Source organism: Salegentibacter sp. BLCTC, assembly GCF_015143665.1.
Classification (GTDB): domain Bacteria; phylum Bacteroidota; class Bacteroidia; order Flavobacteriales; family Flavobacteriaceae; genus Salegentibacter; species Salegentibacter maritimus.
In genome coordinates this window covers 517,841-633,183 of sequence record NZ_WYEW01000003.1, presented here as the reverse complement: position 1 = coordinate 633,183, position 115,343 = coordinate 517,841, and the positions used below count along the sequence as shown (strand labels likewise).

Annotated in this window: 102 protein-coding genes, 6 tRNA genes and 1 pseudogene (1 of these 109 cut by a window edge); 35 read left to right on the top strand and 74 right to left on the bottom strand. The window is 36.4% G+C overall.

Annotation, left to right across the window (positions count from 1 at the left end; all coding sequences use genetic code 11):
* The 3 genes from recG to pheT all read left to right on the top strand — a co-directional run.
* Positions 1-1,724, top strand: the 3' portion of a protein-coding gene (gene recG / locus GUB10_RS06195; protein WP_193710550.1) for an ATP-dependent DNA helicase RecG. It extends 376 nt beyond the left edge of the window; 1,724 of the gene's 2,100 nt are visible here — the last part of the coding sequence; its start codon lies off the left edge, out of view; it ends in the stop codon at positions 1,722-1,724.
* Positions 1,725-1,952: 228 nt separating this feature from the next.
* Entirely contained in the window at positions 1,953-2,867 is a 915-nt protein-coding gene (locus GUB10_RS06190) for a hypothetical protein (RefSeq protein WP_193710549.1), read from the top strand.
* A 151-nt stretch (positions 2,868-3,018) separates the two neighbouring features.
* Entirely contained in the window at positions 3,019-5,445 is a 2,427-nt protein-coding gene (gene pheT, locus GUB10_RS06185) for a phenylalanine--tRNA ligase subunit beta (protein ID WP_193710548.1), read from the top strand.
* 160 nt (positions 5,446-5,605) lie between these two features.
* Here pheT and GUB10_RS06180 read toward each other — a convergent pair whose 3' ends face one another.
* Together GUB10_RS06180 and GUB10_RS06175 are read right to left on the bottom strand one after the other, a co-directional pair.
* On the bottom strand, positions 5,606-6,193 hold the full coding sequence (locus GUB10_RS06180; RefSeq protein ID WP_227740315.1) for a DUF4136 domain-containing protein: 588 nt from the start codon (positions 6,191-6,193) through the stop codon (positions 5,606-5,608).
* A 237-nt stretch (positions 6,194-6,430) separates the two neighbouring features.
* On the bottom strand, positions 6,431-6,985 hold the full coding sequence (locus tag GUB10_RS06175; protein WP_193710546.1) for a fasciclin domain-containing protein: 555 nt from the start codon (positions 6,983-6,985) through the stop codon (positions 6,431-6,433).
* 251 nt (positions 6,986-7,236) lie between these two features.
* Here GUB10_RS06175 and GUB10_RS06170 point away from each other — a divergent pair, with 251 nt between their 5' ends.
* The 3 genes from GUB10_RS06170 to GUB10_RS06160 all read left to right on the top strand — a co-directional run bounded on the left by GUB10_RS06170 (position 7,237) and on the right by GUB10_RS06160 (position 8,472).
* Positions 7,237-7,965 (top strand): hypothetical protein, encoded by a 729-nt coding sequence (locus GUB10_RS06170; protein WP_193710545.1) that lies wholly within the window; start codon positions 7,237-7,239, stop codon positions 7,963-7,965.
* Between the two features lie 77 nt (positions 7,966-8,042).
* The gene (locus GUB10_RS06165) at positions 8,043-8,288 is read left to right on the top strand and encodes a putative signal transducing protein (protein WP_193710544.1); all 246 of its coding nucleotides are present in this window, start codon (positions 8,043-8,045) and stop codon (positions 8,286-8,288) included.
* Positions 8,281-8,472: a hypothetical protein gene (locus tag GUB10_RS06160; protein ID WP_193710543.1), complete on the top strand. Its 192-nt coding sequence runs from the start codon at positions 8,281-8,283 to the stop codon at positions 8,470-8,472. The genes GUB10_RS06165 and GUB10_RS06160 overlap by 8 nt, the downstream gene beginning before the upstream one ends.
* A gap of 91 nt (positions 8,473-8,563) precedes the next feature.
* On the opposite strand, the gene GUB10_RS06155 is transcribed toward GUB10_RS06160, so the two are convergent.
* Positions 8,564-9,574: a 3-oxoacyl-ACP synthase III family protein gene (locus GUB10_RS06155; RefSeq protein WP_193710542.1), complete on the bottom strand. Its 1,011-nt coding sequence runs from the start codon at positions 9,572-9,574 to the stop codon at positions 8,564-8,566.
* A gap of 171 nt (positions 9,575-9,745) precedes the next feature.
* Here GUB10_RS06155 and GUB10_RS06150 point away from each other — a divergent pair, with 171 nt between their 5' ends.
* On the top strand, positions 9,746-12,205 hold the full coding sequence (locus GUB10_RS06150; RefSeq protein WP_193710541.1) for a prolyl oligopeptidase family serine peptidase: 2,460 nt from the start codon (positions 9,746-9,748) through the stop codon (positions 12,203-12,205).
* A 298-nt stretch (positions 12,206-12,503) separates the two neighbouring features.
* Here GUB10_RS06150 and GUB10_RS06145 read toward each other — a convergent pair whose 3' ends face one another.
* Both GUB10_RS06145 and GUB10_RS06140 read right to left on the bottom strand, forming a co-directional pair.
* Positions 12,504-13,814: an AarF/ABC1/UbiB kinase family protein gene (locus GUB10_RS06145; RefSeq protein ID WP_193710540.1), complete on the bottom strand. Its 1,311-nt coding sequence runs from the start codon at positions 13,812-13,814 to the stop codon at positions 12,504-12,506.
* 21 nt (positions 13,815-13,835) lie between these two features.
* Positions 13,836-14,504 carry a TetR family transcriptional regulator C-terminal domain-containing protein gene (locus GUB10_RS06140; RefSeq protein WP_193710539.1) on the bottom strand — a complete coding sequence of 223 codons (669 nt, stop codon included), beginning with the start codon at positions 14,502-14,504 and terminating at the stop codon, positions 13,836-13,838.
* A 221-nt stretch (positions 14,505-14,725) separates the two neighbouring features.
* On the opposite strand from GUB10_RS06140, the gene htpG reads away from it, so the two are divergent.
* On the top strand, positions 14,726-16,612 hold the full coding sequence (gene htpG, locus GUB10_RS06135) for a molecular chaperone HtpG (protein ID WP_193710538.1): 1,887 nt from the start codon (positions 14,726-14,728) through the stop codon (positions 16,610-16,612).
* 177 nt (positions 16,613-16,789) lie between these two features.
* Here the strand turns inward: htpG and GUB10_RS06130 are convergent, their stop codons facing one another.
* Positions 16,790-19,036: a response regulator gene (locus GUB10_RS06130; protein WP_227740314.1), complete on the bottom strand. Its 2,247-nt coding sequence runs from the start codon at positions 19,034-19,036 to the stop codon at positions 16,790-16,792.
* 101 nt (positions 19,037-19,137) lie between these two features.
* Here GUB10_RS06130 and GUB10_RS06125 point away from each other — a divergent pair, with 101 nt between their 5' ends.
* The gene (locus tag GUB10_RS06125; RefSeq protein ID WP_193710537.1) at positions 19,138-19,497 is read left to right on the top strand and encodes a hypothetical protein; all 360 of its coding nucleotides are present in this window, start codon (positions 19,138-19,140) and stop codon (positions 19,495-19,497) included.
* A 3-nt stretch (positions 19,498-19,500) separates the two neighbouring features.
* Complete coding sequence (locus GUB10_RS06120) at positions 19,501-20,085, top strand: alpha-ketoglutarate-dependent dioxygenase AlkB (protein WP_193710536.1); 585 nt, start codon at positions 19,501-19,503, stop codon at positions 20,083-20,085.
* 53 nt (positions 20,086-20,138) lie between these two features.
* Here the strand turns inward: GUB10_RS06120 and GUB10_RS06115 are convergent, their stop codons facing one another.
* Positions 20,139-20,921, bottom strand: a complete 783-nt coding sequence (locus GUB10_RS06115) for a S1/P1 nuclease (RefSeq protein WP_193710535.1) — start codon at positions 20,919-20,921, stop codon at positions 20,139-20,141.
* A gap of 120 nt (positions 20,922-21,041) precedes the next feature.
* On the opposite strand from GUB10_RS06115, the gene GUB10_RS06110 reads away from it, so the two are divergent.
* The 7 genes from GUB10_RS06110 (at position 21,042) to GUB10_RS06080 (ending at position 27,610) form a co-directional block, all read left to right on the top strand.
* A complete protein-coding gene (locus GUB10_RS06110) occupies positions 21,042-21,902 on the top strand; it encodes an SPFH domain-containing protein (RefSeq protein ID WP_193710534.1) in 861 nt (286 codons plus the stop codon).
* A gap of 91 nt (positions 21,903-21,993) precedes the next feature.
* Positions 21,994-22,941, top strand: a complete 948-nt coding sequence (locus tag GUB10_RS06105; protein WP_193710533.1) for a S9 family peptidase — start codon at positions 21,994-21,996, stop codon at positions 22,939-22,941.
* Positions 22,938-23,105, top strand: a complete 168-nt coding sequence (locus GUB10_RS06100) for an Arc family DNA binding domain-containing protein (RefSeq protein WP_070053311.1) — start codon at positions 22,938-22,940, stop codon at positions 23,103-23,105. The genes GUB10_RS06105 and GUB10_RS06100 overlap by 4 nt, the downstream gene beginning before the upstream one ends.
* Positions 23,105-23,926, top strand: a complete 822-nt coding sequence (locus GUB10_RS06095) for an HAD family hydrolase (RefSeq protein ID WP_193710532.1) — start codon at positions 23,105-23,107, stop codon at positions 23,924-23,926. The genes GUB10_RS06100 and GUB10_RS06095 overlap by 1 nt, the downstream gene beginning before the upstream one ends.
* A 63-nt stretch (positions 23,927-23,989) precedes the next feature.
* Complete coding sequence (locus GUB10_RS06090; RefSeq protein WP_193710531.1) at positions 23,990-25,255, top strand: DUF819 domain-containing protein; 1,266 nt, start codon at positions 23,990-23,992, stop codon at positions 25,253-25,255.
* Between the two features lie 148 nt (positions 25,256-25,403).
* Positions 25,404-26,165: a DUF4369 domain-containing protein gene (locus tag GUB10_RS06085; RefSeq protein ID WP_193710530.1), complete on the top strand. Its 762-nt coding sequence runs from the start codon at positions 25,404-25,406 to the stop codon at positions 26,163-26,165.
* 170 nt (positions 26,166-26,335) lie between these two features.
* The gene (locus tag GUB10_RS06080) at positions 26,336-27,610 is read left to right on the top strand and encodes an OFA family MFS transporter (protein WP_193710529.1); all 1,275 of its coding nucleotides are present in this window, start codon (positions 26,336-26,338) and stop codon (positions 27,608-27,610) included.
* Between the two features lie 213 nt (positions 27,611-27,823).
* On the opposite strand, the gene GUB10_RS06075 is transcribed toward GUB10_RS06080, so the two are convergent.
* The 6 genes from GUB10_RS06075 to GUB10_RS06050 all read right to left on the bottom strand — a co-directional run bounded on the left by GUB10_RS06075 (position 27,824) and on the right by GUB10_RS06050 (position 31,326).
* Positions 27,824-27,897: transfer RNA gene (locus GUB10_RS06075), tRNA-Thr, on the bottom strand.
* Positions 27,898-27,906: 9 nt separating this feature from the next.
* Positions 27,907-28,170, bottom strand: a complete 264-nt coding sequence (locus GUB10_RS06070) for a hypothetical protein (RefSeq protein ID WP_193710528.1) — start codon at positions 28,168-28,170, stop codon at positions 27,907-27,909.
* A 64-nt stretch (positions 28,171-28,234) separates the two neighbouring features.
* Positions 28,235-28,693, bottom strand: coding sequence for a peroxiredoxin (locus GUB10_RS06065; protein WP_193710527.1), 459 nt, complete (start codon positions 28,691-28,693; stop codon positions 28,235-28,237).
* Positions 28,694-29,104 (bottom strand): 6-carboxytetrahydropterin synthase, encoded by a 411-nt coding sequence (locus GUB10_RS06060; protein WP_193710526.1) that lies wholly within the window; start codon positions 29,102-29,104, stop codon positions 28,694-28,696. It abuts the gene before it with no gap.
* On the bottom strand, positions 29,104-29,619 hold the full coding sequence (idi, locus tag GUB10_RS06055; RefSeq protein WP_193710525.1) for an isopentenyl-diphosphate Delta-isomerase: 516 nt from the start codon (positions 29,617-29,619) through the stop codon (positions 29,104-29,106). Before idi ends, GUB10_RS06060 begins: the two co-directional genes overlap by 1 nt.
* A gap of 108 nt (positions 29,620-29,727) precedes the next feature.
* Positions 29,728-31,326 (bottom strand): OmpA family protein, encoded by a 1,599-nt coding sequence (locus GUB10_RS06050; protein WP_193710524.1) that lies wholly within the window; start codon positions 31,324-31,326, stop codon positions 29,728-29,730.
* 280 nt (positions 31,327-31,606) lie between these two features.
* Here GUB10_RS06050 and GUB10_RS06045 point away from each other — a divergent pair, with 280 nt between their 5' ends.
* Together GUB10_RS06045 and GUB10_RS06040 are read left to right on the top strand one after the other, a co-directional pair.
* Positions 31,607-33,196 carry a peptide chain release factor 3 gene (locus GUB10_RS06045; RefSeq protein WP_193710523.1) on the top strand — a complete coding sequence of 530 codons (1,590 nt, stop codon included), beginning with the start codon at positions 31,607-31,609 and terminating at the stop codon, positions 33,194-33,196.
* Positions 33,197-33,298: 102 nt separating this feature from the next.
* On the top strand, positions 33,299-34,669 hold the full coding sequence (locus GUB10_RS06040; RefSeq protein ID WP_193710522.1) for a sodium:alanine symporter family protein: 1,371 nt from the start codon (positions 33,299-33,301) through the stop codon (positions 34,667-34,669).
* A gap of 7 nt (positions 34,670-34,676) precedes the next feature.
* On the opposite strand, the gene GUB10_RS06035 is transcribed toward GUB10_RS06040, so the two are convergent.
* Positions 34,677-36,254 carry a Ppx/GppA phosphatase family protein gene (locus GUB10_RS06035; protein ID WP_193710521.1) on the bottom strand — a complete coding sequence of 526 codons (1,578 nt, stop codon included), beginning with the start codon at positions 36,252-36,254 and terminating at the stop codon, positions 34,677-34,679.
* 76 nt (positions 36,255-36,330) lie between these two features.
* On the opposite strand from GUB10_RS06035, the pseudogene GUB10_RS15940 reads away from it, so the two are divergent.
* The 3 genes and pseudogenes from GUB10_RS15940 to GUB10_RS06025 form a co-directional block, all read left to right on the top strand.
* Positions 36,331-36,474: pseudogene (locus tag GUB10_RS15940) on the top strand (IS110 family transposase); the annotation flags it as partial.
* Between the two features lie 277 nt (positions 36,475-36,751).
* A complete protein-coding gene (locus GUB10_RS06030; RefSeq protein WP_193710520.1) occupies positions 36,752-37,798 on the top strand; it encodes a ComEC/Rec2 family competence protein in 1,047 nt (348 codons plus the stop codon).
* Positions 37,799-37,800: 2 nt separating this feature from the next.
* A complete protein-coding gene (locus GUB10_RS06025) occupies positions 37,801-38,511 on the top strand; it encodes a hypothetical protein (protein WP_193710519.1) in 711 nt (236 codons plus the stop codon).
* Positions 38,512-38,885: 374 nt separating this feature from the next.
* On the opposite strand, the gene GUB10_RS06020 is transcribed toward GUB10_RS06025, so the two are convergent.
* From GUB10_RS06020 to GUB10_RS05905, 24 genes are all read right to left on the bottom strand, one after another.
* Positions 38,886-39,203 carry a DUF3467 domain-containing protein gene (locus GUB10_RS06020; RefSeq protein WP_193710518.1) on the bottom strand — a complete coding sequence of 106 codons (318 nt, stop codon included), beginning with the start codon at positions 39,201-39,203 and terminating at the stop codon, positions 38,886-38,888.
* A gap of 154 nt (positions 39,204-39,357) precedes the next feature.
* Positions 39,358-43,659 carry a DNA-directed RNA polymerase subunit beta' gene (gene rpoC / locus GUB10_RS06015; protein WP_193710517.1) on the bottom strand — a complete coding sequence of 1,434 codons (4,302 nt, stop codon included), beginning with the start codon at positions 43,657-43,659 and terminating at the stop codon, positions 39,358-39,360.
* A gap of 73 nt (positions 43,660-43,732) precedes the next feature.
* The gene (gene rpoB / locus GUB10_RS06010) at positions 43,733-47,545 is read right to left on the bottom strand and encodes a DNA-directed RNA polymerase subunit beta (protein WP_193710516.1); all 3,813 of its coding nucleotides are present in this window, start codon (positions 47,543-47,545) and stop codon (positions 43,733-43,735) included.
* A 128-nt stretch (positions 47,546-47,673) separates the two neighbouring features.
* Complete coding sequence (gene rplL, locus GUB10_RS06005) at positions 47,674-48,051, bottom strand: 50S ribosomal protein L7/L12 (protein ID WP_057482050.1); 378 nt, start codon at positions 48,049-48,051, stop codon at positions 47,674-47,676.
* A gap of 57 nt (positions 48,052-48,108) precedes the next feature.
* A complete protein-coding gene (rplJ, locus tag GUB10_RS06000; protein ID WP_193710515.1) occupies positions 48,109-48,630 on the bottom strand; it encodes a 50S ribosomal protein L10 in 522 nt (173 codons plus the stop codon).
* Positions 48,631-48,641: 11 nt separating this feature from the next.
* Entirely contained in the window at positions 48,642-49,340 is a 699-nt protein-coding gene (gene rplA, locus GUB10_RS05995) for a 50S ribosomal protein L1 (protein WP_193710514.1), read from the bottom strand.
* A gap of 18 nt (positions 49,341-49,358) precedes the next feature.
* The gene (rplK, locus tag GUB10_RS05990; protein ID WP_057482053.1) at positions 49,359-49,796 is read right to left on the bottom strand and encodes a 50S ribosomal protein L11; all 438 of its coding nucleotides are present in this window, start codon (positions 49,794-49,796) and stop codon (positions 49,359-49,361) included.
* A 76-nt stretch (positions 49,797-49,872) separates the two neighbouring features.
* The gene (gene nusG, locus GUB10_RS05985; RefSeq protein ID WP_193710513.1) at positions 49,873-50,424 is read right to left on the bottom strand and encodes a transcription termination/antitermination protein NusG; all 552 of its coding nucleotides are present in this window, start codon (positions 50,422-50,424) and stop codon (positions 49,873-49,875) included.
* An 11-nt stretch (positions 50,425-50,435) separates the two neighbouring features.
* Entirely contained in the window at positions 50,436-50,633 is a 198-nt protein-coding gene (secE, locus tag GUB10_RS05980; protein WP_193710512.1) for a preprotein translocase subunit SecE, read from the bottom strand.
* A 20-nt stretch (positions 50,634-50,653) separates the two neighbouring features.
* Positions 50,654-50,726 (bottom strand) — tRNA-Trp (locus tag GUB10_RS05975).
* 57 nt (positions 50,727-50,783) lie between these two features.
* Positions 50,784-51,971, bottom strand: a complete 1,188-nt coding sequence (gene tuf / locus GUB10_RS05970; RefSeq protein WP_193710511.1) for an elongation factor Tu — start codon at positions 51,969-51,971, stop codon at positions 50,784-50,786.
* Positions 51,972-52,027: 56 nt separating this feature from the next.
* A tRNA-Thr gene (locus tag GUB10_RS05965) sits at positions 52,028-52,099 on the bottom strand.
* Positions 52,100-52,237: 138 nt separating this feature from the next.
* Positions 52,238-52,310: transfer RNA gene (locus GUB10_RS05960), tRNA-Gly, on the bottom strand.
* Between the two features lie 75 nt (positions 52,311-52,385).
* Positions 52,386-52,468, bottom strand: a tRNA-Tyr gene (locus GUB10_RS05955).
* 200 nt (positions 52,469-52,668) lie between these two features.
* A tRNA-Thr gene (locus tag GUB10_RS05950) sits at positions 52,669-52,742 on the bottom strand.
* A 100-nt stretch (positions 52,743-52,842) separates the two neighbouring features.
* Positions 52,843-53,145: a ribosome hibernation-promoting factor, HPF/YfiA family gene (gene hpf, locus GUB10_RS05945; protein ID WP_193710510.1), complete on the bottom strand. Its 303-nt coding sequence runs from the start codon at positions 53,143-53,145 to the stop codon at positions 52,843-52,845.
* Between the two features lie 29 nt (positions 53,146-53,174).
* Positions 53,175-54,068 carry a tyrosine-type recombinase/integrase gene (locus GUB10_RS05940; protein ID WP_193710509.1) on the bottom strand — a complete coding sequence of 298 codons (894 nt, stop codon included), beginning with the start codon at positions 54,066-54,068 and terminating at the stop codon, positions 53,175-53,177.
* Positions 54,069-54,169: 101 nt separating this feature from the next.
* Positions 54,170-54,364, bottom strand: a complete 195-nt coding sequence (gene rpsU, locus GUB10_RS05935) for a 30S ribosomal protein S21 (RefSeq protein WP_070055026.1) — start codon at positions 54,362-54,364, stop codon at positions 54,170-54,172.
* Between the two features lie 254 nt (positions 54,365-54,618).
* A complete protein-coding gene (locus tag GUB10_RS05930; RefSeq protein ID WP_193710508.1) occupies positions 54,619-55,788 on the bottom strand; it encodes an acyl-CoA dehydrogenase family protein in 1,170 nt (389 codons plus the stop codon).
* A gap of 120 nt (positions 55,789-55,908) precedes the next feature.
* Positions 55,909-56,775, bottom strand: coding sequence for a helix-hairpin-helix domain-containing protein (locus GUB10_RS05925; RefSeq protein WP_193710507.1), 867 nt, complete (start codon positions 56,773-56,775; stop codon positions 55,909-55,911).
* A gap of 14 nt (positions 56,776-56,789) precedes the next feature.
* On the bottom strand, positions 56,790-58,868 hold the full coding sequence (locus GUB10_RS05920; protein ID WP_193710506.1) for an amino acid carrier protein: 2,079 nt from the start codon (positions 58,866-58,868) through the stop codon (positions 56,790-56,792).
* A gap of 171 nt (positions 58,869-59,039) precedes the next feature.
* Positions 59,040-59,270: a PspC domain-containing protein gene (locus GUB10_RS05915; RefSeq protein WP_193710505.1), complete on the bottom strand. Its 231-nt coding sequence runs from the start codon at positions 59,268-59,270 to the stop codon at positions 59,040-59,042.
* A gap of 18 nt (positions 59,271-59,288) precedes the next feature.
* The gene (locus tag GUB10_RS05910; protein WP_193710504.1) at positions 59,289-60,569 is read right to left on the bottom strand and encodes a DUF2851 family protein; all 1,281 of its coding nucleotides are present in this window, start codon (positions 60,567-60,569) and stop codon (positions 59,289-59,291) included.
* 43 nt (positions 60,570-60,612) lie between these two features.
* Positions 60,613-61,317, bottom strand: coding sequence for an SGNH/GDSL hydrolase family protein (locus GUB10_RS05905; RefSeq protein ID WP_193710503.1), 705 nt, complete (start codon positions 61,315-61,317; stop codon positions 60,613-60,615).
* Positions 61,318-61,376: 59 nt separating this feature from the next.
* Here GUB10_RS05905 and GUB10_RS05900 point away from each other — a divergent pair, with 59 nt between their 5' ends.
* Both GUB10_RS05900 and GUB10_RS05895 read left to right on the top strand, forming a co-directional pair.
* Entirely contained in the window at positions 61,377-61,934 is a 558-nt protein-coding gene (locus tag GUB10_RS05900; RefSeq protein WP_193710502.1) for a hypothetical protein, read from the top strand.
* A gap of 279 nt (positions 61,935-62,213) precedes the next feature.
* Positions 62,214-62,561 (top strand): hypothetical protein, encoded by a 348-nt coding sequence (locus GUB10_RS05895; RefSeq protein ID WP_193710501.1) that lies wholly within the window; start codon positions 62,214-62,216, stop codon positions 62,559-62,561.
* Positions 62,562-62,620: 59 nt separating this feature from the next.
* Here the strand turns inward: GUB10_RS05895 and GUB10_RS05890 are convergent, their stop codons facing one another.
* The 3 genes from GUB10_RS05890 to GUB10_RS05880 all read right to left on the bottom strand — a co-directional run bounded on the left by GUB10_RS05890 (position 62,621) and on the right by GUB10_RS05880 (position 67,116).
* Positions 62,621-64,726: an amino acid carrier protein gene (locus tag GUB10_RS05890; RefSeq protein WP_193710500.1), complete on the bottom strand. Its 2,106-nt coding sequence runs from the start codon at positions 64,724-64,726 to the stop codon at positions 62,621-62,623.
* Positions 64,727-64,822: 96 nt separating this feature from the next.
* Positions 64,823-65,803 carry a PLP-dependent cysteine synthase family protein gene (locus tag GUB10_RS05885; protein ID WP_193710499.1) on the bottom strand — a complete coding sequence of 327 codons (981 nt, stop codon included), beginning with the start codon at positions 65,801-65,803 and terminating at the stop codon, positions 64,823-64,825.
* 80 nt (positions 65,804-65,883) lie between these two features.
* Positions 65,884-67,116: an FtsX-like permease family protein gene (locus GUB10_RS05880; RefSeq protein WP_193710498.1), complete on the bottom strand. Its 1,233-nt coding sequence runs from the start codon at positions 67,114-67,116 to the stop codon at positions 65,884-65,886.
* Between the two features lie 9 nt (positions 67,117-67,125).
* On the opposite strand from GUB10_RS05880, the gene GUB10_RS05875 reads away from it, so the two are divergent.
* Positions 67,126-68,355 carry an exo-beta-N-acetylmuramidase NamZ domain-containing protein gene (locus GUB10_RS05875; RefSeq protein WP_193710497.1) on the top strand — a complete coding sequence of 410 codons (1,230 nt, stop codon included), beginning with the start codon at positions 67,126-67,128 and terminating at the stop codon, positions 68,353-68,355.
* 163 nt (positions 68,356-68,518) lie between these two features.
* Positions 68,519-68,722 carry a PLDc N-terminal domain-containing protein gene (locus GUB10_RS16125; protein ID WP_370591076.1) on the top strand — a complete coding sequence of 68 codons (204 nt, stop codon included), beginning with the start codon at positions 68,519-68,521 and terminating at the stop codon, positions 68,720-68,722.
* Here the strand turns inward: GUB10_RS16125 and GUB10_RS05865 are convergent.
* Complete coding sequence (locus GUB10_RS05865) at positions 68,719-69,213, bottom strand: YkgJ family cysteine cluster protein (protein WP_193710495.1); 495 nt, start codon at positions 69,211-69,213, stop codon at positions 68,719-68,721. The two genes, GUB10_RS16125 and GUB10_RS05865, sit on opposite strands and share 4 nt — an antisense overlap.
* 35 nt (positions 69,214-69,248) lie before the next feature.
* Here GUB10_RS05865 and GUB10_RS05860 point away from each other — a divergent pair, with 35 nt between their 5' ends.
* Together GUB10_RS05860 and GUB10_RS05855 are read left to right on the top strand one after the other, a co-directional pair.
* Positions 69,249-69,983: a bifunctional 2-polyprenyl-6-hydroxyphenol methylase/3-demethylubiquinol 3-O-methyltransferase UbiG gene (locus GUB10_RS05860; RefSeq protein ID WP_193710494.1), complete on the top strand. Its 735-nt coding sequence runs from the start codon at positions 69,249-69,251 to the stop codon at positions 69,981-69,983.
* Positions 69,984-70,012: 29 nt separating this feature from the next.
* A complete protein-coding gene (locus GUB10_RS05855) occupies positions 70,013-70,792 on the top strand; it encodes a hypothetical protein (RefSeq protein ID WP_193710493.1) in 780 nt (259 codons plus the stop codon).
* Between the two features lie 131 nt (positions 70,793-70,923).
* Here GUB10_RS05855 and recQ read toward each other — a convergent pair whose 3' ends face one another.
* A complete protein-coding gene (recQ, locus tag GUB10_RS05850) occupies positions 70,924-73,119 on the bottom strand; it encodes a DNA helicase RecQ (protein WP_193710492.1) in 2,196 nt (731 codons plus the stop codon).
* An 84-nt stretch (positions 73,120-73,203) separates the two neighbouring features.
* Here recQ and GUB10_RS05845 point away from each other — a divergent pair, with 84 nt between their 5' ends.
* Genes GUB10_RS05845 through lptB form a run of 4 tightly spaced genes read left to right on the top strand, consistent with a single transcriptional unit; the run spans position 73,204 to position 76,136 of the window.
* On the top strand, positions 73,204-74,169 hold the full coding sequence (locus tag GUB10_RS05845) for an SIS domain-containing protein (protein WP_193710491.1): 966 nt from the start codon (positions 73,204-73,206) through the stop codon (positions 74,167-74,169).
* A complete protein-coding gene (gene tatC / locus GUB10_RS05840) occupies positions 74,169-74,996 on the top strand; it encodes a twin-arginine translocase subunit TatC (RefSeq protein ID WP_193710490.1) in 828 nt (275 codons plus the stop codon). Before GUB10_RS05845 ends, tatC begins: the two co-directional genes overlap by 1 nt.
* Positions 74,997-74,998: 2 nt before the next feature.
* Positions 74,999-75,352, top strand: coding sequence for a carboxymuconolactone decarboxylase family protein (locus tag GUB10_RS05835; protein ID WP_193710489.1), 354 nt, complete (start codon positions 74,999-75,001; stop codon positions 75,350-75,352).
* A 43-nt stretch (positions 75,353-75,395) separates the two neighbouring features.
* Complete coding sequence (gene lptB, locus GUB10_RS05830) at positions 75,396-76,136, top strand: LPS export ABC transporter ATP-binding protein (protein WP_193710488.1); 741 nt, start codon at positions 75,396-75,398, stop codon at positions 76,134-76,136.
* A gap of 419 nt (positions 76,137-76,555) precedes the next feature.
* On the opposite strand, the gene GUB10_RS05825 is transcribed toward lptB, so the two are convergent.
* Positions 76,556-77,308, bottom strand: coding sequence for a phosphatidylcholine/phosphatidylserine synthase (locus GUB10_RS05825; protein WP_193710487.1), 753 nt, complete (start codon positions 77,306-77,308; stop codon positions 76,556-76,558).
* Between the two features lie 159 nt (positions 77,309-77,467).
* Between GUB10_RS05825 and lnt the strand changes: the two genes are divergently transcribed.
* Positions 77,468-79,060 carry an apolipoprotein N-acyltransferase gene (gene lnt / locus GUB10_RS05820; RefSeq protein WP_193710486.1) on the top strand — a complete coding sequence of 531 codons (1,593 nt, stop codon included), beginning with the start codon at positions 77,468-77,470 and terminating at the stop codon, positions 79,058-79,060.
* A gap of 304 nt (positions 79,061-79,364) precedes the next feature.
* Here the strand turns inward: lnt and GUB10_RS05815 are convergent, their stop codons facing one another.
* From GUB10_RS05815 to GUB10_RS05755, 13 genes are all read right to left on the bottom strand, one after another.
* A complete protein-coding gene (locus tag GUB10_RS05815) occupies positions 79,365-80,759 on the bottom strand; it encodes an exopolysaccharide biosynthesis polyprenyl glycosylphosphotransferase (RefSeq protein WP_193710485.1) in 1,395 nt (464 codons plus the stop codon).
* Between the two features lie 149 nt (positions 80,760-80,908).
* Positions 80,909-81,919, bottom strand: coding sequence for a glycosyltransferase family 4 protein (locus GUB10_RS05810; RefSeq protein ID WP_193710484.1), 1,011 nt, complete (start codon positions 81,917-81,919; stop codon positions 80,909-80,911).
* The gene (locus GUB10_RS05805) at positions 81,916-82,932 is read right to left on the bottom strand and encodes a glycosyltransferase family 4 protein (protein WP_193710483.1); all 1,017 of its coding nucleotides are present in this window, start codon (positions 82,930-82,932) and stop codon (positions 81,916-81,918) included. The genes GUB10_RS05810 and GUB10_RS05805 overlap by 4 nt, the downstream gene beginning before the upstream one ends.
* Positions 82,886-84,250: an O-antigen ligase gene (locus GUB10_RS05800; RefSeq protein ID WP_193710482.1), complete on the bottom strand. Its 1,365-nt coding sequence runs from the start codon at positions 84,248-84,250 to the stop codon at positions 82,886-82,888. The genes GUB10_RS05805 and GUB10_RS05800 overlap by 47 nt, the downstream gene beginning before the upstream one ends.
* Positions 84,234-85,340 carry a glycosyltransferase gene (locus GUB10_RS16120; protein WP_193710481.1) on the bottom strand — a complete coding sequence of 369 codons (1,107 nt, stop codon included), beginning with the start codon at positions 85,338-85,340 and terminating at the stop codon, positions 84,234-84,236. The genes GUB10_RS05800 and GUB10_RS16120 overlap by 17 nt, the downstream gene beginning before the upstream one ends.
* A gap of 116 nt (positions 85,341-85,456) precedes the next feature.
* Entirely contained in the window at positions 85,457-85,852 is a 396-nt protein-coding gene (locus GUB10_RS05790) for a four helix bundle protein (RefSeq protein ID WP_193710480.1), read from the bottom strand.
* Positions 85,853-85,931: 79 nt separating this feature from the next.
* Positions 85,932-87,203: a glycosyltransferase family 4 protein gene (locus GUB10_RS05785; protein WP_193710479.1), complete on the bottom strand. Its 1,272-nt coding sequence runs from the start codon at positions 87,201-87,203 to the stop codon at positions 85,932-85,934.
* The gene (locus GUB10_RS05780; protein WP_193710478.1) at positions 87,200-88,009 is read right to left on the bottom strand and encodes a bifunctional 2-polyprenyl-6-hydroxyphenol methylase/3-demethylubiquinol 3-O-methyltransferase UbiG; all 810 of its coding nucleotides are present in this window, start codon (positions 88,007-88,009) and stop codon (positions 87,200-87,202) included. Before GUB10_RS05780 ends, GUB10_RS05785 begins: the two co-directional genes overlap by 4 nt.
* A gap of 13 nt (positions 88,010-88,022) precedes the next feature.
* Positions 88,023-89,090: a glycosyltransferase family 4 protein gene (locus GUB10_RS05775; protein ID WP_193710477.1), complete on the bottom strand. Its 1,068-nt coding sequence runs from the start codon at positions 89,088-89,090 to the stop codon at positions 88,023-88,025.
* A gap of 28 nt (positions 89,091-89,118) precedes the next feature.
* A complete protein-coding gene (locus GUB10_RS05770; RefSeq protein ID WP_193710476.1) occupies positions 89,119-89,853 on the bottom strand; it encodes a hypothetical protein in 735 nt (244 codons plus the stop codon).
* 40 nt (positions 89,854-89,893) lie between these two features.
* A complete protein-coding gene (locus GUB10_RS05765) occupies positions 89,894-90,871 on the bottom strand; it encodes a glycosyltransferase family 2 protein (protein WP_193710475.1) in 978 nt (325 codons plus the stop codon).
* Positions 90,861-92,708, bottom strand: a complete 1,848-nt coding sequence (locus tag GUB10_RS05760; RefSeq protein WP_193710474.1) for a hypothetical protein — start codon at positions 92,706-92,708, stop codon at positions 90,861-90,863. The genes GUB10_RS05765 and GUB10_RS05760 overlap by 11 nt, the downstream gene beginning before the upstream one ends.
* A gap of 7 nt (positions 92,709-92,715) precedes the next feature.
* Positions 92,716-94,251 (bottom strand): glycosyltransferase family 2 protein, encoded by a 1,536-nt coding sequence (locus GUB10_RS05755; RefSeq protein ID WP_193710473.1) that lies wholly within the window; start codon positions 94,249-94,251, stop codon positions 92,716-92,718.
* Positions 94,252-94,692: 441 nt separating this feature from the next.
* Between GUB10_RS05755 and GUB10_RS05750 the strand changes: the two genes are divergently transcribed.
* Entirely contained in the window at positions 94,693-95,013 is a 321-nt protein-coding gene (locus tag GUB10_RS05750; protein ID WP_193710472.1) for a GIY-YIG nuclease family protein, read from the top strand.
* A gap of 672 nt (positions 95,014-95,685) precedes the next feature.
* Here the strand turns inward: GUB10_RS05750 and GUB10_RS05745 are convergent.
* The 6 genes from GUB10_RS05745 to GUB10_RS05720 all read right to left on the bottom strand — a co-directional run bounded on the left by GUB10_RS05745 (position 95,686) and on the right by GUB10_RS05720 (position 102,638).
* Positions 95,686-96,690, bottom strand: a complete 1,005-nt coding sequence (locus tag GUB10_RS05745; RefSeq protein WP_193710471.1) for an N-acetylneuraminate synthase family protein — start codon at positions 96,688-96,690, stop codon at positions 95,686-95,688.
* Between the two features lie 391 nt (positions 96,691-97,081).
* Positions 97,082-97,951: a methyltransferase domain-containing protein gene (locus GUB10_RS05740; RefSeq protein ID WP_193710470.1), complete on the bottom strand. Its 870-nt coding sequence runs from the start codon at positions 97,949-97,951 to the stop codon at positions 97,082-97,084.
* 49 nt (positions 97,952-98,000) lie between these two features.
* The gene (locus tag GUB10_RS05735; protein ID WP_193710469.1) at positions 98,001-99,080 is read right to left on the bottom strand and encodes a glycosyltransferase family 2 protein; all 1,080 of its coding nucleotides are present in this window, start codon (positions 99,078-99,080) and stop codon (positions 98,001-98,003) included.
* Position 99,081: 1 nt separating this feature from the next.
* Complete coding sequence (locus GUB10_RS05730; protein WP_193710468.1) at positions 99,082-100,263, bottom strand: hypothetical protein; 1,182 nt, start codon at positions 100,261-100,263, stop codon at positions 99,082-99,084.
* A complete protein-coding gene (locus tag GUB10_RS05725; protein WP_227740313.1) occupies positions 100,260-101,405 on the bottom strand; it encodes a glycosyltransferase family 4 protein in 1,146 nt (381 codons plus the stop codon). The genes GUB10_RS05730 and GUB10_RS05725 overlap by 4 nt, the downstream gene beginning before the upstream one ends.
* Positions 101,406-102,638 carry a UDP-glycosyltransferase gene (locus GUB10_RS05720; RefSeq protein WP_227740312.1) on the bottom strand — a complete coding sequence of 411 codons (1,233 nt, stop codon included), beginning with the start codon at positions 102,636-102,638 and terminating at the stop codon, positions 101,406-101,408.
* Positions 102,639-102,872: 234 nt separating this feature from the next.
* On the opposite strand from GUB10_RS05720, the gene wecB reads away from it, so the two are divergent.
* Positions 102,873-103,964, top strand: coding sequence for a non-hydrolyzing UDP-N-acetylglucosamine 2-epimerase (gene wecB, locus GUB10_RS05715; protein ID WP_193710466.1), 1,092 nt, complete (start codon positions 102,873-102,875; stop codon positions 103,962-103,964).
* On the opposite strand, the gene GUB10_RS05710 is transcribed toward wecB, so the two are convergent.
* The 11 genes from GUB10_RS05710 to GUB10_RS05660 form a co-directional block, all read right to left on the bottom strand.
* Entirely contained in the window at positions 103,938-104,864 is a 927-nt protein-coding gene (locus GUB10_RS05710) for a glycosyltransferase family 2 protein (RefSeq protein ID WP_193710465.1), read from the bottom strand. The two genes, wecB and GUB10_RS05710, sit on opposite strands and share 27 nt — an antisense overlap.
* Positions 104,864-105,700, bottom strand: coding sequence for a glycosyltransferase (locus GUB10_RS05705; protein WP_193710464.1), 837 nt, complete (start codon positions 105,698-105,700; stop codon positions 104,864-104,866). Before GUB10_RS05705 ends, GUB10_RS05710 begins: the two co-directional genes overlap by 1 nt.
* Positions 105,701-105,903: 203 nt before the next feature.
* Complete coding sequence (locus GUB10_RS05700) at positions 105,904-106,692, bottom strand: glycosyltransferase family 2 protein (RefSeq protein WP_193710463.1); 789 nt, start codon at positions 106,690-106,692, stop codon at positions 105,904-105,906.
* Between the two features lie 186 nt (positions 106,693-106,878).
* Positions 106,879-107,952 (bottom strand): glycosyltransferase family 1 protein, encoded by a 1,074-nt coding sequence (locus tag GUB10_RS05695; RefSeq protein ID WP_193710462.1) that lies wholly within the window; start codon positions 107,950-107,952, stop codon positions 106,879-106,881.
* The gene (locus GUB10_RS05690; protein WP_193710461.1) at positions 107,949-108,818 is read right to left on the bottom strand and encodes a class I SAM-dependent methyltransferase; all 870 of its coding nucleotides are present in this window, start codon (positions 108,816-108,818) and stop codon (positions 107,949-107,951) included. The genes GUB10_RS05695 and GUB10_RS05690 overlap by 4 nt, the downstream gene beginning before the upstream one ends.
* 22 nt (positions 108,819-108,840) lie before the next feature.
* Complete coding sequence (locus GUB10_RS05685) at positions 108,841-109,776, bottom strand: glycosyltransferase family 2 protein (protein WP_193710460.1); 936 nt, start codon at positions 109,774-109,776, stop codon at positions 108,841-108,843.
* Positions 109,773-110,501, bottom strand: coding sequence for an FkbM family methyltransferase (locus GUB10_RS05680; RefSeq protein ID WP_193710459.1), 729 nt, complete (start codon positions 110,499-110,501; stop codon positions 109,773-109,775). Before GUB10_RS05680 ends, GUB10_RS05685 begins: the two co-directional genes overlap by 4 nt.
* Entirely contained in the window at positions 110,483-111,769 is a 1,287-nt protein-coding gene (locus GUB10_RS05675) for an ABC transporter ATP-binding protein (protein WP_193710458.1), read from the bottom strand. Before GUB10_RS05675 ends, GUB10_RS05680 begins: the two co-directional genes overlap by 19 nt.
* 137 nt (positions 111,770-111,906) lie before the next feature.
* The gene (locus GUB10_RS05670; protein WP_193710457.1) at positions 111,907-112,878 is read right to left on the bottom strand and encodes a glycosyltransferase family 2 protein; all 972 of its coding nucleotides are present in this window, start codon (positions 112,876-112,878) and stop codon (positions 111,907-111,909) included.
* The gene (locus GUB10_RS05665) at positions 112,875-113,834 is read right to left on the bottom strand and encodes a glycosyltransferase (RefSeq protein WP_193710456.1); all 960 of its coding nucleotides are present in this window, start codon (positions 113,832-113,834) and stop codon (positions 112,875-112,877) included. Before GUB10_RS05665 ends, GUB10_RS05670 begins: the two co-directional genes overlap by 4 nt.
* A 634-nt stretch (positions 113,835-114,468) precedes the next feature.
* Entirely contained in the window at positions 114,469-115,329 is an 861-nt protein-coding gene (locus GUB10_RS05660; protein ID WP_193710455.1) for an ABC transporter permease, read from the bottom strand.
* Positions 115,330-115,343: the final 14 nt, after the last annotated feature.

Below are 115,343 nucleotides of genomic sequence, written 5' to 3'. Positions count from 1 at the left end.
GGCTTTTTAGCATGCCCCATCCCGAAATGGAACTGGTAGAGGAATACAAAAAGCAGCTTCGCACTGCAATGCAGCCTATTTATCCCTCTACCGAAAAACTTGCAAAAGCTGGAATTAGCAACCGGGTGGTTCATAAAATAATGCAGCAGCTTTTTATTGAAACCAAAGGTAAATTCTATGATACGCTTTCAGAAGAACTTACTTCTGAATTAAAATTGATCCCAAAAGCACAAGCAGTATTTAATGTGCATTTTCCACAAAACCAGGAATTATTGGCGAAAGCCCAATTCCGTCTAAAATTTGAGGAACTGTTTTATATCCAGCTGCAATTGCTCATTAAAAATATGTTGCAAAAACAGAAAATAAAAGGTTATGTTTTTGAAGCGATTGGGGAAAATTTTAGTGAATTCTATAACAACCACCTGCCATTTGAGCTAACTGGTGCCCAAAAAAGGGTAATAAAAGAAATTAGGGCCGATTTAGGAAGCGGGGCGCAAATGAACCGATTGCTGCAGGGCGATGTAGGTTCAGGGAAAACCATTGTAGCACTCATGTCTATGTTTATTGCTTTAGATAATGGTTTCCAGGCTTGCTTAATGGCTCCTACCGAAATCCTAGCCATTCAGCATTACAACGGACTTGTAGAACTCTGTAAAAATCTGGATACCAGTATTTACTTACTTACCGGTTCAACTAAAACGAAAGACAGACGCGAAATTCACGAGAAATTAGAAAATGGCGAAATAGATATCCTAATTGGTACGCACGCCTTACTGGAAGATAAGGTGAAATTTAAAAATTTAGGCCTCGCGGTTATAGACGAGCAACACCGATTTGGAGTTGCACAACGTGCAAAATTATGGCGAAAAAACCAAGTGCCGCCGCATATTTTGGTCATGACGGCCACCCCTATTCCCAGAACCCTGGCCATGAGCCTTTATGGCGATTTAGATATCTCGGTAATTGATGAGCTGCCCCCCGGAAGAAAGCCCATTAAAACCGTGCACCGTTACGACAGTAACCGGCTTAAGGTATTTGCATTTATTAAAGATGAAATACAAAAAGGCCGGCAAATCTATATAGTTTACCCATTGATTCAGGAATCTGAAAAAATGGATTATAAAGACCTTATGGATGGTTACGAAAGTATAGCCCGTGAATTCCCGAATGAGCAAATTTCTATAGTGCATGGCCAAATGAAATCTGATGCCAAAGATTATGAAATGGATAGGTTTGTACGCGGCGAAACCCAAATTATGGTGGCCACCACCGTTATTGAAGTGGGTGTAAATGTGCCAAATGCCAGCGTTATGATAATTGAAAGTGCCGAACGATTTGGCCTATCGCAACTGCACCAACTTAGGGGACGTGTAGGCCGTGGTGCCGAACAAAGCTTTTGTATTTTAATGACCGGCCATAAATTATCTAAGGATAGCAAAACCAGGTTGGAAACCATGACCGCCACTAATGATGGTTTTGAAATAGCCGAAGTTGATTTAAAATTACGAGGGCCTGGTGATATTATGGGCACCCAACAAAGCGGGGTTTTAAATCTAAAAATTGCGGATATTGTAAAAGATAATGATGTTCTAAAACTAGCACGGCATCACGCAATGCAAATCCTAAAAGAAGATCCCAGTCTTTCACTGGAAAAGAACAAAGTGATTCGTTTTACCTACGCACAATTGGCAAAACATAAAAATATCTGGAATTATATTAGCTAAAAATCAACTTTACTTCAGAAAAAATACTACTGAATTTCCCTTAATTCCTGCCAAATTTAAAAATAGTTCTCCCTAACCTCCCATAGGCCTTCATCTTACTAAAACTAAGGCTTCCCAACTATAAAATTAAAATTAGACCTCTAATTAACAGCTATTTACTGCATTTATCAAAAATTATTTAAAGCCATTATTGCGTAAATTTAAGTGTAAACCAAAACACACGTCATTATGAAAAAAGAAATAATTTTTAGAAGGTTGATAAGTCTGGTCATTATTTTATGTGGCGGATTAGTATTTGCCCAGGAAGAAAACAAAACAAGCCTGGACGAAAAATTGTATCAGGAAATTAAAAGTAATGGACTTGAGGAAGCCATGAAAATGTATGAAAAGCATAAAACAGCGGCCTATGAAGGTTTGCAGGAACCTTTAAATTTATTGGGCTACAAGTTAATGATGGAAGATAAAGACCTTGAAACGGCAGAAATAGTTTTTAAGGCGCAAATAGAAGAATATCCTGAACAGGCCAATCCTTACGATTCTTATGGCGATTTATTGTTGGAAAAAGGAGAAAAGGAAAAAGCCAAAAAACATTTCAAAAAATCAGCAGAGTTAGCTGAAAATATACAGGATGAAGCTGAAAGAAATGAAATGAAACAGGCTTCACTTTCAAAATTAGCACGTCTGGAAAACAAGCATCGAAAATTAGACTTTCTTACGGGCGACTGGGAAATAACACAAACGGGCTACAGAGATGGCCAACCTGTAGATATCCCAAAAAGTACGCAGAGTATATCTTATTTACCGGGCGAGTCAGTTTTAAGAGTCACACATACCAAAGAAGGTAATACTGCCTGTTGCGAAAGAATCGTGGCTTATGATGCGCTAGATGACACTTACGAGATGGCCTACATTAGTGCTGTGAACCCAAACGGAATTCAAGTATCTGATATTCACATAAAAGAAAAGGGCAACGGGGAATATGAGTTTATAGAAGACTATACCCAAAATGGCGAACAAAAACAAGCTAAACATATAATCTCAAAAAAAGACCAAGATCACATAGAATGGCAAGTTCTTATTCCAAAAGAAGGTTCACAGAACTGGGAACTCGTAAATAAAATGGAGTTTAAAAGAAAAGCTTAATTATTAGTTTAAGTTTAATTAGCGTTAAAAGGAGCAACCTGGAAGCTCCTTTTTTCATTTAAAAAATTACGAAATAAGTCATAAAATTAAAATTTGAAATTATGTCAAAACTATTCGTAATACTATCTTTGCCAACTGAAAATATTGAGACATGAAAATTTCATATAACTGGCTTAAGCAATTCATTAAACTTTCTGAAACTCCGGAAGCAACCGGGGAGTTACTTACCGATCTTGGTCTTGAGGTAGAAGGCCTAAATAGTTTTCAAAGTATTAAAGGCGGTCTTGAAGGAATTGTGGTTGGGCACGTGTTAGAATGTAAAAGTCATCCTAATGCCGATAAATTACAAATTACAACTGTAGATCTTGGTAATGGAGAACAGGTACAAATTGTTTGCGGCGCACCCAATATTGCCGCGGGACAAAAAGTTCCGGTTGCCACTATTGGCACTGTGCTGTATGATGAAAAAGGAGATGCCTGGCCTATTAAAAATGGGAAAATTAGAGGCGAAGCCAGTTTTGGAATGATTTGTTCAGAAAAAGAACTTGGTCTTGGACAAAGTCACGAAGGAATTATGGTTATGAAAGAAGATCTTATTCCAGGTACTCCCGTAGCCGAAATTTTTGAAGTGGAAAACGATCAGGTTTTTGAGATTGGCCTAACACCAAACCGTGCAGACGCTATGAGCCACTGGGGCGTTGCCAGAGACCTTAAGGCCGGTTATACGCAACAAGGTAAAAACCTGGAACTTATTACTCCATCAGTTAGTAGTTTTCATGTAGATAGTAGAAGCCTTAAAATTCAAATTCAGGTTGAAGATTCTGCACTTGCACCAAGGTATTGTGGAGTAACAATTTCTGGCCTAAAAGTAGAAGAATCTCCAAAATGGCTTCAAAACAGGTTAAAAGCTATTGGGCTAAGCCCGAAAAATAATGTGGTAGATGCTACCAACTATGTTATGCACGAGCTGGGCCAGCCTCTGCATGCCTTTGATGCCGGAAAAATTGCCGGAAATGAAATTAACGTAAAAACATTAGAAAAAGGGACTAAATTTATCACCTTAGATGATGTAGAACGAGAACTTCACGAAGAAGACCTTATGATTTGTGATGCCGAAAAGCCACTTTGTATTGCCGGCGTATTTGGCGGGGCATCTAGCGGGGTAACCGATGTTACCACACAAATATTTTTAGAAAGTGCTTATTTTAACCCGGTTAGTGTTAGAAAAACAGCAAAAAGGCACGGCCTTAATACCGATGCTTCTTTTAGATTTGAAAGAGGTATTGACCCTAATATCACCGAGTATGCTTTAAAACGTGCTGCTCTTTTAATTAAGGAAATTGCGGGCGGTGAAATTACCAGTGATATAGATGATTTATACCCCAAGAAAATTGAAGATTTCCAGGTTTTTCTAACCTTCGATAAGGTAAACAAGCTTATTGGGGAAAACCTGCAACAAGAAACAATTAAATCTATACTGGCATCTCTGGAAATTCGGGTAAACAATGTTACCGAAACAGGAATGGGACTTACCATCCCATCTTATCGTGTAGATGTACAGAGAGAAGCCGATGTGATTGAGGAAATCTTAAGGGTTTATGGCTATAACAATATTAAGTTTGGTGACAAATTAAATGCTTCGGTTGCCAATTCTTCTAAATTTGAAGATTACCGGGTTCAAAATTTAATTGCCAACCAACTGGTAGGACAGGGTTTTTACGAAACTATGGCCAATTCTTTAACTTCCCCAACCTACTCGGAGTTAAGCGAACAATTAAACACCTCTCACAATGTAGAAATGTTAAATCCATTAAGTCAGGATTTATCAGTGCTACGCCAGTCTATGCTATACTCGGGCCTGGAGTCTGTAAGCTATAATATAAACAGAAAACGCAGCAACCTAAAACTATTTGAATTCGGTAAAACTTACCACGATTTTAATGGTAGCCGAGTAGAAAACAAACATCTTTCTATTTTTATTAGCGGAGACCGAAGTGCGGAACGTTGGAACTCTAATCTAGGTAAAACCGATTTCTTCTTATTAAAAGGTGTTATTCAGTCTATTTTCCAGAGATTGGGAATTGATAGTTTAAAGTCTTCGGCAGTAAAATCTGATGTATTTTCTGAAGGGCTTGTTTACTCATCGGCTAAGAATAATTTGGTTGCCTTTGGGGTAATTCGGAAAAAAGTATTAAAGCATTTTGATATTGACCAGGAGGTATTGTATGCCGATTTTAATTGGGATGCCCTGTTGGAAGTAACAAAGAATAGAAAGACCAGCTTTAAGGCCATTCCAAAATATCCTGAGGTAAGACGTGATTTTGCCCTTCTATTAAATAATAATATTTCCTATAATGAAATTGAAGAGATCGCTCTAAAAACAGAGAAGAAACTTCTTAAAGAAGTAGATCTTTTTGATGTTTACCAGGGGAACAACCTTCCTGATGGGAAGAAAAGTTATGCGGTAAGTTTCAAGTTTAGAGATGAAAACAAAACCCTTACCGACAAACAGGTAGATAAAATGATGAAAAAACTTCAGCATAGATTTGAAGAAGAACTTCAGGCTGAATTGAGATAATTATATATAAAATTGGCTGTTTAAGTCTCGATCTTACGTCAACCTGAATTTATTTCAGGTTCTAATTTGAATCAAGTGCCATTTACTTAGATTCTGCAACAAGTTTAGAATGACGTTCGGATTATTTAAACAGCCAATTTTCATTCTGGATTAAAGAAAATTAAGGAAATTCTTTAAAAATTTCATCTATATAATTTCTTATATCCCTTTCCCATCTTTTTGAGCCAATTTCTTCATTGGCAGTTCCACGCCATAAAATTTGATTGGTTTTTCTGTCTATAAAATCTATAACAATAGATTTCTCTTTGTAAGGTATTTGTTTAATCTCCCCACCTGCTGTAATTCGTTGTATGGTAAAGTAATTATCGTAGGTATAATCTGTATAATAATCACCTATGTAAAGTCCCGGGCGGTAATAGGAAAAATTTGTATATACAGGATCGGCATTAACATCGGCTACTCGTTCATCAAACATTGGATGAATATACACCAACACATCTGGCCTACTATTATCTATGGCATAGTTTTCGGCAGACATGTTATTGTTAATTGTAGAAATAATAAGCTCGTGAATGCGATGGTTATTATACGATCTATCTTTAATTGTATCTTTGTTGGGCAAAAAAGAATAGGTATTATAATCTTTTAATTTTCTGGCAGCATCTTTAGAAATGTTGCTTCCAGAGCCACAAGATATCATAAAGGCTCCCGCCAAAATTAAGGTAATAAATAGTTGTATTTTCTTCATAAATTTCAATTTTGCGAGCAAATTACATCTTCCCCGAGAACTATAAAAAGCTTCTAGCTCCTTTGATATTTTATTAACAAAAAAGAGCTGTCTAAAAAGTCCATTTCGATCAAGCTTAACATTTTTCAGCTTCTAAATTACTTATTGATTGTAAGCAAATTAGATATTGAAATAAAATTAAGATGGCGATTTTAAGATCTTTTCAGGCAGCCCTAATTTTTCTTTTTCAAAAACAATCTATTTCCCGGGCAAAATTACAGTATCAATTACATGAACAACTCCGTTTGATTGATTAACATCTGCCTGTGTCACAGTAGCTACGTTTCCTGAGGCATCTTTAAGTTTTACTTTACCGTTTTCCATCATTGCATAAAGTTTTCCACCCTGTACAGTTTCAAAAGTAGCTTTACCATCGGCATTTTTAATAGCTGCTACCACATCTTTAGCCTTAAAATCGCCGGCAATAACGTGGTACGTAAGTACAGCCTGTAATTTTTCTTTATTTTCTGGCTTCAACAATGTTTCTACAGTTCCGGCAGGTAATTTTTCGAATGCGGTGTTGGTAGGGGCAAATACGGTAAAAGGACCTTCACTTTGTAATGTTTCAACTAAACCTGCAGCCTTCACTGCCGCCACCAGGGTAGTATGATCTTTAGACTGCGAGGCATTCTCTACAACATTCTTGCTGGGATACATCTCTGCACCACCCACCATAGTAGTTCCGTTTTGGGCCATTAAAGTCCCGCCAATAAATAGAAAACAAAAAAATCCTAATAATTTTAAATTTTTCATAATAAAGTTTTTAAATGGTTTATGATATAAACGAGATAAAAAATGCTTCGGTTTTTTTGAATGTACGATTTAGCATTTCTTTAAGAACCCGCTTGTTTTAATATTTGTCTAATTTATTTTTATTTAGGTTAAACATTTTTAAAAAACATCTAATTGTGATAGGTTTAACACGAAAGACTATAGAATGAAAATAGGATTGCAGAAATCATCTTAATTACTTAATTTAGTGACAGATGCTAAAGAAAAAGAAAATGAAGTTGAAAGTAAATCTGCCACGTACCAATCTTGAAGTACAATTGCACAAGTCTCGTGAAAAAAGAATCTCTACTGAAAATATATTACAACAAGTACAGGATATTTTTGAAAAAGAAGCAAAGAAAGACGACAAGATTCTAAATGAAATCTATACAGGTAATGATGAAATAAATAACCTCAACCTCGATTTATTGGAGAGTCATAGAATATTTCATCTTTCAGATATTGAAAGATTATGTATAGATTATCGCCTGCGCTTTTTAGACAGTAGTTATTTTAAAGGGGAAATTCCTTACGAGGTACTTTCTAAAATCAAGGCTTTAGAAAAAGAACAGCAAATTGCTTTAAAAGGTTTTAAAATTGTAGCTCCTTCTAAGCTCTTTAAACTGGAAAATGCCGACGACCCCTTACTTTTCGTTCCCATGGGAAACGATTATTTCTACCTGGTACATAAATGGGGCAATGATCTTCATCCTTTTAGAAAGTTAATCATGTGGCCTTTTAGGCATCTTGAAAATTTTACACTTGTCTTGCTTGGTTTTAGCTTGTTACTTGCGTTGCTCATCCCCGACGGACTTTTCTCTCCCCAGCAAACCACCACACAATTCTTTATTATATTTTTCTTTGTATTTAAATGGGTAGCGGGTTTGTCTATTTTTTACGGTATTAAAAAAGGAAAGAATTTTAGCTCAGCTATTTGGCAAAGTAAGTATTATAATGCCTAGAACGTTAAACTCTATTTAAAATAAGCTTTGAGCTATATTTTAGTTTGTACTTTAGATAGGACTAAAAACTAGAAATTATGAGTTCAAAAGAATCTTACGAACGCGTGTATACAGGTTCTGAAACCAATGTCCAATACTTGCAGGAAATTTTTGATAAAGCCGGAATTTCTTCCCGGGTTAGAAATGATTTTGATTCGGGCTTGCGCGCCGGATTTGGTGGCGGTTTACCGGGGCAGGTACAGCTGTTTGTAGTAAAAAATCATTTTGACGAAGCTTTAAAAATAGCAAAAACAACCTTCCCAAAAGATTATAAAGATGAGTAACCTCAAAGGAGGAAAACGCAACAAGTGGTACTTAATATTGGGAATTATTTTTCTTGTATACGGTACTTATAGGCTCTACACCCACTTAACAGCCGCAGAAACCGATAATTTTGGATCTATTCTGGCAGTTGGCTTTATTGTTTTTGGGATTTACGACCTTTTTAGATACTTTAAAAAAGTATAACTAAAAATGTATACCAATAAAAAATGCTGTCTTTAAATAAACAGGCTTAAAGACAGCATTTTTTTATTTATTAAGATCAACAACATTAGCTTTACCAGCTTATAACCGCACTTGCCCAGGTAAATCCGCTACCAAAAGCAGCAAGCACTACTACATCCTCATCTTTAACTTTTCCTTTCTCCCAGGCTTCGCATAACGCAATAGGAATAGATGCCGCAGTGGTATTTCCGTATTTCTGAATATTGTTATAAACCTGATCATCGCTTAATTTAAATTTCTGTTGAATATATTGGGAAATACGCAAATTTGCCTGATGTGGTATTAGCATATCAATATCCTTAACTTCCAGGCCATTGGCGTTTAATCCTTCCATAATCACTTCAGAAAATCGCTGAATCGCATTTTTAAAAACAAATTGACCATTCATATAAGGATAATAAGGAATATCGTCTCCCTGCGGATTTTCAGCTATAATCTCAGGAACCCAATGCTCTGTACTTGGTCCTTTTAAAGAAAGTTCCAGGGCGTGTTTTCCTTCAGAATGCAAATGGGTAGAGAGAATTCCCTCACCGTTATGATCACTTCTGGTTAAGACCACTGCTCCCGCTCCATCTCCAAAAATTACAGAAACCGAGCGACCACGCGTAGTAAAATCAAGTCCACCACTATGGTTCTCGCTACCAATAACCAGTACATTCTTATACATTCCGGTTTTTATAAATTGATCGGCCGTTGAAAGCGCATATATAAAACCACTACATTGGTTTCTTACATCTAAAGCCGGGCAGGTATTAATATCTAGCATTTCCTGTACCTGAACGCCACAACCTGGAAAATAATAATCGGGGCTTAGGGTAGCAAATACAATAAGGTCTATATCATCCTTATCAATTTTAGCACGCTCAATAGCAATTTTAGCAGCTTTTACACCCATGATAGCGGTAGAATTACCATCGCCCTTTTTAATATGACGCCGTTCTTTAATTCCGGTCCTTTCCTGGATCCACTCATCGTTGGTGTCCATAACTTTCGCCAAATCATCGTTAGTAACAACATTTTCTGGCACATAACTCCCAACTCCGGCTATTTTAGATTGATACATATTCTATTGTTTAGTATATTTAGACTTAAGTCGAATTAAATGTAATAAAAATGAAGAATATAATATAGTAAATAACCCGCGCTAATAAGACATTTAAACCTTTATTATCGGGTTAATATTAGTAGTATTATGTTTTATACATTTTTATTCCATTTTAAAAACCACACATTTATGAAAAAAACTATCTTAAGTATTTTAAGCTTTATGCTATGCTTTCCTGCACTCATTGCCCAGGAAGACTTAACTTACCAAAAACCACCCAAAGAGATTCTTGAACTGGTAGATGTACCCCTGGCCCCTTCAACTATTTTAGATAGTGACGGTGAAATAATGGTATTTCTATATCGCGATCAATATAAGTCTATCGCCGAGCTTAGCGAAGAAGAATTAAGACTTGGCGGATTACGAATTAATCCCGTTACCAATATAAATAGCCGGGCAAGATATTATAAGAACTTAAAGGTGAAGCCTATTGATGCAAAAAGTGCCACCCAGGTAAAAGGTTTACCAGAAAATGCTCGTTTAGCTAATTTTAGTTGGTCTCCAGATGAATCGAAAATAGCTTTCACCCATACTGGCAATAAAGGAGTAGAACTTTGGGTATTACACCTTAAAGATGCCAGGGCGCAAAAATTAACCGAAGCAAAGCTTAATGCTAATATGCGGGATGTAACAAACTGGTTTAAAGATAATTCTTCAATTTTGGTGAAAATGCTTCCTGAAGATCGTAAAGATTTAATAGATACTGAAACTGCGGTTCCCACGGGTCCCACTATTTCTGTAAGCGATGGAGAAAAAGCGCAAAATCGCACGTACCAGGATTTACTTAAAAACCCAAACGACGAATATAATTTTGAGCAATTGGCACTTTCAGAATTGGTAAAAGTAAACCTGGACGGTACTTCAGAAAAATGGATGGATGCTAAAATGTATAGTAGCATTTCGTTTTCTCCCAATGGGGAATATATAATGGTGAACCATATTAAAAAGCCATTTTCTTATTTGGTTCCTTATTACAGGTTCCCTTCAGAAACAAACATTTTTACTGCAAACGGAGAACTGGTAAACAAAGTTAACGAAGAGCCCTTATTGGAAGATCTTCCCAAAGGCTTTATGGCTACCCAAACCGGAAGAAGAAATTTGCAATGGCGTAGCGATAAACCGGCAAGCCTGATTTATGTAAAAGCCTTAGACGAAGGAGATCCTGAGGTTGAAGTAGAATTTAGGGATGAAGTTTTTGTTTTAGAAGCGCCCTTTAGCGGTGAAGGAAATTCAATCCTTAAAACCAAAGATCGTTTTTCAGGGATTACCTGGGGCAATGATGAAATTGCCATAGCAAACGATTATTGGTGGAATACCCGTAATACCAGGACTTACGTCTTTAATCCCTCTGAACCATCAGAAACACCAGAAATAATTTTTGATAGAAACTATCAGGATCGTTACAGCGACCCGGGAAGATTTGTGACTACCAAAAACGAATTCGGGCAAAGTATTTTAAAACTGGATGATGAAGATGCTTTCTTGCTAGGCGCAGGTTATAGCGAGGAAGGTCAATTCCCTTTTGCCGATAAAATAGATTTGGAAAATGGCAAAACCGAACGTTTATACCAATCTGAATATAACGATAAAAAAGAAACCCTTGTAGAAGCTTTAGATATTGAAAAAGGGGAAATCCTGGTAAGAATCGAATCGGCCACCGAATATCCCAATTATTATATTAGGGATATTGACAAAAAGGATGATATCACCCAAATTACTTCTTTCGAAAATCCTTTTAAAAGCCTTGAAAATGTAAGCAAAGAAGTAATTACTTACGAACGCGAAGATGGATTAGAATTAAACGGAACACTTTATCTTCCTGCCGGATTTGACAAAGAAAATCCCGAAGAACATCCTATGATCGTTTGGGCTTACCCAAGAGAATACAAGGATAAAAATTCGGCTTCACAGAATACTTCAAATGCAAACGACTTCACGTACCCTTATTATGGTTCGCCAATTTATTGGGTGAATCGTGGTTATGTGGTGTTAGATGATGCGGCTTTTCCTATTATTGGAGAAGGTGAGGAGGAACCCAACGATAGTTTTAGAGAGCAGTTGGTAGCAAACGGAAAAGCGGCTATAGATGCGGTTGCCGAAATGGGTTACGTAGATAGGGATCGTGTTGCCGTAGGTGGCCATAGTTATGGTGCATTTATGACTGCCAACTTATTATCACATTCTAATTTATTTGCTGCAGGCATTGCCAGAAGTGGTGCCTATAACAGAACCCTTACTCCGTTTGGATTTCAAAGTGAAGAAAGAAGTTATTGGGAAGCCCCCGAGGTCTATTACAATATGTCTCCTTTTATGCACGCCGATAAGATGAAAACACCTCTTTTATTGATTCACGGGGAAGCCGATAATAACTCAGGTACCTACCCTATGCAAAGTGAACGTTATTTTAACGCTTTAAAGGGGCTGGGTGCTACTGCACGTTTAGTTATGTTGCCAAAGGAAAGCCATGGGTATAGCGCAAAAGAATCTGTTTTGCATGTGCTTTGGGAGCAGGACGAATGGTTGGAAAAATATGTGAAAAATAAAAAAGAAGCCGGAAATATTGAAGCTTCAGAGGAAATGAAAGATTAAAATTTTAGGCTCTATAGCTTAATTAGGCTGTTTGGGACGCTTTTTTCCGTCAAGTTGAACTTGTTTCAGCTTCTAATCTGAGTATAGTAATCGACTTGTTAGATCCTGAAATAAATTTAGGATGACGTTTTTAAAAGCTTTCCAGACAGCCTTTTTTATTTCACAAATCAGTTAGGTTTAGAAATAGGAAAAGAGCTATTACCATGTAGGGATGGTAACAACGCTCTTCCACAACCTAACCAATAAGTAAACTACCTCGGGGTATTACACCCTTTGGTGGTGCCAATAAAGCCAACAACTATAACATATAATTGCGAAACTTATTAACCTCTATCTTCGCCTGGAGATCGTGCAATAAATTGTATAAACCAAAAAAGGTGCGGTTTATATACAAAAAGTGCTTACTTCCCCTATTTCCATTCATTTTTCGCAATTCGGTGTCCTTGCTATATTTTTCGCTAAGAGTTGTAATTGAATTCCAAAAACTTTCGTCTGCAAAATCAAAATTCTCTTCATGAAATGGACTTGTAAATAAGCTGAGCATTTCATAAAACAACTTTGAAAAATATTTGATCTCTCGCTCTGAATCGTCTTCCCTTAATATTTCCAGTTCAAATAACTTTGCATTAAAAAATTCCGAATTATTAATATTTTCTTTATTTGCCAATTCAAAATAAGGCACATAAAAATCTTCGGGCACTTTTTTAATACAGCCAAAATCTATAGCAATTAGATTAGCCTCTTTATCAATAAGGAAGTTTCCGGGATGCGGGTCGGCGTGTACTTCTTTTAAACCGTGCATCTGGTACATATAAAAATCCCAAAGAGCCTGCCCTACCTTATTCGCTTTGTTTTGGTCGGTATTTTTCTTTGCAAATTCACTTAAATGTTTTCCGTTCATCCAGTCCATCGTAATAATTCGCTCACTGGACAACTCTTCATAATATTTCGGAAATTTAAGATTAGGAATATGCGCGCAGGCTTCAGAAATTTCTTTACTCTGTTTTACCTCCAGGATATAATCGGTTTCTTCCAATAATTTCCCTTCAACCTCCTTAAAGTACTTTGCGGAATCTTTACCCTGAAGATTAAACATTCTGGTAGCAATAGGTTTTACCATTGCCAAATCTGAACTTATACTATCTGCGACGCCGGGATATTGAATTTTCACAGCAAGTTTTTTCCCATCTTTTTCGGCTTTATGAACCTGACCAATACTGGCAGCATTTACAGATTCACTCGCAAATTTATCGTATAAATCTTCAGGGTAAGCCCCATTATATTTTTTAAAAGTTTTTCTAACCAAAGGTGCAGAAAGCGGCGGCACACTAAATTGAGCCAAACTAAATTTTTCTACGTAGGCATTGGGTAAAAGGCTTTTTTCCATAGAAAGCATTTGCGCTACTTTAAGCGCGCTTCCTTTTAAGCTTTTAAGACTATCATAAATATCATCGGCATTGCTTTGGTCTAACTCATCTCTTGTATAATCGGGATTAAAAGCTTTTTTACTGTAATATTTAAGATAATTGCCCCCTAGCTTCACCCCTGTTTGCATCAGTTTTGAAGTACGGCCAATTTTACCTGTTGGTATTTTATCTATTGTTTTCATAGTTATTAGATGTAGGCTTTATTATGCCATTTTCTCTTTCCAGAGAAACTTCCCCAAATCTATTACCCTTTCTAACGGGGTATTATCAAATACATCAAAAACCGTATTCACTGACTTTTCTATAGCGACATCGGTGCTCTCAAATTGGGCAGAATTATCATCCATCCAAAATTTCATTAAAAACATAAGTTGTACCCAGGCCGCTTCCGAAAATATCTTTTCTGGTTGTTGCAATGCCTGAATGTTTTTCTCTGCATTGGCATCCTCTATTAACTCGGCCGCAAAAGATTTTACATTTTTCCTTAAACCTTTCAATTGCTGCAGGTTTTTAAGTTGGTTCTCGTGCTCCTTTAAAGAAAATAAAACATAGCTTCTGTTGGCGGTTAGCATTTCAAAAAATGTGTAGAAAAAGGTGAGCATTTTTTCGCGGTTAGAAAAAGTTTCAAACTCAGGGCTTTTCTGAAGTACATTAATAGTATGCTCGTAAAAACGTTCCCAAATTCCTTTTTGCAAACCTTCTAAGCTTCCGTAGAAATTGTAAAATTCCTCCTCCTTCATCTTATTCTCCTTACAAAATTTATAAACCGTTTTTGGACGCTTCTCTTCCTCCAGCACGTAATCCATATATAGGGAAATAAGCTTATCTTTATCTAAGGTTTTTTTTGTTGTTGATTTCTTTGCTGTAGCCATAATTAATTTTCTTTCTTCAAAGATATAATTTTGTTCAATCTTTATTTCATAATATTAAACAAAATGTTTGTTAAAAATCTTATTGGTTAATTTGTAGTTCAGGAGTTTAGACGCTTTCATCAATTTCACATTACAACTTATGCCAGTTTGTCAGCGTAGTTTTAATGGTATTTTTTTTGACTATAAAAAGAGAACATTAAAATTTATTAAAACAAACATATATGGCAACCGGAAAAATCAATGTTTCTGTAGAGAACATTTTTCCACTGATAAAGAAATTTCTTTACAGTGATCACGAGATCTTTTTAAGGGAGTTAATCTCTAATGCGACTGACGCTACCTTAAAATTAAAACACCTCACCGATATTGGCGAGACCGATGTAGCATACGGTAACCCGGTTATTGAGGTAAAAGTAGATAAGGAAGGCAAGAAACTTCACGTTATAGACCAGGGAATTGGAATGACTAAAGATGAAGTTGAAAAATATATTAACGAAGTAGCTTTCTCTGGAGCTGAAGAGTTTCTTGAAAAGTATAAAGATACGGCCAAAGACAGCGGAATTATTGGCCATTTCGGTCTTGGTTTTTACTCTGCTTTTATGGTGGCCAACAAAGTAGAAATTATCACCAAGTCTTATAAAGACGAACAGGCTGCACATTGGGTATGTGAAGGAACAACCGATTTCACCCTTGAAGATGCCGACAAAAAAGAGCGGGGAACAGAAATTATTCTTCATATAAACGAAGAAGATGAAGAGTTTCTGGAAGAAAACAGAATTCAGGAATTATTGGTAAAGTATAATAAGTTTATGCCTGTTCCAATTAAACTTGGTACTAAGGAAGAAACTTTGCCCCTTCCCGAAGATGCGCCTGAAGATGCAAAACCAGAGACCAAAACGGTAGACAATATTATCAATAATCCTGCACCGGCCTGGACAAAACAGCCCACCGATTTAGAGGATGAAGATTATAAAAATTTCTACCGCGAATTGTATCCTATGCAATTTGAAGATCCTTTGTTCCATATTCACCTAAACGTAGATTACCCGTTTAATCTTACCGGAATTCTCTACTTCCCTAAGATGACGCAGGATATGAATATACAGAAGGATAAAATTCAGCTATTTCAAAACCAGGTTTTTGTAACCGATAATGTTGAAGGAATTGTTCCTGAATTTTTAACTATGCTTCGTGGAGTTATAGATTCTCCAGACATTCCTTTAAATGTTTCACGTTCTTACCTGCAAGCCGATGGTGCTGTTAAAAAGATTTCCAGCTATATTACCCGTAAGGTAGCCGATAAACTAAAATCTCTTTTCAATAACAATCGTGAAGATTTTGAGCAAAAATGGAACGATATTAAAATTGTTATTGAATACGGAATGCTTTCTGAGGATAAATTTTATGAAAAAGCCCAGAAGTTTGCCCTTTATCCAAGTGTAGACAATGCTTATTATACATTTGAAGAATTGCAGGAGAAAATAAAAGATAACCAAACCGATAAGGATGGAAATCTTGTAGTATTATACGCTTCAAACCAGGATGAACAACACAGTTATATCGATGCGGCCAAAGCCAAAGGATATGAAGTATTATTATTAGATTCTCCAATTATATCTCACCTGCTTCAAAAAATGGAAGGTGAAAAAGAGAAAATTTCTTTTGTTCGTGTAGACTCAGATCAGGTAGATAACCTCATCAAAAAAGATGAAGAAAAAGTGTCTAAACTTTCTGATGAAGAAAAGGAAAAACTAAAAGGAGATTTTGAAAGGGTTATTCCGAAGGAAAAATATACCATACAAATGGAAGCCATGGATAGTGATGCCGCTCCATTACTAATTACCCAGCCGGAATTTATGCGCCGAATGAAGGAAATGCAGCAAACCGGTGGTGGGGGTATGTTTGGTATGGGCAATATGCCTGAAATGTACAATTTAGTGGTAAATACCAATCACCCCTTGATTTCTGAGATTCTAAATACTAAAACCGAGAAGAAACAGGATCGCTTAATTAAGCATTCTTTAGATCTTGCCAGGTTATCCCAAAACTTACTTAAAGGAGAAGAACTTACCAATTTCGTAAAACGCAGTTTTGAAATGGTAAAATAACTTCTTTTAAGAAAGAAACTCTATAAAAGGCCTGGAAAGTCTTGTAATCGTCAAGCTGAACTCGTTTCAGCTTCTAACATCTTAGATCCTGAAACGGGTTCAGGATGACGAAAGAAACAGTTTTCCAGGCCTTTTTATTTTACAGAAATTTGAGAAGATATATGGAGAATAAAAAGCTTAGTTCTTAGAAATAGCTTCAATATTAGTGCTCAAATTTCGGTTAACAATTTGGTAGAAACGTTCTATATCATAAGGTTTCACAATAATATCGTTCATCCCCGAAGCATAAATCTCATTTCTAACCTCTTCTATTTCTACAGCGGTTAACGCAACAATTGGCACCAACATATTAAATTCCCTTATACGCTTGGTAGTTTCCATTCCATTAATTCCCGGCATATTTAGATCCATTAATATTAGATCAAAATTTTCAGCAAAGGCCTTTTCAATAGCTTCCACCCCATTTGAAGCTACAATACATTCAAAATTTTGCTTTTCAAGAATCCTTCTTGTAACTACCTGGTTTATTTTATTGTCATCTACAACAAGAATTTTTTGTACTCGTTTTAGGTTATCGAGATAAACTTCATGGGCAAAACCCGCTTCTTTAGAAGGAGCCTTATCTTCTTTAAGACTAAGACTAAAGCAAAAAAGTGCGCCTTCACCTTCCTTACTTTTTAAATGAATTTGAGAGTTAAACAATTCCAGTAAACGTTTAACAATAGGCAAGCCCAGCCCAGTGCCCTGATAATTATAATTTGCTGCCCTAAGTTGTGAAAACTCCTCGAAAATTAATTTTTGTTTACTTTTTGGTATACCAATTCCATTATCCTTAACCTCAAAATATATAACAGCCCTATCATCTACCCTGGCCTGCAATTTTATACTAATATAAATATCTCCATTCTCGGTAAATTTCACCGCATTACCAACAAGGTTCATAAGTATCTGGGACAAACGCACAGGATCACCAATTAAATTTTCCGGTATATCTTCATCTATATAGTAATGTACTTTATTATTATTTTGAAGGCGGGTAAACTCAAAAGTATTCACAATACTGAGTACTAATTCCTTTAAATTAAATGGAATATTCTCCAGTTTTACCTGTTTAGACTCCATTTTATTCATTTGTAACACATCGTTAATAAGGGCGAGCAGATAATCGGCTGAAAATTTCAAAGACTTTAAATCACTTTCATGTTTTTTCAGGCTTTTATCGTCTAATAATAAAGAGGCTAATCCCACCACGCCATACAATGGTGTACGCAACTCATGGCTAACTGTAGAGAAAAACTCGGTTTTCAATTTAGAGAGACGTTCTGCATTATCGCGGGCGTCTACCAGTTGGTTATTCTTTTCTTTTAATTGATGGATAAGCTTCTTTCTATCCTGATTAATCTTATTTAAGATGAGTAGGGTTATGATAAGTATTAGGGAAGCTACCACCATTATTAGGATCTTCTCGGTAGATCTACTTATTAATTCATCCTGGTAGGCTTGTTCTTTTTTGGAAATTTCAAGATTACGGCGGTACTCATTTACATCAAAACGCGCATTAGCTGCTTCAATTTGTGCCAGCTTATCTTTTTCAAATAACTGTGCCTTATAATTATCATATTTTTCCAGGCTTTTATAAGCTGCTTCAAACTCACCTTTCTCAAACAACATAGCCGCAAAATCTTTACAAATTAAAGATGCCGGTAATATTAAAGAATCTTCTTCTGCTAGTTGTAGTCCCTGGGTAAAATAATAGCTCGCAGAGTCTAGTTTATTTGTTTTATGATGATACCTTCCTAACAACATATACAGTTGAGAACGAGTATTATTATTTTTAACGTCCCCTAACAGCCTTAGAGATTCATTAAGATAGGGATAAGCTTGTGAGTATTTACCATCATCTATAAAAGTCCAGGCAATATTTACGGTAGGTGCTAATTTCTGCTCTGGAACTTTCAAACTATCGGCCAATTTAATTACCTTGTTGTAGTAAGCAATTCCTTTCTCCTTATTTCCTTTTTCCTCTGAATAAATATTCCCAAGGTTGTTATAGATATAAATTAATAAGGTATCGTTTTTAAGCTGTCGGGCAATCCCCAGGGCTTTCAAATAATTGGATTTTGCCCGTCGGTTATCTTTTAATTCGCTGTATGCAACACCTAAATAATTATGAGCGTGAAATTTATAGTAATCAGCATCTAAACTTTCGGCGTTTTCAAGTAGAAGATAAGCATTCTCTATACCATCTTTATAATTATATTTAAGTAAATTTTCTTTGGCAACCTCAACTAAACCCTCGAGGCTATCTTTAGAAATAGTCCCGGTATTCTGCGCAAAAAGCAAATTAACACTTAGTAAACAAAAAAGGATTAAGAGGTAATTATGTTTCAATATTTCAGCAAGTTTGTAGATAGAAGAATCCATAAATTTACTGTAATTTTAGGAAATATGCAATATTTTCAGTATAAGATAGATAATATTACAAACACCCACAATCCTTTCAGATATATTTATATCTTTAAAATATGCAATATCCCTGGCACCTCTATCTTATGGGCACGATGTATATCGTAGCCGGAATAATTCACTTTATTAAACCAAAAATGTATATGCGCATTATGCCGCGCTATTTACCTGCACACAAAGCATTGGTTTTATTAAGCGGCCTGGCCGAAATATTTCTTGGTTTTTCATTATTTTTTCCGGTTACCAAAGATCTTGCGATATATGGAATAATAGTAATGCTGCTAGTGTTCCTACTGGTTCATTTCTACATGCTTTCTTCTAAAAAAGCAGGAGCAGGAATCCCTAAATGGGCTTTAATTCTAAGAATCCCACTACAATTTTTTCTTATATATTGGGCCTGGTTCTATTTACAATTTTAAGAAATGAAGTCTGAAGTTTTTAGTTTGCCAAATGCCGAGCTGGAGTATTTCCCCAATTTTGTTAATAAAGAGAAAGCTGATTTATTGTTCCAAAAATTAGTAAACGAAATTCGCTGGCAGCAGCAAAATATTAAATTATTTGGAAAAGAAATCCCCCAACCCCGCTTAACTGCATTTTATGCTGAAAAAGGAATTTCCTATACCTACTCCGGGTTACAATTAAACCCCACAAATTTTTCAGCTGAATTATGGGAATTAAAACAAAAAACCGAAATGCTTTCAGGATTTAGCTTCAACACCTGCCTTGCCAATCTTTACCGCGACGGGAGCGATAGTATGGGGTGGCATGCCGACGATGAGAAAGTTTTAGGCAAAAATCCTGTAATCGCTTCAATTAGTTTTGGAGGCATTAGAAGATTTCAACTTAAACATAAAACCAATAAAGACTTAAAAGAAAGTATTGATCTTAACCACGGAAGCCTGTTAATTATGAAGGGTAGGATGCAGCATTTTTGGAAACACCAACTTCCAAAAACTAAAAAAGAAGTACTACCAAGAATTAACCTTACATTCAGAAAAATAAACTAAAAAGCCATTGTAAACAAGGTTATACAATGGCCTTTTAATAGTTATATTGTAATCTAACCGTATATATCGTTTAAAATTTTCGCCAAACGTATGCCTCCTTTTTGTAATTGCTGTAGCACTTCTGGCATATAGTTATACATATATTTATAGCCTAGTTTCTCTCCTATTTCGACAGAATCATATAGTTCATTTGCCATTTCTCTAGACTCATAAACCCAATCTATAATTTCGCCTTTTTCAATTTCTTTTATTTGTGCCCTACTAAGTTTACGACTATTCGCAGCAAGCTCTGTATAGCTCATTTGGTACGAATCAATCATCTGGCTATCCCAAACCCTATGAATATTAGAGCCCTTATTGTACCAGCGCACCTGAATATCGTTCCCGCCTTTATCGGCTCCTCTTCCTACATGAAAAGGTTGATGTAAATCCCCTACAAAATGCACCAGCATTTTTAAGTAGAATTGTTTCTCTTCTTTGGTTGCATCTTTGCTTTTTAAAACCTCTTTACATTTTAAAATAGCCTGATATAGATCTCCTTTAGGGTTTGCAGTTTTCTCGTTATATTTTTCCTCATCCGGAGCCAGGTTTACATAATGCCAGGGACCATATTTTCTAAAATCAGGATCACTTTTAATGTCATCGGCATAATTAGCTACAAAGGCCAAACCCTGTCCGTTTAAAATTTTACTTATCGCCTTTTTGGCCTTTTTGTTTAAAAAGTTTTCAGCTATTTCACCGGTAGCACGATGACCTGTTTTTCCCCAGTCGGCTTCATTGGCAAAATTCACATTAATACTAAATAACACAAAAACAAACAATACTATTTTTTTCATCTGTAGAATTTTTACAAATATAATGAAGCCATATTTTTTATGTGTTAAAACTTTTTTTAGTTTAAAATTAAAACAATACTTTTATGATATCATTTTAATATCAACCAATTTTAAAACATCATGACTCAGGAAAAAGAACTCAAGGCATCAAACGGTTATATAATGCTGTTTGTTTTTTTACTATTATTCTTTGGAAGCATTATAAGTTTTGCTATGACCACTAACCCCTGGTTCATTGCGGGAATTATTGTTGCATTATTTATTCTTCCCGGTTTAATTCTGGTAAACCCAAATGAATCCAGGGTACTGCTACTATTTGGAGATTATAAGGGAACGGTAAAACAAAACGGTCTTTTTTGGGTAAATCCTTTTTACACCAAGAAAAAGATTTCGCTTAGGGCCAGAAATTTTGATAGTGAACGCTTAAAGGTGAACGACAAACTGGGAAATCCGGTAATGATTAGCACTATTCTGGTATGGAGGGTTCTCGATACCTACAAAGCCTCTTTCGATGTAAACGACTTTGAAAATTTTGTGGTAGTACAAACTGATGCTGCGGTTAGAAAACTTGCCAGCCTTTATCCTTATGATAATTTTGCAGATGAAGGTTTAGATGAAGATATTACCTTGCGGTCTAGCGTAAATGAAGTAAGCGATGCCCTGGAAAAAGAACTGGAAGAACGTCTAGAAATTGCCGGAATAGAAGTTCTGGAAGCTAGAATTGGGTACCTGGCCTACGCCAATGAAATTGCCAGCGCTATGCTAAAGCGTCAACAAGCTACGGCTATTGTAGCTGCTCGACATAAAATTGTACAGGGCGCTGTGGGAATGGTTGAAATGGCTCTGCACGAATTAAGTGCAAAAGAACTGGTAGATCTTGATGCCGAACGTCGCGCCGCAATGGTGAGTAATTTAATGGTGGTACTTTGTGGTGATAAAGATGCTACCCCGGTGGTAAATGCCGGAACACTAAATCACTAAGCAAATTACCACGTGGCAAACGCACGAGGTCTTGAATACAAATTTTTTTTATTTCGAGTCCAGCCTCGGAGCATTCGATTATTCAGAAAAAATGAAAAACTTAAAACTCAGCATTTTCCTAATTTTTCTCGTAAACTCTATAGCTCTCACCCAGGAAACAAACTTTTATGAAGAAGAGATTTCTATAGACAAGTTTACCGATGGAACTCTCACGCTGCCTTCTGATGTTGAAAATCCTTCATTGATGATTTTTATTCAAGGCTCGGGCTTAACAAATCGTGACGGTAACCAAAGCGGGATGCAAAGTGATTTTGCTAAAAAAATGGCACATCAATTAGCTGGATACGAAATAGCAAGTTTTAGATTCGATAAACGAAGCCTTAAAGCTCAGGAATTAAGCTTAGAATCAATTATCTTTGCCGACTTTATAACCGATGTAGAAAATATTCTGAGGTATTTCAAAAAAGAAAACAAGTTCAGGAATTATATTATCGCTGGGCATAGCCAGGGTTCTTTAATTGGAATGATAGCTGCAAAAGAGCATGCTGATGCATTTATTTCTTTAGCCGGGGCCGGCGAAAGTATAGACCGTATTTTGGTAGAACAACTTACTAAACAATTGCCCCAATTTAAAGCTGAACTGCAAAGGAGTTTTGATGAAATGAAGGAGATAGGCAGCACTAAAGAATACCCGGAAATATTCAGTAATATGTTTAATCCTTCTGCACAAAAGTTTTTGGCCTCCTGGATAAAATATAATCCCAGTGCCGAAATTGCTAAACTTGAAATTCCTGTCTTAATTATAAATGGAACAAGAGATCTTCAGGTAAACGAAAAACAGGCTGAAATGCTACATAAGGCAGCTAAAAATTCTGAATTTGTTTTACTTGAGGATATGAACCATGTTTTCAGGGAAATTAAAGCAGAAGAAAAAGATTTAAATTTCGCCAGTTACAACAATGCTGAAAAGCCGCTACATCCCGAATTGATTCCGGTTTTAAACGATTTTATTAAAAATCTGGAAAGAAAAGAGAAATGAGTAATAAAAAAGCATTCGCACTTAGAGTTGATGAAAAGATGCTAAAAGCCATTGAAAAATGGGCTGCTGATGAATTTAGGAGCACCAATGGGCAAATTGAGTGGATGCTAAATAAAGCACTAAAAGAAGCAAATAGACATCCAAAAAATAAAAAAGAAGAATAATGCAATATAAAATAGTCTTTTCTGACATTGACGGAACTTTACTAAACCACGATAGAGTTTTATCTCCTACTACCATTTCAACCATAAAAAGCTTAAAAAACGAACTGCCGTTTGTACTTATTTCAGCCCGAATGCCGGCGGCTATGAGACACCTTCAGGAAGATCTAGATATAAACGAGCAACCCATAATTTGCTATAACGGCGGCTTGATATTAGTAAATGGAGAAGCGGTAACATCTACTGAAATTCCAATTAACACATTAGATAAGCTTTGTGATTTTAACAAAAACATCAATTGCCATTTAAGCCTATATCATAAAGATGAATGGTATGTTCCCGAATACGACCAATGGGCTGCACGCGAAGAAAACAACACCAAAGTAAAACCTGTGATAAAAGCCAATAACGATGTTCTTGCTTCATGGAGAAATGAAAACAAAGGAGCACACAAAATTATGGCCATGGGTGATGAAGCACACATAGATAAAATTAAAGACTTTTTATCCCAAAACTTCCCCGACCAGTTACATTTATACCGTTCTAAATCTACCTATCTTGAAATTGCGAACAAAGAGGTATCAAAACTTACGGCAATTCAGTTTTTACTGAAAAATCATTTTAACTTGAGCATTGAAGAAAGTGTTGCTTTTGGTGATAATTACAATGATGTAGAAATGATAAATGGCGTGGGTATGGGAGTAGCAGTTGGAAATGCCCGAAAAGAAGTTCTGGAAGTTGCTAATATTGTAACCCATAGCGGCAAAGAAGACGGGGTTGCTAAAAGCCTACAAGAACTATTTAAATCCTATCTACAGGATTAACGATAATCCCTAAAAAGAGTTTAAGAAAAATTGTATTTTGCCGCCGTTTAAAACCTTTTATTAATGGAAGATACTCCTATTTTCACCAATGATGCTATAGTATTCGGACTTTTAATGCTCGCCCTGGGTTTTGTGTTTATCACTTCATCCAAAAAAGAGGGTTTTTGGAAAAAATTCTATGCTATTGTTCCCGCACTTTTAATGTGCTATTTAATTCCTGCAATCTTTAATTCGTTAGGATTAATAGACGACAGCACCTCCCAGCTTTATTTTGTTGCCAGCCGTTATCTTTTACCTGCTTCCCTGGTTTTAATGACCCTTAGTATAGATTTAAAAGCAATTTTTAATCTTGGGCCAAAAGCTCTTATCATGTTTTTTGCAGGTACCGTGGGAATTATTGTTGGTGGCCCACTTGCTATTTTAATCGTCTCAGCCATTTCTCCTGAAACTGTTGGCGGTGTTGGCCCCGATGCTATTTGGCGTGGCCTATCTACCATTGCAGGAAGTTGGATTGGCGGGGGAGCCAACCAGGCTGCGATGCTGGAAATTTACGAATACAACCCTGAACTCTACGGTGGTATGGTACTGGTAGATATAGTAGTTGCCAATTTGCTTATGGCAGGTTTACTAATGGGGATTGGAAAAAGTGAAAAAATTGATACCTGGCTAAAAGCTGATAATTCAGCAATAACCGAACTTAAAAACAAAGTCTCCACTTACGCTGAAAGTGTAACCCGCAACCCCAGCTTGGCAGATTACATGGTGATGTTAGCCCTTGCTTTTGTTGCTGTTGGAATTGCCCATTGGGGTGCCGATGAAATATCGGTATACTTATCCTCTAATTTTGAAATTTTTCAGGATAGCAAAAGCGCACTTTCTTCCTTTTCTTCTACATTTTTCTGGATGATCACCATCGCTACAGCTATTGGAATTGGCCTTTCCTTTACAAAACTAAAAACCTATGAAGGTGCAGGAGCCAGTAAAATAGGAAGTATTTTTATTTATATACTTGTAGCTACCATTGGTATGAAGATGGACCTCGGAATGGTTTTCGATAATCCTGGGCTAATAGGTATTGGCTTAATATGGATGTCTATTCACGTTATTTTTCTATTTACAACTGCAAAACTTATTAAAGCTCCGTACTTTTTCCTTGCAGTTGGAAGCCAGGCAAATGTTGGGGGCGCAGCCTCTGCACCCGTGGTTGCAGCAGCATTTCACCCTTCACTTGCCACAGTAGGTGTATTGCTGGCTGTTTTTGGATATGTAGTAGGAACTTATGGTGCAATTCTAACTACTATTTTAATGCAAATCGCAGCCGGGAGTTAGTTTTAAATAGAAATTTATAAGATATTTGCCGCCCAAAGCTGAGCTGAGTTAGCTACCTGGCGACAAACATTTAAGCATAAACCTCTATTATTGAGTAAATATCAGCTTACAACAAGCACTGGATAGAAGAAAGAAAATTATAAAAAAGATGAAAAAAATAAGCATTCTTTTAATAGCTGTTATAGCCCTTATTTCCTGTAACAATAAAAAAAGTAATCTTACTGTAAATGCCAATATTGAAGGCCTTAAAAAAGGAACCGTTTATCTTCAAAAAATAGAAGATACACTAATGCTGGATGTGGACTCTGTAGTAGTTAACGGCAATGCCAATATAAAACTTGAAACTTTTATTGAAAGCCCACAGGTGATGTACCTTTACCTTAAGAAGATAGACAACTCGCAATACGACGATCGCATAGATTTCTTTGCTGAAGAAGGCCAGGTAACAATTAATACCAACCTGGAGAATTTTGTAACCGATGCAGAGATAAGCGGCGCAAAGAATCAGGAAAAGTTGGAAGAGTATCGTAAAATGATGAGTCGCTTTAACGATAAAAACCTGGAGTTAATAAAAGAGAATTTTGAAGCACAACAATCAGAAAATGAGGAAAAATTGATTGAGTTAAACAAGCAGTACGAAAGCCTTCTTAAAAGAAAATATCTCTACACCGTTAATTTCGCCATTAATAATAATAACCTTGAAGTAGCTCCATATTTAGCATTGTCTGAAGTTTTTGATGCCAATATCAAATACCTTGATACTATTTATAATTCTTTACAGCCAAAGGTTAAAAAATCTATGTACGGAAAAGAATTAAAAAATTTCTTAGAAGAGCGAAAAACTGAACAAAAAGAGATTGAAAATATAAAGTCGGAAGAAACCAGCAAAGATGAAGAGACAGTGAGCTAATTCAGTCTACATCTAATCATTTTAAAAGTCCGTAGTTTATTAATTACGGGCTTTTTTTATTATTAATTTTCAACAACGAGCGTATTTCATATAGATTTTCACAATAAAAACTTATACTTGTTATCGTATTACATACAAAACAATCATTTTATTAAAAACATCATCTATAAATGGACACTACTAAGAAAAATCGTTGGTTAATTGCAGCTTCAGCAGTTTCTATTCACATTTCTATTGGCGCCGCCTATGCCTACAGCGTCTATACACAACCACTTGTAGATATTAAAGGATGGTCTATGGCTTCGGTTACCACTGCTTTTACAATTATGATGGTTTTGGGCGGAGGTTCAGCAGCCTTATTCGGAAAATTTGTAGAAAGAAGTGGGCCAAGAAAATCAGCTATGCTTGCCGCTGTTCTATTTAGCTTAGGCCAGGCAGGTTCCGGTTTAGCTATCTCTATGAATTCATTAACAGGTTTTCTGTTATCATATGGTTTATTAAGTGGCCTGGGACTGGGCATTGGTTATATAGCACCGGTTTCTACCCTGGTAAAATGGTTTCCAGACAAACGTGGTTTGGCAACAGGAATGGCAGTGCTTGGTTTTGGTACCGGTGCCTTAGCAACCGCCCCAATAGCAGCAAATCTAATAGAGTCTATAGGGATTAGTTATACTTTCTATGTATTGGGAGCTTCCTATTTTGCACTAATGATGCTTGGCGCATCCTATATTGCTCCCCCACCCAAAAACTGGATGCCTGCCCGAATGAAGGAGCTTATAAAAGATGGAACTAAAAAGATTAAAAAAGATTTAACCCAGGCCACCTCAGGAGAGGCGGTTAAAACCAAACATTTTTGGATGTTATGGACTATGATGCTTATCAATACCAGCGCAGGTATTATGATGATCTCGGTAGCTTCTCCCATGGCACAAAGTATTGCAGGCCTCTCAACCGCCTCGGCTGCCACTATGGTTGGCCTTATGGGAATATTTAATGGCGGAGGTAGATTAGGCTGGGCTGCGGCTTCAGATTATATTTCCAGGCCAAAAGTTTTTATTGTCTTCTTTATAATTCAGCTAATTGCTTTTACCACCCTCCCGGTTATTACTTCGGCATTTATATTCCAAATTTTTATCTTTTTGGTGGTAAGTTGCTACGGCGGTGGTTTTTCTAATCTGCCTGCCTTTATAGGCGATCTCTTTGGAACCAAAGAACTGGGTGCCATTCACGGTTATTTATTGACCACCTGGTCTTTAGGCGGACTTATTGGTCCTACCCTGGTATCGCAAATTTACACAAGAACAGGAAGCTATATTCCGGTGTTTTATGTTTTCACCGGGTTAATAATTATAGCGCTGGGCATCAGTATTTTATTAAATAGAAGTATTAAAAAAGCAAAAGGACAACAGGAAAAATTACAATATGAGACTTCTGTCTCAGAATAGTATGACTGGGGCTGCGCAAAAACCTGCCATATTTTTGATTCGGGATTAAAGATATGAATGATTTGGAGGCTAAAACAATCTGGACTGAACAAGTGAGCAAATTCAGTTTAATCCAAACAAGCGTTCAATTTAAGAACGAAGAACTCCACCTCTCGCGCCCAGAAAAAACTGAATAAAAAAACCTCCCCAAAAAAAGGGAGGCTTTTTATTAAGAGCCGATGGAGGGACTCGAACCCACGACCTGCTGATTACAAATCAGCTGCTCTAGCCAGCTGAGCTACATCGGCCGGTTAATTCTATAACGCATTAATCTTTGCAATAAGGGCTTCAGCTTTCACTTCCAGCTCCTTTTCTATTGCCTTAAAATGCTGTTTTTTATTCTCAACATCTTTTTGATTGATCTTAACGATCAATTCGTCAAAATTAGAGATAGCTTCATCTACAATCGCTTCCGTCTTAGATGCGTCGTCAGGGTTAGCCATTTGATGTATGTATGCAGCATCAATAATGTCTCCCATTACATAATTCACATCTCTTTTCAATAATCTTTTACTTGCCATATCACTTAAATTTCGGCTGCGAATTTAGTATATTTTTCGATACAAATAACCAGGGAATCAAAAATTATTTTCCCTGAATTTTCTTTAGAGAGTTAAGTGCTTCGGGAATGTGCTGTGAAGCCCCCATGCTATTAAACCTATGAATTAACTTTTTCTCTTTATCAAATACAAAAGTTTCACGCCCCGGGAGTAAACCAAGTAAACCCGGTTTTACACCAAAAGCCTTTCTTGCCCTTTTTTCCTTGTCTGAAAGCAAAACAAAAGGAAGCTTATATTTTGAAGCAAATTTTTTATGGGAGTTTTCATTATCGGTACTTATACCTACAACCTCAGCCCCCAAATCCTGAAATTCCTGATAATGGTCTCTAAAACTACATGCTTCTTTAGTACAGCCCGGAGTAAAATCTTTGGGATAAAAAAATACAACCAGTGCCGTATTTTCCAATCTCGAAAAATGATAGTTCTCTCCTTCCTGATCTTTTAAAGTTAATCGGGGTAATTTATCGCCAAGTTTTAGTGCCATTTATTCTCCTTTATAGGTTACATAATTTCTGGGGGTTTCGTAAAGCGTTATTTCCAGATCTAGCTCAGGCTTCAATCGTTTTCTGATCTTGTTCCAAATTATCACGGCTATATTTTCAGCTGTAGGGTTTAGTTCATCAAACGGCTTAACTTCTTTATTTAAGTTCTTATGGTCAAAAGGCACTTCCACCTCTTCGTAAATAAGATCTTTAAGTCGTTTTAAATCCATTACAAAACCCGTTTCCTTATCTATTTCACCGGTAACCTTTACAATTAAATCGTAATTATGCCCGTGATAATGAGGATTGCTGCATTTCCCAAAAACTTTCAGGTTTTTCTCATCGCTCCAATCTTTTCGATAAAGCCTATGTGCCGCATTAAAGTGAGCTTTTCTATGTACACTTAACCTCATTATTTAATACTTGAATAATATTTGTCGAAAATAATCTTAAACCATTCGGTATAAAGTTCCGGATTTGTCTTCATATCAGATTTTATTTCATCGAGACTCATCCATTTCCAGCTAGCTACTTCATCTGGATTGGGTTTAGGATCATTTTCATAGTTTCCAATCAGGATATAATCGAATTCATGTTCTGTAAGCCCATTATCAAAAGGAGCTTTATAAATAAAGTTCATAACCTCCTTCAACTCGGTACTAAAGCCCATTTCTTCCTGAAGTCTTCTTTTTCCGGCAGCTACATTACTTTCTCCCTCGCGTTGGTGACTACAGCAGGTATTGGTCCATAAACCCGGAGAATGATATTTATCCAGGGCGCGCTGTTGAATCATCAACTCACCTTTTTTGTTAAAAATGAAAACCGAAAATGCCAGGTGCAACAAGGCTTTTTCGTGTGCTTCAATCTTTTCCATCAAGCCAATTTGCTCGCCTTTCTCGTTAACTAATACTACGTTATCTGTTCCCATGTTTTTCTTTGAATGCCAAATGTACGAAATGAAGTTTGGCTTTTACAAGTCCACATTTCCTAAAATTATGTTGCAATTTTAATTCTCAAATAGGATTATAAAAAACCACTAAAATCCTTTTCGGGAATATACATCACAATTTATACTTAGAATGAATTCTGACCTTCTATTTTTTCTGTGCTCCGCTTCATTACATTCGGTATTATTCCCACAGTGATTAAGCAATGCCGTTTCGCCATAGCCTCTTCCCGAAATACGTGAACCCGAGATGCCTTTTTCAATTAAATATTGAATAGTAGCCTTCACCCTTTTTTCCGAAAGTTGGAGGTTATAAACATCATTCGCCCGGCTATCGGTATGGGATCTTATATCTAACAAAAGTGCCGGATGATCCTTCATGAAATCAGCAATACTATCCAGGGCCGGTTTATCAGCAAGCCTAATTTCAGCTTTATCCAAATCAAAATGAATGGGGTTTAGCTTTAATGCTGTAATAAGATCGTCACCAACCTTAGTATCCAATATTGGCACACCTTTACTATTTTTAAATTCCAAGGCGTTTTCCCTTCTTTTCACCTCTGCTGCATAAAAACTCCAATTAAAAAAGGCTCGTATAGCAGCAATATTTTCGGGATTTTCACCATATATACTATGCCCGGCCTGATACATTACCAATCCATTTTTAGGGTTCCCATATGCGTGTCCGTAGGCAGTAATTACCGCTGTATCTTCAGAAATCTCAGGAATATCAGGAGCATCGGCATCTATTACAATTTTCTTTGTTTCTTTACGCCATCTGTTTATTTTTTTGGGCAAAAAGATTCTTTCTGAACCATTTAGATGTGCTTTATCGGGACTACCCATATATTGTGCCACCGGGTCTGCTGGGAATAAGTTTTGAAAGGGTGGAGTTCCATGGCTATGCTTCCTATATGGAATCAACCCGGCACTTTGAGCTCCGGGAAAACCGGCGCTTAAAAAGTTCAGCTGAATAAATGCTGTACTGTCATTATCTTCTGTTTTTATATTGCCCGTAAGATTTTCCAGGATACTTACAGCGTGGCACCCAGCCCAAATTGCGCCTTTATATTTTCTGTTCCAAACATAAAGATTCTTATGAGAATGAAATCGCGGATCAGCGTGGGGCATCACAAAAATATCATCACAAACACCCAGGTCTTTCGGTGTTTTCCAATTTCGGCTATCATTCCCACCATAAGCTTGTTCAGGAATATTGGCAGCCTTAAAGAAAGGTACAGCAATATAACCGTTTTCCCTATCTAAAGTCCATTGTGGGGCCATAGATAAACTGGTAAAAACCGGAGCCTGAATGTCCTCTTCCAAATATATGCCAATACCCCCTTTCTCTTCCCAGGCAGTAATTAATTTCTTTACATCTTTTGTTATATAGGAGACCGGAATAATAAATGTACCTCCTTTAAAGCTTTCATCCCTATAGTTAAAGTCTACACCGTCTTTTAACTTGCCTGGACTAATAACCCATTTTACTTCAAGTTTTTGATTTTTCAACAAAGTATAGAGTAACCCATAGGCTTGCAAAGAGTTTTCGGCAGTTTGTGGGATAACTCCCATATTAATAACATAGCTCCCCTTTGCTAATTGCTGCCTGGTAGATTGCCCATAAAAATTCAAACTCACTAAAAAAATGACCAAAAAAACCATTATTATTTTCAAAAAATGCCCCATAATGTAAAATTAATGAATGTTTTCAAAGCCGGAAGCTTTTAATGTTTTTTTGATGCCCATCCGGAAATATTTTATAAAACCACCATTTAAATTATCCCTACTTTTCCTTAAAATAATAGTACTTTTGCGGCGCTTAAGTATTTGGAGGCAAATTACCCCGAGGCAGGTCTCGGAGCATTAAATTTCAATGATCGCGTAAACTCCGGTAATTAACAATTATCACAGCGGCTTCTTCATTTTTACCTTGTAGTAGAAGGAGAATCCATTAATATTTTTACAGATGAAGAGTTTTCAAAAAGAATTAAATCGAAGAAGAACCTTTGGAATTATTTCCCACCCCGATGCCGGTAAAACCACGCTTACCGAGAAGTTACTCCTTTTTGGAGGTGCTATACAGGAGGCCGGGGCGGTAAAATCTAATAAGATAAAAAAAGGTGCTACCAGTGACTTTATGGAAATTGAACGCCAGAGAGGTATCTCGGTTGCGACTTCGGTTTTAGCTTTTGAATATAGAGATATAAAAATCAATATCCTGGATACCCCGGGACACAAAGATTTTGCTGAAGACACCTTTAGAACTTTAACAGCTGTAGATAGCGTGATTGTGGTTATAGATGTTGCCAAAGGTGTGGAGGAACAAACTGAAAAATTAGTGGAAGTTTGTAGAATGCGAAGCATCCCCATGATTGTTTTTATCAATAAATTGGATAGAGAAGGAAAAGATGCTTTTGAATTACTTGATGAAATTGAACAAAAATTAAATCTTACCGTTACACCTTTAAGCTACCCTATTGGAATGGGGTACGACTTTAAAGGAATCTATAATATTTGGGAGAAAAATGTAAACCTTTTTACCGGAGATCCTAAAAAGGATATTGAAGATACTATTGAAATTTCTGATTTAAATTCTGGCGAATTGGATGACCTAATTGGAAATAGCGCGGCAAACAATTTAAGGGATGAACTTGAACTTGCCCAGGGTGTATATCCTGAATTTAATAAAGATGCATACCTGGAAGGCCGCCTACAACCCGTATTTTTTGGTTCGGCATTAAACAATTTTGGAGTTAGGGAATTACTGGATTGCTTTATTAATATTGCCCCTACCCCAAGATCTAAAGAAAGTGAAGAGCGCCTGGTAAAACCCGATGAAGATAAATTTACCGGTTTTGTATTTAAAATTCACGCCAACATGGATCCCAAACACCGCGATAGATTAGCGTTTATAAAAATTGTTTCGGGTAAATTTGAGCGAAATAAAGCCTATTTACATGTTCGACAAAATAAAAATCTAAAATTCTCCAGTCCAAATGCCTTTTTCGCAGAAAAGAAAGAAATTGTTGATGTTTCTTATCCCGGCGATATTGTTGGACTACACGACACGGGAAACTTTAAAATTGGAGATACACTTACTGAAGGAGAAAAGCTTAATTATAGAGGAATCCCCAGCTTCTCACCAGAACATTTTAGGTATATAAACAATGCCGATCCTATGAAGTCTAAACAGCTGGCTAAAGGGATTGACCAGTTGATGGATGAAGGGGTTGCGCAGCTTTTTACGCTTGAGTTAAACGGAAGAAAAATTATAGGAACCGTAGGAGCCCTTCAGTTTGAAGTTATTCAATATAGGTTAGAACACGAATATGGCGCCAAATGTACCTACGAAAACCTAAACGTTTATAAAGCAACCTGGATAGAAGCCGAAGATGAAAAAAGCGACGAATTTAAAGATTTTAAAAGGCTAAAATCAAAATTTCTGGCAAAAGATAAGAAGGGACAATTAGTGTTTTTGGCAGATTCTCAATTTTCGCTGCAAATGACTCGCGATAAATATCCGTCTATTAAATTTCATTTCACCTCTGAATTTTAAATAACTGATTTACAAAAACTAACACAAAACTCTCAAGAAACATTTTAAAGGGCTGTGTTAGATAGGACTTAATTTCATATATTTTGGCCGTAATCAAGCTTTATGGATGCATTAGACGAACTCATCTCCCAATTCGCAGCGGCAGTTTGGGGACTTCCCCTGGTAATTTTATTAATTGGCGGCGGATTTTACTTGCTTATTTTATCTAATTTTCTTCCGTTTAGATATTTAGGGCATTCATTAGATCTACTTAGAGGAAAATATAACAACCCTAATGATCCTGGGGAAATAAATCATTTTCAATCACTTTCTACCGCTCTCTCCTCTACCGTGGGAATGGGAAATATTGCCGGTGTGGCTGTAGCAATAGCTCTTGGAGGACCCGGTGCAATTTTTTGGCTATGGGTAAGCGCAGTAGTTGGTATGGCTACCAAATTTTTCACCAATACCCTGGCGGTTATGTACCGAGGCAAAGACACCCAAGGAAATATACAAGGTGGGGTTATGTATTTTATTGAAGAAGGCCTCGGTAAAAAGTGGAAGTTTTTGGCCATCTTTTTTAGTGTAGCAGGACTTATTGGGGCACTCCCGGTCTTTAATGTAAACCAACTTACCGAAGCTATAAATTACATTCTTTTAGAACCCAATAATATCCCTACGGGTTTTAAAACAAACCTTATAATAGGTTTTATCCTGGTTATTCTTACTTCGGTAGTTATTCTTGGCGGGTTGCAACGAATAAGTAAAACCGTTTCCAAATTGGTTCCGTCTATGGTGGCACTTTATTTTATTTCGGTAATTATTATTTTGATTGTGAACTATGATGTAGTCCCCTATTATTTTTCATCCATATTTACAGATGCTTTTGCTGCCGAAAATTATAGAGGAGAACCTATGTTAGGTGGTATGCTGGGTGGTTTGATTATTTTAGGAATAAGAAGAGGTGCTTTTTCTAATGAAGCCGGAATAGGAACCGCAACAATGGCACACGGAGCAAGTAAAACTTCTGAACCTGTTAGAGAAGGATTGGTAGCTATGTTGGGGCCTGCCATAGATACTCTAGTAGTATGTACCTTAACCGCGCTTTGCATTCTGGTAACAGGTATATGGCAAACCTCAGATGAGAATGGAGTGAGCCTAACAGCAGCGGCTTTTGAAGACTCTATCCCTTATGTTGGAGATTATCTTTTATTGCTTTGTATCTCGGCATTTAGTATTTCGTCTCTATTTTCTTTTTCTTACTACGGAACAAAATGTCTCTCCTATTTGGCCGGTGCCGAAAACAAACATTATTACAACTATTTCTACATTGCCAGTATTCTTGTTGGGGCCACTACTTCTTTAAGTATGATGATTAACCTAATTGATAGCTTTTTTGCCTTTATGGCCATTCCAACCATGATTTCCACCTTAATTCTTGCACCGCGTGTGATGAAGGCAGCCAGGATTTATTTTAAAAAATATAAAGACTAATTTATTTTCAATCTTCCAAAACCTGAAAAATCTTAAGTTTCTTACCGGTAAGTTTCTCCAGCAAGCTGCCCTTTCTTAAAGCACCCCATATTTCAAGTTCGGGGTCGCTATGGGTAGTAATTAAAAGCTCTATAGTTTCTTTTTTATTATTTATTTCAAGCTTGTGTACATTTTGATAATGGCTACGATCTAAACCATCGGCAAGCCTTAAAATTGCCGAAAGCTTTTTAACCCTTTTTCGTAGCTTTTTACTTAATTGTTTATATGGCTTATGCCGCTTATGTGGCGTAGACTTTCTATGATACCTGCTCACATTGGCCATAATATTAATCTCATCTTCTTTAAAACCCAGTAAGTCTGAATATTTAATGAGATATAAAGCGTGTTTATGGTGCTTTCTATAGGAAATATAATAACCAATATCATGCATTAAACTGGCATATTCCAGTAATTCCCTATCAGATTCCTTTAACTCCAATTCTTCCTTAAAAACATCAAACAGTTGTAATGAGAAATTAGCAACATGCCGGGAATGTGCTTCAATCCAGTTGGTTTTTCTAAGTAATTCGTAAACACTTCTACGTCTTGGATCTTTAAAATTGGCGACAAGATCCAGGTTAAGTTGGTCTTTTTTGGTTTCAATAAAATTTAAGATCATTCCTTCACGAAGTGCAGCTTCAGAAATTTTAATATTTTCAACCCCTAATTTTTCAATAAGAAATTGCACCAAAATCATCCCGGCATTAATAATATCTATCCTCTTTTCTTCAAGGCCATTTTCTTTTTTACGCTGTTTTCTATCAAGTTTTATAAAATCTGAATACAATTCCTGAAAGTTCTTTGCCGTAAATTCAAGTTCGTTTAGACTCCTCTCGGCAGTTAAAGATGACCTGCCGGCAACCATTTGACCAATATTTTCCATAGTTCCTGAAGAGCCTATAATAGTTTTCACTTTATGCTTTTTGGCCAACTTCAATATTTCAGGTAGCTCTTTTTTATAATGATCCTGAAGCTTTTTAATATCATATTCTTCAATAGGATCTGATTCTATAAACTCGGCAGTCATCCTGGCAACCCCCAATTTTAAACTATTGTAATAATTAAATTCGTTATGGTTCCCAATAATAAATTCTACACTTCCACCGCCTATATCTATCATAAGCACCGGCTCTTTAGTTAAAGCAATACTGTGTTTTATGGCCAGACCAATCATTTCAGCTTCCATTTTTCCAGAAATGGCCCGTACCCTAATTCCAATTTGCTCTCCTACTTCTTTAATAAAATCACCTCCATTTTCGGCCTCCCGAATAGCACTGGTAGCATAGGCAAGAATATTTTCTACTTTATAGCTATCACATAAGAATTTAATTCGTTTAAGAGCCTCCAATCCTCTGTTTACGGCTTCGTCACTCAATCTATCTTCCAGACCTTTTTCGGCCAGGCTAACCATCTCTTTAAGCTTATTAACCGTTCGAAAACTTCCATCGGGATAGATATCTACCAAAACTGCGTGAAAAGAGTTGGTGCCAAGGTCTATGGCGGCTATTCGTTTAGTGGGCTGGGAAGTGAAAGCTTTTTTCTCCATTTTTAAGGAATATATAAGCTTAAATTTATAAAATATATTAAACTTTTAAACAGTTGGATTTTAAGGGGAGGTTACAGAGGTCTACGAGCGAATAATAGCCAAGGGAAAGAGCAAGAAACTGGCATTGATTGCAGTCTGTAATAAACTTCTTAAACAAGCTTTTGCGATCGCGAAATCAAGCCTGCCTTATAATGAAAATTTTGTAGCAAAAATGGGATAGTTTACTTGGAAGTTAGCTCAGTTCTTTGTTGCACCCAGTTTTATTATGACAATTTTAGTAAAAAAACGACAGAATTTCTTAACTGCCAGGTGTAAAAAATGACATTATGACATTTTATTTGCAGTTTTAACAGAAATTATTCGATAGATGATAATGGCATTGTTTTTCCAAAAAGCTTTCGGGACAAGTTACAAGATCTTGTTCATGTAGTTTCGCAATTCCGTTTAAAAGTCCACTAACGGTTTTGAGTTTAATAATTAGTGGACATTTAAGTATTATGGGAGAACAAATACAAGTTGATTTTTTACCGGTGGAAAGCGGAGAAAAGAGTGGAGATGCTATCGCTTTACGTTATGGAAACTTTTCAGACCGTTCGTTGTTTAAGGTGGTCGTTATTGATGGTGGAACCATGGATTCTGGATCGAGATTAGTTGAACACATTAAGGAATATTATAAAACAGAACATGTTGATTTAGTAATATGTACACATCCAGATGCTGATCACGCATCAGGTCTGAGAGAGGTTATGAATAATTGTACTGTTGGTGAGTTATGGATTCATAAACCATGGGAACATTCTGAAGCTATCCGTGAATTATTTCACGATGGAAGAATTACTACCAATAGTTTGAGCGATCGTCTCAAAGAAGCATATAATTATGCTCATCAATTGGTGGAAATCGCTGAAGAAAAAGGTATAGATATTCGCGAACCATTTGCTGAAAGGGAGTCTGAAGATGGCGTCTTAACAGTTTTAGGCCCAAGTACTGATTATTATCGAGAATTGTTACCTGAATTTGCTAGAAGTCCACAGGCGAAAACTATACAGGAACGATTATATAGTAATCGAATTGAAAAGGCTATTAATTGGATCGATGAGAACTTACAAATTGAAACATTGAGCGAAGATGGAGTGACCTCGGCTGAGAATCGCTCTAGCGCAGTAGTTTTATTTGAATTTGGAGGCAAAAAAATTCTTTTTACTGGAGACGCCGGAATTGATTCGATGAAAAATGTACTAGATTTTTCCAAAGAAAATTTTATAGATATATCGAGGGTAGATGTTTTTCAAATTCCACATCATGGTAGTAAAAGAAATATATCACCATCTGTTTTAGACGCGATAAAATGTGAATACGCATATGCCTCTGCCTCCAAAGAAGCTCGTAAACATCCAGCTAAAAAAGTAACAAATGCCTTGAAGAGAAGAGATGCAAAAGTTTATACGACCGAAGGCGTCTGTTTAGGATATCATAATAATGCTCCGCGAGACGGGTGGTTTCCTGCCGCAGAAGTTCCTTTTTATAATCAAGTAGAAGAATAAATATGGATAGATATAATATTACTGCCCGAGTTTACCCAATGATTCTTTTCTATCTTCCACTGAGTGTACTCATTATTTTTTTGGCTTGGGATTTCGAGAAGTATTATCAGTTTGGGATCCCAGCAGGATTGATAGGTTTGCTTACTTATTTAACTGCACAACTCGGACGTGACTCCGGGAAGAAAAAAGAGCCAGCACTTTGGTCCGGTTGGGGCGGAGCTCCAACTACGCAATTGTTTAGGTGGCGGAATAATGTAATCGACAAGCATACTAAAAAGCGTAATCACGAGAAAATGCAAAATCTGTGTCCTGTTGAATTTGAGTTGAATCAGAACTTTGAAAGAGATAACCCAAAAGAAGCTGATGAAGTTTATACATCTTGGAGTAAATTCTTGATTGGCAATACCAGGGATACAAAAAAGTTTTCTTTATTATTTAAGGAGAATATAGCTTATGGTTTTAGAAGAAACTTATGGGGGCTTAAGCTATACGCTGTTATTTTAATAATACTTCTAATGATAGCCTGCTATTTTTATTTTGTATTTCTATCGGGAAAGTATAACATTCTGCATTTTCCAGGTGTATTTTGGGTAGCCGAATCTTTCCTATCATTTTTTCTTTTGTTTTGGTTGATTATAGTAAGGAAATCGTGGGTTTCGGTTGCGGCCTATTCATATGCTGAGAGATTGCACGAAGCTTTAAATAGATTATGAAAAATTGCTCCGGTAGAGATATCGGAGTGATTACATTTATAGCTCGATTTTCGTATAAAATTGTGTACAACTCTTTATATCCTTCACAATATACTGATATAACTAAAAAATAAATGGAGATTAACCGGGGTTTTACTTTTCTTTTTTCATGAATACTTTTAAAAATCACCAAAGTGATGTTTGTCCTGAAGTCAATAAAAAAGAGGTTGTCTGACAAGGTTTTAAAACCGTCATCTTGAATTTATTTCAAAGCCTGCCCCGATTCTTTATCGGGGATCTAACTGTTGCTAATTAAAAACATGTTAGAAGCTGAAACAAGTTCAGCTTGACGAGAATAGACTTTTTAGACAGCCTCTTTTAGTAAATTGAATTTTTTAAGCCTGGCCGGTAGGACCAAAATTTAAAGGCATTGGTGCCTTTTCACAATCTCTAATTTCGCCGTGAGCTTTTTCAAAGCGATGTACATTATCGCCTAGAGCTTTTAATAAGCGCTTTGCATGCTGTGGCGTTAAAATAATTCTTGATTTCACCTTACTTTTAGGCTTCCCGGGCATAATGTTTACAAAATCTACCACAAACTCTGAAACTGAATGATTGATGATTGCTAAATTAGAATAAGTTCCTTCTGCTACTGTTTCATCCAATTCTATATTTATTTGACCTTTTTTAGGTTTCTTACTTTCTTCACTCATAGTATTAATTTGAATTTTATTTAAAAGGTTCCGGCGAAAACACCGGAGCACTTGCTTTATCGCATATATAAAAATACAAAAAATCCCGACTTTAGATCGGGATTCCTCATCTTATAAAAAGAAAAGAGCCGCAATTGCGGCTCTTTTACTGGTATTAGTTATAGTTAACTTCTTGCTTGTGTTCCATCATTTCGTCAAATTCTTCTTTAGAACCAACGATAATGCTATCGTACTTACGCATACCTGTACCTGCAGGGATTCTATGTCCTACAATTACATTTTCTTTTAATCCTTCAAGTTTATCGATCTTACCGCTTACAGCTGCTTCGTTCAATACTTTGGTAGTTTCCTGGAAGGAAGCCGCCGAGATAAACGATTTTGTTTGTAGCGATGCTCGAGTAATACCCTGAAGAACCGGTGTAGCGGTTGCAGCAGTTACATCTCTAGCAGTGGCCAGGTTTTTATCTTCGCGTCGTAACAAAGAGTTCTCATCTCTAAGCTCTCTTGGTGAAACGATTTGACCCGGTTTTAAGTTTTCTGAATCCCCGGCGTCTTCTACCACTTTCATTCCGAATACTTTATCGTTCTCCTCGATGAAATCTGATTTATGAACAAGCTGGTTTTCAAGGAAAATAGTATCTCCCGGATCCTGAATTCTAACCTTACGCATCATCTGTCTAACAACAACCTCAAAGTGCTTATCGTTAATTTTCACACCCTGTAGTCGGTAAACTTCCTGAACTTCGTTTACAAGATATTGCTGTACTGCATTTGGCCCTTTGATATTAAGAATATCTTCTGGAGTAACAGAACCATCAGAAAGTGGCATACCTGCACGAACATAATCGTTTTCCTGAACAAGGATCTGGTTAGATAACTTCACCAAGTATTTCTTAACCTCTCCAAGTTTAGATTCAACGATAATTTCACGGTTACCTCTCTTAATTTTTCCGAAGGAAACAACACCATCAATCTCACTTACTACAGCAGGGTTAGATGGGTTACGAGCTTCAAACAACTCGGTTACCCTTGGAAGACCACCGGTAATATCACCTGCTTTAGATGATTTACGAGGAATCTTAACCAAAATCTTACCAACGCCAATTTTCTCTTCGTTGTCTACCATAAGGTGAGCCCCTACAGGAAGGTTATAAGAACGAATTACTTCGTCTTTTTTACCTAAAATATGTAAAGTTGGAATAAGTTTTTTGTTACGGGATTCAGAAATTACTTTCTCCTGGAATCCTGTTTGCTCATCAATTTCAACCTGGTAGGTAACACCCTGCTCAACGTTTTCATATTTAATTTTACCGGCGAATTCTGAAATAATAACACCGTTATATGGATCCCATTGGCAAATCACATCACCTTTAGATACTTTAGCACGGTTATCAATAAAGATTTGAGAACCGTATGGAATGTTATTGTTGCTCAATACCACTCCGGTTTTTTCATCCTTAATTTTAAGTTCGGCAGTTCTTGAAATCACAATCTCAGCCTGGCTTCCGTCGGGAGCTTCTCCTTTTACAACTTTAAGGTCTTCAATTTCGGCAATACCGGCAAATTTAGCCTCAAGTTTATTATCTTCTGAAATGTTACCGGCAATACCTCCCACGTGGAAAGTACGTAGGGTTAACTGTGTACCGGGCTCTCCAATAGATTGCGCAGCAACCACACCTACAGCTTCTCCTCTTTGTACCAATTTGTTGGTAGAAAGGTTTCGTCCGTAACAATTTACACAAATTCCTTTTTTAGCCTCACAGGTTAATGGAGATCTTACCTCTACACTCTCAATTGGTGCATCTTCAATCTTACTAACAATTTCAGAAGTAATTTCTTCACCTGAAGCGACTAAAAGTTCGTTATTTGAAGGGTTTATAACATCGTGAAGAGAAATACGTCCTAAAATACGTTCTCCAAGCGATTCTACAATTTCTTCATTTTTCTTAAGTGGCTTAACTTCTACTCCTCTTAAAGTTCCACAGTCTTCCTCATTTACAATAACATCTTGCGAAACGTCTACCAGCCTACGGGTTAGATAACCTGCATCGGCAGTTTTAAGTGCGGTATCGGCAAGACCTTTACGTGCACCGTGAGTAGAGATAAAGTATTCAAGAATTGAAAGACCTTCTTTAAAGTTAGAAAGAATTGGGTTTTCAATAATTTCACCACCACCAGAGTTAGATTTCTTAGGCTTGGCCATAAGACCACGCATACCGGTAAGCTGACGAATCTGTTCTTTAGATCCACGAGCACCAGAGTCAAGCATCATAAACACAGAGTTGAAACCTTGCTTATCTTCACGAATACGTTTCATAGCCAACTCGGTTAGACCGGCATTGGTAGATGTCCAGATATCAATTACCTGGTTATAACGCTCGTTATTGGTGATAAGACCCATATTATAGTTTCCTACAATACCTTCAACCTGTTCATTGGCTTCATCAATCATGGTTTGTTTCTCAGCAGGGATAATAATATCACCTAAACTAAAGGAAAGTCCACCACGGAAAGCGTATCCATATCCCATTTCCTTAATTGCATCAAGGAATTCTCCGGTTTCAGGAACACTTGTTTTAGCCAATACTTCACCAATTATATCCCTAAGGTTTTTCTTGGTAAGTACAGTATTTACAAAGCCTACCTTTTCTGGCACCGCCTGGTTAAACAGTACTCTACCAACGGTAGTTTCTATAATTTGGTAAGTTAATTCACCTACTTCGTTAAAATCTTTCGCACGAATTTTAATTTCGGCATTAAGATCTACTCTTTTCTGATTGTAAGCAATTACTACTTCTTCATCAGAATAAAAAGTAAGACCTTCACCCTTCACCTTAACCTCGTCTGTAGATTTTCTAGACTTGGTCATATAATAAAGACCAAGAATCATATCCTGAGACGGTACTGTAATTGGCGAACCATTTGCCGGGTTAAGAATATTGTTAGAAGCAAGCATTAATAACTGAGCTTCTAGAATAGCCTCAGGCCCTAACGGTAAATGCACCGCCATCTGGTCACCATCAAAATCGGCATTAAATGCCGTACAGGCTAATGGGTGTAATTGTATCGCTTTACCTTCAATAAGTTTTGGCTGGAAAGCCTGAATACCTAAACGGTGTAGCGTAGGAGCACGGTTAAGTAATACTGGGTGTCCTTTAAGAACGTTCTCAAGGATATCCCAAACTACCGGCTCTTTTTTATCTATAATTTTCTTGGCAGATTTTACTGTTTTTACAATTCCTCTTTCAATTAGTTTTCTAATTACAAAAGGTTTGTAAAGCTCGGCCGCCATATTTTTTGGAAGACCACATTCGTGCATTTTCAACTCAGGTCCAACAACAATTACCGAACGTGCAGAGTAATCTACACGCTTACCAAGTAAGTTTTGACGGAAACGTCCCTGTTTACCTTTAAGCGAATCTGAAAGCGATTTTAACGGACGGTTAGAGTCTGTTTTTACCGCTGAAGATTTTCTGGTATTGTCGAACAATGAATCTACAGATTCCTGAAGCATACGTTTTTCGTTACGTAAAATCACTTCAGGAGCTTTGATCTCCATTAATCTTTTTAGACGGTTGTTACGAATAATCACCCTTCTATAAAGATCATTTAAATCTGAAGTCGCGAAACGTCCACCATCAAGAGGTACAAGAGGTCGTAATTCTGGTGGAATTACAGGAACCACTTTCATAATCATCCATTCCGGAAGGTTCTCGCGATTGTTATTGGCATCACGGAAAGCTTCTACAACCTGAAGACGCTTAAGCGCTTCGGTTTTACGTTGCTTTGAAGTTTCGTTATTAGCCTTGTGTCTTAACTCGTAAGAAAGTTCGTTAAGATCTATTCTTCTTAATATTTCAATAAGACATTCGGCCCCCATTTTAGCGATAAACTTATTGGGGTCGTTATCTTCTAAATACATATTTTCCTGCGGAAGGCTATCCAAAACATTTAGATACTCTTCTTCAGTAAGGAAATCCATTTTCTTTAATGCTTCTCCTTCTTCATTCTTAGCGATACCCGGTTGAATTACTACATAACGTTCGTAGTAAATAATCATATCTAATTTCTTAGACGGAAGACCAAGCAAGTATCCAATTTTATTTGGTAAAGAACGGAAATACCAGATATGTGCTACAGGAACTACCAAATTAATGTGCCCAACACGGTCTCTACGTACTTGTTTTTCGGTTACCTCTACCCCACAACGGTCACAAACAATTCCTTTGTAACGTATTCTTTTATATTTACCGCAGGCACATTCGTAATCCTTTACAGGACCAAAAATACGCTCACAAAACAAACCATCACGTTCAGGTTTGTGCGTACGATAATTGATAGTTTCCGGTTTAAGAACTTCACCACGAGATTCTGCGAGGATAGATTCCGGGGAAGCCAAACCGATAGAGATTTTATCAAATCTCTTTACTGTATTCTTATCATTATTTCTAGCCATAATAACTGCTGCTATAATTATTGTGAAAAATCTGTTTGACGGGGCGCCTAAACGCCCCTTTATAAACAGTATTTTATTCTTCTAATTTAATATCCAAACCAAGACCTTTTAATTCGTGCATAAGTACGTTAAAAGATTCCGGTAGGCCGGGTTCTGGCATAGGCTCTCCCTTCACGATAGACTCGTAAGTTTTGGCCCTTCCTATCACGTCATCTGACTTCACTGTTAAGATTTCACGCAGGGTGCTGGATGCTCCATAAGCCTCAAGTGCCCAAACCTCCATCTCACCAAAACGCTGTCCACCAAATTGTGCTTTACCACCAAGTGGTTGCTGTGTAATAAGCGAGTATGGTCCAATAGATCTGGCGTGCATCTTGTCTTCAATCATATGTCCTAATTTCAACATATAGATTACCCCTACCGTTGCAGGTTGGTCAAAACGATCTCCTGTTCCACCATCATAAAGATAAGTATGCCCGTATCTTGGGATTCCGGCTTCGTCTGTAAGCTCATTAATCTGGTCTATGGTAGCCCCATCAAAAATTGGGGTAGCATATTTCTTACCAAGCTTTTGACCTGCCCATCCAAGTACAGTTTCGTAGATCTGACCAATGTTCATACGTGAAGGTACCCCAAGTGGGTTCAACACGATATCAACCGGTGTACCATCATCAAGGAATGGCATATCTTCCTGGCGAACTATTCTGGCAACAATACCTTTGTTACCGTGACGTCCCGCCATTTTATCACCTACTTTTAGTTTACGCTTTTTAGCAATGTAAACTTTAGCTAGTTTAAGAATACCAGAAGGAAGTTCATCTCCTACAGAAATAGTAAACTTCTCTCTTCTAAGGTTACCCTGAAGGTCGTTTTCCTTAATCTTATAATTATGGATAAGATCTGCTACCAATGAATTTAAGTGATCGTCTGTGGTCCAGGTACCATGTGTTAAATGCGTATAATCATCTACCGAGTTGAGCATTTTCAAGGTATATTTCTTACCTTTTGGCATTACCTCTTCCCCAAGATCGTTTTGAACTCCCTGAGCAGTTTTTCCACCTATAATAGCAAATAACTTATCTACAAGTTCAGCTTTTAAATTGGCAAATTTAGCATCGTACTTCTTCTCAAGCGCTGCAACATCTTCCTTATCCTGAGCTCTCTTACGCTTATCTTTAATTGCGCGGGCAAAGAGTTTTTTCTCTATTACCACCCCGTTTAAAGATGGAGAAGCTTTAAGCGATGCGTCTTTAACATCACCTGCTTTATCTCCAAAAATCGCACGAAGTAATTTTTCCTCCGGTGTTGGGTCACTTTCTCCTTTTGGAGTAATCTTACCAATAAGAATATCACCGGGTTTAACCTCTGCACCAATTCTAATCATCCCGTGTTCATCAAGATCTTTTGTAGCCTCTTCTGAAACGTTAGGAATATCGTTAGTTAATTCTTCGTTCCCTAATTTGGTATCACGAACTTCAAGTGAATATTCATCTACGTGGATAGAAGTAAAGATATCTTCTCTTACCACTTTTTCTGAAATCACAATCGCATCCTCAAAGTTGTAACCCTTCCAGGGCATAAAGGCAACCTTCATATTTCTACCCAATGCAAGTTCCCCTGCTTCGGTAGCATAACCCTGACATAAAACCTGGCCTTTGGTTACTCTATCTCCAACCCTAACAATTGGTTTAAGGTTAATAGAAGAACCCTGGTTAGTTTTACGGAATTTTATAAGATCGTAACTCTTTGAATCACTATCAAAGCTCACCATTCTATCTTCTTCCGTTCTATCATACTTAATGATAATCTTTCTTGCATCTACATATTCTACTTCCCCTTCTCCTTCAGCATTAATCAATACTCGAGAATCTGTAGCTACCTGGCGCTCTAGTCCTGTTCCCACAATTGGAGAATCGGCTTGAAGCAATGGAAGTGCCTGACGCATCATGTTAGATCCCATCAAGGCACGGTTTGCATCATCGTGTTCAAGGAAAGGAATTAAGGATGCAGAAATTGACGAAATTTGGTTTGGTGCCACATCGGTATAATGTATTTCCTTGGGATCTACCACAGGGAAATCTCCTTCCATTCGTGCAATTACCCTGTCTGTATTTATAGTACCGTCTTCCTTAAGCGGAATGTTAGCCTGTGCAATTTTCTTGTCTTCTTCCTCTTCAGCACTTAAATAAATGGCTTCTTCTGAAAGATTTAATTTTCCATTTTCAACCTTACGGTATGGTGTTTCAATGAAGCCCATTCCGTTTACTTTAGCGTAAACTGAAAGTGAAGAAATAAGTCCAATGTTTGGACCTTCAGGAGTTTCAATTGGGCAAAGCCTTCCGTAGTGAGTATAGTGAACATCACGTACCTCAAATCCTGCTCTTTCTCTTGATAAACCACCTGGCCCAAGTGCTGAAAGTCTACGCTTATGCGTGATCTCTGCAAGCGGGTTCGTTTGGTCCATGAACTGAGACAACTGGTTGGTACCAAAGAAAGAGTTGATTACAGAAGATAGTGTCTTCGCATTAATCAAATCTATCGGGGTAAATACCTCGTTGTCACGAACGTTCATTCTTTCACGAATGGTACGTGCCATACGAGCAAGACCAACTCCAAACTGTTGAGATAATTGCTCACCTACAGTTCTAACACGACGGTTAGATAAGTGGTCAATATCATCAATCTCTGCTTTAGAATTAATAAGCTCGATTAAGTATTTAATTATGGTAATAATGTCTTCTTTGGTAAGCACTTGCTTATCCATGGCCACATCAAGACCTAATTTTTTATTCATTCTATATCGACCTACTTCTCCAAGGCTGTAACGCTGATCTGAGAAGAATAATTTATCGATAATACCACGTGCAGTTTCCTCATCTGGCGGTTCTGCATTACGCAGTTGACGATAAATATGTTCTACCGCTTCCTTTTCAGAGTTGGTAGGGTCTTTTTGCAATGTATTATGAATAATAGCATAATCACCGGTTTGGTTATCTTCTTTATGAAGAAGAATAGTTTTACTTCCGGTTTCAAGAATTTCTTCTATATGCTCTTTTTCAAGTTCTGTATCACGATCTAAAACGATCTCATTACGTTCTATTGAAACTACCTCTCCCGTATCTTCATCAACAAAATCTTCATACCAGGTGTTCAATACACGGGCCGCTAGCTTACGACCTAATACTTTTTTAAGTCCTGTTTTTGAAACTTTAACCTCCTCAGCAAGATCGAAGATTTCTAAAATATCTTTATCGCGCTCAAAACCAATAGCACGGAAAAGTGTAGTAACAGGTAATTTTTTCTTTCTATCGATATAAGCATACATTACGCTGTTAATATCGGTAGCAAATTCTATCCAGGAACCTTTAAAAGGAATTACACGGGCAGAATAAAGTTTTGTTCCATTTGCGTGGAAGGATTGTCCAAAGAAAACTCCGGGGGAACGGTGCAGCTGAGAAACTACAACACGTTCTGCTCCATTGATACAAAAGGTACCACTAGGGGTCATGTAAGGAATAGTTCCCAAATATACGTCCTGTACGATGGTTTCAAAATCTTCGTGTTCAGGGTCGGTACAGTATAGTTTTAATCTAGCCTTAAGCGGCACACTATATGTTAAACCACGCTCAATACACTCCTGTATGGAATATCTTGGCGGGTCCACAAAATAATCTAAAAATTCTAGTACAAATTGATTACGGGTATCCGTAATTGGGAAGTTTTCCAGGAAGGTATTATAGAGACCTTCATTTCCCCGCTCTTCTGATTTGGTTTCTAATTGAAAGAAGTCCTGAAAAGACTTTATCTGGATATCCAGAAAGTCCGGGTAATCAGGTCTGTTCTTTACAGAAGAGAAACTTACTCTTTCAGTTTGCTTTGCTAACATCAATGGACGGATTATAATTTATAAAAAAACGGGCGCGCTATAGGGAATCCCCTATATACGCAAAAGGGTTTAGACCTTCAGGAGCGAATCCTGAGGTCTAAACCTAAATAATATTGCTTTCGTCAAGCTTATTTAAGCTCAACCTCGGCTCCTGCTTCTTCTAACTGTGATTTAAGCGCTTCTGCCTCGTCTTTAGCAACTCCTTCTTTTACTGGAGCTGGAGCACCATCTACTAATGCTTTAGCGTCTTTAAGACCAAGACCGGTAAGCTCTTTTACAAGCTTCACAACAGCTAGTTTAGATCCACCTGGAGCTTTAAGGATTACATCAAACTCAGTTTGCTCCTCAGCTTCTTCACCACCACCAGCAGCACCGCCACCAGCAACAGCTACTGCAGCAGCAGCAGGCTCAATACCGTATTCTTCTTTTAATATATCAGCTAACTCATTTACTTCTTTTACGGTTAAGTTAACCAATTGTTCTGCGAAATCTTTTAAATCTGCCATTTTCTATCGTTTTTAAAAAGTTCTTTAATTTATAATTGTTAAAAAGTGCGTACTAATTTATCCTTCCTTTTCAGAAAGTGTCTTAAGGATTCCAGATAATTTACCACCACCAGACTTAAGTGCTGAGATAACATTCTTAGCAGGCGATTGTAATAAGCCAACGATATCCCCAATAACTTCTTCCTTAGATTTGATATTCACCAGGGTGTCAAGGTAGTCATCTCCTACATAAATTCCTTCGTCTACAAAAGCACCTTTAAGAAGTGGTTTTTCGTTTTTCTTTCTGAATTCTTTGATTACTTTGGCTGGTGCATTACCAGTCTCAGAAAACATTATGGATGTATTGCCTTTTAAAACTGAAGGAAGTTCTCCAAATTCTTTCCCTGAAGCTTCCATAGCCTTAGCAAGCAATGTATTTTTAACTACAGCCAGCTTTACGTTAGCTTTAAAACAAGCTCTACGCAAGTTTGAAGTTGTTCCGGCATCAAGGCCAGATATATCTGCTAAATAAACAACAGAATTATCTGTTAACTGGGCAGTTAAATCTTCAATTACTATTGATTTTTCTTCTCTTGTCATAATCTATACTATTATTGCTCAGTGAACCTTTTAGTATCAACCTGAACGCTCGGGCTCATTGTAGAAGACATGTGGATACTTTTAATATACACACCCTTAGCTGCCTGAGGTTTCAACTTCACTAAAGTAGTTAATAATTCTCTTGCGTTACCAGCAAGTTTTTCGGCGTCAAATGATGCCTTACCAATTCCAGCGTGAACAATACCGGTTTTATCAACCTTAAAGTCGATTTTACCAGCCTTAACATCAGATACTGCTTTAGCAACATCCATTGTTACTGTTCCTGTTTTTGGGTTAGGCATAAGCCCTCTAGGTCCAAGTACACGTCCTAAAGGTCCTAATTTACCCATTACACTAGGCATTGTAATAATAACATCTACGTCTGTCCATCCACCTTTTATCTTATCTAAATACTCATCTAGACCTACATAATCGGCTCCGGCTTCTTTCGCCTCCTCTTCTTTATCTGGAGTAACTAACGCAAGTACTTTTACATCTTTACCAGTACCATGCGGGAGGGTTACAACACCTCTCACCATTTGGTTAGCTTTTCTAGGATCAACGTTCAATCGAACCGCTAAATCCACAGATGCATCAAAGTTTTCGTTAGCAACGTCTTTAATTAAAGCAGAAGCTTCCGCAACCGAGTAAGCTTTATTGCTCTCGATCTTAGACTGGGCTTCTTTTTGCTTTTTAGTCAATTTTGCCATTTTTAATTTCTTTTTGGATTAAAACGGTGCATCACCTTTTACAGTTATTCCCATTGAACGAGCTGTTCCAGCAACCATTTTCATTGCAGATTCTACGGTAAAGGCATTCAAATCCTGCATCTTATCTTCTGCAATAGTTCTAACCTGATCCCAAGAAACACTTGCTATTTTCTTTCTATTTGGTTCTCCTGAACCCTTTTTGTTTTTAGATGCTTCCAACAATTGTACTGCAGCTGGAGGAGTTTTAATCACAAAGTCAAAAGACTTATCTGAATAAACCGTAATCGCAACAGGCAATACTTTACCTTGTTTATCCTGGGTTCTACCATTGAATTGCTTACAGAATTCCATGATATTTACCCCGGCAGCACCTAAAGCAGGTCCAACTGGTGGTGATGGGTTAGCAGCACCTCCGCGAACTTGTAGTTTTACAACTTTACTTACTTCTTTTGCCATTTTATAAATTTTTAAGGTGATAGTTTGTTAGAGTGGAAGCTTTAAAAAACCATCAAAAAATATGTAACTAAAATCTTTATACTTTCTCTACTTGCATATAACTTAATTCCAATGGTGTTTTTCTTCCAAAGATTTTCACCATCACCTCAAGCTTACGCTTTTCTTCATTAACCTTTTCAACTGTACCGTTAAATCCGTTAAACGGACCATCAATAACCTTTATGGTTTCTCCTACAGTAAAAGGAATAGCAACATTATCAGTTTTCACAGAAAGCTCATCTACTTTGCCAAGCATTCTATTTACCTCAGACTTTCTAAGCGGAACAGGATCTCCTCCCTTTGTTTCACCCAAAAAACCGATAACGCCATTTATATTTTTAATTACGTGAGGCATCTCACCATCAAGATTAGCCTGTATCATTACATAGCCAGGAAAGTAAACACGTTCTTTATTTACTTTCTTACCATTTCTAATTTGAATAACTTTTTCGGTGGGAACTAAAACCTGATCAAGATAGTCTTCCATCCCAAGATGGTTTACCTCTTTCTCAATATAGTCTTTAACCTTATTTTCCTGACCACTAACAGCACGAACTACATACCATTTTTTTTCTTTTCCTTCTGCCATGCTAATATTTTTTAAGATTTAATCCATTCAAAATATTGCTCGATAGCCGAACTAAAAACGGTGTCTATACCCCAAATAGCCAGGGAAAAGATTATAGAAAATACCGCAACCAATATCGTTAACCTTTGAGCTTCAGACCAGCTTGTCCAGGTAACGTGGTTTGTTAATTCGTTGTAAGATTCTGATATATAATTGCCAATTCCTGCCATGTGATTCTTAAGGTATTTTGCACGGGTTGAGAGGCTCGAACTCCCGACACCTGGTTTTGGAGACCAGTGCTCTACCAACTGAGCTAAACCCGTATGTATAAAGGAAGGTTTCCCGCCCCTGGCGGGAAACCTATTTATTATAAACTATAATTAGTCTAAAATTTCAGTAACCTGTCCAGCACCTACTGTTCTACCACCTTCACGGATAGCGAAACGTAGACCCACATTCATAGCGATTGTCTGAAGAAGCTCAACAGTAATAGTAAGGTTATCACCAGGCATTACCATTTCAACACCATCAGGAAGACTAATTGTTCCTGTTACGTCAGTTGTACGTACGTAGAACTGAGGACGGTAGTTATTATGGAATGGAGTATGACGTCCACCTTCTTCTTTTTTAAGGATATAAACCTCTGCTTTAAACTTAGCGTGAGGAGTTACAGATCCAGGTTTAGTAATTACCATACCTCTAGAAATCTGAGTTTTCTCAATACCTCTTAATAAGATACCTACGTTATCTCCAGCTTCACCTCTATCAAGAATCTTACGGAACATCTCAACCCCAGTAATAGTAGAAGTAAGTTTTTCAGCTCCCATACCAATAATCTCTACAGGATCTCCAGTGTTAGCTACACCAGTCTCAATACGACCAGTTGCTACAGTACCACGTCCAGTAATAGAGAATACATCTTCAATAGGCATTAAGAAATCCTTATCAACATCACGCTGAGGAAGCTCAATCCAATTATCTACAGCCTCCATAAGCTCAAGAACAGTCTTAGACCATTTATCATCACCTTCAAGAGCACCAAGTGCAGATCCAGAAATTACAGGACCATTATCACCATCATACTCATAGAAAGAAAGAAGATCTCTAACTTCCATTTCAACTAATTCTAAAAGCTCCTCATCATCTACAAGATCCACTTTGTTCAAGAACACAACAATTCTTGGAATACCAACCTGACGTCCAAGAAGGATGTGCTCACGAGTTTGTGGCATAGGACCATCAGTTGCAGCAACCACAAGAATAGCACCGTCCATTTGAGCAGCACCAGTAACCATGTTCTTCACATAATCGGCGTGACCAGGACAGTCAACGTGAGCGTAGTGACGATTAGCAGTTTGATACTCTACGTGAGAAGAGTTAATTGTAATACCTCTTTCTTTTTCTTCAGGAGCATTATCAATTTGATCAAAAGCACTAGCTTCTGAATATCCAGCATCAGCCATTACTTTAGTAATCGCTGCTGTTAAAGTAGTTTTTCCGTGATCTACGTGTCCAATTGTACCTATATTAAGGTGCGGTTTGGAACGATCATAAGTTTCCTTTGCCATAATTAATACTTATTTAATCTTAGTTATATATTAGTGTTCAATTTAATACAATCTAGAGCCAACGACGAGAATTGAACTCGTGACCTCTTCCTTACCAAGGAAACGCTCTACCCCTGAGCTACGTCGGCAAGCCGAAAGTTACACCTTCAAAGTTCACCGGTTCAAACAAGAAAAACCATAAACCAAAACTGGCTTACGGATATCTAAATTACTCTCAAACCGGAAAAATAAATTAAAACAGGATCAAAACCCTATATTCAATTAAGAGCGGGAGACCGGGTTCGAACCGGCGACATTCAGCTTGGAAGGCTGACGCTCTACCAACTGAGCTACTCCCGCATTGAGTTCAAGATCTAAAATTCTAAAATTCAAAGCTAACATTGAATCAAGAATTCGGAATTTTGAATTGATAAGTGGGGAGAGCAGGATTCGAACCTGCGAAGTCGAAAGACAGCAGATTTACAGTCTGCCCTCGTTGGCCGCTTGAGTATCTCCCCAATTTATTTTTCCACTATTTCATAGAACCGTAGCTGCTATCACAGCTAAGCTTTATGATGGCTTGTTGTTTTAACGGCTGCAAATAAACGTAATTTAACAGCACCATCCAAAGCATTTTTAAAATTTTTTCTATAAAATTTTCAGCAACTTAATTTTCAACAAATTAAGTTTTAAAAACTACTTATTTCAAAATTTCAAGAGCCGATGGAGGGACTCGAACCCACGACCTGCTGATTACAAATCAGCTGCTCTAGCCAGCTGAGCTACATCGGCTTTTACACTACTTTTTTAGCATAAAAAAGTCCGCTATTTCTAACGGACTGCAAATGTATATAAATTATTTCTTTCACAAAACAATTTTTAAAAAAAATATCTAAACGTGCGCACTTAATTTCTCCTTACGCTTAATTAATTGCCTCTGCAAGGATGAAACACATTCATCTACACACTCCTCAAACTTTTTACATGTTTTTTTCACCATAATATCATCTCCAGGAACACTCAACAAAATCTCAGTAACCTTATTATCCTTCGCACTAGTATTTTGCACTTTCAAAAAGACATCTGCATAGATAACTTTGTCATAATAATTTTCTAGCCTATCCAGCTTACGCTGAATAAAATCAATTAATTTTTGATCGGCGTTGAAGTTTACAGATTGCACATTTACTTTCATATTCTGTATAATTTAATTAAACAATTATTTTAATTGGCTTTTTTATTTCTTGGGTGCGCCATTTGATGCACCCTACTAAGCTCTGAAATACTATTATGGGTATAAACTTGCGTTGCAGCAAGACTGGAATGCCCAAGCAATTCTTTTACAGCATTAAGATTAGCACCCTGGTTCAACAAATGTGTTGCGAAAGAGTGTCGCAGAATATGCGGACTCTTTTTTATCTTACCAGATACCCTACTAAAATAATTATTTATAATCCTATAAACAAGACTTTCGTATAATTTAATACCTTTTTGGGAAACAAAAAGGGAAGATTCCTGCCGGCCAGCCATTATACCAGCACGCACATCTAAATACCTCTCCAGATTCGCAATTACACCCGGCAAGAGCGGAACAATCCTCTCTTTTTGTCGCTTACCCAATATTTTTAATTGTTTCCCTGCCAAATCAAGATCCTGAAGCTTTATTTCAATAAGTTCTATACGCCGCATCCCTGTAGTATAAAAAAGCTCTACAATCAACCTATCTCTTAATCCATCAAAACCAGAGGTGTCAATTTGATCAAGGACATTCTTAATTTCAAGTTCAGAGAAAGGTACCTGAATTTTAGAAGCGGTTTTTAAGGCCTTATGTTTTGCTAGCGGTGAAAATTCTATATCCCCTGTTTTCTGCAGAAAGCGATAATAAGACTTTAAAGAAGAAATTTTACGATTTATACTGCGGTTAGACACTCCTTGCTCTACCAAACAAATAATCCAATTTCTTATTTGTGAATAATGTAATTTACTTAAATCCTCTTCATCAAATTCATAAAAAATAAACTCAGAAAAAGATTCTAAATCTGCCTTATAAGCTGTTAGCGTATTGAGAGAATAATTTTTCTCTACCTGAAGATAATCTAAAAATTGGGAAAAAGACATAAAAAAAACTGTTGACAAACAAAGTTAGCAAACTTTAATCTATCAACAGTTAATTTTATATTTTCTGAAAAAAATCAGAAAATTCGATCAAATCCTTTTCACTAGATATCTTCCTGATCTCTCAAATGCTGGATGTACTCGGCTTTTTGATGCTGAGCTCTCTTCGCAACAGAAGGCTTCGTGAAATGCTGGCGGCTTCTTAGCTGGCGCATTGTTCCGGTCTTGTCGAATTTTCGCTTAAAACGCTTTAGCGCTCTATCTATATTTTCTCCGTCTTTTACTGGTATTATTAACATAGTGTCATCACCTCCTTTCTTTAGAAATAGGCTGCAAAGATAATCTAAATCTAAGAACCCACAACCAATTTTTAATTTATTTCGCTACCGGCTTATACTCATTTTTGTCGATCACCATTTTAGCGATAAAAGTGGAATTTTCGCAAAAATGTCAATCTAAAAAGATTACTTCGCCGCCGGCTTGTATTCTTTTTTGTCGATCACCATTTTAGCGATAAAAGTGGAATTTTCGCAAAAATGTCAATCTAAAAAAATTACTTCGCTGCAGGCTTGTATTCTTTTTTATCGATCACCATTTTAGCGATAATCTCTCTAAGAATTTCTGAAGTTCCTCCGCCTATTGGGCCTAAGCGACTATCTCTAAACATTCTGGCCAAAGGATAATCTTCCATATAGCCATACCCCCCTAATAATTGAAGACAGTCATAAATAACCCTATCGGCCATTTTGGTAGAAAGCAGTTTAGACATACTGGCCTCCTTTACCACATATTGTCCATCATTAAGGCGCTTGGCAATAGAATAGTTAAACTCCCTATTCACCTCTATTTCACTAGCCATATCGGCAACCGAATGTCTTAAAGCCTGAAACTTATCTATGGATTTACCAAAAGCCTCCCGCTCAGCCATATAACCCAGCGTATAATCTAAGGCAAATTGAGCACGAGCATGGGCATTTATCCCCATAATAAGTCTTTCTAAAGCAAAATGCTGCATAATATAAGAGAAGCCTTTCCCCTCTTCACCCATAAGATTTTCAGCCGGGATTTCAACATTATCAAAAGCAAGCTCGGCGGTATCTGAAGCTCTCCACCCCAATTTATCTAACTTTGAAGCTGAAATACCGGGGGTATCCCTATCTACAATAAAAATACTCATTCCTTTATTCCCTTTATCAGGATCGGTTTTAGCAGCAACTACCAGATAATCTGAATAAACACCGTTTGTAATAAAGGTTTTAGATCCGTTTAAGACATATTTATCTCCCTTTTTTATTGCAGTGCTGCGCATTCCTGCCACATCAGATCCTCCAAAAGGCTCAGTAATACAAAGACAACCTATTTTTTCACCATCTATACTAGGGCTTAGATATTTCTTTTTAATCTGGTCATCACCCTCTTTGTTTACATGCGTCATTGCTAAATATGCATGGGCCCAAATTGCAGCAGCAAAACCGCCACTGTTTATTTTTTGCAGTTCTTCCAGGAAAATAACGGTGTAGAAAATATCGAGGTTCATTCCACCATATTCTTCCGGTTGGTTAAGGCCAAAATATCCCATCTCTCCAAATTTCTTCCAGATAAACCGGTCTATGGTTCCAGATTTTTCCCATTTATCAATATGTGGTACCACTTCTTTTTGTAAAAAGTCCTGAAAACTCTTCCTAAAAAGCTCATGTTCCTCGGTAAAATACAATGAATTCATACTAAATTATTTTTTTCTTTTTCTTCATAGCAAAGCTATCGCCCTACAAATCAAACAATATCATTTTTTTTTCAACAATTCGGTATGTTAAACCTATAGATAATCAATAGTACCGAATATTCAATTTAAGCTCAAATATAATTGAATTCTATCGATTTTATCTGAAGGAAAACTTTCTATTTTCGATAGCTCGGCAAAAGACTCAATCCCTTCATGAAGCTGGCGATAATCTATTATTTCCCTTGCCAATTCATATTTAATATAAGGAACGCTTACCAGATCTAAAACTTTCGCCTTATTAATATTAATCAAATTGAAATTTACATTTTTAGAAACGCGAAATTGTTTTTGAAGTTTCTCGCGAGTCTCATAGTTTAAACCATAAATATCCTTAAGCTGAATTTCACTTCTAAATCCGCCAATTTTTGTTCTGTAATTAACTATTCGGTTAGCCAACACCTCTCCTACCCCGCTTACTTTTTGCAATTCATTTACATCAGCTTCATTTAAATCTGAAATAGGTATGACAGGTAATATTCTTGTGTTGTTTTTTTGCTTTTGGGCATCAACCACCCAGTCGGGGAATTTAAAATAGGGAGAAATCAAAGCGAGCAAAGAATCTGAAACGCCGGTTACTTTTTGAAAATCTTCTGCAGAATTAATCCATTTATCTTTATTTCTAAACCGGTGCAGCCTATCGATTTCTGTAATACTCATCCCCAGCGTATAACCCTTAAAGTCTGTGATATAATTTGGATTAAAAGGAAAAATTTTCACTTCATTCGCATCGGCCTGAAGCTGTTTTAATGAATCTATTTGAGCCTGGAAATCCTGTATTTCTTCCGTGGTTAATTCTTCAGTTGAACCATCAGATCTAAAGTTTAAAAAATAATAGACCCCCTGAAGAATAATTATAATACATAACAAAAGAAAAATCCCATTTTGTTGGCTCCTGCTGAACACAAAATGGGATTTTATCGGTTTCATATTATTGCATAAGATTAGCTGGCTTTAGCCTCCCGTTGTCTTTTAAACAATTCTCCTGCTTTAAGCTTTCTGGAATATTCATTAAGATCTCTTCTAACCTCGGTAGACATAATGTAAAGCCCTATAATATTAGGGAAAGACATTGCCAATATCATCATATCAGAGAAATCCAGCACGGCTCCCAAACTAATAGAAGCACCTACTACAACAAAAATAAGGAACAATATTTTATACGCCAGTTCTGTTTTTTTACTCTTTCCAAATAAATAAGTCCAAGAACGCATTCCGTAATAAGACCAGGAAATCATGGTAGAGAAAGCGAATAAGAAAACTGCCATGGCCAACACATACGGGAACCAGGACACCACACTTGCAAAAGCATCTGAAGTTAATTGAACCCCACCTACTCCTTCTACTTCGTGCATTCCGGTAAAAATTAACACTAAAGCAGTTAGGGTACAAACTACCACCGTATCAATAAAAGGTTCTAATAAAGCCACAAAACCTTCAGATGGTGGATGATTTGTTTTTGCTGCCGAGTGCGCAATCGCTGCCGAACCAACACCGGCTTCATTAGAGAAAGCCGCACGTTGAAACCCAACAATCAACACCCCTATTATACCACCTTTCATTGCAGTAGCGTTAAAAGCACCATCGTATATGGCTCCAAATGCCGGAACTATATTTTCTATATTTATAAAGATTACCGTTAAAGCACCAAGCACATATACCGCAGCCATAAAGGGCACTACCTTACCTGTTACTTTAGCAATACTTTGAATACCACCAATAATTACAATCCCTACAAGGATTGCTACAGCTATTCCAAACCAAAAACCATTTCCTATAAGGAATGAAAATTGACCTGAAAGAATTTCAAAAGATTGATTGGCCTGAAACATATTTCCACCACCAAAAGAAGCACCAATACCCAAAATTGCAAAAAAGGCAGCCAGGAATTTACCTAAACCACGCATGTTTCTTTTTTCCAATCCGTAGCGTAAATAATTCATAGGACCACCAAAAATTCTACCTTCAGAATTTATAAAACGATATTTCACCCCAAGGGTACATTCTACAAATTTTGATGCCATGCCCAATAAACCGGCAATAATCATCCAAAAAGTGGCTCCTGCCCCTCCAAGGGAAATGGCAACGGCAACCCCGGCGATATTACCAAGGCCAACAGTTGCCGAAACAGCTGTAGCCAACGCCTGAAAGTGCGTAATACTACCCGGTGCGTTAGGCTCGTCATACTTTCCTCGCGCCAGATCTATAGAGTGTTTAAATCCTTTAAAATTAATGAAGCCCATCTTTACTGTAAAGAATGCTGCTCCAAAAATCAACCAAACCACAATAAAAGGAATATTATGGGTTTGTGGTGTCCCGTTGGGGTTGGTTAAAATCTGCGGCTCATCGTATTGAATTTGCGCCAACATATGCGCGTTGGTTTCAATAAGATCTGAACTGTTTTGATAATCCCAAATGGTTTTACCTTCCTCTACTAAATACTTTACTGTTCCGTTAGCATTAGCTGTAACTTGTAATTCACCGCTATTTTCAGAACTAACTATTGCGATAAGATCTCCTTCATCTACATGAGCGCCTTCTTCTACCAACCATTCTTTTAAAGTAAATTTATCTTCAACATCGGCACTCCACTCAGGAGTAGGCACATTACTTAATTCGGCATACACTTTAGGGTCATAAACACCAATTGCGGTAAATGGATCCCAAAAAAGCACTGCAGTCATCGCTTCTACAATAGGAACAAAGGTTCCGTTAAAATGCTCGGTAATAGCCTTAGCTTCTATTTCAAAAGTTTTGGTAACAGAGTTATTTTGGCTATCGGTTACGGTAACCTCGTAAGGGACGCCTTCGGTTAGGTCTTCGGCCCGGGAAGATTGGAGAGAAGTTTCAGGGTTTGACCATTTGTACTGGTAAGGAGGCTCTCCTCCCGTCACCTCAAGGTCTATAAATCCATCATTAATAATATTTGACGGATTGCCTACTTTGGCTTTTACATCCAGTTCTTGTGCATTACCTGCAAAAATCGAAAACAAAAAGAACATTGAAAGTAGATACTTTCTCATATAGTATATTGGTTGTTTAATTTCGAATTAATTTTTTCCGCGAAGCAAGATGCTAAAAAATTAGGCTTTTTCAAATTTTTGGGAGTTAAATTGTAAAGAAATTGTTAAATAATAATTTCATTAATTTTACTTAATACCTGTTTTATTAAAAAAAATTCTTCCAAAAACAACTTAAAGGTCAAAAACTGAAGTTCTTTTAGTATATACAAGATCCTTGAGCTTTAGCCAAAAAGCCAGAATTAAATAAACTACAAACCAGGAACCAAGGGTGAAAAAAGATGCATAAATAAAAAACAAACGCACACTTTTAGCACGCATTCCTAATTTATCGGCCACTCGTGACGACACGTAGAAGCCATGTTTTTCTAAATAATATCGAATATTATGTACCATTCTTGTCATCCCTACAAATATAATACTTTAAGCCTTTCGCTGTAATAATTTTATACCAATAGCACAATCAAGGCATTTATTGAATTCACAATAGCGTTGTTTTAACTGTACCATTGCCTGAGAGTGCAGGGAATTTTCTACACAGTCTTTTTTAAGCTCGTTATAATTTTGAATAATTTTATTATTCTCGGGAGGTAGTTGTTCCATTAAAGATATCAGCTCTTCCACTTTACCATTTCCCACCGCTTTAGAATAACAAAATTGTAGTGGGATAATCGTATTAATAAGCAATAGATTTTTATAAGCCAGGCTTAAAGATTTTCTTCTTTCTTTATGTTTCTTTTGAAATGTAAAATGTGTCTTCCAAAAATTAGAAGTTTCTATCTCCAGAATTTGGTAAACCACTTCCAAGGATTTTGAAACAATTAATTCTGAAAATAATTTTCTATGTTTATGGTAAAGCGAAGCCAGTTGAGACAATCTTATGTTTGGAAAGTTATCTGGTCTAAGCCTGAAAAATTTAGGTCTTATCACACCTAAATTTGATAGTTTATATTTATGGCTCAAATAAATATATTCCTTTTTAAGCTCTAGAAAATAGGGAATATTAAGTTGTTTTTCCAGCAAACCACACTGCCCAAAAAGCAAAGCTTCCATCTGTAAATTATTTTGCGAAGCTTTTTGTAAAACCGAAAAATTGAAGCTTTGTGCCATACTTAAAAATGCATCTCCATTCAGGTTTAGCCCAAAATTTTTAGCCAACATCTGAAACAAAACCACTTCCCAGTTATTTCCAGATTTTTTTAATAGGTCCTGAATAAGCACCGACTTTTCTTCCAGGCGTTCTATATAAAGGCGATCCTGCCAGTGCCTTAAGGTGAAACTACTGGTATTCTTGAAGCTTTTTCCGCAATTAATCCAGTTTTGAGAGGAAACAAAAAGTTTTTGATACCCGGAAATTAAGCTCCTATCTACTAAATTTTTAAGACTTAAAGCCGGAATTGCACTCTTATTACGCCTTTGCACCTCAACATCATCTTCCCAAACCACGTGCAAAATTACATTATCGTAATTGCGATCGTTTTCGTGTTGATGAAAATACCAATCGGAAGCTTTTATATGTAACTCTACATTACCAGCCCAAATTTGATCTCCAATTTTAACCCGGGCATTAAAAAAATCGGGACCTGAATTATAGTTATGAGTTCCGGTATCTATTAGAAGCACCTTCTCTCCCTGCGTAGTAACAGCATTGGTAAAATCGAATTTCTTATATTTCCAGAGATAATGTAAAAAGTCTTCCCGCATCTTTTAAAATTAAAAAAATACGGTTCAAAATGTAGTGTTTAGACTACCGTGGCAACATTTGGGGGATATCATCTATAATTTCATCCACCCAATAACGATACATCAATTCACTTGGATGTAGACCATCGGGTGCAATAAGTGCATCATCCCTGGAGGCTTCTCTGGATATTGGAGTTATGTTATAAAAGTCAACTTCAAATTCTCCCGCCACCTTTTTAAATACAGCATTAAATTGATCTATTTCCGTGGCAATAGTTTCAGCGTTTTCCTGCCCAAAAGGGGTTACCCCATAGTCTGGGATACTCACTGCAAAAACACCCTTTTCCCGTTGTTTTGAATGATTAAGGGCTAACTTAAATATTTCACGTAACTCTTTCTCATAAGCTTCAATACTTTTTCCCTGATATTGATTATTAACACCTATTAGTATAGAAACAAGGTCAAATTTCCTGGTATAATTTAGCTCAGACCGCATAACGCTTAAAAGATTTCCGGTAGTCCAGCCTGTTTTTGCTATAATTTTAGGTGGGGCAACTTTATATCCTCGCTCTCTTAACCTCACTGCAAGTTGTACCGGCCAGCGTGCACTTTCTGGCACACTCTCGCCTATTGTGTAAGAATCACCAAGCGCCAAATAACTATAATCCATAGCATAGGAATTCCCGGTTTCTGAATCTTCAGAAATAACATTTGAAGTGCCACAGCCAATTATAATAAAGCTTAAAAATATGATGTAAAATTTGTTCATGGTAAAACTTTTAAAAAGCGTATTTTGCAGCAATTTAAAACATTTACAGCATTTGTGACATGAAATTAAAGTTCATTTTTCTTCTATTAAGTGTTTCATTATTTGCCCAGGAAAATCCCGCAGCAAGCTTTTGGAAGCAACTTCAACAACATTGCGGAAATACTTATGAGGGTGTTATTACAAAAGATTTGGGGAATGATGATTTTGCCAATAAAAAGCTACTGATGCATGTAAGGTCTTGTAATGAAAGTGAAATTAAAATTCCATTTTTTGTAGGGGAAAATAAGTCCCGAACATGGATTTTAAGATTTAAGAATAATAGAATTCAACTAAAACACGATCATCGAAAACCTGATGGAAGTGAAGAAGAAATCACACAATATGGTGGTATTTCTACCAATACCGGCTTATCAAATGTTCAGATTTTTCCTGCAGATACGGAAACCGCTACACTACTTCCTGCCGCAGCAACCAATGTATGGTGGATAACCTTGGATGAAGAATCTTTCACTTACAACCTTAAAAGAATAGGAAGAGAAGGTCATTTCACAGTAAAATTTGATCTTTCAAATCCGGTAGCCAGTCCTGTAGCCCCGTGGGGTTGGGAAACAAATTAACCTTAATCAACTTTATCTGGAACCCCAAACAATGCTTATTATTTAGGCGAAGTTCTCAAATCTTAAAAAACTCATTTACCATCACTTATAAAAAGTGAATTACAGAACAGACATGAAACCAACCCAGAAAAACACTACAAACACCCCTTCTTCAACTTCTGAAAAGAATAAACCTAAGAGTTCATTTTCAAAATTCTTTTCAAAATTGGGTTATTCCATCTGGATGATTGTTATGGTAGTTGGCGGGGTACTTGCATTTTTAGTTTCCCTCTTTTTACTATGAAAAGCTTAAAAACAGTATTTGTTTTATATTGTATTGTTTTTACTATACTTCAACTTTTCTATTTTTTAGATCAACCTATCCCTGGTTTTATAAGAAATTACCTGGCAGATTTTCTTTGTATGCCTATTGTTTTAAGCATTTGTCTTTTTGTGGTACAGCTAGTTAAAAAAGATAAAAGCATTCGCTTAAACATAAGTACGATATCATCGGTTTTTTTAATGTACAGTATTTATTTTGAAATGATACTTCCTCCTATTCATTGGCGATATACTGCCGATTATAGAGATGTTTTACTCTATTTAGCAGGAAGTATCATTTTCTATTTTCTACAAAAAGCACCTTAAAAAACAGGTCAAAGATCAGGATGGTTCATCAAAACCATCCTGATTTTTAGTTTTGCGAACTAGGCTTCAGCTTTTCTAAACTTTTCACTGATATATAAACTTCCCGCTTGAAGTCGGTCCCAATAAACCGCCATATCATTTCGCACTTCAGAAGACATAATATAGAGCCCTATAATATTTGGAAAAGACATAGCCAGAATCATCATATCTGAAAAACTAAGCACAGCACCTAAACTGGTTGAAGCTCCCAATACCACAAATAGTAAAAACATAATTTTATAGACCATTTCTGACTTTACGCTTTTTCCGAAAAGGTAGGTCCAGGACCTCATTCCGTAATAAGACCAGGAAACCATGGTAGAAAAAGCAAATAAAAATACGGCGAAGGCAAGCACAGCCGGAAACCAGGAGATTACGCTACCAAAAGCATCAGAGGTAAGTTCTACCCCACCAAGTCCGTTTACTTCGTGCATTCCCGTAAAGATAAGAACCAGGGCGGTCATAGTACACACCAACATAGTATCGATAAAAGGTTCAACCAGCGAGGTAAAACCATCGGCAATAGGGTTATTGGTTTTAGAAGCACTATGGGCAATTGCAGCAGAACCTACTCCTGCTTCACTGGAGAAAGCGGCACGCTGTAAACCAATAATCAAAACTCCTATAAATCCACCTTTCATGGCATCAGCCGAAAGTGCACCATTATAGATCGCAGAAAAAGCTCCGCCAATGTTTTCGATGTGTGTACCAATTACAATAGAGCAACCAATAATATAGACCATGGCCATAAAAGGAACTACTTTACCGGTAACCCGGGCAATACTATTAATTCCTCCAATAATAACCACTCCAACCAGAATAGCGAAGAAAACACCAAACCAAAAACCATGACCTTCCAGAAAAGGCATTTGTTCTGATACAATTTTAAACGCCTGGTTAGATTGAAGCATATTTCCGCCTCCAAACGAAGCTCCAACTCCCAATACTGCAAAAAGACTGGCTAGGAACTTCCCCAGGGTCTTCATATTTCTTTTTTCTAAACCATAGCGTAAATAATTCATGGGGCCACCAAAAATTCGGCCTTCACTATTTATAAATCGGTATTTCACCCCCAGAGTACACTCTACAAACTTTAAGGACATAGCAAAAAAACCGGCTAAAAACATCCAAAAGGTTGCGCCTGCACCCCCTAAAGAAATAGCTACGGCTACCCCGGCAATATTTCCAAGCCCAACTGTGGCCGAAACCGCAGTTGCCATAGCTTGAAAGTGCGTAATTGTTCCTGGTGCGTTTGGATCGTCATATTTTCCTCTGGCTAAATCTATAGAATGTCCAAATCCGCGAATATTTATAAAACCTAACCTAAAAGTGAAAAATATACTTCCAATAATTAACCACATTACAATGAACGGAATGGAGTTTTTCTTTTTATCGCCATTTGGGTGTAATAGTGGTTGTGGTTCGGCATAGATTATTTCTGCAAGCATATGGGCATCCTGCTCTATAACATCACTGGTACTATTAGGGTCAAAAATAATTTGCCCTTCTTCTACCAAATAATTGAGTTTCCCTTCAACCGGAGATAAAACAGTAATCTCTTCTCCTGCATCGCTTTCAATAATCGCAATTTCATCACCCTCTTTAACCTCACTTTCCTTTTCTAGCAACCATTTTTTTAGGGTATAGGCTTTTTCATTTGTGGCGTCCCATTGTGGGATGGGAACCTGTTTGCTGGGTGTGTAAACTATGGGATCAAAAAGACCCAAAGACGCAAATGGGTCCCAAAAAAGAATTCCGCCAAGAAAATCTACCGCAGGCTGAACATTACTATTGAATATTTCGGTTATAGATTTTGCAGGAATTGTAAAAGAAGTAGTAAGGCTATTGTTATTGGCATCGGTCACTTTAACGGTATGCTCCATACCCTCTATAAGACCTGTAGATTTTTTGGCATCTAATGCGGTAGATTGATTAGTCCATTTGTATTGGTATGGTGCTTTACCTCCGGTAACTTTAACTTCGGCGATGCCATTATTGATTTCACGGGACGGATTTTCTAAAATCACCTCTATTTCAAATCCCGAATTATTTTTTTTGTTTTCCTGTGCGCTGGTAATGGCTGTTAGCATTAAAAATATACTTGTAAAAAGCCATAAATTCCTCATAAAATAAATCTGTTATATTAGTATTTAATTTTAAAATATTCTTCCTAATCAAGCCTTCTGATAAATAGTTATTTAAAATCAGTTAGCTCCAATAGGTTAATCTAAAAAGCCTTGTTTTCTCATCCAATCGTCGTTAAAAATTTTACCTACATAGCGGCTACCATGGTCATGAAACAAAACTACCACCACATCGTCTTTGGTGAAATGTTCTTTTAACTGAAGTAAACCTTTTGCTGCCGCTCCTGCCGAGTTTCCTAAAAAGAAACCTTCATCTTCGGCAAGCTTTCTGGTATAAATAGCAGCATCTTTATCGGTTACTTTGGTAAAACCGTCAATTACACTAAAATCTACATTTTTGGGCAAAATATCCTCCCCAATCCCTTCAGTTACGTAGGGATAGATTTCATTTTCATCAAACTCACCGGTTTCGTGGTATTTCTTAAAAACCGAACCGTAGGTATCAATACCCCATACTTTAATATTGGGATTTTTTTCTTTTAAATATTTACCAACCCCCGAGATAGTTCCTCCGGTACCAACTCCTACCACAAAATGCGTCACTTTCCCATCGGTTTGTTCCCAAATTTCGGGGCCGGTACTTTCGTAATGCGCTTTGGTATTTGCCAGGTTGTCGTATTGATTCACATACCACGAATTTGGTATTTCTTCGGCCATTCTTTTTGAAGTCGAATAATAAGACCTGGGATCGTCTGGTGCTACTTCGGTAGGGCAAACTACTACCTGGCAGCCTACCGCTTTTAAAATATCAATTTTCTCTTTGCTCTGTTTATCAGAAAGCACGCAAATCATTTTATAACCTTTCACTATGGCAGCAAGTGCGAGCCCCATTCCGGTATTCCCCGAGGTACCTTCAATAATAGTTCCTCCTGGTTTCAATTTCCCGGTAGCTTCAGCTTCTTCTACCATTTTTACAGCCATACGATCTTTCACCGAATTCCCCGGATTAAAAGTTTCGTATTTAGCCAAAACAAGGGCATCAATCTCTTTAGTAATCTTATTCATCTTCACCATAGGGGTATTCCCAATGGTTCCCAATATATTATCTACATAGTCCATGTCTCTATTTTTGAATTTGCAAAGGTAAAAAATTGAATCTACTTCAACAGAAATAGCAAAATCTCTTGATTTTTTAAACTTTATTCAAATTTTATGGCTCTGGACGGAGAAATTTTTGAAATTATTACTGAAGGAATAATCAGCATTAGCATACACAAAACCAGCGTACCTAAATTTACGGCAAAAATATAGTCCCAGTTTAGATATACTGGAACCTCAGTAACATAATAGGTTGCCGGGTTTAATGGAATTAGTTTAAAATATTTCTGAATTAACAACAGCCCCAGCCCTATTAAATTCCCCCAAAAAAGTCCCTTTACAATAAGATAACCCGCATTGTAAAGAAAAATTTTTCTAATACTCCAGTCGTTTCCACCCAGTGCTTTTAAAATACCAATCATTTGGGTACGTTCCAAAATTAAAACCAATAAAGCCGTAATCATATTTATTCCCGCCACCAAAATCATAATTCCTATAATTAGCGCAATATTAAAATCGAAAAGTGCGAGCCATTCAAAGATGGAATAATAATTTTGGGTAATGGTTTGGGTGTCTAAAAACGAGCCTGTGTTTTCATAAACCTCCTGGCCTTTTATATCAATTTCATTAAAATCATCCAGGAAAATCTCAAAATTCCCTACCTGATTAGCTTCCCAACGATTAAGGCGTTGTATATGGCGAATATCTGCCAATACATACAGCTTATCAAACTCCATAAAACCCGAATCATAAATTCCGGTAATCACAAAGCCACGGGTTAAAGGGCGTTCACTTCCATCCCTTAAAAAGTAGGTGGGTACTTTATCGCCTACACTTAGTTGAAGTCTATTAGCCAGATAAGAAGAGATAATAACCTCATCATTTAATTTATCTTCAACATTGGGCAGCTCTCCTTCAACCAAAAAGTCTTTAAAATAGCTCCAGTTATAATCGGTTCCTACCCCTTTTACCACCACCCCTTCAAAGTCGGTTTCAGTTCTAATAATCCCAAACTTGGTAGCTACCGCCTGTACATGGGCAATGCCGTCTATGGAATTGAATTCAGGGTAAAATTCCTGGTTTTTATCTACCGGTGTAAGGGTAACCTGCGAACTATTATTATCGTAATTAGAGATATTGATATGCCCGTTGAACGCGGCAATTTTATCCCTTATTTTTTCCTGCAAACCAAGGCCTGTGGCAAAAGAAACCAACATCATCACCACTCCAATAGCAATTGCTGCAATTGCTATTTTTATAATAGGTGCAGAAATACTACTTTTATGATCTTTACCGCCAATTAGGCGTTTAACAACAAAAAATTCAAAATTCAATCTATCACAATGCTTAAAAGGTTATTCAAAAGTACGTTTTTATTCGCTTTTATAGGTATTCTTTCCTGCGGAAACCAAAATAAGAAAGAGCAAAACTCAAAAGATATTGCAATTACTAATAAAGAAGTTGAAGATAAGGAAATAATACTGGCAGCCAACCGTACCCAAGCCTATCTTCCACTCCTGGAAGGAAAAAAAGTAGGGTTTGTAGGAAACCAAACTTCTATTATGAAGAATAAAGAAGGAGGATTTACGCACGTGGTAGATTCGTTACTTGCCCTGGAGGTTAACCTGGTAAAAGGTTTTGCTCCCGAGCACGGTTTTCGCGGCACTGCTGATGCGGGAGAAGCAGTAGAAGACGGTAAAGATGCACAAACCGGTCTTCCGGTAATTTCACTTTATGGCGATAACAAAAAGCCAAACGCCGAACAATTAAAAGATCTTGATGTTTTAATTTTTGACCTGCAAGATGTAGGCACAAGATTTTACACCTATATTTCGTCTTTACATTATGTAATGGAAGCCTGTGCTGAAAATGATGTGGAGCTTATTGTTTTTGATCGCCCTAACCCAAACGGCCATTATATAGATGGACCAATACTGGAAACCGAATTCAAAAGTTTTGTGGGGATGCACCCTATTCCTACAGTTCATGGATTAACTATGGGGGAATACGCAAAAATGATAAATGGCGAAAAATGGTTAAAAGAAGGTATTCAATGTAAGCTAAAGGTAATAGAAATGGAAAATTACGACCACTCCAAAGCTTACGATCTTCCGGTAAAACCTTCTCCAAATTTACCCAATGCCCAGGCAATAAACCTATACCCGAGTTTATGTTTCTTTGAAGGCACAAATGTAAACGCCGGTCGTGGAACCGATAAGCAGTTCCAGGTATTTGGCTCCCCTTATTTAGCTGAAGATTATTTTGATTTCACCTACACGCCAACATCTAAAGCCGGGGCAAAAAACCCAAAACACTTAGAAAAAAAATGTTATGGAAGAGATCTTAGCGAAATACAACCTATAGATAATATAAATTTAGAATGGCTCATTGAAGCTTATCAAAATACCGAAAATAAAGACACATTCTTTAACGCCTTTTTTACCAAACTGGCCGGAACTAAACAATTGCAGACTCAAATAGAAAAAGGATTATCTGCAGGGAAAATAAGGGAATCCTGGCAAGAAGGATTAGCAAAATTTTCAGAAAAACGAGAAAAATATTTACTATATTAAGGTAAGTTACCTCGTGGTAAATCAACGAGGCATTAAATAGAAAGATTTATTATTTCGAGGTAAGCCTCGGAGTCCCGATAATTATCGGGATAAATCTTGATTATCGGGTAAATATTTCATTGTGATCAATTTAGATACTTCTGGCTTTTGGGCTTCGGCTTTTATGCTAGCCGTCCTAATGATGGCAGTCTTAGCTATTGTAAGTTTATTAAGGAAAAACTTAAAAGGAAGGCATCAACTAATTTGGCTACTAATAATTATCTTCTTGCCATTGTTTGGACCAATCTTGTATTTTTTAATGATAAAAAGGTACCGAAAAGTAAACCTAGTAAAGAGAAGAGTAGGTTATTTCAAGCAAAAACATTAGACTTTTAGCCTTCTCTTCATCTCTTCAACAATATTAAAAGCAGCAGGACATATTGCGGTATTTTTTAAGGTAAGATTAGATATTTTATGAAAATCTTTTCGATCTGTATGAGGGAATTCCCGGCAGGCTTTTGGTCGCACCTCATAGATTAAACAATAATTATCTGCTGCTAAAAATGTACAGGGCACCTGCTGTAACACATAATCTTTATCTTCATCTATACGCAAATATTGTTCAATAAATTGCTGAGGCTTTAGTTTTAAATGCTTGCTAATGCGTTCTATATCTTTATTGGTAAAAAGAGGGCCGGTAGTTTTACAACAATTAGCACAATCCAGGCAATTGGTTCGGGAAAATTCCTCTTCGTGCATTTTCTGCATTTGCCTATCCAGGTTTTTAGGCGGCTTTTTTCTAAGCTTTGCAAAAAACTTTTTATTTTCCTTATGCTTATCTTTGGCCTTTTCAGGGAGATTTTTCAGGATTTCTTCCATAGAGCAAAGATATAAAACCAGGCAATACCGAATTCATGAATCAGGAAACTTCAATAAAAGATATTTTTGGAAAAGCTATCTCGGCTTTTTATCACAAAAAAGATACGACCGACATTACGGTACATTCACCAGATTTTGATGATGATGTGATTCCGGTTCCTTATTTGTTCAGGGAGTATGCCGAAATGCCTCCTTTAGAGCAAAAAGCCTTACAACTTTGTACCGGCAATGTTTTAGATGTAGGTTGTGGAGCAGGAAGCCATTCGATTTATCTTCAGCAAGAAAAAAAATTAAAAGTTACGGCTATCGACACTTCTGCAGGTGCGGTTGAAGTTTGCCGTCTTCGCGGAATTAAAGATGCACGAAATATTGATTTTTTTGAATTAAAAGATGAAAAATTCGATACCATATTATTACTTATGAATGGTAGCGGAATTATTGGAAAGTTAAAAAACTTAGATAGATTCTTTAAAAAAGCAAAGCAACTACTTCATACCGGTGGTAAAATACTGCTGGACTCTTCAGATCTCAGTTATTTATTTGACCGCGATGAAGATGGTGGAATTTGGGTAGATTCCGAAGCGGCTTATTATGGTGAGTTACAATTTAAAGTTTCCTATAAAGGAGAAAGCTCAAATTACTTTGACTGGCTTTATATAGATTTCCAGACGCTTAACTTTGCCGCAGAAACTAATAATTTTAGTTGCAAGCTTATAAAAAAAGGAAAGCACTTCGATTATTTAGCTGAATTACAGCCTTTAAATCAATAAATTTCTATTTTTACAAAAAATGCTTTTTAATGTTTAAATATAAATACACACTTCTATTAATTTTTATTTCTCTGTTAAGTGTTTCATGCTCTTCAGACAATGCCGAAGATGATGTAACACCGGGAATAGATAAAACCGCAAACTTACAAGGTCTTGGTGATTCTGCTTCGCAGCTTTTAAGCGACGCTGAATTTACTTCTATGAATATAGAAATTGTATATGTAAACGGATTTGCCCCCAGCCAGGCCGCCCTTGCCAATTTTAAAAAATTCCTGGAAGAACGTACTTTTAAACCCGATGGAATTAAAATTAACCTGAGAGCAGTTTCATCTTCCGGAAAAGCACCGTTCACTATAGAGGAAATTGTAGATATTGAAGAAGAAACCCGCACTGCCTATAATTCAGGAGATGAAATTGCCGTGTATATCTATATAGCTGATGGAAAAAGTGAAAAAGATGAAGAAAACAAACTAACACTTGGCTCGGCATTTAGAAATACATCCATGGTTTTATATGGTGCCACTATAGACGATTTTGCTTCCAGGCCAAATGCCCCTGTTAAAAGCGATATTGAATCTGCAGTATTAAATCACGAATTTGGCCATTTATTTGGGCTGGTTGATATTGGTACAGAGCCACAATCTGACCATAAAGACGATGATAACGAAGGACATTGCAATGTAGAAGATTGCCTGATGCGTGCTTCTATTGAATTTGGAAGCGGTATTCTAGATGAGATTGAAGGCGGCCGAATTCCTGAATTAGGCCCCGAATGTATTAGAGATCTTCAAGCCGCCGGTGGTAGATAATTTTACCTTCCCTTCAAGCTGAACTTGTTTCAAGCTTTTAAAATGTTTAAAACTACAAGTTTCTTAGACACTGAAACAAGTTCAGGGTGAAGATTCTAAAAATAAATAGAACGCTTCTGCTCCTTCAACCTCTAGTTTGCCACTTCACTAATAAATTTAATTCGGTATAAACGAAGTTCTTCATCGTCATAATCGCCATCAAACTCCTCAATAGCTTCATCAATTTTATCGGTTTCAGCTTCTAAAAAGTATTCATGGATTTCTTCCTGCTGGTCTTCATCTAAAATATCATCTATCCAATAGTTAATATTCAATTTGGTGCCACTATAAACAATAGCTTCCATTTCCTTAATAAACTCGGGCATCTCCATTCCTTTAGCCGAAGCAATATCATCTAAAGGCAGCTTTCTATCTACATTTTGAATAATATAAAGTTTTAAAGCCGAATTTGCCCCGGTAGATTTGACTACCAAATCATCTGGCCTAATAATTTCATTTTCTTCAACATAACGCTGAATTAAAGCCACGAATTCTTTTCCAAACTTTTTCGCCTTATTCTCACCTACCCCATAAATATTGATTAGTTCTTCTATAGAGATAGGATATTTAATGGCCATATCTTCCAGGGAAGGGTCCTGAAACACAACAAACGGAGGAACCTCATTTTTTACGGCAACTTTTTTTCGTAAATCCTTAAGCATTTTTACCAGCGTTTTATCTACGCCTCCACCGGCTTGATTTGCTGCCGGAACGGCTTCGGTAGTACTGTCAAAAATATGATCATCTGTCATCATAAAAGACCCCGGATTATCTAAAAACTCTTGCCCCCTGGGTGTAAGTTTTATCACACCATAAGTTTCAATATCTTTCTTTAGATATCCCGCGACCAAAACCTGTCTAATTAAGGCCATCCAATATTTTCCGTCCCTATTCTTTCCTTTTCCAAATAAAGGATGTGAATCGGTTTTATGTGATAAAATCACAGCATTAGATTTTCCAATTAGTGTTTTTACCACTTCTTTAGATTTATATAGCTGTTTGGTTTCTTTCACAGTTTTTAGAAGAAGCTCCACTTCTTCCCCGGCTTCATGTTGTTTCTTGGGGTTTCTAACATTGTCATCCATGGAAGCCCCTTCACCGTTCTCTGAGTCAAATTCTTCTCCAAAATAATGTAGAATAAACTTTCTTCGGGAGATTGAAGTTTCGGCATAAGCTACTACTTCCTGTAAGAGGGCGTGACCAATTTCCTGTTCGGCCACAGGTTTGCCACTCATAAACTTCTCAAGCTTTTCTATGTCTTTATAAGAATAAAAAGCAAGGCAATGCCCCTCTCCGCCATCTCTACCGGCACGACCGGTTTCCTGGTAATAACTTTCTATACTTTTGGGAATATCATGATGAATAACAAAACGAACATCAGGTTTATCTATCCCCATACCAAATGCAATAGTAGCCACAACTACATCAATATCTTCCATAAGAAACTGATCCTGGTGCTTACTTCGTTTTTTTGCATCCAGCCCGGCATGATATGGCACAGCATTTATTCCATTTACCTGTAAGGTTTGAGCAAGCTCTTCTACCTTCTTCCTGCTTAAGCAATAGATAATTCCCGATTTTCCGCTATTCTGTTTAATAAACCGAATTATATCTGCATCTACGTTTTTTGTTTTGGGTCTTACCTCGTAGTATAAATTTGGACGGTTAAAGCTGGCTTTAAATGTTCTGGCATCAGGAATCCCCAGGTTCTTTAGAATATCCTCCTGGACTTTTGGTGTTGCGGTAGCCGTTAGCGCTATAATAGGAATGTTATCCCCAATACGTTTAATAATACTTCGCAAATTACGATATTCAGGTCTAAAATCGTGCCCCCATTCACTAATACAATGAGCCTCATCTATGGCCAAAAAAGATATCTTTTGTTGCTTTAAAAACTCAACATGGTCTTCCTTGGTAAGCGATTCAGGAGCTACATAGAGCAACTTACAAACACCGTTTTCGATATCGGCTTTCACCTGCTTCACTTCAGTTTTATTGAGGGACGAATTAAGTACATGGGCTACGCCATGTGCTTCAGAAACACTACGAATAGCATCTACCTGGTTTTTCATTAAAGCAATAAGGGGCGAGACCACAATGGCTGTTCCTTCTTCAATCAACGCAGGGAGTTGGTAACATAGGGATTTTCCCCCTCCGGTGGGCATTACCACAAAAGTATTATTTCCTTTTACAATACTGGTAATCACCTCTTCCTGAAGCCCTTTGAACTGACTAAATCCAAAGTACTTCTTTAGCTGTTGGTATAAATCAATTTCCGTCAAACTCATTCAATTGTCTTACAATTTTACATACATTTGCATAACTAAAGATACATATTTCTTTAAACTCACAATCCTTAATTTTATCAAAATTTGAAACTGAAGGAAAAAATTCTTACCGCAGCTAAAGAAACCATTTCCATAGAGGCCAAAGCAATTGCAAACCTGGAAAATGTTATTGATCATGAGTTTGCATCAGCCGTAGAACAAATATACAAATCTAAAGGCAGGGTAATCCTTACGGGGATAGGAAAAAGTGCTATTATTGCTACCAAAATAGTAGCTACCTTAAATTCTACCGGAACGCCGGCTATTTTTATGCATGCAGCCGATGCTATTCATGGAGATCTTGGTACCATTCAAAAAGACGATGTGGTAATTTGTATTTCTAAAAGTGGAAATAGTCCAGAAATAAAAGTACTGGTACCTTATATTAAAGATTTCCAAAACCTGCTTATAGGAATTACGGCAGATAAGAATTCTTTTCTGGGTAAAGAATCTGATTTTGTGTTAAACTCTTTTGTTGAAAAAGAGGCCTGCCCAAACAATCTTGCCCCTACAACCAGCACTACTGCACAAATGGTTATTGGCGATGCCCTGGCTATTTGCCTTTTAAAGCTGAAAGGCTTTTCCCGAAAAGACTTTGCTAAATACCATCCCGGTGGCTCCCTTGGGAAGAAACTGTATTTAAGGGTAAGCGATATTACGGCTCAAAACCTGAAACCCCAGGTAACTCCCGAGACTTCGGTTACCGATGCGATTATTGAAATATCTGAAAAAATGTTAGGGGTAACCGCAGTGGTTGAAAACAATAAAATTATAGGAATAATAACCGATGGTGATATTAGGCGAATGCTTAAAAACAACACCAACTTTAAAGACCTTAAGGCCATCGACATTATGAGCCCAAAACCAAAAACCATAGAACAGGATTCCCTGGCGGTAGACGCTTTAGAATTGTTGGAGGCAAATAAAATCTCCCAATTACTGGCCGTAGAAAATAATACTTACGCAGGTGTTGTACATATCCATAATTTAATTAGAGAAGGAATTTTATAATGAAGCAAATTGGCACCCCTGAACCAGAGATGTCCTTTTTGGACCATTTAGAAGATTTAAGATGGCACTTAATAAGAGCGGTTATCTCTATAGTAATTGCCGGCTCTATAGCCTTTCTTTTAAAAGGATTTATCTTTGACGTATTACTTTTTGGCCCAAGTAGAGGCGATTTCTTTTCTTACGACATGCTATGTAGAATTTCTACATCACTTGGCCTGGATGCCGGGTTTTGTTTTGATGAAATGCCTTTTAGAATTCAAAGTAGAACCATGGGCGGGCAATTCTCTGCCCACGTATGGACCTCTATAACGGCCGGGTTTATTATTGCGTTTCCTTATGTTATTTACCAATTTTGGAAGTTTGTGGCTCCCGCCATGCACGATAACGAGCGAAAACACGCCAAAGGATTTATTTTTATAAGCTCCCTACTATTTTTTATTGGAGTTGTTTTTGGCTATTATGTAGTAACTCCTCTATCTATAAATTTCCTCGGAAAATACCAGGTTAGTGAAGCCGTTTTTAACGATTTCGATTTAAGTAGTTATATAGGCCTGGTTAGAGCTTCAGTGCTTGCCAGCGGACTTATTTTTGAATTGCCCATCGTGATTTATTTCCTAACCAGGGTTGGGGTAGTAACACCGCAATTCTTAAAAAAATACCGAAAGTATGCTTTGGTAATTGTACTGATTCTATCAGCTATAATAACCCCTCCCGATATAGTGAGCCAGATAATTGTCGCTATTCCGGTACTGATTCTTTATGAAGTAAGTATTCTTATTTCAAAAGTAATCTATAAACAAGAACAAAGAAGAATTAACAAAAGATAGCTATGAGCAATAAAGTTGACGAATTCAATGCTTACCGTCAGCAGATGAACGATAAAATTCTTGGCGAAAACAATAAGGTGCTTAAAAGAATTTTCAATTTAGACACTAATGCCTTCACCGAGGGCGCTGTAGATAAAAAAACAAAGGAACTGCTTGGCCTGGTAGCCTCGTTGGTTTTAAGATGTGACGATTGTGTAAAATACCACCTGGAGTCCAGTTATAAAGAAGGCTTAAGCCGTGACCAGGTAATGGAAACCTTAAGCATTGGTACTCTAATCGGTGGTACTATTGTTATTCCACACCTGCGAAGAGCCCATGAATATTGGGACGCCTTAGAAGATGCTAACCAGAAATAGGCTGGCATAAAAAATGTACCTTAGCTGTAAATCACTTTTTTAAATGAAACTACGTGCCGAAAATTTAGTTAAAGCCTACAAAGGAAAGGAAGTTGTAAAGGGTATCTCTTTGGAAGTTAACCAGGGGGAGATCGTTGGTTTGCTTGGGCCCAATGGTGCCGGAAAAACCACTTCTTTTTATATGATCGTTGGGCTTATTAAACCAAATTCGGGCAATATTGTTTTAGACAAAGTGAATATCACCAAATATCCAATGTATAAAAGGGCACAACATGGTATTGGTTATCTTGCCCAGGAAGCTTCGGTTTTTAGGAAACTAAGTATTGAAGACAACATAATGAGCGTGCTCGAACTCACCGATCTCTCTAAAGAAGAACGCCATGAAAAAATGGAAACCCTTATTGAAGAATTTGGATTAAACCATATTCGTAAAAATCGAGGTGACCTTTTAAGTGGTGGGGAAAGAAGACGTACTGAAATTGCACGCGCACTTGCAACCGACCCAAATTTTATTCTTCTGGATGAACCTTTTGCGGGAGTAGACCCCGTGGCAGTAGAAGATATTCAAAGAATTGTAGCCCAATTAAAAAACAAAAATATAGGGATTCTTATTACCGACCATAACGTACAGGAAACCCTTGCTATTACAGATCGTACTTACCTAATGTTTGAAGGAAGTATCCTAAAACACGGGCAACCCGAAGAACTTGCCGAAGACGAAATGGTTCGAAAAGTTTACCTGGGCCAAAACTTCGAACTTAGAAAGAAAAAAATATTTAAGTAATTAATAAGTTACAGATAATTGCTGCTCCTTAAAAGCTTTACTTTCCAGACAAGAGCTTAAAAGACGTCATGCTAAACTTATTTCAGACTCTATCCCGAATTTTGTTTTGGAGTCAAATACAAAAGTGGCTGTCTGAAAACTTCCTAAAATCCTCATCCTGAATTTATTTCAGAGCCTGCCCCGATTCTTTATCGGGGAGGTAAAATATTGGTAATCAAAACATCTTAAAAGCTGAAACAAGTTCAGTTTGACGAAACCAGACATTTCAGACAGCCTCGACGATCTAATGCGGTTTTATCTAAACAGTAAACTAACTTGGGGCAAGCCCAAGAGACATTCGTTGGAAACAAATTTTTAATTTCGAGGCAAGCCTTTGGGTATTACATCCTTTGGCGGTACCAATAAATCAATTACCCCACCTAGTCTTTCTTCGGAAATACTATTGATAAAAGTACATAGCTTAATATAATTAAGGGTACAGCTACAAATTGAAAAACCAGGATAAGCACCAGGCATAAAAGCAAGAAAAAGTAACGTAGTTTATTATCGGCAAGACCCCAATTGGAAAATTTAAGCGCAAATAACTTTATTTCGGCATTTAAAAGGTAACAACTTAAAAAAGTTAGCCCTATTAAAAACCATTCATTTAAAATCAAATCGGTGATAAAACTATCTGGCTGATAGGTTAAAATAAGCGGAAAACTTAAAATTAAAAGCGCATTGGCTGGGGTGGGCACCCCTATAAAAGAATCGGTTTGGCGATCGTCCACATTAAACTTTGCCAACCTATATGCCGAAGCTAAACTTATTAACAAGCCTATTAACGCAAGCGTATTAAAATTCCATTCCCACCAGCCCTGGTTTGTATCCCAACCGGTATTTTCTGCGAGAGGAACTCCCGGAAGCGCATTATTTAATAATTGATACATCACTATTCCCGGAACAACCCCACTGGTTACCACATCGGCCAGCGAATCTAATTGCAATCCAAGCTCGCCGGCCACGTTTAAACTTCTTGCCGCCAGGCCATCAAAAAAATCGAAGAAAATCCCGGCTGCTACAAATATGGCAGCCATAATGAGGCTTCCCTGCACAGCAAAAATAACAGCAATAGTTCCGCAGAGTAAATTCAAAAGCGTTATAAAATTCGGAATATGTCTTTTTATAGTCATAGGTTGGTTTTCTAAGATACTAAACTAAGCAATTGCCACCTGTTTTTACAAGTTTTTTCAATTTCTGAAATAACAATTACAAAAGCTTTAACTTCAAAGAAATGCCAGAAGCCTCTTTAAAAGAGAATAGTTTGCTATTTTTGAGCAGAATTTCCTTTTATGAAAAATCTTATTTACGCAGTATCAAGCGGACTTTTATTAGCACTTGCCTGGCCCACTTACGGTTTTCCTTTACTTTTATTTTTTGCTTTTGTTCCTCTGCTTTATGCAGAATTTAAAGTTCGAAATTCCGGTGAAAAATATATAAAGTGGAAAGTTTTTGGCCTTGCGTACCTAAGCTTTTTCTTGTGGAACCTCATCACAACCTATTGGATCTACTTCTCTACACCTTTTGGTGGAGCTTTTGCTATTTTGGTGAATTCCCTTCTAATGGCACTGGTCTTTATGTTGTATCATATTGTAGCTAAACGAACCGGATTTAGTGCTGCTGCAGCCTTTTTGGTAAGTATATGGATGGTTTTTGAAAAAATACACCTTGCCTGGGAATTTTCCTGGCCCTGGCTAAATCTAGGAAACGCCTTTTCAGAATTTCAAAACTGGGTACAATGGTATGAATATACCGGGACTTTTGGCGGTACACTTTGGGTATGGCTAGGCAACATTGCCGTCTTTAAAGCCGTATTGCTTTATAACGAGTTTAAAGATAAAAACTTAATCTATAGGGGCATTTTCAAATTAGGCCTTATTGTTATAATTCCTATTGGCATTTCTTACCTTTTATTAAGCCAAATAGAGCAAAAAGGAGATACCATGGAAGTGGTAATCTTACAGCCCAATATTAACCCTTACACCGAAAAATACAATACTACCGATACCCGAATTGGAGAATTATTATTAAAACTAAGCGAAGAAAAAGTTAGCGAAAACACACAATTGGTTGTGGCCCCGGAAACTGTTTTTGCCGATGGCACGGTATTATCAAATTTTGAAAAATCTGAAGCGGCATTTTTTGCAAGACAACTTATTAACAGCCACCCACAGGTTAATTTCCTTAGTGGAATCTCTTTCTACGAACGGTTCAATGATCCGGCAAAAGTTAGGGAACAAAGCAATCAAATAGGCCCCAACGACTGGTACGACGATTATAATTCGGCTTTTTTAATGAATGCCCAAAATAAACCTGAACTATACCATAAATCGAAGCTTGTTGTAGGTGTAGAAAATTTCCCGTATCAGGAAGTTTTAAAACCTATTCTTGGGGACGTAATGATTGATCTTGGCGGCACAGTAGCCATGAAAACCACGCAGGAAGAACGAGAAGCCTTTGCTCTAAACAATGAGAATTATGCAGGTCCTATTATTTGTTATGAATCAGTTTATGGTGAATTTGTTACGGGTTATATTGAAAATGGTTCAAATTTCCTTAGTATCATCACCAATGATGCCTGGTGGGGAAATACACAGGGCCACCGCCAACATCTAAGCTATGCAAAATTAAGGGCTATTGAAACCAGGCGTGATGTAGTACGTAGCGCCAATACAGGTATTTCAGCCTTTATCAATCAAAAAGGAGAGATCACTAAAAGCCTGGGCTATGAAAAACAGGGAAGCATAAAGTCTACTATCCATTTGAATACCGATAAAACTTTTTATGTAAAACATGGAGATTATTTAGCACGGGTTGCTCAATTTCTGGCTTTATTTATTTTCTTATTTGCAGTTGTAAAATATAAACGAAATAGACCAGGTTAAAGCAGCAAACAACAATAGATTACTACCTTCCTATATCAATAACGAATTTTATAATTAATTGACACAAGAATAGTTTTCAACAAAAACCCGCTCCGCCTTAGCCACCTACCCTAAAAAAACGGGAGAAGATTGTAGTGAGAGTTCACTTCTTAATTTACTTTGAACACTGCCGTTTTTAAACTTTTATAAAGAGGGCTCGAAATATCTTCTCAAATTAACTGTGGTCCGTTAATAAACTGAAAACCGGGAACTAAAAAACTGCTTACTGCCACTGAAAACTGAATTCTGAATACTGAATACTGGATCACTGCCCTCTAAAGAAAATTACGGTGCTAAAAGTTTTTAAGAGAATATTTAAATCTAAAAAAATGCTTCGGTGTTTTATATAATAAAGATCGTATTGCAATTTTACCAGGCTATCGGCCTGGCCATTACCATATTCGCCTTTTACCTGGGCCCAACCCGTTAGACCGGGTTTTACAACGTGGCGGGTTTCATAAAAAGGAATCGCCCTGGATAATTCTGCAACAAAAACAGGTCTTTCAGGCCTTGGGCCTATCAGGCTCATCTCTCCCTTTAAAACATTATAAAACTGAGGAATTTCATCTATTCGCGATCTTCTTAAGAATTTTCCGAAGCGCGTGGTTCGTAAATCATTTTTTTCGGCATATTGTGGCCCATTCACTTCAGCATCTTTAACCATAGTCCTTAACTTTAAAATCCTAAAAACATCGCCATATTTACCTATTCTTTCCTGTCGGTAAAAAAGTGAACCACGGTTACCTAATAGATTTGCCAATAAGATAAAAGGAAGAATGAATGCGAAAAACAGTAAGCCCATAACGGCAATAACCACATCAAATATTCTAAAAAAAACCTGATAAAACGTATTTTTATTACTTCTACTAAAAGGAAAATATCTGTAAAAGTCTTTGTCTACGTGTTGCACCGGGATCCTTTGGGTTACTTCTTCATAAACCTGGGTATAATCCTTAATAGGAAAACCCTTTTTTAATAAATAACTTAATTGATTATACAGCGACAACATTAAGCCCCTTTTATATCCACTGGCTACCACAATTTCATTGATATGGTATTTTTTAATAGCCGCCTTGATATCTTCAACTTCAAACCTAATTAACTTTTCTTCCTTAATTTCTAATGGAATTTGATCTTCGGTTTTAATATAACCTACCACTAAATAGTTTGGATCGGTCTTTTGAAGATCGGAGCTAATTCGATTAATATCAAAAGAATTGCCAACTACCAATACTCGTTTATAAAAACGTGGAGATGAAATTAAAGTGATATAAATTAAGCGCCACAATAACAATGGCAACAAAATGGCAAGAAAGAAAAAAAGAATCTGTAACCTGTTGTCTGGAAGGCTTGGTGTTAAAATAGGTGTAAGCATATAGAAGCCCACAGTGGTTGCAGAACAAAGTATAGAATTTTGCAAAACACTGTCAAACTTAGAAGCCTTTTGCAGATCGTAGAGTTCAAATATACTTGCAAAAAAGTTAAAATAAAGCAGCAATACAAGGGTCCAATACCAGTTCTCAGAATTTATTCTAAAGTAATCGAATTCAAAGATAACTCCTATTAAACCAAGGCTGGTTAAAATACACACAGAGTCTAACAAGCGTAGTAATACCTTACGCTCAGAGATTTCAAAATGTAAAAGTGGCCTTTGAGACATGGTTTACCTACTTAGGGATTAAAGATATATTTTTTTTGATTTCTACCTCTTATTATCAAATAAAATGGAAAAAATCATCGCTGCGGGAGTTTCCAATATTTCCTATTTTTTTACTGTTATTACAAACCACCTTCTTATTTCCTCCATATTTATTTTAAAACCTCATTCCAATCTTTTTTTACTATTTGCCAGTTGAATTTTTCGGCCTTCTGTCTTGCATTTTGACTTAAGTTTTCGGCTAAAACCGAATTTCCTAAGAGGCTTCTAACGGCATTTACCATAGACAGTTTATTTTTTGGCGGCACGAGCAATCCGTTTTGTTTATCCTGAATTAAATAAGGGATTCCTCCTACTTCAGTAGAAATAATAGGAAACCCCAAAGCCATGGCTTCCAGGACACTCACAGGGGTATTATCTACATTCGTGGTGTTTAGAAAAATATCATAATCTTTAGAAAGCTCAATCCATTCAGGTTTTGATAATTTCCCGGTAAACTTTACTGGTAGGTTATTCTCTTCTGCATAAGTTAGGCATTCTTTATAAGATTCATCTTTTTTTGGCCCCACCATACAAAGCTGTGCGTTAGGATAGTTTTTTAAAACTTCTTCTAAAACTTTTATGGCCAATATCGGATTGTAAATTTTTGAAAAAGCCCGAACCCATAGTAATTTGGGAGCTACAGTTTTTCTTATTTTATAGGGGTAATCTTCAAGACAAATGAAATTAGGTATGTACTTAATATTTCTAAAACCCGCTTCCTTAAATTTTTGAAAAAGATAATAAGAAGGAGCAATATTTAGTTTTGCACCTTCGAATAAAGAAACCGATAATCCCGGGCTTTTTTTTATTCTTTTTGGCAGCTCGCCCCCATGTAACAACAAAATATAATCCAAAGCGAGTTTTTTGCAAAGTTCTGCGGTAAGCACCGCATACCAAAAATTTCTGGTACTATAAGTGTCTATAAGCACCACATCTAACCAGGGTTTATTGCTGATAACAGAAGTCATCATCTCTGCCAATCTCAACAACTTATTTTCTCTTGAGGAAGATGTTTTCACCTGAAAACCTTCATTTTTAAAGAGTGGAGCTAATCTATCTATTGTAGTTGGGCTACCTCCCCTGGGCTGTAACTCATTACCAATATAAAGCAAGTTTTTCATGAGTTTAGGATCTCATTCCAATCGGTTTTCACCTTTTTCCAGGCAAAAGCTTCTACTTTATCCCTGGCATTTTTAGACAGGAGTTGTGCCTTTTCACTATCCTCAACAAGTTTACTTATTTCGGAAGCCATGGTTTTTGCATCCTTAACCGGCACCAATATCCCATTTTTATTATGATCAATAAGCATGGGCATACCACCAATATTGGTAGAAACCACTGCCAATCCAAGACTCATAGCCTCAATAACGCTAATAGGGGTATTATCTATATTGGTGGTATTTATAAAAAAGTTATAATTTTTTGAAAGCTTTGCCCAATCTTTTTTCTTTAGCTTCCCCGTAAACCGCACATTAAGTTGGTGTTTCTCTGCAAATTTTTTACAGGCTTTCATAGTTCCATCCTTATCTGGCCCTACCATACAAAGTGCTGCCTTTGGATAATCTTTTTTAAGTAATAACAAAACTTCCAAAGCCATAATAGGATTATATCGCTTCTGAAAACGCCTAACCCACAACAACTTAGGCGCAAATTCCTCTCGCTTTTTAAACGGATAATTCTCCATTTGAATTGCATTTGGAATAATTTGGGTATTAATAAAGCCTTCAGCTTTAAAAATATCGTACAAAAATTTAGATGGTGCTATATTAACCTTTGCCCTTCCAAACAGGCTTTGGCTAAATTTTTTAGAAGCACGTAAACGATCGGGAAGGTTCCCACCGTGTAAAATGGGAATATAATCTACATGATAAGCCTGACAGGTTTTGGCAACCAAATAGGCATAGTAAAAGTTCATAGCACCATAGGTATCAATAAGCACCACATCGGTTGTTTTATGATAGCGCACAATCAGCCCCAACATTTCAATAAGCCGCAGTCCTTTATTGCTTCGGGTAGAAGCAGTTTTTACCTTATAACCTTCCTTACGCAACATTTTGCTGAAAAAAGAAATATAAGTAGCTGTAAAGCTATTGATTTGTAAGTCGTTTCCTATGTACAGGATGCTTTTTGTCATCTACTATATATAATAAGGCCAATCCATACACAAATGCCGGTAAGGCAATTCGCATAGCCGAATGATTAATGGTTAAAAACCAAAAGGCTAAGAACGCCAAAAAATAATAATTGTTCTTAAATTTTGTCCAGAAAATTATAGGAACCAGGATAAGAATAAGAATAGCAACCAGCCCCAACAAGCCGTGTTCAGATAGCATTCTACTAAGTTCATTGTGAGTGGCAATAGATATGCCCTGGTTCTCCAGTCTATATTCATATCCCTTTCCAACTCCTATTCCGGTAACCGGATGATTAATAAAGGCCTGTAATTCGGTTTCTATCAATTCGGCCCTACCGGTGGTTATATCTTTCTTTAATTCTCCGGCAGCATCCCTATTGGTATAACGATTTCCCAATAGCCCTCCGGTTTGGACTAATGAAAACAACCATAATAGTAAAATTGTACCTCCAAGAAGAAAGATCTTAAAATTTAAACGATTCCTCTCACGAGCAGCTCTTTTATAATATAGGAAAATAAGGAATGCAGCTATACAGATAACAGCAGTAAACACCCCTCCACGAGAAAATGTTATCAAAGCCCGATACCCCATCATCCCTAATAAAACCAGATCTATTAAGTTTATAATTTTATGCCTAACCACAAATAAACGCATAGCCAACAAAACAGCCCCAAAACCAAAAACCGTAGAAATCTGATTAGGGCCATACCCACCGGTAGCAGCATAATTTGCCTGAAGATTAATTCCTACATCCATCATACTAGGTGTATAAAGATATAAGTAAAACATATGCGCAATTAATGGCATTAACAGAAAAGAAATAACCGACTTAAAATCCCTTTCTTGAATTTTTTTATAGTAACAATAAATTGCGCTGACACCTAAAGCAACAGGGCCACTTAAATTAAATGCAACTAATTTTCTAACTTCAGAATCATAGCTCATCGTTATAGATGCCACCACTATTCCCGGAATGAGTATAAAAAGATAGGTCCAATAAGGTGCGGTACGGGAAGAGGTGCCTTTAAAGAACATCCCTATTAGTAAGTAAACAATTACCATATATTTTCCCGTTTCGTAAAAAAACATGGCATCAGTTTGTCTAAAGAACACTTCTCCTCCGGCAATATACGCCGCTCCCATGAGTGCTTCGTTATTCTTGTTTTCATTTACAATGGTTAAAAACAAGAAATAAACAATAACCCCTAACAGAATAAATGAAGATGAAGGTCGAAAAAAATATACGGCCAAAGCCATTCCCAAATGAATCAGGAGCAGTTCTACATAATTAAATTGATATCTACTTGTGCCGGCCATTATCTTTTATCAAGTTATTATAAAATTTTAAAAATAATGGAAGAACCTCTTCTTTTGAATATAATTTTTTAATCCTTTTTTGTAGGCATCTCGCATCCTGCTCTCCAAATTCATTATTCGAATAATATCTTTCAATAGCTGCAGCCAGGGCATCTGCGTTTTTTGCAGGAACTCCCAAAGCATTTTCTGCCATAACCTCCTTACATTGGCCAACATTGGTATAAACTACCGGCAACCCGGCAAAAGCATATTCTAAAAGTGCTAGCGGCAAACCTTCAGAACTGGAGCTCAACACTCCTAAATGAGCCTGATGAAGTAACCCTGCCACTTCTGTAATGCTTCCGTAATAATAAATTGGCTTCGTAAAGTTCAGGATTTCTTTCCTAAGCATTTTTGAATAAGCAGTACCCGGATCGGCTCCAATAAGATGCAAACTAACCCCTTTTTTGCTAATTTTCTCAAAAGCCGCAAGCAGATTTAGATGATCTTTCTGTGGACGGAGATTAGCGACACAGACAATTTTAAAATCAGTGGAACTGCCTTTTAAAGAACTATCGGTATTTGATCTGTCTGAAACGCAAATAAAATTGTTCAGCTGCACTACTGTTTGCGACTTTAATTTTACTTGCGCCCAATTTTTAAGGGCCTCGTTAACCGAAATTATTCCATCAAAATATCGGGAAAGAGGTTTTAAAATTCTAATATTCCTTTGCTCCAGATGCTCCGACTCCCCGTAGTGATCATGCCAAACCAGCTTTATTTTTAATCCAGATAATTTTAAAAGCACTCCCCAAAACCAGGAAGTCCCGTGGGCATGAACAAGTTCTATTTGTTCTTTTTTTACAAAGCTTTTTAATTTCAAAAATGCTCGTAGATCGAGACTGTGTTTTTTGTTCAAAAACAAATATCCAACTCCATTTTTCAGCTCCCTTTTTAACATTCCTTCCTGCCTGGTACAACATATATAGGAAGCCTCTACTTCCAGCTTCAGGGAATTAGCCAGGTTAACTGCCATACGCTCTGCTCCACCGGGGTTTAAGGTATCGGTTAGTTGTAATATTCTTAGTTTCTTCTGTTGGCCTTTAATCACCTGTACTTTTTAAATATGTTCACCGTTTAATGTTCAAATTGTTCTTCGTTTAACGTTTAATGTTCAACGTGATGTCAAACTGTAATCGTTGAAATTTGCCCCCTGAACCTTCATCTTTATTCTTTTCTAAATTTTGAGCCTTTGAAATCTGATCGGTTTAGGAATGAAATAAAAGCTGTGAGCTTTGCGATTTCCTTTTCGCATTTTTCGGATAAATTTTTAAACCTTTCTTCTGAAATCAGATTCTTATCTCTGGCTCGATAAAGCTGAGATTTTAATTCGGTACAGGATCCTCTAGAATATCCAAGGAAGTTACGGAATTCCATATTTCCTCCCCTACCAAATCCTTCGGCAATATTATCCATAATAGACCCTGAGCTACTATCCATTTGATCTCTCAATTTATATCTTTTACCCAGCGACGTATTTAAAAAAAGATATTCAACTTCCCTACATATCTCCTGTCCCAACTGCCAAACCTCCAGATCTTCGAAATGTTCAACCTTTGCCATCTAATAAATATTTATATTCAACAATAATGTATAGCAAAGTAAGCATTTACGTTGAACCCTGAACGCGGAACCTTAAACCCTAAATCATTCCCCGGATTGCCCTTTCAAACCTCTCCAGTGTATATTGCTGACTCCATTTCTGGGCGGCAATAGACATTTGTTTTAATTTTTCCGGATTTGTTATTAGGCTTAGTATTTCTAACAAATCTTTTTCAGAAAAACCTGTTCTCGATACATCCCTACTCTCGTCGGAACACTCGAACTGACGGCCTCTATGAAATTTATCCGGTAGTTGTTTACTCAGAAAATTTTCTTTATCATCTCTTCTCTCTTCTCTTTTTTCTCTATTCTTTATTCTCTGATCTATATCCGAAATAATTACACCACGCTCCCCGTAATTTAGCATCCATGGCACACAACTTACAGAAGTAGCGATTGGAATACATCCATACCACATTCCTTCAGCAATTGCTTTAGGCCAGCCTTCACTTTTGGACAAAAGCAACGTAAAATGTGCATCGCGATAAGCTTCTTTTAAAGTTGCTAAATCTACCCGTCCCTTAAAATGCACATATTTTTTTAAACTTTCATTTTCGACCAGTTCTCTTAAGTCCTTTTCAAGGATACCATCTCCATAAATCTCCAACCGGCAGTCCAGGTTGTTAGTGCTTAAAACCTTAATGAATTCAATTGCCTTGTCAACCCCTTTCCCTTCTACAAGGTTTCCGGAAAAAATAAACTTATAAGGTGGTTTAAAGTCTTTCTTAATAAGTTCTTTTTCTTTTTCAGAAAAACTCGCTGTAAATAAAGGAAAAATATTATCAGACTGCTGTGGCCAGTCACCATAGACCAAAACTTTTGCATTCCTGGTAAAAAAAGTATTTCCTAAAATTTTCTTCTGAAGTTTATAGGTAAGGGGCTGGGTAGCTTTAGGGTCCCAATTCCCGGCATATTTTACCGTCTTGGGCTTCTTTGGAAAAAAAATTTGGGCAATTGCAGCCAATAATCCAATGTTGCCCGGGCAGCGTATATGTAAATGATCTGCCCTGTGCATCGCGCCCAGGATTCTAAAGAAAATAAATGGGATTTTTAGTAAAGTATCTAAAACCGCAAGAAAGTTTAGTAGATGAAAAGATGAAATTTCGGTAAAAGTAATATTAGAATGCTTGTAATATTCTCCTTGTGGACTAATCTCCCCTTCTTTATTACTCTCTTCGTCTAAAGCTGCTACAATTTCTACTTCATCTACATATTTCAGCCATAAATTCATTTCCCGTATATAAGGACTATAAGCATAAAAGCTGCCGTTTTTTATGCCATGAATTACGTGAGTAAAAACAGCAAATTTCATTTTACAGGCTTTTTAACAAGGCGTAAACTTATATGCATACAGGAGAACAAATGTTTATCATTATTAACAGATTTCTCCCAATCTTCCAGGTGCCAGGTTTTGGCCTTTGTTATTTTTTTTTCTTCGGAAATAGGTAAAAGATTTAGAAGGGCACTCCATTTGGCCCTTCCCAAAACTCCCCTACGCTCTTTTACATAAAAAGCCTTTTCAAATTTATAATAAGTTTCTTTTGAAAAAGGCCATTCCCAATCCCGGTCGCTTTGAAAAGGTCTATATAGATTCCTTAAAAGTTTTATAGGCCTGCTGGTTTGAAGGGGATCATAACCAATAATCTCTCCACGGGGGGCTAGCTTTTCCTGTAATTTTTCTATCAATTCCTCTACATCTTTAAAATGATGTAAAACACCGTAAGCATAGATCAGGTCGAAATCTTTCTCTTTAAAATCTTCTGAAAGAAAATCTATAACTTTTGCGTTGGCGCCTTCAATACCTTCCAGTCTTTTATTTAGAACTGCTATCCCTTTAGGACTAAGATCTATTCCCAGGTATTCCTTAGAATGTTGGGCCAGGTGAAGGCTCAAAACATTTCCGGCATAACACCCAAGATCAAGTACTTTTTTTTGTTCAAGATCTCCAAACCAGCTTTTATGTAAATTATAAATATCTTTTTCTACACCAATTTGTTTCTTAAGGCTATTCAAAGCCTTATTTCTAAAATAAGACCAGGCCTTACTGGGTAAATTCTTATCGAAATTTTGATAAAAATCTCTTTGCCTTTTATTTATTTCCTCCCTTTCCCTGTTCATTTAACCAAAAACCTTATTTAAAGATAATAGATTGCCCAACAAAATCACCTATTACCCGGTTTAATTCGTACTTCTTCAAAAACTGCTCATATGCCTTTTCTGAAAGTTTATCCCTCAATTGCGGCCGTGTTAATAATCTATTTATTTGCGATGCCAACTCCCCATGGTTTCCAGGTTCAAACAATAAGCCGCTTGATTCATTTTGAATAATTTCGGCTATCCCTGTAGTATTAGACCCTATTACCGGCGTATGCACCGAAAAACTTTCAATTACAACATATCCAAAAGCTTCAAAATAAGAAGGAACAATACTGCAATAAGCTGTTGAAAAGGCCTGCAGTACATAGTCTTTTTGGCGGCTACCGGCAAACTGAACATTTTCCTCTAATTTTAATTTCTTTGTAAGCTGCAGGAGTTCGCTCATCATTCCTGGCTCATCTTCCCCACCTATAACCTCCAATATTATATCCGGATATTTTTCCTTAACAATTTCCAGAGCCTTAAAAAGTACTTTAATTCCTTTTATACTATGTAACCTTCCTGCATAAACCAGTTTATGCCTATTTGTTTCAGCAGTAATACAAGGATTATTTACAGCATTCGAAATAACTTCTACTTTATTTTTATTAATACCAAAGGCCTTTATCACATCTAATTCTGCCGATGCTGAGTTGGCTATTATACGTGTTGCAAGTTTATAAATAGCTTTTTTTCTCCAAAAAAGCAGACGCTTAAATTCTAACTGGCTGGTTAGGGTATGGTACCAGGCCACCCGGTGTTTCACTTTTAATAGAAAACCTGCGAGCATAAACAGATTTACCGCTCCAAAACTGGCAATTAAAGTTTTGGGCTTATATTCCCTGATATTTTTCACTAAAAACCTAAAATCTGCAAGTTTTGTAGGTCTTTTGGAAGGCCACTCCAAAACTTCTATAGAACTATCCAGACTTAAATCATGAGCTTCAGTAGCGTATGTAAAAATAAATACCCTATGCGTTTTTGATAGTTTATTTGCCAGGCTCACAAAAAATTCGGCCACCGAAGAATTCTTTAAGGTAAAAGCTATAAAAACGGTTTGCATTAGTTAATCGTTAGTCATTTTTAACTACTTATTTTAAAATTTCTGAATAGGTATAAAAATTCAGATAGTGCTTTAGCTTTTTAGCAAAAATTATTAATACCCCATGTTTATATGGCATTCCAAAGCCACCGCTAATACCTTTAATCCTTAAAGGTTGAGAAAATTGTCTATATGTTCCACTGCCTTTATTTTTAAAGTCTACAATTGCCTTCCATAAAGCTTTTTCAAATGAAAAACCTACATTAATTGCCTTTCCATTTTCCTGAAGGTAAGGCCAGAAATCTATAGAAAACAAAAAACATCTCGAGTCCATTTTTAGTCTTTTGTAAATATTAGAAAGTATTAATCCATTATTTGAATAATCAAAATTATGAGTAAAACCAACTAACTTATTAATATTCAAAACCTTTAACCTACCTGTTATCTTAACAATTAAACTGGAATTCTTAATAAACCTTGAATTTTTAATGGCATAATCCATAATCTCTAATTCTTTATAACCTTTCCCCCTATCCGGTGAAATTTTTGGAGAGTTAAAGCTTATAAATTCCAATCTATCAGACTCCGGAAAATCGTTGGCCAGGGAATTTCCCGAGTTTTCAGCAAAAATAATTTTAAAAGATGTATGATTTAAATAGAACGAGATAGCATCCAGGTATTGTTGCTTTCTTATCTCCGGATCCTTTACTGCAAGGACATCTGAAGAGTTTCTCTCAATAGTACCCGTTAATAATAAAATAATATCTGTTCTTTGACCACTCATTGAATTACGGCAAATAAGTTCTAATTTCTATCATTGGATATTAGAGTTTAATCATAGCGATAAGACTTTTAAATCTTCCCCTGGCATCATCAAACCCACTTTTATCTTTGTTAAATCCATTAACAAATCTAATCAATAACAACAAAATATGGATTCCCCAAAATTTAATGGCTGCTTTAGCTGAAGGGTTTGGATTTTTTAATTTCCAAACATAGTAGCCATTTTTAACCACCATTTCTCCATATTTATAATGATTAGGCCTACCAGCCTCATCGTGCAAATGTGCTACTCTAGCTGCTGTATTTACATATAATTGGCCTAATCGCGAAGCTCGTAAACAAAAGTCCATGTCTTCATATAGGCCATATCCTATAAACTTTTCTGAAAAATTTATTTCTGAAAAAAGTCGATGTTTATATGAGGCCACCCCACCCATAAAGAATTCTACCTGATATATTTCTCCTGAAGGCGGTAAAAAGCCAGTGGAAAAACCATGGGAGAAATCGGGCATAAAACCCGGAGGTTTATCAGAAAGTAATCCCAAGCTTTTTCTAAGCACATTTCTTTGTCCCAGGGGCCTTACATAATTATCAATTACAAATTCTTTAAAATGAGCTTTATAATTCGCCGGCACTTTTCTCCAATTAACATCATCCTTTATTTGCCCTCCAACTCCAATGGCATCAGGATATTGTTTGTAGCTAGCAATTAATTTCTCAAAATAATTAGGTTCCAGCACTATATCATCATCAAGAAAACAAAGCACATCCATAGCCTTAGCGGAATGTTTTATCCCATAATTGCGCTGCCGGGTTAAGCCACTGTTTTCCTTTCCTACCTTAAAATACTTTAAAGCCGGATACTTCTTTACCTCCAAAAGCTTTTTAGTTAAATCGTTTGGAGAAGCATCAATCACAAGAATCTCATCGGGATATAAAGTTTGCTCTTTTACCGATTGCATTAACCGCTCTATTGCTTTACTTCGCCGGTATGTACAAACAATTAAGTTAAATTTCATTCTTTGTAAGAAGTTTTATAAGAGCTAATTCTTCATTTAATGCTGCAGCATTAATTATATTGGTATTACTAAGGGGCCATTGCTTCAGGTCTTTTCTCGCCAAAGCCCCGGCAATTATAGCATTGGTATATTCTTCCCCTAAATAAGACTTTTTAAAATAAGATCGTAATCTTGTTTCCATTTGGGGCTGCTGATACACCTTTACCCAATTAAAGGATTTCAACAAGCGATATCTTTTCTTTGGGTTGGCAGACTTCATTAACCGTTTAATAAGAAAATCGTCTATTTCAGATCTTAAAAACCAAATTGGTAACTTGAATATTTCCGGCGATTTAAAAGCTACAAATGGTATTTGGGCTGTAGGCACACTCGCCCCGGGCCTTAATTCTGCTACCGAAGTAAACAAAGATTTTATATACCTGCCACCTAGCCTTAAACCCGGATGTATATTACTGGTTAAGCGAAGTATTTGAACAGACATAGGTACGCAATAGGCTTTAAACTTAGAATTTAAGATAAGTATTTGTTTTCCCATAGGAATTCGGGAATGTGTAAACCAGGAAAATAATTCGGCAACAAGCTCCATATAAGCAAGGTTATGGGCTTCTATTCTATCTATTAGCTTTTCTATATCCTTTATAATTTCATCTTTGAGATTTTTCTCCGATATATTTAATTTTAACCTATCAATATGCTTTTGAGAAGCCAAACCGGTATATTTCCCTATTATAGTTCTTTTCCAGTCTTGAAATTTTTCCCTGGTATTCCCGGTTAAAGAATACTCCTTTCGCCCGTGATAATACTGATTAAAATTTTTCCAGCTTTTTTTCATCGGCAAGTTTCTTCCCTGTAAAGACTCTGTCATATCCCCTACCAAAATACTTTCCTTTTTCTTTAGATCTTGTCCTTCTAAAATTTCAAGCCAATTATTTATATAGACGGCCTCTGTTTCAAGGGTATATTTTTCAATAATTTTTTTCTCCGGAAAGTTTAATTGCGGGCAGGAATAATTCTTAAAATCAGCCTTGTAAATCCCGGCAATGCGCCTGGCGATACGGGTCTCATAAAAATATTTATCACCATAGGTATGACAAAAGACTTTTTTATTCTTCGGAACACCACCAATTAGCAACCTACTATCCATTCCTCCGCTAAGGGCTATATGTAGGTTCTTCTCTTCTGCTAAACAATAAGACAGCTCCTTTTTAAAAGCTTGCCAGTAATTTGAAGGCGAAATATTTTTAGAAAGTTCCCGGTATAATTCATTATCGTATTTTTTTTCCAGGATGCTCCCCAACTTACCAAACCTAATCCATTCGCCGGGTAAAAGGCGCTTTACATCTTTTAAGATTGTTCTGGATCCAATATTTGCAAATTCAGGGCAATAAGCGCGTTGAAATAAACCCACTTCATCTCCGGCCGTTTCCGATAATGCTCCTAACCAGGCCAGGCTATTAGAAATATAAAAACCTTCCTCCCCTGTTAAATAATATAGCGGATATACGCCAATGGCATCATTACAAATAATAAGCTCCCCACTGCTTTCTTGTATAATCGCAGCAGAAAAAGAGCCACTTATTGAGTTGGGAACGGGCCATTGTTTGCTAATTAAGTCAATAGCACTTTCAATTTGAAATCCCAGCTGCGAACAGGAAACATTAAAATCCCGTATATACCCATCTATAAAAGCTTTACATTCGCTCCCATCATACACTTCGGTTTCTTTTTCTTTCAAAATGTTGTAGGGGCCAATTGCTATTTCCTGAAACTTATATTTTTGCTCCAGTTTCTGGAAATCATTTTCGGTAAGGGCTCTCTGACTTATTAAAAACTTCATTCCAAAGTTATTTTAGCATTAGTTTTTTAGCCCAGGTCTCGCTTTTAAGCCAACGCAGTTGCATATTTTTCCAATACTTTATGGGATTAAGGTTTTTGCTTAGACTATAATTACGTAGGAAAAGTTCTGTCTTAAAACCTTTTTTCTGTATAGAAGTATAATATTTTTCAGCAAACAACATAATGGTAGGTGCCGGTTTTGGATCATCTTCTTTCCAGGGCGGCAACGATACTTCCCGAAACCCACCCCTGGGAGCTTTTAAATGAACAATTTTTATATCTGGATGATAAATAATATCACAACCGGCATTTCGCAGTTGCATACCATACTCCATGTCTTCACCGTAGCCATAGTTAAAAGCCGCATCGAACCTTATTTTTTTCGCAAAAACACTTCTAACTATACTATTTCCTGCCCCAAAGGTTCCCCATTGTTTTCTTTTATCAAAAAATAAAATTTCCCCGGGTTGAATATAATTAAGGGTTAAACAATTAATATTATATGCCTCTAATTCAATTAAAGATTTTTCCAGAACATCACTTTCCATCCTGTTATCATCATCGGCAAAAAAGACCCAATCGGCATCTACTTCTTCCAGAGCCATATTCCTGGCTGTACAGGCGCCTGTTTTGTGTATAAAATGATGTATCAGTTTAAACGGCCATTCTTCCGTAGTAAGTTCCGGCAAATCTGTTTGGGAATTAGGATCGGGATTTTGCTCTACGATAATTACTTTTTTCGGTAATACACTTTGTTTTGTTAAATCTTCTAAAACCTGTAATAAATATTCTCTTCGTCCCAGGGTTGGTATAATCACATCCAGACTATAAGGCTTCACTGTCTTTTCTATTCTTTTCAACCCTACCTTTCCAAAATCAATTTCCTTTAGAAAAACTTTTTTTCTAAACAATGATCGCAAAAGGGAAAGTATGGGAAAAGAGCCTTCAAACTTTACAAAACACCAAAACAATAACCAAAGTCTTGCTGTTTTATAATGAACATACACAAAAGAAAATAGCTCTGAAACACCTGCTACAGGCCGCAGATTATAGTCTTTTTTCAGTTTGGGAGTAAAAAAACGAGGGTCTGAATAACAGAATAGCCCATTGTGTTGTCCAGATTTAGCAATAGCATTTAATAAAAATCCAAAATCCTGTATGTTTCCAAAAGTTTGCTGAAATTTAGACAAGATACCCCCCTTTATACCACCGGCATCTGTACTCATCCTCCAGGTACCATAAGGCACTTCGGGATTAATATTTATAGATGGATGTTGATCAATATAGCCAATCCTGTCGGAAAAATAAGAGTGCTCCAAAGCATAGGAGGCCATGATAAGATTGTGGCCAAATATTTCCTTTAAAAAACTTTCGTCAAACTTCTGGGTATAGGTTTCTTCACACCAGCAAATCAACTCATCGGGATAGTTTTCGGCTAAAACCCAAAAAGCCTTACAAAGATTCGTTTCTTCAATCTCCAAAGGCGTTCCTTTATAATTTACACAGATAATCTTTTCAGCACGCTGGTGAACAATTTGAAGCATAGGTGATTTTCAGGTTCAAACAAATGTAAATAAATTAGTCGGTAGTCGGTAGACTGGGGCTATAGTTTTTGGCTTTAGAGAAAAGAGTGGAGAGCGTGGAGAATAGTTAATTCGGGATTCGTTAATTGGTGATTGGTTAATTCGGGATTGGTTAATTGGTGATAGCAATTCTCCTTTCAGTCGGGCTCAGCCTGACATTGCTTCGACTTTCCATATTCCAGCCCTCCGGGCAGAAATATGGGCTCAGCATGACAATATTGGTTTGTTAGTTCCCCATTATAAAACGCGCTGTCACACTGAGCCGACGACGCAGGAGGCGAAAGTCGAAGTGCTTGGTAGTAATAGCTACCGGGGTTAAGTTAGTTAGTGGCTTTAAACAAATTAAAACCAGCATTGTAACTCATAAGTAAACAACTATAATTTTATTGCTTAAATTGTAATATGAAATTATATTATGTCTATATAGTTGAATGTAAAGACAAGTCTTATTACACAGGTATCACCAATAACCTAAATAGAAGATTATGGGAACATAACTCCGGCTATGCTAAGCGTGCATATACCTTTACCCGACGCCCTGTAGTATTAAAATGGCAGGAGCAGTTTACAGATCCTAACTATGCCATTATGGTAGAAAAACAAATTAAAGGATGGAGCCGCAGAAAAAAACAAGCTTTAATCAATAGCAATTGGAAGGCTCTTATAAAATTCTCAAAAAGTTACGGGCAATTCGGAAAACCGGACGAAAATTTAGAGGAATAAATTTAATCGCGGTAGGGGCTTCGACTTTCCTCCTTTCAGTCGGGCTCAGCCTGACATTGCTCTAATTATTAAAACCAACTGTCGCACTGAGCCGACGACGCAGGAGGCGAAAGTCGAAGTGCTTTGTAGTGGGTTGCTAGGGTTTAAAGTTTAAAAAAGCCGGCTTCGACCCTTCGACTGCTACGCGCTCAGGGCAAGCTTTTCCTCCTTTCAATTGCGCTCAGCCTGACATTGCTTCGACTTTCCATATTCCAGCCCTCCGGGCAGAAATATGGGCTCAGCATGACAATATTGGTTTGTTAGTTCCCCATTATAAAACACGCTGTCACACTGAGCCGACGACGCAGGAGTCGAAAGTCGAAGTGCTTTGTAGTAAGCTGCTAGGGTTTAAAGTTTAAAAAAGCCGGCTTCGACTTTCTGAATAATCGTCCTCCCGGCCGTTTATTCAGGCTCAGCCTGACATTCCTCTTATTATTAAAACCAACTGTCACACTGAGCCGACGACACAGCAGTCGAAAGTCGAAGTGCTTGAGAGTAAGCTGCTAGAGTTAAAGTTTAAAAAAGCCGGCTTCGACTTTCTGGATAATCGTCCTCCCGGCCGTTTATCCAGGCTCAGCCTGACATTCCTCTAATTATTAAAACGCGCTGTCACAAAAAATCATCTTCTAAAGACTATAGACTCCCCCCAACATCTTCCCAATTTAAAAATTCCCATTGTCTCTTTTCTTTATTTAATTCTTTGCCTAATACCTGTTCAAATTTTGAAGCATCTATACCATAGCCTTTTGGTTTTTTTGCTTCCAGATCATTAAAAGTTAATTTATGGCCAGCAGGTAAATGCTTATTTACAGCCAGGGATTTTTCAAAAATATTTTTCAGTTCTTTATACTGAGAGTTGTCTGTTTTATCTACCCTACAACGCAAAGAATTTTGAATGTTATTTACGGCTTGTACCAGGGTTTTTACCTCATCAATTTCAAGTGAAGAAGTTGCGTCGGGTCCGAAGCTACGCCTATCAAAAACTGCGTGAAATTCAAGAATTTCAGCACCAAGGGCCGTAGCGGCAATACAGGTTTCTATTTTCGCAGAATGATCGGAATAACCAATTGGCACATCATACCGCTCTTTTAATTCCCTAATCACATTGAGCCCATAATTTTGAGCTGTAGTAGGATAAGCCGTGGTGCATTGAAGCACAGAAAATTCAACATTCCGACTTTTAAGAAATTCTACCGTTTTATCTAATTCTTTAAGAGAGCTCATTCCGGAGGAAAGAATTACCGGCTTCCCGGTTCCGGCTATTTTTTCCAGCAACAAAAAATTATTCACTTCTCCAGAACCAAGCTTATAACTTTTTACCCCTAGTTCCTCTAAAAGATCTACGGCAGCATTACTAAAAGGTGAAGCAAGGAACTCCACTGCTTTTTCTTCGCATTTTTGCTTTAATAGCTTCCATTCTTCCGGGGAAAACTCCATACGTTTCCAATAATTGAGACGGGTTTTGTCCTGCTGGCTAAACTTCACACGAAAAGGCTCGAACTCACTGCTTTCGGCCGCTGCCATATGCACCTGGAATTTAACGGCATCTACCCCGGTTTCTGCCAGTGCATCTATATAAGATAAAGCCATTCCAAGACTTCCTTCGTGGGCCTGCCCAATTTCAGCGATTATAAACATAAATAGTTTTCAAATTTTAGAAGCAAGTTAATTAATTTGATTGGTTATTTAGTTAACTAGTTAATTGGTGATTGGTTGATTCGTGATTGGTTGATTCGTGATTGGTTGATTCGTGATTGGTTGATTCGTGATTCGTTAATTCGGGATTCGTTGATTGGTGATTGGTTGATTCGGGATTCGTTAATTCGGGATTCGTTAATTGGTGATAGCAATCCTCCTTTCAGTTGCGCTCAGCCTGACATTGCTCTAATTATTAAAACACGCTGTCACACTGAGCCGACGACGTAGGAGTCGAAAGTCGAAGTGCTTAGTAATTACAAAGATTCTTGTTAGAACCGAATTAGTTTTGATACACCGGTTATCTGGAGAAAGAAACAGGTTTTATTTCCCTTTACACCCTCAAAACCACATTAATGGATCCTGCCGTCAATTCTTTATCTGTAAATTTTTTAAAATCTGTATGTATGTTTAAAGATTTGAACCTCTTAAAAGAGTCAACATCGGGTTGATCATACTCAATATGCAACAGCTCCAAGCCTGCGGCTTTAAAAATAGCTTTATATTGTGGAAGCCTTAATCTATTATGATAATCAAACCTGGTTTGTTTCTTTCGCCACTGGGCTTCGCTGTATTGCAAGAAGTCCTGCAGACTCAATTTTTTATCTACATAGGCACGGTGATCGCTTGGAGAAATTAAATGTACTATTATGCTCCCCGGCTTTAAATCGGCTTTAAATTTTTGGTGCATTAACCGAAGATCTTCCGGCTTTACGTGTTCCAGAACAAACCGGGAAAATATAAGGTCTGTTTCCGGCCATTCTATATTTATTAGGTTGGTATTGGGATAATACGCAATCTCTTTTGGTAAATCCCATTCGCTTTTAGGCGCGGCCCTAACATTAATACCATATTCCGATAGAAAAACCTCGTTCAATTCGCGAATTCGTTTCCTATTAAAATGCCGGTTTAGGTCGAAACTGGAAACCGATTTTGCTTTTCCCCTGTAAAGCATCAGGTAAGGCATAACAGGTGCCCATCCCGAACCGATTTCTAAAACATTTTTCCCTTCTAAGGATAGCTTATTTTCCTGTAACAATCTTTGCAAACCACTAAAACTGAAAGTGTTGGTTTTTAGCCGATCTAACATATTCTGCCTGTTAGCGAGGTTTTGAATTGTATGGTAAGCATAATAGCCCTGTTTCTCGGGCAGCAGCTCCAATAGGTGAAATAAGCTTTCTTTAAATTTTAACTTTAGGGACATTAAATCTCTTGTATATTATAATGTTTAGAGTTTAGGTAGCGCAAGTTATTTAAACCTCTAAAATAAAAACAATTCTTTTTAGGTTTTGCTCTACCCGAAAAGAATAATTATGATCTCTATAATTATATAAAATCTCTTTTAAGATCATATCATTCACCTGTTTCATAGAGACATAGGGCTGTGTTTGTTTTCCTAATCTTAGCTTTAATTTGTATTTGGTAGACTTATAGTAATCCTCCTCAAAAAATACAGCCTTTACCACCTCTCCTTTTCGGGAAGGCAGCTCTTCTCTTAAAAAATGCTCTACCCTGGCAAGTATATTGGGAATTTCAAGTATTATATCGGGATTATTTAAAACAGCAGATCTTTCGGTAGTTATAAATTCCCCTATTTTTTCCTGCCTTAAAGGTTTTATTATACCCCGATCTCTATTACGTTGAAAGTGTCTTTGATTAATACGCATAATATTTTTCATCCGTGGATTCCCTGTAAGCAGTTTATCTTCTGAACCTGAAAAACTTTGATGCCAATTGTGGTAAACATATGCTTCCTTTCTTAGTTCTCTTTGATAGCCCGCACTTTCCAATCGGGCAAATAAATCTTCGTCTTCAGACCCATAGAAATGAAAAAATTCGTCCAAACCCTTCACCTCCAGAAGGCTTTCGTGGGAAGTTAAGATCATGCCGTTTACAGTTCCTGTTCTGCCCGGTTTTAAAGCATCAAATTCATAATTCCCAAAAAGTTTTTCTGATTCTTCTTTTTCTAAATATCCCAACTGAAACAAATAAAACCTATCGGGATTCAATAGCTTATTCCATAAAGCAGTTGTTCGCCGATGAAAAACAAGATCGATATCCGCAATAAAGACATAATCTCCTTTTGCCTTTAAAATCCCATAGTTAAGAGCTTTACTTTTATTCCATAAAAGCTGGGGTACAGGCAAATGAAAAAAACGAACAAACGGAAATTCGGTGGCAAGCACTTTCAGTTCCTCTACAAGCGCATTTTTGCTTCCATAATCTAAAAAGATCACTTCAAAATTTTGCAACTCCTGCCTTTGCAAAGACTCAAAAGATATTTTTATTCTTTTGGTGTCACGGTTACGATGGGCATAAATTAAAGAAATCAAATTACACTTTTTTAATTACAACTTTAATACTTTTTTTGAACCTTAGCCACTTCAATTCTAAACCATATTTAATTTTAGCATAATAATGAGTCTTTGTAAGAATATTTTTCTCCTTTAATAAAGCATATAACTCTTCACTAAAAATATTAGTTTTCCTGGTATATAGGACTTTTGCTATATACCTATCCTTTTGCTTTCCATAGGCGTTTAGGTCAAAAACCCCATTATAATTTTCAAGTTCATCTAATAAGTCTAAGGTTAAAGCCGTTCGCAAACATTTTTCACAACGGGTACAATTCTTAAAATCACAGTCTTTATCTGGTGATAAACACACATCCAAAAATTTATAGGTATTTTGGAAATTACTAATCAGGGCGGTTTTTTCTATGCGTGTTAACCCGGGAACCGAGGAGAAAAAAGTTGTCGACTCGGTTGATAATAAATGTAGGTTCCAGATATCATAATAAGTAGTATCAGATGGATCCAGTTTAAAATACTTATATGGATAAGATGAGGCGAAATAATAATTTTTAAATAGTTTTTGGAGATTCAGCACACAAGAAATGTTACGTAATGTATTTGTTGCTTGAAAAGGTAAATCCAGAACCTCACTTAAATTAGATTCAACGGTAATTAGCTCCTTCCCGACCTTTTTTGCAAATTCACTCGAGTTATTTAATCTCTCATTAAAAATCTCACCAGCCCTTTTACCTTTAAAAACCCCATGGGAACCAACATCAAAAAATGTAAAATATTTTATTTTAAAGTTTCCCTCCTCTTCTATATGGTCGTAATAAGTAGCAAATGAATCTACTCCACAAGAAAGACCTGTTCCTGCCGAGTTCACGACATTTAAATCCCTTTTATTCAATTCCTCTGCTATAACTTTTATTTTTTTATAGGAAGGATTGGCTGCACAAAGAATTTCTATTAAATAGTGATTAATAGCGTAATATAGACGATGTGAAACAGGCCCCTTTACATAAATATCCTTTCCGGTTTTTAATCCCAGAAACAATAAGCCTACTAAAAATGCATCCAATCTTTCAACTACCAGGTAATCTCTATACTTTTCTGGAAACTTATACCAAAGCGTATAAGTTTCGCCATCCAGGCTGTATTTTGAAAACAGCATTACCTTTTTACCCAATGACTTAAAGGAAGGCGGATAAAGAATAATCATAATTGATCTTCTATATATTGGTACTTTTTAAGGACCTGTTTTTTAATAGTATTTCTTTCTAATGAAGGCTTTATTATTTTCAAATTATATTCTACAGCCTCCTCGAGATGAGTATCATTATTTAGAACACTTCGTAACTTAGTTTCTATTTCCTGAGGATTTTCAGGATCATGGATCAATTTTCCATTTCTTCCATCTATAATTAATTCTGCTGTCGCGCCTCCGGGATTGGACTGTATGGGAAATGCACCCATTATTATGGCCTCAAGTAAAGTATTTGGCATTCCATCTGAAAGGCTGTTTCCTATATATACCAAACTTTGGCCCATTAATTTAATAACTTCATTATGCGGAATACGTCCTAACATCTTTAGATTATTCCAATCCTTTAACTCAGAACCCAATATAAAACTTTTAACCTCTTCATTTCCACCGAAAACAACAATATTATAATTACTGCAATCTGGTTTCAATGCAACCATGGCTTTTAAGACCTGGACGCACCTTCCGTGCTTTCCCTGGTAACCTTTTATAAGAATGGTATTTCGTGAAGGCAAGGAAGTTATAAAAGGGTTTAATCGATTAAAATCATAACCTCCACCACCGGGAAAGACTCCTAGAAATTCCCCCGAAAACCCAAGGTCTTTAGCAATTTGAAAGTCCCTATAGCAATCTGAAAACATAAAATTTATAGAAGGCAGAATTTTTTTAATTTTCTCTGCTGCTGCCTTTTTATCTTTATAATAATATAAATCGCTCCCCCAGGAGGAATAAGCCCATTTTATTTTCGGGTTTCTATTAATTATTTTTTGAATAGGAAAACAGGAAAGATGCATAACAAACATATGAACCAAATCTGGTTCTATTTCCTGTAGTTTTTGGTTAAATACCTCTGCTAATTCTCGTTCATTGAATTTATTGATAAAACTATTTAGGCCAGGCATTTGATTTTTAAGAAAATACCTTCCGGGGAAATCCCATTTATAACGCCAGCCTGTAATTTGCCCTACAAATTCTATTTGAGCAACCTCTGTATTAGAGTCAAAAACATCCAGCCAATAAACCTCATGCCCCGAATCTTCCAACTGTTTGGTCCAGTTAAAAAAATGCGGAGCGAAGATGGAGAGCATTAGGATTTTCATTTATAAGCTTGAAATTTGATCGCTTAGATAAGTTTCTGAAAGATATTTACCCAGGCTATGGTAATCGCATTGACTATTATTTGATTTCCAATTACTATACAGTTCTTCTATCATAGCAAATATTTTATGTTCATCATCAATCTCACTCCACCAGGGATAATCATTTCCCAGTAATCTTTTAGACTCGCTGTAATAAGGGCCCAATAACAAAATTGGTTTACCTGCCTGAATACAGTGGGGAAATTTTCCCGGCAGAAAAGGACTTATAGAGCTTTTTGCCTCAAGGATTATATTTACCGCAGCATTATTTTGAATAGCCAGTACCTTAGAAAATGGAATATACGCCTCACTACTATAAAACTGCGGAAATACTTGCATTACTTCCTTAAACTCTTTTGAATATTTAGATTTTCTACCAATGAAAATTAATTGGCTATGATCTGCTGCTTCCGGATTTTCCTGAATAAACTTTTGAAAAGCCTTAATTAAACTACGCGGATTTCTTGGACCAAGTAAGGTTCCCGCATGTACCAATGAAAATGCATTATTTTTAAAATACGCAGGTAAATTTATAGCTGCGGTGTTACTTTCAAAAGTTTGATGTGGAATTATCAGCCTTTTCCCCCTCATAGGTGCATAGTAACTTTCCATCAACTCTGCCAATAGCTTACTGGGGTAAGCTATATGGCTAGCCTTTTCCCCAAGCTTCAAAAAAAACTTCCTCTTTTTTAAGTAACCCGGCTCCACCCAGTCATAAGGTCTTGGGTAGCAAGCAAAAGGATAAGGATCATGAATATAAGCTACCCACTTAGAATGCCACCCGGGAAGCTTTAACAGGGCATGATGTGGGCGATAACTTCCTCCTTTACTTAAAGTTAATACCAGGTCTGGATCAAAATCCGTTATTTTATTTAATGCCCTAACAATACTGTTTCTATCATTAAAAAGGGTAAAAGAAAATCCGAATGCCTGTTCTATCTGTTTATAAACTTTTAGGTTAAACCAATAGCGCAAATAGCGTTCTAACCTACTTAAAAAAAACAGCAAACTTCTTCGGTTCTCTTTAATCGCATGGCAGGGGATGTTCTCCAGCTCAATATTCTTTCGTGTATAATGATATACCTGCAACTCAAAACCCGCCTTATACAGGTTTTTTATTAGAGCCACCCTTCCTTTGGTACCACTACTATCTTCAACGTCTATAGATTCTGCTACTACAAGTATTTTTTTCATCAAGGCATTTTGGAATAATCCGGGTAGTTAGTGTAAAGCTATTACTTCTAGATAGAATTTGCAACACTGTATTCCAATACTTCTCGATTCATCCCGACTCGCGTCGGGACACTCGAAGTAACGACACCCGTAAGTTCGAGGAAAGAGAGTGAAGCAAAGCTGTATCGAGAACCTTTTTAAACCGTTTCCAGGTGATGGAACAATTTCCTAAATTCGCTTAAATAGATTCTCTAAATGAAAATAGACCTTATAGCCGGAACAAGGCCCAACTTTGTAAAAATTGCTGCTATTATTCATGCTATAGAAACCTATGGACCACATATAAAATATCGATTTATTCATACCGGACAGCATTATGATAAAAACTTAAGCGGTAATTTTTTTAAAGACCTTGAAATCTCCAGTCCGGAAATAAACCTTCAGGTTGGAAGTGGAAGCCAGGCCGAACAAACCGGAGCGATCATGCTAGCTTATGAAAATCTTTTGCGCAAGGAAAAAAGCGATATATGTCTTGTAGTGGGAGATGTTACTTCCAGTATGGCATGTGCCATTACAGCCAAAAAAATGGGGCTTAAAATTGTACATGTAGAAGCCGGACTACGCTCTTATGATTGGTCTATGCCCGAGGAGATTAACCGAATACTAATAGACAGTATAACCGATTATTTTTTTACAACCACTCTCCAGGCCTCAGAAAATCTTTTTAAAACCGGAAAAAACAAAGAACAGGTATTTTTTGTTGGCAATACTATGATTGATACTCTCCTAAGATTTAAAACAAAATTCCAAAAACCTGAGATTTGGGATCGTTTAGATCTTAAGAAAGGAAACTATCTTATACTTACCCTACACCGGCCGGCCAATGTAGACGAAGAAAAACAATTAAAAGGTACTATTAATTGTATTTTAGAAAATTCTAATAATCTCCCGGTTATCTTTCCGGTACATCCCAGAACAAAGGCTATTATCAAAAGTCTAAATTTTAAAAACGAAAATTTATTTTTAATTGAGCCGCTTGGCTACCTGCATTTTAATTATTTGGTGGCCAATGCCAAAGCCGTGCTTACTGATTCTGGCGGAATTACCGAAGAAACCACGATTTTAAATGTTCCCTGTATTACTCTAAGAGAGAATACCGAACGTCCTGAAACCATAGAATTAGGCACTAATATACTTGCCGGAACCCAGACCAAAGCAATTAAAAAAACCTTAGAGAAATTATTTAGCGATCCAAAACTAAAAACTACAAAGATTCCCGATTTATGGGACGGAAATGCGGGGAAACGCATTGTAAGCATATTATCGGGAAAAGATTTTTCCTTTTAGCAAAAATAGCGGGCGCAAAACCGGATATGTTTTAAAACCAATTGTATATTTAAGCTTTTCAAAAAAACCTGCCCCTGAATAATGAAGGGTGTTATCTATAATTTCCAGCGATTTTAATTGAAATCCCAATTGAATAAAGAATTTTTTAAGTCTTTTTGAAAGCAACTTTTTTTCTCCAAGATGCTGTATAATTAAATTTGAACCGGTGATTTTTGAAGACAGGCGTTTTTTATCTTTTCTATAAAACTCTCCCGTGTTTGAATTTCGATGTTTCCTGCCAAAATATAATTGTTTATTTATTGTAATACCTTCTAGACCTGAGCTTAAAATCCGAGTGTAAAACTCCCAATCTTCGGCATACATAAGACTTTCCTCAAATCTACTCTTAGCTATACTTGACTTTCTCCACATTACTTGACAGGAATTAAATGGAATTTCGTTTTCAATCACAGCTTCCAAATCTCCCGAATCAATTTTGTTTGTGGTATAACTTTCAATAAACTCAATTTTTCTCATAAACTGGCCGTAAAAGGTATCTCTAAGGTATCTGCAAAAATCATAATTAGACTTTTGCAATTCAGCTACTGTTAATTCCAGCAATTGCGGATGAGGAATATCGTCATCATCAAAGAAAATAACAAATTCTCCCCTAGCCAGGTCTAAGCCCTGGTTTCTACACCCCGGCAAACCCTTTTTATAATCTTTTGATCTGGGAAGATAAGTAAAGCGCGAATCTTTGGAAGTATACTTATCAACAACATTAGCTGTATTATCCTCACTTCCATCATCGATAATTAGGCATTCCCAATTTAAAAAAGTTTGATTTTTAATTGCATCCAGACTCTCCAAAATCAGAGCAGCTCTGTTGAAAGTCGCCATTATAATTGATATTTGAGCCATTAATTCTGTTTTCTTTTAAAAAGGCCTAAGAACCTAAAAGGCTTTAAAATTTTATTACCAATTTTATAGTCCAAACTATCCATAACCTGTTGCTTAAAAGCTTCACTTCTTCTATTAGATTTTAACCATTCATGAATAAATAAAGAGAAATGTTCTTTATATAAATCTGCATGTTTATTATAAATATACTCCAGAATATCATATTTTTTAAGATTAGCCTTTTCATTTCTGGAATTTTGCTTATTTCTGTAATTAAAGAGGACTTCGGGAATTATCGAAGCATGACCTCCGCTTTTTAGAAGCCTTATATAAAATTCCCAATCTTCAAACCCTTTTTGCATATTGACATCATAGCCTCCCACAAGATCAAAGTCTTTTTTTCTAAAAATCACACTAAGAACACAATTCTTTAGAAGAAAATCTGCCAATATACCACCTGTAGGTTTAAATAATCTCGCATTTTCTTCACTAAACCATTGGGCGTAACAACTTACGAGTTTGACACCTGTCTTATTATTAAAGACATTTATAGCTTTTGTGCAAAACTCACTTTCATAATAGTCATCACTATCCAAAATCATAATAAACTTCCCGCTTGAAGCTGCAATACCATTATTCCTTGCAGCGCTCGCACCCAAATTTCCTTGAGTAATCAATTTATCGATTTTCGGTTTCAGTCGATTAAGAATCCTTTTGGTCTGTTTATTTGAGCCATCATCAATAACAATAATTTCTATATTCTCATAAGTTTGGTTTAAAGCTGAATTTACTGCCTCCTGGATATATAGATGATCGTTGTAACAGGGAATAATTATAGAAACTTTATCTTCAAACATCGTCTAATTCTAATGTCCTAATTTAAGTTAATAATCTAACATAAAATCTATCCAATTCTGCTAAAACTGAAGATTTAAATTTTTAATATTCATTGATTTTTTAAATCATTAAAAAATATTTCCAAATGGATGCGTAATTATGTACGATTTACCATTTCTTACCTTTAAAAGTATTATGAGAGTTGGAAAAACAGCCTATTATCTCAGAACTTCTTTAACATTCCCAACTTTATTAACAAGTTTATTTTTTTAGATTTTCTTAAATTCCGCAAAATAAATTCAATTTGTTTTAGTTCTTCCATCTCTGGAAGAATTGCACTAAAGTGTTCATTTAAAACATCTTCTTTTTCTTTATTTATTTTATTAAAATTTTTTGGATTTGAACTTATGCCATCAAGATAAAAAGTAGAAAGAGTTTGATCAACTTTTAAATAAGTACAATTATGTTTAAATAAGGTGAGGATTAGAAATTTCCAATCTGAAACAATTGATAGGTTTTCATCAAATTTTCCTGCAATTAAAAATAACTCCTTTCTAATTAATATCGCCTGATGACAAAGAGTTGCATTTATAAAATAGGTGAAACGCAATTTTGATGGATACGAAACATTTTTTTTTGTTTCCCCCTTTATAATATCAATGTTAAAGTATATTAAATCAAAAAGCTTAATCTTATCCTTAACTTGATTAAGTATATCCTTACCGTTCAAATTGTCGCCACTATTCAAAAAATATAAATACTCTCCATTAGCAGCTTTTATTCCTTTATTCATAGCATTATAAATCCCTTTATCGGGCTCACTCACCCAATAGTCGATTTTATCCTTCTTAGCTTCTATAAACTCTCTACTTCCATCAGAAGAGCCACCATCAATTATAATATATTCAAATTCCTGCCATCTTTGTTCAAGAACACTTTTCATGGTTTTTTTTAAACCTTCCAGGTTATTGAGGTTTACGGTAATAATTGATATTAAAGGTGATTTAGGCATTTGATTTTAAAATTTACAGCATAAAATTATATTTTCATTATTCACTCAAAAATCCATCTTACATAATTACTAAAAAAGATTCTCTAAATTTTCGAAATCTAATCTTTTCAAGACACTGGTTAAAGGCAATTTCAGCAATGAGTGGTTTTTTAACTATGAACTTTATATTAGTATTTTTCTTCTAAATTAAATAAGCCTTGAATATAAATCCATTGTTTCTTTACGGCATTTATCCCATGAAAAATCATTCAATCGGTCTTCTCCTGCTTCTATTAGCTCCTTTTTCAACCCTTTATCAGATAATACTTTGATAATCGAGGTCCTTATAGATTCAACATCTTTAGGATCAAAATAAACAGCTGCATCACCAGCAATTTCTTTTAGTGATCCTCCGGAACTAGTTACTACAGGACATTGTGTCGCGAAAGCCTCTAGCAATGGCAATCCAAAACCTTCATACAAAGATGGAAATACAAAACATTCCGCATTTTGGTATAGATATGCTAACTCATTGTCATTACTACAGTAATAATGTTTTACAATGTGATTAAGTTGCAAATCATTAATCCATTTTTTTTCAATAGCATTGAAGTTAGGCCCTGTACAAATAAGAATTAGCTTTTTATTTTTACGAATCAATGGAGCTACAGCAATTAAAAAAGTTAAGAAATTCTTATAAACACTCCTGTTTCCTGTAAATAAAAGATATTCTCTTATCTCAAAATTAAAATTAGGTTTTGAAGCCTGAATAGATTTAAAATTAGTACCATGGTAAATCACTTCTATTTTATTCGCCGAGGTCCCAAAAATTTCGATAATATCTTTTTTTGTTGTTTCTGAAATTGCAATTATTCTATCTGCCGCATCACAAAGTCGACGTTTGTTTATTGAATCGGGACTGGAACCAAAATATTCAGGAAACTTTTCGTGAATCATATCATGAACCGTAAGCACAAAGGGTTTTTTAAGGCTTTTCAAAAAATAATTATTATAATAAGTTGGATGAAAAACATCAAAATCCAGTCTATTTAACTGAGCATTATAAAACTCGTATTTAGAGCTTTTCTTTTTCGTCCCAACAGGAGTAATTTTCAATTTAGACCTTAGCCTATCATATATACTTTGTTTTGCCGGAGGTCTATATTGAAAGAGCGGCATTCTCTCAATATCGCTATTTTCACGTTGCAATTCATTAAAATAACGACTAATCCCACCAAATTTTTGATTTTCATAAACCTGATTATCTATGAGAATTTTCATTTTGATTTGTTCTCTTGATTATTAAGCTTCCTTTTAACAAATTCAAAGTCTTTCAATGTCAGAGAAGGAGGTAATTGTGTATAACTATGTTTATCCTCAATTTTATTCAAACGATTATATAACCTTTTGATAATCCGCCTGGCTAAATTTGGTTTAATAGAAATATCCTCATTTTTTATAAACGGATTTTTTAATTCATTTTTCGAGAGTATATGTAGGCTGACACGGTCCGTATATAGGTTTAGACCTAAAATATCTGCGATTTTTTCTAATGATGTCACATTATAAAAGGAAACATGTTGACCTGTTTCAGGAGCTACATACCACCAATCTTCTAATTCTTTTTTTTCTTCTGATGGTTGTAACTCTGTAGAAAAAAGTAAAACATCTGAAAAATTCAGCATCCTTTTAATTTCGTCAAGAGGTTCTACCAAATGTTCAAAAACTTCAAAAGCCGTTAAAATATCAAATCGGATTCCCTTAGGTATATCTTTTAAATCAAAGAATCTAGCATAAAGATTATCTGCGTATAGATCATAACGGTAAAAATTATAACCTAAATCTCGCATCATACGTGTGAATATGCCTTCTCCTCCTCCATAATCTAAAGCTCGAAAATCTAAAAAATCATTAAACAGTTTAAGCAAAATATTTGTGGTTTTTCTCCTTAATAGTAGATTTCGGGAAATAATCCCGGTATCCAAAGCACTAATAGCCCCTGAAGAATAAGCCTCATCAAGCCAATAAGGTTCTTCGGTTTGAAGAAATTTACATTTTTTGCATTGGTAGTAATTCACCTTATACTTCCCTAAAAGGTTTTTAAAAAAAAGGTTTTTTGTTTTACTAGAACAAATTCTACACTCCATAAATCCTTAGATTACATTTGATTCAAATTAAATTCATCCGTCTTAGAATCTTAGAAGCAAAACTCTTCATTAAAGAAAACTTAGATTTCTTACGTTTAAACTTTACGTTAAAACTTTTTTTTATGTTTTTGATGACTTTTCTATTTAATTCTACGTTCCTCTTTACAACCTCAACTCTATCATTTGACATTTTGCTTTTAGAATAATAGTCATCGTACCCGCAATGAACTCCACTATTATCAAAACCTATATTTTCAATTAAAGATTTATTAGGATAAAGAAAATATGCATTTTCTAAAAACATAGACACATAGAGTCTAACTGCCCAAGAATCATTTTTACCAGCAATATGATCTTTCAACATTCCATAAAATGCATTGCTTCCAAAATCAAGTTTTTGTTGAAAGTTTCTATCTTCAACTTCCTTCAATAACTGGATGCCATTAAAATTCACTTTATCCCATCTATCCTTCCAGATTCCGAAACTCCAAGAGCTTGCAATAGGTAAAAAGTACGTAGGTTTCTTGATTATATTTAAAGAGGGATATTTATATCCTGAAATTCCAAAAACCTTTTTTTCATTTTCATAGAGTTGAAGAGCTTCATTCATAAATTTCAGGAAATATTTTCCCGTAACGATATCATCTTCAAGAACTATTACTTTTTCATGTTTTTCAATTATTTCTGAAACACCTGTTATAACAGAGTCTGCTAATCCTAAATTTTGTTCTCTTTCAATAATTTTAACTTCTCCGCACCATCTTTTTTCACGTATTAGCTCCCTAACTTCATAGATCCAGGAAATTTCATTTTGATCAGCATTCTGTTTCGCTCCGTCACTAAAAATATATAGCTTACTCTCCCCTGCTAGGGTATTGGCTTTTAAAGATTCAAGCACCTGCCTTGTATGCCAGGGACGGTTATATACAAATAGTACTATGGGAGCTAAATTTTTCACTTTTCTTTTATAAATATTAAGGTGTTAAAGGTTTTCGCAATCATTTTATATGCCCTTTCCCTTAGAAATTTATATACTTTACTATCAATTAGGTTTTCTAAATCTATATTAAGTACTTCTATTAAAACAACTGAAGGTTTATAAACTGTCCAATCTATTGAATCTAAAACCTTAAAATCATATCCCTCCACATCAATATTCAGAAAATCAATCTGCTTATTACTATCTAAATGCTTATTTAAAACTTGAGATAAAGGAATTGTATTAATCTTTATTTCATCAATAACTATATAATTGCCCTTTCCCGCCTTTTGTTCTGCTTCATTTTTTGAAAAAGTATTTAAGGCAGTTTCATTAAAAATATAATAAGTTAATAATTCATCTTTATCTGAAATTGCGGCCTCAATATTGATATCTTCCGGTCGTACTTCTTTAAATTTCTCCATACTGCCTGGCATAGCATCTATATTAATGCCTCGCCATCCCATTTTATAAAATAAATAGGTGTTTGAAAAACGTTTAGGATGATGTGCCCCTACATCTACGTACAACCCTTTTTGTTGTCCATCAAAAAGCCGTTTTAAAATTAAATCTTCACCTTCCTGTGAATAGGAAAGTGTGGAATAAAGATCTTCCTGAGGAGATTTCAGTGGTGACTGATAAAGATTAATGATTTTTTGCGGAGTTAATTTTAAAATTAACTGCTTTAAATTTTTAAACCCCATTCCCCTTTTATTAGCAGTTTTGATTTTCCATTAAAACCAAGATTACCTGTTTTATAAAAGTCTCCTTTTACCACATTAAATTTTCCCAAAGGAAATTTAGGCCAATCTGATTCTACCTTATCACATTCTATGCGCCCTTTCACAATATATTCGCCTTCATTTAGAGGTAACTCTTCAATTTTACATTCCATAGTGTAACAACCGCTTCCCTCCAAATGCTTTACTTCATTCTGATAAGAGCTGTATAAAACTGATACTAATTCATCATCTGGCGTATGGATTGAGAAACCCAAATCGACTTTCAAACTTTTATTAGGATTAATTATATCAAGAGTAAAAGTAAAAATTACGGAGTCTCCACTTAATACGTTTTCGACTGATTGTCCATTAGGATGAATAATTTCAAAACTTTTAAATTTCGCAAGTCGTGTTCCACTTCGGTTTTCTACAGTGCTTAAATCTTTTGGTATTACTTTTCTTTCATTAGATAAATAGAAATTAATCGCCTTTTCCACTTCGCCTTCAAACACAGACAATCCATTTTCTAACACGATACCCCTGTCACAAAGACTTTTTACACTTGCCATATTATGACTTACAAAAATAACGGTTCTCCCCTCTCCGGTAGAAAGATCCTGCATTTTCCCAATGGCTTTTTTTTGGAATTCAGCATCTCCAACGGCCAGCACCTCATCTACTACCAGAATCTCGGGTTCGAGATGTGCGGCTACGGCAAAACCCAATCTTACGGTCATCCCGCTACTATAGCGTTTTACAGGAGTATCTATATACATCTCACAGCCCGAGAAAGCGATAATTTCGTCGAGTTTGGTTTTAATTTCTGCTTTGGTCATCCCCAATACAGCACCATTCATAAAAATATTTTCCCGCCCGGTAAGTTCCGGATGAAAGCCGGTACCTATTTCCAAAAGGCTCGCAATACGCCCTTTAGTTTTAATACTACCGGTAGTGGGAGCGGTTACTCTAGATAGTAACTTAAGTAAAGTAGATTTTCCTGCGCCATTTTTACCAATAATTCCTAAAACTTCTCCCTGCTTTACTTCAAAATTAATATCGCGCAAGGCCCAAATATAATCTTCGGTAGCTTTGGCACTTCTATCGTTTACCCCACCTACCTTTAAAAAAGGATCTTCTTTTCCACGAAGATGATACCACCAGCGTTTTAGATCGTCACCCAAAGTACCCGTACCAACTTTTCCCAGTCGGTATTGCTTCGAGATATTTTCAGCTTTTAAAATGGTACCCATGGCTTATTTTACAGTATTGGAGTAAGCAGTTTGCAGTATTTTTTCTGCTGGAAAAGTACTAAAATTTATCGGTTTTTAAGTTTGGGGTTAAGGGAAGCTTAGCGTTCAATATGGCAGTTAAGTTCAAAAAGTAGCATTCATCCAACTTTAATCTTAAGATATCTTCTAAATCTTGTATCACCTCTACCTACTAATTTAAAAAGAAAATACAACATTCTAATTCTTAGGATGCTTAGTTTTGAGATTTGTGAATTCCTATTATTATGATCTTCAATAAATAAAAGGCATTTTTCACAACCTGCATAGTTTTTATTGGTGAGGCAAGCTCTAAAAACGGCCAGTATGTTTAAAAGGGTATGTGTTAAGATACCTGAATCATTATCAGCCATATTTATTATTCTTCTCCTTACCTCCAGATAAGAGTTTAGATGAGTTCCGTTATAAGAAAAAAATTCTTCTGAAATTGAAATTTCGTGAGTTCTAAAATATATCAAAGGGGTTTGCAGCACAGCAATATCTTTATTAGAAAAAAAAATACGGCTATAAAATTCTAAATCCTGGGAATTAGAAATTTTTTCATCAAAAAGTCGGTCTTGCTTTATCAACAAGCCTCTCTTCCAAAGTATGCTTGGAGTTCCTGCCGAAAACTTTCCCATAACATAATCCCGGAACACCTCTTTAAAACGAACATAAGTAGTCTTAAAAAATTGCTTTCTCCCTTCTTTTACAGAAAAAGAACGCATTGAAGACAAGCAATAATCGTAGGTGGAATTTGATTTTAAAAGTTCAATTTTTTCCTGCAGAAGATGAGGATCCATCACATCATCACTATCAAACCAATTAATATAATAACCTTTACTCATTTCAAACCCGTAGTTCCTACAGGCATTGGCGCCCTTTAAACGATCTTGCGGTCTAGTATAATAATGGATGCGAGTATCTTTTGCACAGTAAAAATCCAGCAATTCTGCTGTATAATCGATAGAGCCGTCGTCAACGACGATGCATTCCCAGTTTTGGTAAGTTTGAGCGATAACAGAATCTAAAGTCTCCCCTATTAAATGCGCACGGTTATAAGTGGGTATGATTATGGAGGTTAATACGCTCATAAATTGAAATTATAAAAAATACACCTTCTTGAAAATTTAATAGATTCCATTATTCCACCATGTCTAAGTATTAGTGGTATCATTTTAAAATAAAACTTTAGATCCGTCTGTTTAGCATGTCTTGCAAGTTGCTCATAAAACAATAGTAGTTTTAAACGCTGGGAGACACGAAATTTTTCTAAATGAAGAAATATGATGATGGAGAAATAATGATAGCGGGTTTTGTTTTTCAATTCAGTCATGTAATTAGCCCTTGATATATTCTCCAATGACATTCTAAATATCACAGACGCAGAGTTGATGGTGTAAATATACCCAAACTCACTAAAATCTAACCATGCAAAAGTATCAGCACCCCAGCCTAAAGGAAAATGCCTAAAGCCATAGTTTGAGTAAGCTTCTTTTTTAAATACATGCTCGGATAAAGAACCTCTAGAAGAACCCAGAAATTTCTTATAAAAAAAATCAGTTGATTTCTCCAATTCCGGATGTGTATATGTTTTTGAGAATTCATTGGAGTTCTCATCAAATACTCTTGTAGCAAAACGTATCACCTTAATATTTCTAACTTCGGCTTTTTCAAGATGTTTATAAAATTGTTCTACACAATTTTTCTCTAAATAATCATCGTCTGCCAACAACATAACCCAAGACTCTTCATCTATCAACTCAATACAACGCTCCCATTGTTTAGTTAGAGAAACCCCTCCTAAATTACAATCAAACCTATGATAGCAAATATTTAAATGCTTTTTATAGTCTAAAACTATACTTTTTGGATTGGCAGGTGATGCGTCATCTCCAACATACACATTGAAATTTTTATTTGTTTGACCTGCCAGAGATGATAGGGTTTTATTAAAAAAGCTTAATTTGTAATATGGAATTACAATAGCCAATTTTGGATACTGATAAGTTTCTAAATCACTCAACTCTGAATTTCGTTTATTTTTCAAGAGACAGTTTATTGTAAATCATAATTCTTCAAACTTCCCTTTAAAAAGCTTCTCCTATATATTATAAGTTAAAGATATTTCGATAACAAATTGTTGCACTTTCACGTAAACAATCTATGAAATGGATATTATTATTTTCAAGTACAAATACTTTAGCAAGATAAGATTATAACTTATTCATTGGTACGCCCATAAATTGAAAAACTCATATCAATTAAAATAAATATAAGCACATTCCTATAATTTGCACAATATGAAGTAAGCTGTTTGCAGTAATAATTTATCCTGAAAATATTAATGAGATTAATCTCAATCTTTACAGCGACTAAGTTTTCCCTTATAATTCATGGACAATGGCGATTATGCCGGAAAAGTAATAAAAATTTATGGGATTTTCGGTTAGGAGTTATCAGTTGTCAGTTGTCGGTTTGACCTTGCCTGAATATGCTTGCCTTTTTTAGAGTTGTTTATTTTAATTGTTCAATTCCAACCTGGTCGGTTCGTTACTTTACCAGGGAGATTGCATCTATCTTCCTCCAGCATAGCGACCAGAGCTTTAAATCGCTACATACTGCCACTGCCAACTGAGACCGCTTACTGCATACTAAAAAACTGCCTGTCGGAAACTGTGTTTTTAGACCGTATCGATAAAATTCTTTTCGGTTCTGTTAAAAACAATAAGCCCGATTAAAAAAAGTAGCACAGAAAATCCAAGGGTATAGAAAAATCCGCTCCAGCTAAACATCCCTGTATCCAGAAGCATATACCTAAAGCCTTCAATAATTTGTGCCAGGGGATTGTAATTCACCAACCAGGCCAACTCCGGTATTTTTTCTGACACCTCGCTTAAAGGGTATGGTACGGCCGAGATATACATCAGTAAAGAAGTTGCGAAGCCCACCAGCACGCTAAGATCGCGATATTTTGTAGTAAACGAAGAGATTATCATTCCTGCTCCCAGTCCCAATAATGCCATCATTAATACATAAACCGGCAGGAGAAGCAAATTTATATTCGGTTGTAAATGATAACCTTTCAATAAAAAATACCCATAAAAGACCACAAAAATACTTAACTGGATGCCGAATTTAAACAATCCCGCAATCACCGTTTTTAAAGGCATAATCACCCTGGGGAAATAAACCTTTCCAAAAATCCCGGCATTAGACCTAAAGGTACCGGAGGTTTGTGTAAGGCTTTGGTTAAAATAATTCCAGGCTGTTATCCCGGCAAGGTTGAACAAAAAGGGGGGAACATTACCGGTAGGGATATTGGCAATATTATTAAATACCAGGGTAAAGATTATCGAGGTAAATAGGGGTTGAATAAAATACCATAACGGCCCCAGGATGGTTTGTTTATAAACAGTGACTATATCGCGCTTTACAAAAAGGATCAACAAGTCCCTATACGCCCAAATCTCTTTAAAGTTCAGGTCTATAATCTTACGTTTGGGGCTTATCTCGTAGAGCCAATCGTCTTCCGGTTGTTGCAAAGCTTGAAGAAATT

Excerpts from the sequence above, each read along its gene's own strand:
- rplJ (WP_193710515.1), bottom strand. The coding sequence starts at position 48,630 with ATGACAAGAGAAGAAAAATCAATAGTAATTGAAGATTTAACTGCCCAG.
- GUB10_RS05810 (WP_193710484.1), bottom strand. The coding sequence starts at position 81,919 with ATGAAAAACTTGCTTTATATTGGTAATGAGTTACAGCCCAGGGGAGGT.
- GUB10_RS05910 (WP_193710504.1), bottom strand. The coding sequence starts at position 60,569 with ATGCGGGAAGACTTTTTACATTATCTCTGGAAATATAAGAAATTCGAT.
- hpf (WP_193710510.1), bottom strand. The coding sequence starts at position 53,145 with ATGAAAGTAAATGTGCAATCTGTAAACTTCAACGCCGATCAAAAATTA.
- wecB (WP_193710466.1), top strand. The coding sequence starts at position 102,873 with ATGAAAATAGACCTTATAGCCGGAACAAGGCCCAACTTTGTAAAAATT.
- GUB10_RS05745 (WP_193710471.1), bottom strand. The coding sequence starts at position 96,690 with ATGTTTATAATCGCTGAAATTGGGCAGGCCCACGAAGGAAGTCTTGGA.
- GUB10_RS05860 (WP_193710494.1), top strand. The coding sequence starts at position 69,249 with ATGAATCAGGAAACTTCAATAAAAGATATTTTTGGAAAAGCTATCTCG.
- GUB10_RS05885 (WP_193710499.1), bottom strand. The coding sequence starts at position 65,803 with ATGGACTATGTAGATAATATATTGGGAACCATTGGGAATACCCCTATG.
- recQ (WP_193710492.1), bottom strand. The coding sequence starts at position 73,119 with ATGAGTTTGACGGAAATTGATTTATACCAACAGCTAAAGAAGTACTTT.
- rpsU (WP_070055026.1), bottom strand. The coding sequence starts at position 54,364 with ATGTTAATAATACCAGTAAAAGACGGAGAAAATATAGATAGAGCGCTA.
- GUB10_RS06160 (WP_193710543.1), top strand. The coding sequence starts at position 8,281 with ATGAGTAACCTCAAAGGAGGAAAACGCAACAAGTGGTACTTAATATTG.
- GUB10_RS05920 (WP_193710506.1), bottom strand. The coding sequence starts at position 58,868 with ATGAGAAAGTATCTACTTTCAATGTTCTTTTTGTTTTCGATTTTTGCA.
- GUB10_RS05835 (WP_193710489.1), top strand. The coding sequence starts at position 74,999 with ATGAGCAATAAAGTTGACGAATTCAATGCTTACCGTCAGCAGATGAAC.
- GUB10_RS05855 (WP_193710493.1), top strand. The coding sequence starts at position 70,013 with ATGTTTAAATATAAATACACACTTCTATTAATTTTTATTTCTCTGTTA.
- GUB10_RS06100 (WP_070053311.1), top strand. The coding sequence starts at position 22,938 with ATGAGTAATAAAAAAGCATTCGCACTTAGAGTTGATGAAAAGATGCTA.
- rpoC (WP_193710517.1), bottom strand. The coding sequence starts at position 43,659 with ATGGCTAGAAATAATGATAAGAATACAGTAAAGAGATTTGATAAAATC.
- GUB10_RS05680 (WP_193710459.1), bottom strand. The coding sequence starts at position 110,501 with ATGGGGTTTAAAAATTTAAAGCAGTTAATTTTAAAATTAACTCCGCAA.
- lnt (WP_193710486.1), top strand. The coding sequence starts at position 77,468 with ATGAAAAATCTTATTTACGCAGTATCAAGCGGACTTTTATTAGCACTT.
- rplA (WP_193710514.1), bottom strand. The coding sequence starts at position 49,340 with ATGGCAAAATTGACTAAAAAGCAAAAAGAAGCCCAGTCTAAGATCGAG.
- secE (WP_193710512.1), bottom strand. The coding sequence starts at position 50,633 with ATGGCAGGAATTGGCAATTATATATCAGAATCTTACAACGAATTAACA.
- GUB10_RS05710 (WP_193710465.1), bottom strand. The coding sequence starts at position 104,864 with ATGGCTCAAATATCAATTATAATGGCGACTTTCAACAGAGCTGCTCTG.
- GUB10_RS05825 (WP_193710487.1), bottom strand. The coding sequence starts at position 77,308 with ATGACTATAAAAAGACATATTCCGAATTTTATAACGCTTTTGAATTTA.
- GUB10_RS05785 (WP_193710479.1), bottom strand. The coding sequence starts at position 87,203 with ATGAAATTTGCTGTTTTTACTCACGTAATTCATGGCATAAAAAACGGC.
- GUB10_RS05915 (WP_193710505.1), bottom strand. The coding sequence starts at position 59,270 with ATGACAAGAATGGTACATAATATTCGATATTATTTAGAAAAACATGGC.
- GUB10_RS06045 (WP_193710523.1), top strand. The coding sequence starts at position 31,607 with ATGAAGAGTTTTCAAAAAGAATTAAATCGAAGAAGAACCTTTGGAATT.
- GUB10_RS06065 (WP_193710527.1), bottom strand. The coding sequence starts at position 28,693 with ATGGCACTAAAACTTGGCGATAAATTACCCCGATTAACTTTAAAAGAT.
- tuf (WP_193710511.1), bottom strand. The coding sequence starts at position 51,971 with ATGGCAAAGGAAACTTATGATCGTTCCAAACCGCACCTTAATATAGGT.
- GUB10_RS06060 (WP_193710526.1), bottom strand. The coding sequence starts at position 29,104 with ATGAGGTTAAGTGTACATAGAAAAGCTCACTTTAATGCGGCACATAGG.
- rpoB (WP_193710516.1), bottom strand. The coding sequence starts at position 47,545 with ATGTTAGCAAAGCAAACTGAAAGAGTAAGTTTCTCTTCTGTAAAGAAC.
- htpG (WP_193710538.1), top strand. The coding sequence starts at position 14,726 with ATGGCAACCGGAAAAATCAATGTTTCTGTAGAGAACATTTTTCCACTG.
- GUB10_RS05705 (WP_193710464.1), bottom strand. The coding sequence starts at position 105,700 with ATGTTTGAAGATAAAGTTTCTATAATTATTCCCTGTTACAACGATCAT.
- GUB10_RS05815 (WP_193710485.1), bottom strand. The coding sequence starts at position 80,759 with ATGTCTCAAAGGCCACTTTTACATTTTGAAATCTCTGAGCGTAAGGTA.
- GUB10_RS16125 (WP_370591076.1), top strand. The coding sequence starts at position 68,519 with ATGCTAGCCGTCCTAATGATGGCAGTCTTAGCTATTGTAAGTTTATTA.
- GUB10_RS06145 (WP_193710540.1), bottom strand. The coding sequence starts at position 13,814 with ATGAAAACAATAGATAAAATACCAACAGGTAAAATTGGCCGTACTTCA.
- GUB10_RS06130 (WP_227740314.1), bottom strand. The coding sequence starts at position 19,036 with ATGGATTCTTCTATCTACAAACTTGCTGAAATATTGAAACATAATTAC.
- GUB10_RS06035 (WP_193710521.1), bottom strand. The coding sequence starts at position 36,254 with ATGGAGAAAAAAGCTTTCACTTCCCAGCCCACTAAACGAATAGCCGCC.
- GUB10_RS05865 (WP_193710495.1), bottom strand. The coding sequence starts at position 69,213 with ATGGAAGAAATCCTGAAAAATCTCCCTGAAAAGGCCAAAGATAAGCAT.
- GUB10_RS06080 (WP_193710529.1), top strand. The coding sequence starts at position 26,336 with ATGGACACTACTAAGAAAAATCGTTGGTTAATTGCAGCTTCAGCAGTT.
- GUB10_RS06140 (WP_193710539.1), bottom strand. The coding sequence starts at position 14,504 with ATGGCTACAGCAAAGAAATCAACAACAAAAAAAACCTTAGATAAAGAT.
- idi (WP_193710525.1), bottom strand. The coding sequence starts at position 29,619 with ATGGGAACAGATAACGTAGTATTAGTTAACGAGAAAGGCGAGCAAATT.
- rplL (WP_057482050.1), bottom strand. The coding sequence starts at position 48,051 with ATGGCAGATTTAAAAGATTTCGCAGAACAATTGGTTAACTTAACCGTA.
- GUB10_RS05905 (WP_193710503.1), bottom strand. The coding sequence starts at position 61,317 with ATGAACAAATTTTACATCATATTTTTAAGCTTTATTATAATTGGCTGT.
- GUB10_RS05750 (WP_193710472.1), top strand. The coding sequence starts at position 94,693 with ATGAAATTATATTATGTCTATATAGTTGAATGTAAAGACAAGTCTTAT.
- GUB10_RS05875 (WP_193710497.1), top strand. The coding sequence starts at position 67,126 with ATGCTTAAAAGGTTATTCAAAAGTACGTTTTTATTCGCTTTTATAGGT.
- GUB10_RS06120 (WP_193710536.1), top strand. The coding sequence starts at position 19,501 with ATGAAGTCTGAAGTTTTTAGTTTGCCAAATGCCGAGCTGGAGTATTTC.
- GUB10_RS05900 (WP_193710502.1), top strand. The coding sequence starts at position 61,377 with ATGAAATTAAAGTTCATTTTTCTTCTATTAAGTGTTTCATTATTTGCC.
- nusG (WP_193710513.1), bottom strand. The coding sequence starts at position 50,424 with ATGGCAGAAGGAAAAGAAAAAAAATGGTATGTAGTTCGTGCTGTTAGT.
- GUB10_RS06115 (WP_193710535.1), bottom strand. The coding sequence starts at position 20,921 with ATGAAAAAAATAGTATTGTTTGTTTTTGTGTTATTTAGTATTAATGTG.
- GUB10_RS05725 (WP_227740313.1), bottom strand. The coding sequence starts at position 101,405 with ATGAAAATCCTAATGCTCTCCATCTTCGCTCCGCATTTTTTTAACTGG.
- GUB10_RS05760 (WP_193710474.1), bottom strand. The coding sequence starts at position 92,708 with ATGAAGTTTTTAATAAGTCAGAGAGCCCTTACCGAAAATGATTTCCAG.
- GUB10_RS06025 (WP_193710519.1), top strand. The coding sequence starts at position 37,801 with ATGGATAGATATAATATTACTGCCCGAGTTTACCCAATGATTCTTTTC.
- GUB10_RS05740 (WP_193710470.1), bottom strand. The coding sequence starts at position 97,951 with ATGTCCCTAAAGTTAAAATTTAAAGAAAGCTTATTTCACCTATTGGAG.
- GUB10_RS06090 (WP_193710531.1), top strand. The coding sequence starts at position 23,990 with ATGGAAGATACTCCTATTTTCACCAATGATGCTATAGTATTCGGACTT.
- GUB10_RS06175 (WP_193710546.1), bottom strand. The coding sequence starts at position 6,985 with ATGAAAAATTTAAAATTATTAGGATTTTTTTGTTTTCTATTTATTGGC.
- GUB10_RS05755 (WP_193710473.1), bottom strand. The coding sequence starts at position 94,251 with ATGCTTCAAATTGTTCACCAGCGTGCTGAAAAGATTATCTGTGTAAAT.
- GUB10_RS05720 (WP_227740312.1), bottom strand. The coding sequence starts at position 102,638 with ATGAAAAAAATACTTGTAGTAGCAGAATCTATAGACGTTGAAGATAGT.
- GUB10_RS06110 (WP_193710534.1), top strand. The coding sequence starts at position 21,042 with ATGACTCAGGAAAAAGAACTCAAGGCATCAAACGGTTATATAATGCTG.
- GUB10_RS06190 (WP_193710549.1), top strand. The coding sequence starts at position 1,953 with ATGAAAAAAGAAATAATTTTTAGAAGGTTGATAAGTCTGGTCATTATT.
- GUB10_RS06180 (WP_227740315.1), bottom strand. The coding sequence starts at position 6,193 with ATGAAGAAAATACAACTATTTATTACCTTAATTTTGGCGGGAGCCTTT.
- GUB10_RS05775 (WP_193710477.1), bottom strand. The coding sequence starts at position 89,090 with ATGCAAACCGTTTTTATAGCTTTTACCTTAAAGAATTCTTCGGTGGCC.
- GUB10_RS06030 (WP_193710520.1), top strand. The coding sequence starts at position 36,752 with ATGGGAGAACAAATACAAGTTGATTTTTTACCGGTGGAAAGCGGAGAA.
- GUB10_RS05930 (WP_193710508.1), bottom strand. The coding sequence starts at position 55,788 with ATGAATTCATTGTATTTTACCGAGGAACATGAGCTTTTTAGGAAGAGT.
- GUB10_RS06155 (WP_193710542.1), bottom strand. The coding sequence starts at position 9,574 with ATGTATCAATCTAAAATAGCCGGAGTTGGGAGTTATGTGCCAGAAAAT.
- GUB10_RS05800 (WP_193710482.1), bottom strand. The coding sequence starts at position 84,250 with ATGGCCGGCACAAGTAGATATCAATTTAATTATGTAGAACTGCTCCTG.
- GUB10_RS05765 (WP_193710475.1), bottom strand. The coding sequence starts at position 90,871 with ATGAAATTTAACTTAATTGTTTGTACATACCGGCGAAGTAAAGCAATA.
- GUB10_RS05675 (WP_193710458.1), bottom strand. The coding sequence starts at position 111,769 with ATGGGTACCATTTTAAAAGCTGAAAATATCTCGAAGCAATACCGACTG.
- GUB10_RS05805 (WP_193710483.1), bottom strand. The coding sequence starts at position 82,932 with ATGACAAAAAGCATCCTGTACATAGGAAACGACTTACAAATCAATAGC.
- GUB10_RS05690 (WP_193710461.1), bottom strand. The coding sequence starts at position 108,818 with ATGGAGTGTAGAATTTGTTCTAGTAAAACAAAAAACCTTTTTTTTAAA.
- GUB10_RS05925 (WP_193710507.1), bottom strand. The coding sequence starts at position 56,775 with ATGAAACCGATAAAATCCCATTTTGTGTTCAGCAGGAGCCAACAAAAT.
- GUB10_RS05730 (WP_193710468.1), bottom strand. The coding sequence starts at position 100,263 with ATGATTATTCTTTATCCGCCTTCCTTTAAGTCATTGGGTAAAAAGGTA.
- GUB10_RS05695 (WP_193710462.1), bottom strand. The coding sequence starts at position 107,952 with ATGAAAATTCTCATAGATAATCAGGTTTATGAAAATCAAAAATTTGGT.
- GUB10_RS05890 (WP_193710500.1), bottom strand. The coding sequence starts at position 64,726 with ATGAGGAATTTATGGCTTTTTACAAGTATATTTTTAATGCTAACAGCC.
- GUB10_RS06125 (WP_193710537.1), top strand. The coding sequence starts at position 19,138 with ATGCAATATCCCTGGCACCTCTATCTTATGGGCACGATGTATATCGTA.
- lptB (WP_193710488.1), top strand. The coding sequence starts at position 75,396 with ATGAAACTACGTGCCGAAAATTTAGTTAAAGCCTACAAAGGAAAGGAA.
- rplK (WP_057482053.1), bottom strand. The coding sequence starts at position 49,796 with ATGGCAAAAGAAGTAAGTAAAGTTGTAAAACTACAAGTTCGCGGAGGT.
- GUB10_RS05940 (WP_193710509.1), bottom strand. The coding sequence starts at position 54,068 with ATGTCTTTTTCCCAATTTTTAGATTATCTTCAGGTAGAGAAAAATTAT.
- GUB10_RS05700 (WP_193710463.1), bottom strand. The coding sequence starts at position 106,692 with ATGCCTAAATCACCTTTAATATCAATTATTACCGTAAACCTCAATAAC.
- GUB10_RS05780 (WP_193710478.1), bottom strand. The coding sequence starts at position 88,009 with ATGAACAGGGAAAGGGAGGAAATAAATAAAAGGCAAAGAGATTTTTAT.
- GUB10_RS05895 (WP_193710501.1), top strand. The coding sequence starts at position 62,214 with ATGAAAAGCTTAAAAACAGTATTTGTTTTATATTGTATTGTTTTTACT.
- GUB10_RS06020 (WP_193710518.1), bottom strand. The coding sequence starts at position 39,203 with ATGAGTGAAGAAAGTAAGAAACCTAAAAAAGGTCAAATAAATATAGAA.
- GUB10_RS06165 (WP_193710544.1), top strand. The coding sequence starts at position 8,043 with ATGAGTTCAAAAGAATCTTACGAACGCGTGTATACAGGTTCTGAAACC.
- GUB10_RS06050 (WP_193710524.1), bottom strand. The coding sequence starts at position 31,326 with ATGGGGCATTTTTTGAAAATAATAATGGTTTTTTTGGTCATTTTTTTA.
- GUB10_RS06095 (WP_193710532.1), top strand. The coding sequence starts at position 23,105 with ATGCAATATAAAATAGTCTTTTCTGACATTGACGGAACTTTACTAAAC.
- GUB10_RS05670 (WP_193710457.1), bottom strand. The coding sequence starts at position 112,878 with ATGAGCGTATTAACCTCCATAATCATACCCACTTATAACCGTGCGCAT.
- tatC (WP_193710490.1), top strand. The coding sequence starts at position 74,169 with ATGAAGCAAATTGGCACCCCTGAACCAGAGATGTCCTTTTTGGACCAT.
- GUB10_RS06170 (WP_193710545.1), top strand. The coding sequence starts at position 7,237 with ATGAAGTTGAAAGTAAATCTGCCACGTACCAATCTTGAAGTACAATTG.
- pheT (WP_193710548.1), top strand. The coding sequence starts at position 3,019 with ATGAAAATTTCATATAACTGGCTTAAGCAATTCATTAAACTTTCTGAA.
- GUB10_RS06105 (WP_193710533.1), top strand. The coding sequence starts at position 21,994 with ATGAAAAACTTAAAACTCAGCATTTTCCTAATTTTTCTCGTAAACTCT.
- GUB10_RS05790 (WP_193710480.1), bottom strand. The coding sequence starts at position 85,852 with ATGGCAAAGGTTGAACATTTCGAAGATCTGGAGGTTTGGCAGTTGGGA.
- GUB10_RS06150 (WP_193710541.1), top strand. The coding sequence starts at position 9,746 with ATGAAAAAAACTATCTTAAGTATTTTAAGCTTTATGCTATGCTTTCCT.
- GUB10_RS06070 (WP_193710528.1), bottom strand. The coding sequence starts at position 28,170 with ATGGCAAGTAAAAGATTATTGAAAAGAGATGTGAATTATGTAATGGGA.
- GUB10_RS06040 (WP_193710522.1), top strand. The coding sequence starts at position 33,299 with ATGGATGCATTAGACGAACTCATCTCCCAATTCGCAGCGGCAGTTTGG.
- GUB10_RS06085 (WP_193710530.1), top strand. The coding sequence starts at position 25,404 with ATGAAAAAAATAAGCATTCTTTTAATAGCTGTTATAGCCCTTATTTCC.
- GUB10_RS05770 (WP_193710476.1), bottom strand. The coding sequence starts at position 89,853 with ATGAGTGGTCAAAGAACAGATATTATTTTATTATTAACGGGTACTATT.